The sequence below is a fragment of the Pseudomonas sp. Irchel s3h9 genome (assembly GCF_900187475.1).
Classification (GTDB): domain Bacteria; phylum Pseudomonadota; class Gammaproteobacteria; order Pseudomonadales; family Pseudomonadaceae; genus Aquipseudomonas; species Aquipseudomonas neuropathica.
This window is the reverse complement of sequence record NZ_FYDH01000001.1, coordinates 353,377-468,719: the sequence shown is the minus strand read 5'-3', so window position 1 is coordinate 468,719 and position 115,343 is coordinate 353,377. Positions and strand designations below refer to the sequence as shown.

Sequence of the window (115,343 nt, the reverse complement as noted above, 5' to 3'; positions counted from 1 at the left end):
CGGTCAGCATCTGGCCTTGCTTGGTGTACGCACGCTCACGCGTGACGTTTTCCATGTACTTTTTATCGATCGGCGGGAAGTAGATATTCAGGCCTGGGCCAACAGTCTCGTAGTACTTGCCGAAGCGCAGCACCACGGCTTGCTCCTGCTCGTCCACCACGTAGACCGCGCTGTACAGCCAGACAGCCGCCAGCACGACGAGGCCGATGCCGAGCAGACCGCCGAAGCCGCCACCGCTCCTGCCCGAACCACCGCCGTCATCACCACCGCGTTTCTTACCACCACCGAACAACCCGTTCAGGCTTTCCTGCAGCTTTCGGAAGGCCTCGTCGAGATCCGGTGGCCCCTTGCGGTCGCCGTTATTGCGGCGTTTGCCACCCCAAGGATCCTGATTATTCGAGTTGCCACCCGGCTCATTCCAAGCCATAGCGCTCTCCATCTGATAAAGCAAAGACGCACCCACGGCGCGCCGACCAATGCTACAGAATGCCTGCCGTTACGGCACAACCGCTTCTTCAGGCTTTTATTGCAAAGTGTGTTGCTCGATGAATTCCATCGGCTGCAATCCTTCGCGGCTTACCAGTCGATTCAGCTCGACCCGGGGCAAACGAACGGCCAGCAGGCTGATGCCTTCTTCGTCATGCTCTTCTTTCTGCACCGCACCGAGTTCGAAAAACTGCGCACGCAGTCGGGCGAATCGTTGCGGCAAGCGCAATGTGCCGATGAACAAATCACTGCCGAGTAATTCGGCAATGGCTTGTTCAAGCAATTCCAGACCACTGCCATCACGTGCCGAAAGCCAGACCCGCTGGGGCTTGCCATTTTCGTCGCGCTGGATTTGTGGCTCAACGCCTTCAAGCAAATCGAGTTTGTTATAGACCTCGAGTATCGGCAAGTCCTGGGCACCAATCTCGCCCAGCACCACCATCACCTGCTCGATCTGCAACATGCGATCCGGCTCGGCCGCATCGATCACGTGCAACAACAGGTCGGAGTTGGCCGACTCTTCGAGGGTAGACCGAAATGCTTCGACCAGCTTGTGCGGCAGGTGACGAATGAAGCCTACCGTGTCCGCCAGAACAATCGGCCCCAAGTCGTCCAGATCCAGACGGCGCAGGGTCGGGTCCAGCGTGGCGAACAACTGGTCGGCCGCGTACACGTCGGATTTCGTCACATTGTTGAAGAGTGTCGATTTGCCGGCGTTGGTATACCCCACCAGAGACACGGTCGGAATATCGGCACGGGAACGGCCACGTCGCGACTGCTCGCGCTGGCTGCGCACCTTCTCCAACCGGCCCTTGATCTGGCGCAGGCGGACCCGCAGCAAACGCCGGTCGGTTTCCAGTTGGGTCTCACCTGGGCCGCGCATGCCGATGCCGCCACCCTGACGCTCAAGGTGAGTCCAGCCGCGAACCAGGCGCGTGCTCATGTGGTCAAGCTGGGCCAGTTCGACCTGGAGCTTGCCTTCATGGGTACGGGCGCGTTGGGCGAAAATATCGAGAATCAGACCGGTACGGTCGATCACGCGACACTCGAAAACTCGTTCGAGGTTACGTTCCTGACTGGGCGTGAGGATGTGATTGAAAATCACCAGATCGGCTTCTTCAGCCTTGACCAGGTCGCGCAGTTCCTCGACCTTGCCGCTGCCGATCAGAAATTTGGCGGTTGGCCGATGACGCGGTACGTTAAAAAACGCAACGGTCTCGGCGCCCGCCGAATTAGCCAATTCCTGAAACTCCTGCGGATCTTCGCGCGCCTCAGGGTCCTGTCCATCCAAGTGAACGAGGATCACTCGCTCACCACCACCGTGGCGCTCAAAGAACAAAGGAGACTCCTATCAGGCGTTACCTGGCTCAGCGTCACCTGCTTCGGATTCGGTTGCGCTAGGCAGACGAATTGGACGAACCGGCACTACTGTCGAGATAGCGTGTTTGTAAACCATCTGGCTTACGGTGTTTTTCAGCAGGATCACGAACTGGTCGAACGACTCGATCGTGCCTTGCAGTTTGATACCGTTGACCAGGTAGATGGAAACCCCAACTTTCTCTTTACGTAAAGTATTCAAGTAAGGGTCTTGTAGCGAATGCCCTTTTGACATGTGCCGCACTCCTTTAAGGATTCAATAATAAAAAATAGGTAATTCAGATGGCTTTGGCCGTCACACCCCCAAGGATAGACGGCAATTGCAAGGACTCAGCTCAATATGGAGATGGTCCCAAGGTATTTCAAGGCGCGTGGCAGATTGTCGCAATCAAGACTGTCCAGCCAGTGTATATCTTCCCAGCTGCGCAGCCAGGTGAACTGGCGTTTGGCCAATTGGCGCGTGGCGATGATGCCGCGCTCCTGCATTTCGGCCAACGTCAGCTTGCCATCCAGGTAGTCCCAGACTTGGCGGTAGCCTACCGCACGTATAGACGGCAACCCCGAATGCAGGTCACTTCTTTTACGCAGGGCTACGACCTCGTCGAGGAACCCCTGTTCCAACATATTTGTGAATCTTTGTTTAATGCGCTCGTGCAGTACCTGACGATTCGCCGGGGCAATGGCCAAGTTCGCGACAGTATAGGGCAATTGTTGCAGTCCCGAAGCGGCTGCTTCAGTACTTTGCGCAGATTGTTGCTGACGCAGCTCGGTCATGCTCTGACCACTGACTCGATAAACTTCCAGCGCGCGACTCAAGCGCTGCGGATCGTTCGGGTGAATCCGCGCCGCTGACACCGGGTCAATGAGCGCCAATTGATCGTGCAAGGCTTGCCAACCGAGGCGTGCAGCCTCTTCTTCGATCTGCGCGCGGACATCGGCATCGGCCGCTGGCATATCCGCCAGACCTTCGACCAAAGCCTTGTAATAGAGCATCGTACCGCCGACCAGCAGCGGAATTTTTCCGCGCGCGGTGATCTCGGCCATGGCTTGCAAGGCATCGCGACGGAAATCCGCAGCCGAATAAGCCTCAGCCGGGTCGAGAATATCGATCAAGCGGTGCGGATATTCGGCCAGCAGTTCTTTCGAAGGCTTGGCAGTGCCAATGTCCATGCCGCGATAGACCAGCGCTGAATCGACACTGATCAACTCGCACGGCAGCACCTTGGTCAGCTCGATGGCTAGATCGGTCTTGCCCGCAGCGGTCGGGCCCATCAGGAAAATCGCTGGAGGAAGCTGGCTCATCAACGACCGCGCAGGAACAGTTTGTCCAGATCGTCCAGGCCCAATTGGGTCCAGGTCGGTCGGCCATGGTTGCATTGACCACTGCGCTCGGTGTTTTCCATGTCACGCAGCAGGCCGTTCATTTCCGGCAGGGCCAGGCGCCGATTGGCGCGGATCGCGCCGTGGCAGGCCATGGTGCCGAGGAGTTCGTTGAGGTGCGCCTGAATCCGGTCGCTGGTGCCGTACTCCATCAAGTCCGACAGGACATCGCCGACCAGGCGATTGGCTTCAGCCTGCTTCAGCAAGGCCGGGATCTGCCGAATCGCCAGGGTTTCCGGGCCCAGACGCTGCAGCTCGAACCCCAGACGCTGGAACCATGCCGCGTGCTCTTCAGCGCAATCGGCCTCGCGCTGGCTAACGGCCAAGGATTCCGGCACCAACAATGGCTGCCCACTGAGACCCTCGCTGGCCATGGCGATTTTCAGGCGTTCGTACATGATCCGCTCGTGAGCAGCGTGCATGTCCACCAGCACCAGCCCTTGGGCGTTTTCGGAAAGAATGTAGATACCTTTCAACTGCGCCAAGGCATAACCAAGCGGAGGAATATCTTCCTGCCCGGCCGGCAGTGCGTTGGCATTAGCCTCAGGCAGCGGCGCGAAAAAATCGCGATACGCAGCCTGAGCCTCGGCCGCCGGCGGTACCGCTGATTGTGGGCGTGGCGTGTATTGATACTGGTAAGCCCCGCCAGCGCTGGCACCGGACGAGGTATTGAACGCCGGCTGCGCCTGCGGTTGCTCCAGCAGCGCATTGGCCGCCAGACGCATTTCGCCCTGCGGGCCGAACTCACCGGCATCGAGGCCCGTTGGCCGCACGACAGCTGTGGTCACGGAACCGGCAAGCTGATCTTCCGGACGCACGTCGCCCAAAGCGCGGTGCAACGTGCCATAAAGGAAGTCATGCACCATGCGCCCGTCACGGAAGCGCACTTCGTGTTTGGTCGGGTGCACGTTGACGTCGACCGCCGCCGGATCGACTTCAAAAAACAGCGCAAACGTCGGGTGACGACCGTTGAACAGCACGTCGCGATAGGCCTGACGCACTGCGTGGGCCACAAGCTTGTCGCGCACCGCCCGGCCATTCACAAAGAAATATTGCAGATCCGCCTGACTGCGGTTAAAGGTCGGCAAACCAACCCAGCCCCAAAGGTGCAAGCCGTTGCGCTCGATCTCGATCGGCAGCGCCTGCTCGAGGAAACCCGAACCACAGATCGCCGCCACACGCCGGGCGCGGGCCGCGTCATCGTGGGCTTCGTGCAGGCTGAGAATGGTCTTGCCGTTATGCCGCAGATGGAAAGCCACGTCGAAACGCGCCAGCGCCAGACGCTTGATCACTTCTTGCAGGTGATCGAACTCGGTTTTTTCGGTCTTGAGGAATTTTCGTCGCGCCGGGGTGTTGAAAAACAGGTCGCGAACTTCCACGGAAGTGCCGACCGGATGCGCCGCCGGTTGCACCCGAGGCGCCATGTCGCGGCCTTCGGTTTCGACTTGCCAGGCTTGATCGGCATCGCGAGTACGCGAGGTCAGCGTCAGGCGCGCCACGGAACTGATCGACGCCAGCGCCTCACCCCGGAAACCGAGGCTCATCACCTGTTCAAGGTCTTCCAGGTTGCGAATCTTGCTGGTGGCGTGACGGGCCAGCGCCAGCGGCAGGTCATCGGCAGAGATGCCGCTGCCATCGTCACGCACCCGCAGCAACTTGACCCCGCCCTGCTCGACATCAACATCGATGCGCTTGGCGCCGGAGTCGAGGCTGTTTTCCAGCAGTTCCTTGATCACCGAGGCCGGACGTTCAACCACCTCACCGGCGGCGATCTGGTTCGCCAGCCGTGGGCTGAGCAGTTCGATACGGGCAGCAGCGTTCAGCACTTCGTTCATTCTTTGGACGCCAGTTCGGTGCCAGGAATGGTCAAGTGCTGACCGACTTTCAGTTCATCGCTTTTCAGATTGTTGGCAGCGCGCAGCGTGGCCGGCGACACCTGATAGCGCACGCCGATCATCGCCAGCGTTTCACCCGGACCGACGCGATGATCGCGCGGGCCTTGAGCGATCTTGCCGGAATCACGCAGCCAGGCGATGTAAGTGCCCGGTGGCGGGTTCTGCTGGAAGAACTGGCGCACGCCGCTGCTGATCGAGCGGGCCAACGCTTGCTGATGGCTCGATGCCGAGAGCTTGTTGGCTTCGTTGGCATTGGAGATAAACCCGGTTTCGACCAGAATCGACGGGATGTCCGGCGACTTCAACACCATGAACCCGGCCTGTTCCACACGCTGTTTGTGCAGCGGCGTGACGCGGCCGATGTTGGTCAGGACTTTCTGACCGACGTTGAGGCTGGAAGTCAGCGAGGCAGTCATCGACAGGTCGAGCAACACGCCGGCGAGCATGCGGTCCTTGTCATCCAGGCTGACGTTGCCAGCACCACCGATCAAGTCGGAACGGTTTTCACTGTCGGCCAGCCAACGGGCGGTTTCCGAGGTTGCGCCGCGGTCGGACAGGGCAAACACCGATGCACCGAAAGCGGCGGCAGATGGCGCCGCATCGGCGTGGATCGACACAAACAGGTCGGCGCCCTTCTTGCGGGCAATCTCGGTACGACCGCGCAACGGGATGAAATAGTCGCCGGTTCGGGTCAGTTCGGCGCGGAAGCCTTTCATGCCGTTGACCTGACGCTGCAGTTCGCGAGCGATCTGCAGCACTACGTCTTTCTCACGCTGACCGCGCGAACCGGATGCGCCCGGGTCTTCGCCACCGTGGCCGGCGTCGATCACCACAATAATGTCGCGCTTGCCGGCCGGGGCTGGCGGCAACTTGATTGCCGGTTCGGTCGGGGTTACCGGCACCGCTGGCACAGTCGCGACCTGCGGCGTCGGCGCAGGCGGCGGTGCGGCGTCGGCCGGGTTATCGAACAGGTCGACCACCAGGCGGTTGCCGTACTGCGCGTTCGGCGCCAGCGAGAAGCTTTTCGGGGTGACGGCTTTTTTCAGGTCGATGACCACGCGCAGGTCGGTCGGCGTGCGCTGGGCCGAACGCATTGCGGTGATCGGCGTGTTCGCGGTCTGCACATTCAGCGGTGCACCGAGGGTGGCACCGTTGATGTCGATCACCAGCCGGTCCGGTGCGGTCAGGGTAAACACGCTGTGCTGCACCGGGCCGCTCAGGTCGAAGACCAGTCGCGTGTTGTCCGGCGCCCGCCACAGGCGCACGCTGTTGACCTTTGAATCGGCCACAGCGTTGACGGTTACTGCCATCAACAACAGTCCAGCGGCAGCCACCAACGCGCGAAAGCGCATACCTAACCCCATCATTTAATTGGATTCCAATGCCAAAGCGGCACACCAGGCCTCGCCACGCGAGCCCTGGGATAAAATTTTCAGCGAACGCCCGCTGTCTTGCGGGCTAATGGTAATGGTCAGGTCAGGCTTTGGCAAAAAGCCTGCACCTTTATCGGGCCATTCGATCAGGCACAGGGCATCGTCTTCGAAGTAGTCGCGGATGCCGAGAAACTCCAGCTCTTCCGGATCGACCAGGCGATACAGGTCAAAGTGGAAGGCGCGGATGTCACCGATCTCGTAGGGTTCGACCAAGGTGAAGGTCGGACTTTTTACCGCGCCGACATGGCCCAAGCCGCGAATGATGCCCCGCGACAGGGTGGTTTTGCCCATGCCCAGGTTGCCTTCGAGAAAAATCAGGCCATGGCCCTGGGTCACGCGGGCGATCCGTGCGCCAAAGTCGCTCATGGCCTGTTCATCGGCCAGGTACAGGGTTACTTCAGACACGGTGCTTGCTCCTCCAACAACTGACGAATGGCTGGAATCAGATCACTGGCCGCCAGCCCACGGCCGAATTTTCCTTGTTGCTGACCGGCATTGGCGTGCAGCCAGACCGCCAGACACGCCGCATCAAAACCGGCCATGCCCTGCGCCAGCAGCGCACCGGTCAAACCGGCCAGTACGTCGCCGAGTCCTGCAGTGGCCATGGCCGGATGACCTTGGTGACAAAGCGCCAAACGGCCATCGGGATGCGCAATCAGGCTGCCTGCGCCTTTCAACACCACCACTGCTGTATATTTTTTGCTCAGCGCCAACGCTGCCGCGGGACGATCCGCCTGCACGTCGGCGGTGCTGATGCCCAGCAAACGCGCTGCTTCGCCCGGATGCGGGGTGATCACGCAATCCTTGGGCAATTGAACGAAATCACTCGCCAGCAAGTTCAGTGCGTCGGCATCCCACACTTGCGGCAATGCCGCGTTGGCCGCCGCCGACAGTAATGCGCGGCCCCAACTGGCCTGGCCGAGGCCAGGACCGACGACCAGCGTCGAGACTTTTCCCAGCAAACCCATCAACTGATTGGCCGATGAGGTGCCAAGAACCATAGCTTCCGGCACACGGGTCAGGGCTGCTGGCACATGCTCGGGACGGGTCGCCAGCGAAACCATGCCCGCGCCGCTGCGCAACGCCGTTTCGGTACTGAGCAGGATCGCCCCGCCAAATCCGTGATCGCCACCGATCAGCAACACATGGCCAAAACGCCCCTTGTGCGACGCCGGCGCGCGCGGCGCCAATCGAGGAAGATTAGCGGCATTGAGTCGCTGGGCGCGGACAGGAATGTCACGGTAAGTTTCCGCTGGCGCCTGCAAATCGTTGAACAGCAGCGCGCCGACATGATCCGCCGCGTCACCGGTGAAAAGCCCAAGCTTCAGACCAATAAAGGTCACCGTGAGATCGGCACAGACCGCGACACCCAGCGCTCGCCCAGTGTCGGCACACAATCCGGAAGGGATATCGACCGCAGCAACCGGCAAACCACTGACGTTGATCGCATTGATCGCGGTGGCATACGGCTCACGCACGTCGCCGCTCAGGCCGGTGCCGAGCAGGGCATCGAGGATGACCCCGCGCAACTCACTGTCAGCGCTCCAGCCCTGAATCGCCACACCGTGCGTCGAGGCCTCGGCATGGGCTGACGCCGCGTCGCCCTGCAATTGCCGGGGATCACCGACCGCCAACACCCGCACAAGCAACCCGGCTCGCTGGGCCATGGCCGCGACCAGATAACCGTCTCCCGCATTGTTGCCATGCCCGGCCAGCACCGTCAGTTCAGTCGCCGAAGGCCACTGTCGCACCAATGCGCGCCACGTCGCATGGGCCGCGCGCTGCATCAATTCGAAGCCCGGCGTACCGGCAGCAATCAGCCGTGCATCGAGTTCGCGCACCTGTGCGGCGCCATACAGCGCGTCGGGTAATTCATCTTTCGTATGCGGCATGCGTCTTCGGGCTCCGATGTCTGGCAGAATTATACGCACCTCAGCTCCGGTTTCTCTCGCCTCATGTCCGCCATCACCACAGACCTGCCCGCCCTCGCCCAATCGATCAAGGATTGGGGCCGCGAGCTGGGCTTCCAGCAAGTCGGCATCAGCGGCCTGGATCTGGCCGAGCATGAGCAGCACCTCGCGCGCTGGCTCGAGGCCGGCTACCACGGCGAAATGGACTACATGGGCGCCCATGGCAGCAAACGCTCGCACCCCGAAGAACTGGTGCCGGGCACGTTGCGCGTGGTCTCGCTGCGCATGGACTACCTGCCCGGCGACACGCAAATGGCGCAAATGCTCGCGCAACCGGAAAAAGCCTACGTGTCGCGTTATGCCTTGGGCCGCGATTACCACAAATTGATCCGTAAACGTGTGCAGCAATTGGCCGACAAGATTCAGGCGCAGATCGGCCCGTTCGGTTTCCGCGCGTTTGTCGACAGCGCCCCGGTGTTGGAAAAAGCCATCGCCGAACAGGCCGGGCTGGGCTGGATCGGCAAAAACACTCTGGTGCTGAATCGCAAGGCCGGCAGTTATTTCTTCCTGAGCGAGTTGTTTGTCGATCTGCCCCTTCCGGTGGATGAACCACACAGCACTGAACATTGCGGCCGCTGCACCGCGTGCCTCGACATTTGCCCGACCAATGCTTTCGTCGGTCCCTACGTGCTGGACGCGCGGCGCTGCATTTCCTATCTGACCATCGAGCTGAAAACCGCAATCCCCGAGGATCTGCGGCCGCTGATTGGCAATCGCGTGTTCGGCTGCGATGACTGCCAGATCGTCTGCCCGTGGAACCGCTTCGCCAAGCCCTCAGGGGAAAGCGATTTCAAGCCACGGCACAACCTCGATAATGCCGAGTTGGCTGAGCTGTTTTTGTGGGACGAAGAGAAGTTTTTGAGCAGCACTGAAGGTTCGCCGTTGCGGCGGGCGGGGTATGAGCGCTGGTTGCGGAATCTGGCGGTAGGATTGGGCAATGCGCCTTCAACGATTCCGGTGCTGGAAGCGTTGAAGGCTCGACGGGATTATCCGTCAGAGTTGGTCAGGGAGCATGTGGAGTGGGCGCTGGAACGGCACTCCAGACTTTCGAATGCATAAAGGGCAAGCAAAATACTCAAGCCGCTCACATGCGCGTTGTATCAATGCTTTTAGCCGTTTTCATCATTGTGTTGGTCTGCCCGTCGGACAAATGGCCGCCCGCCTGCAAGACTTTGCAAACTCGCTGTTTACTGTCCTCTAGAAGGTAAATACGCTCCCCACGTCCTTTCGTCTTCGCAAAAAAAACATGCGTTACTTTTCTTCCAGCGCCGACGGGGCCGAACTCCTCGTACAGCATCTCGGACTCCGCCGCTGCTTGGCTGGCGGACTTATTGCCTTCCACGAGCTTGTAGAAACCTTTAGCCCTCTCCTCATTAATTTCAGACACGAAATTGTCTTTTTTGGCCCTATGCAATTGCCAAGGTTCGTCCGGCACTGTCTCCACGGGCGCATTGGCTTTTTTGGCCGCAGCCTTGGCGCCTTTTCCACCCTTCTTTAAATATTGCCCCGCTTTGCCTGCCCCCTTGCCACTGAGCCCTTGGCTAAAGGCTGAAGCCATCTTCCTGCCAGCATTCACAGCAGCTTTTGCACCTGCCGCCATACCTGCACCCAGCGAAGCCAGCCCAAGACCAAAACTGATCCAGCCCAATATCTCGCCTGCTTGAGAACCCGGTGCCAGCTCATTGGCCAGCTCGCTGGCGATACCCGCCAAACCTGAAGCAACCGCCAGCCCCAATGCCGCCACTGCCCATGGCGTCGCCGCGCCCATCGTTAGTACGCTGGCCACAACCCCGAGAATACTGAGTCCGATGCCCAGGATCGTTTGCCAGGATATATGTCCGGTAGGGTCAACACGATTGACAGGGTCGCCCAGGCAATAACTGTAGGCATTCAATCCGCCCGCGCCGAACGGGCTCATGCTGTCGGGGGCGAGAAAACGCATCAGTGTCGGACTATAGGCTCTGTAACCGTTACCCAGCAGATACAACCCGGTCACCGGATCCAGCTGCTCGCCGTTGAACCCTGCCAGGCTGAACAGTCCACCTTCGGCAGGGCGATGCCCGTAAGGGCTGTAGGCGCAATCGGTGAGCTGTTCCTTGCCCAGCGTTGCCAGCACGCTTTGCTGCTGGTCGGTACAAAACAGCTGCGCGCCGGCGTTCGAACCGAGTTGCTGTTGCCCCACAAGCGCTCCACCGTGACGCACAAAACTGGACGAATTTTCACCACTCACCTCATTGGCGACCCGGCCCGCATGGTAGTAACGCTGCGTAATCACCTTGTCGGGTTGCGACAGTTCGACCAGATCGTCGAAGCCGTCGTAATGGTAGCCACGAATGACTGATCCCCCTGCGCTGGACAATTGCTCAAGACGTCCGAATGCGTCATAGGCCAGGGTTCGCGCCTGGTCGTCCTTGATCATCCTGCCGTTGGCGTCGTATTCCAGTGTCACTGCCGGTGGATAGTCGGCATGGGAATGTTTGACTGCACTGAGCTGTACAGGATCAGGATTGTCATAACTGAAGGTGGTCAGATTCATGCCCAGCGGGAACTTCGTCTGCACGGTCAGAATGTTATCCAGCGCATCGAAGGTGAACGTCTGCCGGACAATTTCCTTGCCATACGGATCGCGGGGCTTTTGGGTGCCAGCACAGTCGTACTGGATCAGTCGCCCGCGCACATCGTAGGTGAATTGTTCGTCGCGCAATAGTTGCGTGCCGCGCCTGGAGACTTTCTGCGCCAGTTTGCCGGCAAGCGTGTAAGTCGATTCCAGCGTCTGGTCGGGCTGGCCCTGAATCTCGAACGTACGACGGGTTTCACGACCGATATCGTCATAGGCAAACCGGGTGATCATCTGCCGCTTGGTCGACGTTTCTTCGGTTTTCGTCCAGTCCAGCATCCCCGTCTGGATGGCGTAGTGGAATTCGGTTTTCAACGAGCCCTGTGAGGTGGATAGCAGGCGGCCATGCTTGTCGTATTCGGATCGGCTTTCGGCTCCGAGTACATCGACATGGGTGATCGGTCGTCCCTGCAGGGACCAGGTACTGGACGTTGATTTTGTGATAGCGCCGAAGGTCGTCGTTTCGGATTTGAGGCGTCCGGAAGGGTAATAGGTAAAGCTGCGCTCCCTGCCGTTTTCGGTACAGGCCAAGGGATTGCCACTGGCGGGGTCGTAAGTCAGGTTCGTGAGCAATGCACCTGACTTGCGCTCCGTCAGCACACCGCCCAGATCGCGCAAATAAGTGAATTCGGTTTTTGTGCCATCAGCACTCTTGTACCACTGCGGCTGAGTGAAGCCCGCTTCATAACCCGCCTCGGACTTTCGTCCGCCTACGGTACTTTGTATCAAACGATCCAAACCATCATAAGTTTGCTGCCCCAACACCGTGTCACCGACCTTGATGCCGATCGGTAGCCCGGCATCGCTATGTTCGGCGTAGTCGGTCACCACCGTATTGGAATCAGGCAGGACAATGCGGATTATCCGGTCAAAAACGTCGTATTCATATCGAGTGATATTGCCGACAGGATCTGTCTCGCTGGTTGTGCGCCCCAACCCATCATAGGTGTAAACGATTTTGCCGAGACTCTTGCTCTTCAGATTGAAGCTCTCGACACTCAGCGGTTTACCGAAGTCATTGACGAGGGTGAGTGTCTTGCCCATCCCCTGGAGCCAATGGGTTTGCTGGCGAAGAACCGGATTCGCCTCGCTGTGTTCGATACGCCCGTCGGCATGCAGCGTCTTGCTGACCTGGCCCCAGGAATCGAATTCGTAGCGGGTACTGAGCGGATAAGGCTTGCCGTCACGCCAATCGGTCAGCGTCACTTTCACCGTGTGACCGACCGAATCATGCAGGGCAGAATAAATCGTGCGAGCCTGAATAAGCCCGTCCTTGTCAGGATGGTCGCAGTCCTTTTCCTGAACGGTGATCACCCGCTCCAGGCCGTCATAATTCACACGTTGCTCACCACCGACGGGATCCGTGGTCACCATGGTCGCCGGTTGCTGTTTACTGGCGGCCAGATAGGCAAACTGGGTAGCGGCCGCATAAGGGCTCCCGGAAGCAACCGTTTTGCGCACTGCCCGGCCGATGGCGTCGTATTCATGTTCGACGTGCTCGCCATCGACACCGACCTCTGACATCAGTAATCCGGTCAGCGTCGAAAGCACTTTCTCACTGGTCTGTAGCGCACCGTCGAATCCACATGTGCTGGACTTGACTCGCAACCTGTCACCCTCGAGTTCATAGGAAAACCCGGTAGAGGTTTTTTTCTCATTGAGGGTGATACTTTGCTGTTTCGTGGCACCGTGCTTGAGTGGGTCCTTGGGCGTATCCAGATAGCTGCGTTCGGTTTTCGAGCGTAAGACTTCAACATCTGCCACAACTTCGTAAAAACGTTCCGCAACCGGCAACACGAATGCCAGCTCCGCCCCCTCCAGTGCAGTATGCAGCGCATAGTCGTAGTACGTGACAGTCGAAGCCCCACCCGACGCGGCAGCGGTAACCGTTCTCTTTTTCGGGAACCTTGAGAAACCCAGCGGATCCTCTGGGCAATTGTCTCCACCACCTACCGGATAAAATTCCGTCGAAGTCGTCACCCCACTTGGCTCAATGTGTTTGAGCAAGTTGCCTTCGCCATCGAACTCGGTGACGGTGGTTTCCACACGCTGCTGTTGGGTGCGTCGATCGAGGTGAGTCACCGTATGGACTTTCGGCATACGAAACTGAGCAGCCTGCTCATTGAAAGGCTTGGTGACGGAGCAGTGATACTCGGTGGCGGTGGCGATCTGGGCGTCACCGCAGGTTGTAACCTCAGCCACCAACAGATGGAACTTGTTGTAGGTGCGTTTAATGCGCGTATGCACTTTGCCGCTCAGTAACAACTGCTCGTCCGAGGTATAGACATAGTGGCCGGGCGCCAGATAGAGCGGGTCCAGGTCATTATCCTTGGCGGGGAGGAGGCCCTGCCCAAGGAAGTTATGGTCGGAGTACGTGTATGTCTTGCAGAGTCTGGGTTGGCCGCGCCCTGGGTAGATATCGTGCGCGATAACAAACGGCAGTGTCTGTTCCGCGCCATTTACGAAGCTATGACCTTGCCGCTTGTAGCGAATGATTTCTACGCCGCGTAGCGGATTGACGACTCGGTGCAAATAGCTGCCCTCGTCGATGACTTCATATTCCAGCTCCCAACCTTTACCTACCGGAAGCTCGATTGCCGTTACCCGAGCGTTTTTCAAGATCAACTTGTAGTCGGAACTGGAAGAGGTATCGGGATACCGGGTCAACGTTACCTGACCTGCATTGCGGGTGATTTTCAGCAGGCATTGTTTGGCGTCACGAACTTCGGCCAACCTGGGGAACTGGTTGAACATCTCGTGCTTCAACGCGATGCTTACACCGTTCGCCGCGATTATTTTTTCCGCTACGGCGACCTGAGTGCCAGCCAGGACCTTGAGCAGTTCACGCCGACCATCCTTGTATCGAACTTCATAGCGCCCTGCTCCGGTCACCAGCACCTTTGCCGTTTGCAGTTTCATTTCCTTGAACTTCAAACCGGTGGACGTTTCCACAGCCTTGTAACGCTCACCGTTGGACAGCGTCATGACTTTGCTGCGCAAGTCGTAATGGGTCAGGGTCAAAGACCAGCCAATGCCAAAACCAGAGTCCGCCTGGTTGAGCGGATTGAAACCCATTGAAAGTGCAAGCTCAGGACCATTGAGATCCGCCGAGTGCAACTTTCCTAACGAAAACGAGCACGTATACATGCCGGTGCGGGGATCCACACCTCCGGAGACAAATTCACCGAAGTTGAAAGCATTTGAATGAACAGCGGCAGATAAATTACTTTCCATTGGAAAACGTCCTTTTATTTCAAGATCCAGATATTGACTCGTAAACTTGGCCAGCAAACATCGCTGACCACATTATGAAATCAGACAATCTGTTTCATTGGTCGCTTGGACTCACCCAGAATAAAAGTGCGCTGCTCTTTATTACCTTCGATACACAGCCTGTGTACCGAGCCAAACTCATCGATCACTGCAAACTCGAATGAACCCTCGCTTTCCCGCCCCACTTGCAGGTCAGCGGAAATATATTGAACAAGCGTCAGTTGCCCAGGCACATTGTTGATCGGCACGTTCATGATACCGAGGGGACTGCGGAAATTTGCTTTCAGGCCGTAGATGGGTGCCATGTAACCGTAAAAGTTTCTGCGCCCGTCGCGAGTACCAGGAATGTTTCCGGAGGCATAGACTTGCACCGCATCTTCGGAATCATAAGGATCAAGTTTTACCTCACTGCTGTACCAGTCAAACAGGTGAATCTGCCTGCCGTCCGCGTGCAGCCCAATGTGATGACTTTGAACCCAGTCATATTGTGCTTTCTGCTGTCTGCTACCATATTCATTGAATGTAAAGCTCTTCAGCGAATATTCTTTCGGCGGAATTGCCTCCAGCGTAACACTGCTGTCAAAGCCGATTCCGTTACTTCGCAATAACACGCCATCCACGAGAATTTCGGCGGCCACTTCCATGATTCCGGGCCTGGTGGCCGAAACCCAAAACTGGAAAATCTGCACGGGATCAGAGTCGTCACTTATCCGATTGTGCGTGGCACGTGGTACTTCGGTAATCCGCGGTGCACCGCCCGACATTTCGTGAGCATAACGATTTTCCTGCAGCGATACATTCCAGTCGCCTTCCAGAGGGCGCGCGCCGTTATAGGCGATCAACCGCAGTGATTGCAGGGCGGGATGCCCATACAGAGATGCGCCATCGCCATTGTTATCGATCCCGTGCAGAAGCACCAAAACACGCACCTGCATGCGCCCGTTGGCATAAAGCACTTTATGCTGGCCCGACCTTGTGGCATCGAGTTTAACTTCGATACGGGAAATACCAATTTGCTCATCAAACATTTATCAATACCTTGCTGATTAATACACTTCGCCCTCTAAGGACCCAGCAAACTATTGACGCTCGCTTTAAATAAGAACAGCCGCGACATTCGACAAATTATGAGAAAGTAATATTTCAACATCAACCCCAACAGCTCTCACAAATGCTAATACATTCAACAATCGCAGACCACATCAAGCGAACTTCAACCACACTCCGCCTGCCCCTTTGATTTCAGCACTCAACAATCTGCTCCCCTCCTGACCTCAACTGCACAGAATCAAAAGAGGAGCCAACGGGCAGTTTATTCTTGTCAGGTTATGTTAGAAAAACAAAGGAGCGGTTACTTCCACCAATATTCAGTCACTGTCTGAACCTGTCGAGAATCCGCTTTCCGAGGACTCGCTATCGGAGTCAGACTCGAAAACCACCTCCTCCGTCTGGATTTCCACCTTCCGATCCATACTGGAGTTTTCAAGATACTGACTAATCCGTTGCCTTGACGCGTCACTCAGCGGATTATTCAATAAACCAATGAACAGATCCTGTGTATCGGGAATCTCGAACAATTCATATCCCACGTCAGAAATATTATTATCATGCAATGCCACAACCCCCAGTTTCCTGAGCGAATCTATGCCTGAAGGAACGCTGGAAAGATGTGCGTTGCTCAGCATTAATCCGGTTAAACCGGCCATGTAGCCTACATGCGGAACAACTGTCAGAGGATTGTTTGCCAGATTCAATCGGGTCAGCGTTTCGATTCTGGACAATCCTTCAACTGTGACCTCGGATAGTTTTAGCGAGCACCCGTCCAGCGTAAGTTCGCTTAACTGGCGCATTTGAAATATTCCCGACGGGAATCCTTCCATTTTTATACCAACGACTCCCAAATATTGAATATTCGGAAAGCTATCGAGAAACGCACCTATCCGTGCACCCGGTTCATTTGCGGTCAATATCAACTCTGCTACATATTCAAATCGGGCGGACAACGTTGGTAACTCACCCGAAAAATCAACATAGTGAGAAAAATAATAATCCCCCTCGCCCCACCTCGAAACCGACTTGCGCTGCCAGATATCTTGCAGCTTTGCGCTGAACTTCTCGCGAGCCAGGCGTCGTTCGGCAAGCGTCGACGCGCCCTCTGGTTCCGACGTCCGCGTATGAGGTGATGCCCCTTCGGCAGTCCATATCGCCAATTCATTACGCAATGTCACAAATTCTTTTTCCAGGCGCAGCAATACGCCGGAAGGATCACTCTTCAAGCGCTCGGTGATAAATGCCGTCACCTCCTGATCTGGAAGATGCGGATAAAGATCACGCACACGGTCGGCAACGGACTTGGTCGATGTCAGGTTGTTGTCGCCGCCGCCTCGCAACTGCCCCGTTTGCCGGTGTTGTGCAGTGGCAGGATCAACGGTAACCGCAAGCGGCGCCATCCCCAACAACTCACTCACGGTTTGGCGTGATGGCAACGGCTGCGCACGGACCCACTGTTGCAACGCCGCACCACCAACTTCTGTCACACCCAGCAACTGACGATGCCCGGGCGACAACAGAAACCAGATGGTTGAATACAGGTCCTTCGATTTCCGAGGTGATTGGGCGTCGCGGCTCTGGAGGACATAGCCATCATCCTGACGGATCAGTATGTGACGAAACGGCGATCGGGCCTCGCCGATAGCGCTCAGGACATGCCCGTCCATCGTCCCTTGGCGAATCTCGACACGCGTTTGCCGCGGCCAATTCGCCAGATTTCCGAGCATATGCAGCACTAACCGATCAGTGTCCGGGTTGGCTACGGCCTCTAAGTGAATGCCTTCCACGGCCCTTGCCAAGCGAATCTCTCGCAGCGCCACCAGAGCCTCTTTCGCCACTCGCTGAGGCATGCCTGGCTGGTTGTGCATATGTAAACGCTCGGCAGCGCTCATATTGCGCCATATCGCCAGCGCAGCCGTTTTCGGTAGATGTGGAAACACCCGGCGCATCCGTAAAGTGTTTTCATCGCAATCGGATTCAAAGGCATCTTCCAGATCCTTGAACCGCCTAAATTGCTCAGGGGCGGCCCCGCGTCCCTGCGCCTGAATCGTCTGATCAAGTTCCAATCGCCTGATGGTGTCCTCCAGTAAAAAAGGCGCAGGGCGGTCATGAATGAGCACATCGCGCAGCACTGATTCATTGACCCCGCTCACGGCCAGCACACGTGCAACCATGACGGCGGAAAATTGCCCCACGGAACGGCCCATCCGGCGAAAAAGTTGTGCGGTTTGTACTGAGATTGAGTCAGTGAAGGGGGGGACATCGCTGTCCAGCGGAGCCCAGAACCGGCCTTCGCTGTCCGGCTTCAATAGCGGGCCGGAGGGGTCGAGTTCACTGGCCAGCGTGGCGCGAAACAGCCCGCTCTTAGCGTCCAGCACCACTTGCACAACATGGTCATCGGCCACGGCCACGTACTGGCGCTGCTTCACAATCCTGATGCCTTGCGCATCGGTTTCATCGAAGGTTTTGGGTGCAGGTATGCAGTAATCTGCCAGTGAGTACTTCGCGGCATGCATCGCGAACTCATCGATCGCAGATGACCTCGGGTTCACGCTCACTCTGATCGCTGGCGTCACTGCGATCGAGTCAGACCCGAAGGAAACGGGCAAAGCTTCGAGGTGATGGGGTATAGGCAGGTGCGGCATTGCTGAAGAGCCGGACGGTGGCCGGCGAGCACCGTCTACGCTGAATTCGTGGGTTTTGATTGGGGCAGGTACAGGTTTGACCTTTGGCGGTTTGCCAGTCATGGCTGCTCATCCTTGAGATATGGCTGCGTTGGCCCCGCATACAGAAGGGCCAACACTCGATATAAGCAAAAGCACTTTGAATGCAATTACCTGATAATTGAACACCACAGCTTATCGGTAGTTGCCATGCCAAAAAGCATATATATCTACTACATCCACTGGCATTGCATCAGTGAAGGTGAGTCTTAGCCTCGTTCCAGATATAAATTTCGTTCGTAAAAGTTCACGCGAATCGCCAGCCTATGCTCCGTACCGTGTTCATCAATGGCAAGAAAGTGAAGCTTGTCTCCGTACTTGGAACTTTTACCGGCTTCCGAGTATTCGGACAGGGCTTGCACGACGGTTAGCTCTCCATCGCTCTGGACCTTCACATCATAATGCTCTCGACCCCATGTATGGGCGTCAGGAAAAAAGGTGTATACAAAAGGATCTCCGTTAGCCGGCAAGATCACAGTCACCCTTTGTTTTTCAGGGCGAACAAGAATGACCTCCATATAATTGGTTTTTATTTCATTAAGTCTGTTCCCCCCCGCAAATTTATGGTCAACGCCTTCTCCTACTCCGTCTACAACCCAATCGACCAGTTTGATCTGCTGCCCTCGCGGATAGAGCCCAAGACGGTGGTTCCAGATTCGATTGCCGGGCAATTCATCGCCGCGCCGGGTTTGATACCAGCGAAATTCTTCGATGGAATACGCCGATGGAGGTTGTGCTTCGATGGTTACACTACTGTCATGAACACTGGAGAGTGTCGTTCCATTACTGAGAATCCTCTCACCGTTCAGCGACAGACGCGCACCAATCTGGGTCGTCCCGGCGCTCGATGAGGATACCCAAAACGTTCGGACCTGAGGATGGACGCTGTCATTTTCCGGATCGTTGTCGGGAGCGTCTCCGGCGGTGGTTGAAGGTCGTGCCTCAATCGTAAACCGCCCTTGATCGGTGCTTGCGACCCAGCCGTCGCGCAACGTCTTGCCAGTGCTGTAATGAATCAGTTCGATGCTTTCCATTACATCTGCAGGCACGTGCATGGCATTGCCGTTGGCGTCTACCCCGGAAACCAGAACTTGTACTTTCACCTGCATCCGGCCATTACCAAACAGCGACTTAGTGCGAGTATTGTCGCTCGCATCAAACTTGACCTTCATAATGGCAAGGCCTGCGAGTATGCGCGCAGTGGTTTGCTGATCGTGTGTAGCATCCATGCTTTCGCTCATGATGTGTTCCTTCGAAGAGTAATATTTAAATGTCGACATCGAAAATATGCCAACAAAAAAATTACAGACCTTTCAAATAAACAGCAAAGCGAAAAATGTAAGAAACATACGCTTGCAAACCTCTAGTGGCTTACAGACTTTTATCTGGCAAACAACTATTTTCCGGCGACAAGCATCAAGGCTCGTCGTTATAAACAAACTTGGGCATTTCCCAATGAAAACGGATGGCCAGCAGACGTAACAAGAACCCGCCGAACAGCGTAATCAGAATGGCTTGTTCACCGGGCACATTCAGATAAAGACACAGCATGTAGCACCACGCTGCGGCGAAGGAGACGCTCGCATACAGTTCGCGGCGAAAGATCAGCGGAATGTCGTTGCAGAAAATATCGCGCAAGATGCCACCGAACACCCCCGTGATCACGCCGCTGACCGACGCCACCAGCATGCCGTGGCCCATTTCCAGTGCGGTCATGCAGCCAATCAGGGTGAACGCCACCAGACCGACGGCGTCGAGCACCAGGAACAGCGAACGCAAGTGGCGCATCCAGCGCGCGGTGAACACAGTGAACATTGCCGCGACCGAAGTCAGCACCAGGTATTCCGGGTGTTTTACCCAGGTCAGCGGATAATGCCCGAGCAGCACATCGCGCACCGAGCCACCGCCCAAGGCTGTTACGCAGGCGATCAGTACCACGCCAAACCAGTCCATGCCGCGCCGCCCGGCAGACAGGGCGCCAGTCATGGCTTCAGCGGTGATGGCGATCAGATAGAGCATCAGCAACATGGTGGCGATCCAGGCAGGAAGGCGCGCAGTCTAGCCATTTCAGTGCGGCACCAAAAGGGGGCAATCGCAATGCCCGCCCCCATCGCCAGGCATCAGAACTTGATGAAATGCTTGCGGTAGTGCTGCAACTCGGCGATCGACTCACGGATGTCGTCCAGCGCCAGGTGTGTGCTGCCCTTCTTGAAGCTATCACGCACGTCCGGTGCCCAACGCGCGGCCAGTTCCTTGAGCGTGGAGACGTCGAGGTTGCGATAGTGGAAATAGCTTTCCAGTGATTTCATGTGGGTATAAAGGAAGCGGCGATCCTGACAGATGCTGTTGCCACAGATCGGCGACTTGCCCTTCGGTACCCATTTTTCCAGGAAGGCGATGGTTTCAGCTTCGGCTTCGGCCATGCTGATTCGGCTGTCACGCACGCGCTGGGTCAGGCCGGAGTTGCCGTGGGTGCGGGTGTTCCACTCGTCCATACGCGTGAGCACTTCGTCACTGTGGTGGATAGCGATCACCGGGCCTTCGGCCAAGGTGTTCAGATCACTGTCGGTGACGATGGTGGCCATCTCGATGATGACGTCGTTTTCCGGATCCAGACCGGTCATTTCCAGGTCGATCCAGATCAGGTTCTGCGGGTTTTGCATATGTCGGCTCCTAGGCAATGCTGCGCAGTTTAGCCTAGGCCGGTGGCCGGGCGTGCTAAACTCGCGGCCGTTTTACCTAATCGCTGCATTCTTCAGACGGAACACCCATGGCCAAACGCCAACTCAATCGTCGTCAAAACTGGCGCATCGAAAAGATTCAGGGCGAGCGCGCTGCACGCGCCGCCAAACGCGAGTCCTCGGCTGTCGAAGCCCTTGAGGGCGGCGACCTGGGCCCGGAACAGACCGGCCTGGTGATTGCCCACTTCGGTGTACAGGTCGAGGTCGAGGCCGTTGACGGTGATCAGGCCGGCCAAGTGTTCCGCTGCCACTTGCGCGCCAACCTGCCTGCGCTGGTAACCGGCGACACAGTCGTCTGGCGTGCCGGCAATCAGGGCATCGGGGTGATTGTCGCGCAACTGCCGCGCACCACCGAACTGTGCCGCCCGGACAGCCGTGGCCAGCTCAAACCGGTAGCCGCCAACGTCGACATGATCGTCATCGTCTTCGCGCCGCTGCCTGAGCCGCATGCCAACCTGATCGACCGCTATCTGGTTGCCGCCGAACACGCTGGCATCCGGCCGCTGCTGCTGTTGAACAAATTCGACTTGATCGACGAGCAGAACGCCCCAGCACTGAATGCGCTGCTGGCGGTGTACCGCACACTCGGTTATCCGGTGCTTGAAGTCTCGGCACACCACGGCAACGGCATGGAACAACTGCAACAGCAGCTCGACGGGCGCATCAGCGTGTTCGTCGGCCAGTCCGGTGTCGGCAAGTCGTCGCTGGTCAACAGCTTGCTGCCTGAAGTGGAAACCCGTGTCGGGCCGTTGTCCGAGTTGTCCGGTCAGGGTACGCACACGACGACCACTGCGCGCCTGTTCCACTTCCCTGGCGGCGGTGAGTTGATCGACTCCCCGGGTATCCGCGAATTCGGCTTGGGTCACGTCAGCCGCGCCGATGTTGAAGCCGGTTTCATCGAGTTCAATGACCTGCTCGGCACCTGCCGCTTCCGCGACTGCAAGCACGACCGTGAACCGGGTTGTGCACTGCTCAAGGCGCTGGAAGATGGCCGCGTGCAGCAGCAGCGGATGAACAGCTACCGCTCGATCATCGCCAGCCTGCCGGAAAACGGCTACTAAACATCTGCACCGGCAGTACCTCGCCCGAGGGCTGCCGGATGTCGGACTACGCCTGACAACCCCCCGATTCCGTTAAACGCCAGACTTTTCTTACAGGCCCGCACACGCCTGCTTGCAGGACATTTCTCTTTCACCGCCCAACCCTTGTAGGCAAGCTCCAGATGCCTAGATTGGGGTCCTCCTTCGCACCTTCGCGACCTTCGAGGAACCCCATGCAGACCTATCACCTGTTCATCAGCCATTCGTGGAACTACGCCCACACTCACGACAATCTGGTACGCCTGCTCGGCGCCAAGCCGGATTTCAGTTTCAAGAATTTTTCCGTGCCGCCACATAACCCGATCCTGGGCGCGCAGACCGACAAGCAGCTCGAAGAAGCCATCGAAAACAAGATTCGCCCCTGCTCGGCGGTACTAATCATGGCCGGGATGTATTCGACCTACAGCAAGTGGATCAACAAGGAAATCGAGATCGCCAAACGCATGGGCAAGGTGATCATCGCGATCAAGCCATTCGGCGCCGAGCGCATTTCCGCCGTGGTACGTGACGCGGCACACGCCGAATGCGCGTGGAACACCAATAGCATCGTCAGCGCGATTCGCCTGCATACGGCGGTGTGATTATGCGCAAGGGACTGTTTATCGGCATCAACCACTACGACTACGTCTCGCCGTTGAGCGGTTGCAACAACGACGCAATGGCCATGGCTTCGGTACTGGAGCGTCACGCCAACGGGCGCCCGAACTTCAGCAGCAAAGTGCTGACGTCGGCCGAAGAACAACTAACGCTCAAACACATGAAACAGCAGATCCAGAGCCTGTTCTCAGGCGACTGTGACGTGGCACTGCTGTATTTCGCCGGTCATGGGCAGTTCGACACCAGCATCGACGAAGGACTACTCATTCCCCAGGACTATCAGCCTGGCGGAGACGGTATTCGCATCAGCGACATTCTGGAATGGGCGGACAAAGCCCCGCACATCAAGAATAAAATCATCATTCTCGATTGCTGCCAGGCCGGTGCAGCAGGCGCCCTGCGCAACCTGCGCGGCGGCAGCAGTGTGATCGGCGAAGGCGTGACCATTCTCACCGCCTGCAAAAAAGAACAGTACGCCCTGGAAAGCCGCGGTCACGGGGTATTTACGGATCTGTTGCTGCAAGCGCTGCATGGTGGCGCCGCCAACGTACTCGGCAAGGTCACCCCCGGTAGCGTCTATTCGTTTGTCGACAATGCGCTGGGAGCCTGGGAACAGCGTCCGGTATTCAAGACCAATGTTTCGCAGTTTGTGCCGCTACGCGAGGTCGCGCCGCTGATCGCCGAAGAAACCCTGCGCAAACTCAAGGACTGGTTCCCGGAACCGAGCTTCGTTTTCAGACTCGACCCCAGCTACGAGCCCACCGAAGCGCAGTTCAACCCCGAGCACGGCGACATCTTCAAGCAACTGCAAATGTGCAATCGCCACAGCCTGATCGAGCCCGTGGACGCCGAACACATGTACTACGCCGCCATCAACTCCACCGGCTGCCGCCTCACCGCCCTCGGCGCCTACTACCGCGAACTCGCCATAAAAGGACACTTCTGATGCCCGTATTCATCAGCTACCGCCACATGGATCGCGCCCACGCCATCGCCATCAATAGCCGCCTGATCCAGGCCAACATCAAAACCTACCTCGACGTGCTCGACCCCGAGTCGCAGACCACCGACGACATCACTGGGGTCATCACCCGCAACATCACCGAATGCACGCACCTGCTGGCAGTGGTCTCGGAAAAGACTGCGTTATCGTGGTGGGTGCCGTTCGAAATTGGCGAAGCGACCATCAGCAACCGGCGGATCTGCTCGTTCAAGACCGGGCCGACGGAGCTGCCGTTGTATCTGGATAAGTGGCCGAAGCTGAGCACGGACAGTGATCTGAATTTCTTTATCGACGCGTATCGCGAGGAAGTGTCCAACAAACGCTCGATGACGCTGGATTCGAGCAATGAATCCTTTAGCGGCACCTATAAGCGCAACGCCGAGATTTTCCACGAACAACTGAAGAACCGGATTCGGCGTGGGTTCTGACAGACGTAAAAAAGCCGCGATCATCTCGCGGCTTTTTTTTGCCTCACACGCTGGCCGGCGGTTTTGGCACAACCACCTTTGGCTCAGGCTTGCGAAACGCATACAGATGCTGACGCACAATCCCGCCCGGCAGTTCCTTGCCAAACACGCCATAACGCACCGGCCATTCCTTTGGCGGCAGCTTGAACGTCCCGAAGAGCATGTCCACCAGCGGCGTGTGGATCGCGTAGTTTTTGTAGATGTAGTCTTTGTGCCGAGCGTGGTGCCAATGGTGATAGCGCGGCAGCACGATCAGGTAGTTCAGCCAGCCGCCGTTGATTCGCACGTTGGCGTGGGCCAGTACCGCTTGAACACCGACCAGGATCACATAGGCATTCAACGCTTGCGGCGCGAAGCCCAGCAGCATCAATGGCACCAGCACGCCAGTGCGGGTCAGCAGGATTTCAATGAAGTGCACGCGGGAGCCGGCGAGCCAGTCCATGTGCGTACTGGAGTGATGCACCGCGTGAATGCGCCACAGCCATGGCACTACATGGTAGAGCCGGTGCAGCCAGTACTGACCGAGATCGGCGACCAGTATCGCCAGCAGAAACTGCACAACGAGCGGCAGGCTTTGCACGCTCGCTTGCAAGCCCGGCGACATCGCCCAACCGGCGATGTAACTCGAAGAGGCGGTGATGAAAATCAGGATGAACTGCACCAGCATGTGGCTGACGAAAAAGTAGGTCAGGTCGGTGCGCCAGTGCGGGCGCAGGATGTTTTGCTCGGGGTCCTTGGAGTAGAGTTTTTCCAGAGGAATGAACACGATGGCCGACACCAGCAGCGCCAGCACAAACCAGTCCAGACCGAGCGAGTACGGCGTCTGCCCGATCGCGCTGACCTGGACATTGGTACCGCCCAGAAACACTGCCAGCCCCGACGCCACCAATCCGGTAATCCCCAGACGTTTGCGCTTGTTGAGCAGGATATTCAGGGTGCCGAGGCTGAACGACAGCACCAGACCGAGCAACAGCGTGGTGCGCGCAAATTGCTCGTCATAGACTTTGCGCAGTTCAGCCGTGGTCAGCCATTCCGGGAAGAGAAAGCAGAGTACCGCCAACAGGCTCAACAGCCCGAGGGTGGCTGATATATAGCCACTGACCCGCCCCTCACCAAACTTGAAGGGTGCGTTGCCGTGCCGCTGAAAATAGGCTTTGAGTCTTTCCATAACTGATCTTCCGTGATTGCGAATACTGCGACTGCTCATTGCGACGCAGGCAGAAACAAAAAAGCCACGGTGACCGTGGCTTTTTGTGAATCACTGCTTGGGCGTGGGAGCCGGTGCAGTGGCTGGCGGAGTAGCGGGAGCAGGCGCCGCACTCCCCGGCTCGGCCGGTTTCGGTGCGGCGTCGTCGAACAGATTCAACCGCTCGCGAAGCTCGTGCGCCGGCACCGGTTGTTGATCCGCCGGCAGCGCGTTCGGATCAACCGGTGTCGCCGGCGCGTTGCCGTTCTGACTCTGATCCGCCGGTTTAGCCGCGTCGGCACCTTGCGCACCTTCGATGGCCGCCTGGGCCTTCTTGGTCAGCACGACAATATCGATGCGGCGGTTGACCGGATTGAATGGGTTTTCCTTGTCGAACAATGCCGACGAGGCGTAACCCACTACCCGCGCCACTTGCGCATCCGGATAACTACCGGCAACCAATGCACGCCGGGCAGCGTTGGCACGGTTGGCCGACAGCTCCCAGTTACCGTAATCACCGGTACCGATATAAGGCTTGGCATCGGTGTGGCCGCTGATACTGATCTTGTTCGGCACCGCTTTGATGGTGTCGGCCATGGCCAGCAGGATGTCTTCGAAGTACGGTTTCAGGCGTGCAGAACCGGAGTCGAACATCGGCCGGTTCTCGGCGTCCATGATCTGGATGCGCAAACCGTTCGGAGTGATCTCGAAGAGGATCTGATCCTTGAACTTCTGCAACTGCGGGTTCTCGTCGACCTTGTTCTGCAGTTCTTGCAGCAGCAGTTCCAGACGTTCCTTCTCGACCTGCTCGGCCATGCCTTCAACCTGTTCAGTATCGACCGTAACCTTGTCAGGCTGCGGCTGCGATTTCACTTCCGGGTTAAGGGTGTTTTCCGGGGCCAGGGTCGGCGTGCCGCCCAAGTCGATGATGTACGGCGTGCCGCTTTCGGAGAAGCCGACCGGGTCTTTGAAGTAACCGGCGATAGCGATCTTCTGCTCGGGCGTCGCGGTGGACAGCAGCCACAACACCAGGAAGAACGCCATCATCGCCGTGGCGAAGTCGGCGAAGGCGATTTTCCACGCCCCGCCGTGATGCCCGCCGGCTATGCGCTTGACGCGCTTGATGATAATCGGCTGATTATTTTCCATGACTTAGCGACCGCGAACCGCTTGTTCCAGCTCGGCGAAGCTTGGACGGTGCGCCGGATACAAAACCTTGCGACCGAACTCGACCGCCAGCGAAGGCGGCATGCCGGAAGCCGAAGCCACCAGCGAGGCCTTGATGGCTTCGTAGACGTTCAGCTCTTCCTTGGCATCGTGGGCCAGGGAATGCGCCAATGGGCCGAAGAAACCGTACGCCGCGAGAATACCGAAGAAGGTACCGACCAGTGCCGCACCGACGTGCAGGCCGATGGACTTCTGATCGCCTTCACCCAGCGAGGCCATGGTCACCACGATACCGAGTACCGCCGCGACGATACCGAAACCGGGCATGGCATCGGCGATGCCGTTCACCGCATGAGATGGATGCTCGAGGTCTTCTTTCAGACTGTACAGCTCCATGTCGAACAAGCCTTCCAGCTCGTGCGGCGCCATGTTGCCGGACGACATGATGCGCAGGTAATCGCAGATGAACGCGGTCATGCGTTCGTCTTTGAGCACTGCCGGGTACTTGGCGAAGATCGGGCTCGCAGCGGCATCTTCGATGTCGCCTTCGATGGCCATCATGCCTTCGCGGCGGCTCTTGTTGAGGATCTCGTAGATCAGCCCGAGCACTTCCAGATAGAACGTGTGGCTGAAGCGCGAACTGAACATGCTCAGGGATTTCTTGAGCACGTGCATCGTCATGTAGCCGGGGTTGGCCTGCAGGAATGCACCGAGTGCCGCACCACCGATGATCAACACCTCGAAGGGCTGGATCAGGGCAGCAATCTTGCCGTGGGAAAGCACGTATCCGCCGAGCACGCTCGCGAATACGACGATGATGCCGATAATTTTAGCCATAGGTAGAAAGTACTTATTTAAGTCGGGTTCAAGGTCATATTCGGAAGTTAAAAAATCTCTTCTTCTACTTATCGGCAAAACTGCGCCAGACTATAGCCAGTTCAGGCGAAAAGCCAATTTAGCCCATGCCGGGCGCGTCTACAGTCAGTGAAGATCCCGTCCAGACATGGCTAATGAAACGAACGTCCCACACGCAAAACCGACCACACTCGACGGCTGGGTCAAGCTGCTCGACAGCGTCCGGCTGCCCGTGCCGCAAGAGGCTCACGACAAAGTCTGTCGGGCGATCCGCGACAACCGCAGCTCGTTGCGCGACATCGCCGACCTGATGCAGGACAGCCCGGCACTGGCCTTGAGCATCATCCGTGAGGCGAATCGTCACACCCATGGCACCATGGCCACGCCAGCGGAAAACCTTGAGGTGGCGATCAATCGTCTGGGCCTGGCGCGGACCGAAGAATTGCTCGCGCGCCTGCCCGCCGAACCGCAGATGCAGATTCCCAAAGCCCTGCGCCAGTTACAGATGATCAGCCAGCACGCGACGCAACAGGCCAACGGTTTTTTCGCCAGTCGCCTGGCGCGACTGTGGCAGGACATTCATTGGGGCAGCCTGTTGTTTTTGTCGCCGCTGTGGCCATTGGCGCTGACTTATCCGCAATTGCTCGAAGAATGGGAACTGCGGGTTATCCACAAGGGCGAATCGGCGCGCGTGGTCGAAAAGCAATTGTTCGGCGCACGCCTGCTGAAAATCGCCGAGGCGCTGGTGCAAGTCTGGCACCTGCCGATCTGGGTGCAGCAGGGTTATAAGCTGCTACTGAGTGAACAGCGCGAACTGGTCAAAGTGCTGCGCATCGCCCGCGACAGCGAACATCCGTTGCGCCAGCAAAACCGGCTTGATGACGACCCGACCCTGCGCCGCTGGCTCAATCAGCCGGCCAATACAGTGCTGCTGGCCAACGGCCTGGCACTGTCGGCGCAACAGGCGTGGGACAGTCCGCACAGTGAGCGCTGGCAGTACCTGACCAGCCTTTATCTGCAGATTTCCATGGATGAAGTGCAACAACAGTTGCACCAGCAAGCCGCCAACAGTGCGCGCCATCATGCGATGCCCGACCTGTGGCATCCGGCGGTTTCGTTGCTGTGGCCGTGGGGCACTCATCGTTTGCCAGCCGGCATGCTGCCCGCCGCTGCGCCAACCTCGGAAGATCTGACGCAATGGCGCCAGCAATGCGCCGAGCTATTGGCCGAGCCAAGCCGCTTCACCAATGCCATGAGCCTGACCGTCGCCGCTCGCGATGCGCTGGTCGCCAGCGGCATGCGCCGGGTGATGATCCTGATGGCCGATCGCACACAGTCCAATCTGCGCGTGAATCAAACCGCCGGGCTGCCGAAAGAAGCGGCGGCGCTGAATTTCGTCGTCAGCCAGAGCAAGGTCTTGCAACGGCTGCTCGCGCAACAGGCGCAGGTGCGGATCAATCCCGAGAACAACGCTCAGTTCTCCGCTCTGCTGCCAGCGAGCCTGCGCACCCTGTTTCGTGGCGAGTATCTGTTCCTGCGTTCCCTGGTCAATAACGGCCGGGTGATCATGATTGTTGTCGCCGATCAGGGCGGCGGGCCGTTCGCCGATATCACCGTGCAAGCCTTTGGCAAAACCGCACAGTGCATCGAAAAAGCCCTGCACAGCTTTAGCAGCCGCGGCCGATGAGGCTGCGCTACAATCCTCCCCTTTGTGCTCTGGAGACCTCACATGTCTGACTTCTCTGGCTTGCCGCTCGTCATCGAGGCGAGCGACCTGCTCCCGCGTCTCGATTCCCCTGAACTGATTCTGGTGGACCTGACCAGCCCTGCCCGTTATGCCGAAGGTCACTTTCCCGGCGCACGCTTTGTCGACCCGAAACGCACCCAGCTCGGCCAGCCGCCGGCGCCGGGACTGCTGCCGGCGAAAGCCGATCTCGAAGCGTTATTCGGTGAGCTGGGCCATCGCAAAGATGCGGTCTACGTGGTCTATGACGACGAAGGCGGCGGTTGGGCCGGGCGTTTCATCTGGCTGCTCGACGTGATCGGTCACGACAAATATCACTACGTCGACGGCGGTCTGCCGGCGTGGCTGGCGGCCGGCATGCCGATGTCGATCCAGGTTCCGCCTGTAGTGGGCGGCCCTGTGCCATTGACCCTGCATGAAGAACCGACCGCGACCCGTGAATACCTGCAAAGCCGCCTCGGTGCTGCCGATCTGGCGATCTGGGATGCGCGCGGGCCGCTGGAGTATTCCGGTGAGAAAGTGCTGGCCGCCAAGGCTGGGCACATCCCCGGCGCGGTCAATTTCGAATGGACTGCCGGCATGGACAAGGCCCGCCAGTTGCGCATTCGCACAGACATGCCGCAGATCCTCGAAGACCTCGGGATCACCAAGGACAAAGAAATCATTACCCACTGCCAGACCCATCACCGGTCGGGCTTCACTTATCTGGTGGCCAAATCCCTCGGTTATCCGCGGGTCAAGGGCTACGCCGGTTCCTGGGGCGAATGGGGCAACCACCCTGACACGCCAGTCGAGATTTAAGGTTTTTAAGGACAACTAATGAAAGAGCGTCTGTTTATCCTCAGCCAGTACCTGCTGCCTCATCACCTGCTATCGCGTCTGGCCGGCTGCATTGCCGAATGCCGCGTGCGCTGGTTCAAGAATGCCTTCACCCAATGGTTCGCCAAGCGCTACCAGGTGGACATGTCGCAAGCGCTGGTCGAAGACCTCACTGCCTACGAGCACTTCAACGCCTTCTTCACCCGCGCTCTGAAAGACGGCGCGCGTCCACTGGACGAAACCCCGGGCGCGATCCTCAGCCCGGCCGACGGTGCGGTCAGCCAGCTTGGCCCGATCGAACACGGTCGCGTGTTCCAGGCCAAGGGCCACAGCTTCAGCGTGCTGGAACTGCTCGGCGGTGATGCGGCTAACGCTGCACCGTTCATGGGCGGCGACTTTGCCACCATTTACCTGTCGCCGAAGGACTACCACCGCGTGCACATGCCGCTGGCCGGCACCCTGCGCGAAATGGTCTACATCCCAGGCCGGATCTTCTCGGTCAACCAGACCACCGCAGAAAACGTTCCGGAACTGTTCGCCCGCAACGAACGCGTGGCGTGCATTTTCGACACCGAGCGTGGGCCGATGGCCGTGGTGCTGGTGGGTGCGATGATCGTCGCTTCGATCGAAACCGTGTGGGCCGGCCTGGTCACCCCACCGAAGCGCGAGCTGAAAACCTTCCGCTACGACGAAGCCGCCCGTGCGCCGATCCATCTGGAAAAAGGTGCTGAACTTGGGCGCTTCAAGCTGGGTTCGACCGCAATCGTGCTGTTCGGGCCGGATCAAGTGACATGGGCGCAAGAGCTGGCGGCGGGTTCGCCAGTGCAGATGGGTCAAGGCCTGGCGCTGCCAAAAGCCTGAACATGATGTGAGCCACTGATCCGCCTTTGCACACGTCTGCGAAAAGGCGGATACGACTCGGTGGTGCCGTTACTCTATTTGCCCACGAAAGCCGATCGGGCCTTCGTTGGCATAGGTATTGGTGCCATTGAGGTTTTTCCCTCCGTCACTGGACGTGACGCTCAACGCGATAACGTTCTGATTGTCCCGGCCGCCAATCTCCCACTTGCCGCCCGGATGCCATGGGGCATCATTGCCACCCCACTGATTCTCGACGTTGTACTGGTTCTGACCGGTGCGTTGCGCTTTGAAGCCAATGGGACCTTCCCCGGCATAGGTCATGGTGCCGGTGAACGTTTTACCGTCATCGCGCGACTTGATCTCGATAGCGACGACATTCTGGTTGTCCCGCCCGCCGAGTACCCAGGTTCCACCCGGATGCCACGGCGCCGAACTGCCACCCCATTGATTTGCCACTGCATATTTAGACATGAACCTCATCTCCTTGAAGTTTCGGGAGACCTGCCCGAGGTTGACGGCAGGCCGTGCAACCGTGCGTTTCCGATCGCACGCCTGAGAGACTAGTAGGGCTTGGGGAATGGCATCCGGCCAGCAGACCAGCGGTCAAAAAGTCTGACGCTACCCAGCGAAACAGACCACAGCTGCTAGAGTTTTGGGCATTGCCCCTTCCGCCGCCGGAGCCCGTCAAGGCATGAGTGAGTCTCGTCCCCAACCCTCCCTGAGCGCCCCGACTCCGACGCAAACGCGTCTGTTGTTTTGCGAAGCAACGCCACGCGACCTCAAGCGCTGGATCGCCGACCTGCCCAAGGCTAACATCGGTGAAACCGCCCGCCTGCTGTATCAAGGCCTGGGCGAACTCAATCAATTGCTCACCCCCAGTGACAATCGCCTCAACCTGCTGGAGCTGCTGCGCCCCGAGGTGTATTTCGTCTGCCAGCACCTGGAGCGGCACTTCCTGCATCAGGCGATCATGCTCGACGAGCGTTCACGCAAGATCAGCAATTTGTGCCAGGCGCTGCAAAGCCATCTGGCCGTCGGCTACAAACAGATCGTGTTGCGGATTGCGCCGAAGTACAGCAAGGATCGCGCGATATCGGTCAGCACGGCCCTGCAACGGGCGACCCATACACTCAAGGGTCAACTGCTGCGTGCGACGCAACTGTACAGCGCGGCACCGGAGCAGGTGTGGTTCGAACTGCATCAGCTATATCGCATCGCCTGCGAACTGCAGCTGCAACAGCGCCGGGTCCACGACGATCTCGCCAGCCTCACCACCGAACTCACGCTTGAACAGACTTACATCGCCGCCCTGCTCATGGGCAGTGCCCGCTGCAATCAATTGCGACAGAACCAGATCGCCCGATTGGCTGAAGTACTCGAACCGTGGAGCGCCCTGCTAAAATTACATCCCGGTCGTTCAAGCGAAGGCCTGTTTGCGATCAGCCCGGCGATCGATGCCGGCCCGCGCTACCGCAACATGTTTCGCAGCGAAGAACAGGCCGGATTGCTCGGCTTCGATCCGCAGCCGCTGGTGAACGCCATCGAAGCGCATTTGCAGCATCAGCCCGCATCGACGCCGCTGCCCGTTCCGCCCGGGCTCAGCTTCGACACCCTGCAACACCTCCATGCCACCTGGGGACAAGCCGCCGAGCGCAGCTTTCAGCGCACCGTCGGCCAAGGCCATCTGACCGTGTGCGTGGGCATGAGCGCCCTGCACTTTTATCTGGGTGGCGAGCGCAGTTTCAGCGAGCTGCTCAAACACCCCGGAACGCGCTCGGCGAATTTCAGCAGTGCCGTCGCCAAAGGTGAAAAGGACAGTTGGAGCCAGGCTTTCGACGCCGCACCGCAAAGCAAAACTGATGAGTTTTTGCCTTACGAGGAAATCCAGTACGACCATTTGCGCGAGGATGAAAGCGGCACGGACAGTACGCCCCATTACCCGACCCATGCCCTGCCGGTGATCAATCACAGCCCCGGTGGATATTGCCTGGCGTGGCCAAATGAAGTGCCCGCCGAGCTGCAGGCCGGGGAAATGCTCGGCATTCAGGACAGTGTCAGTCTGGGCTGGAGCATTGCGGTCATTCGCTGGATCCGCCAGGTGCGCGGCGGCGGCACGCAAATGGGCATTGAGCTGGTGGCGCCACATGCCCAGCCTTGCGGCCTGCAACTGGTGCGCTCACGGGACGATCACAGTCAGTATCTGCGCGGACTATTGTTACCGGAGATCAGTGCGATAGATTTGCCGGCAACCTTGCTGGCACCGCGCTTGCCGTTTCAGGAAGGCAGTAAAGTGCTGATCAACACCCAAGGCGAAGAACACCGCGCCGGGCTGGATCGACGGGTGGCGAGTACGCACAGTTTCAATCAGTTCGCCTATCGCTCGCTGGAGGCCGCGCGCAATGGCGGGAGCGAGGAGGATTTTGATTCGTTGTGGAAATCGCTTTAAAGCAAAAGATCGCAGCCTTCGGCAGCTCCTACAGGAAAATGCATATTCCTCTGTAGGAGCTGCCGAAGGCTGCGATCTTTTGATCTTTAATTACAACTGCCCGTCGCGATCACGGAAACCCAGCAGGTACAGCACGCCATCCAGCCCCAGCGTCGAAATCGCCTGCTTCGCCGACTGTTTCACCAACGGCTTGGCACGGAACGCTACGCCCAAACCGGCAATCGCCAGCATCGGCAGGTCATTCGCACCGTCGCCGACCGCGATGGTCTGCTCCAGACGCAAACCTTCCTTGTGTGCCAGCTCTTTGAGCAAATCAGCCTTGCGCTGGGCATCGACGATCGGCTCGATCGCCACGCCAGTACACTTGCCATCGACCACTTCCAGTTCGTTGGCAAACACATAGTCGATGCCGAGTTTGGCCTGCAATTGCTTGGCGAAATAAGTGAAGCCACCGGACAGGATCGCGGTCTTGTAGCCCAGTCGCTTGAGTTCAGCGAACAGCGTTTCGGCGCCTTCGGTCAGACGCAGCGAAGCGCCGATCGAGTCCAGCACGCTGACATCCAGACCTTTGAGCAAGGCCAGACGTTCTTTGAAACTGGCGCGGAAATCCAGCTCGCCGGCCATTGCCCGCTCTGTGATTTCGGACACCTGCTCGCCCACGCCGGCAGCCTTGGCCAGCTCGTCAATGACCTCGGCCTCGATCAGCGTCGAGTCCATGTCGAACACCGCCAGACGACGGTTGCGCCGGAACAGCGAATCTTCCTGGAAGGCGATGTCGACGTTCAGCGCTTGGGCAACGCTGAGGAATTCGGCACGCAGCGCCTGTGGATCGGCGGCTTCGCCACGCACGGAGAACTCGATGCAGCCCTTGCCCTTGTCCGCTGGCGTGTCCAGTGGCATGCGACCCGACAGACGGTCGATGTGATCGATATTCAGGCCATATTTGGCGGTGATCGAGCTGACAGCCTGCAATTGGCCAGCGGTTACTTTGCGGGTCAGCAGGGTGACGATGTGGCGCTTCTTGCCCTGATTACCCACCCATTGCTGGTAATCCTCTTCGGACACCGGCGTGAAGCGTACCTGCTGATCGAGCTCGTAGCCCTTGAACAGAATGTCCTTGAGCACGGACTTGCCTTGCTCGGAATCGGGGATTTCAACCAGGATGCCGAACGACAGGGTGTCGTGGATCACCGCCTGACCGATGTCGAGAATGTTCACACCACCTTGTGCCAGAACGCCGGTAATGGCCGCAGTCAGACCCGGACGGTCGACTCCCGTGATGTTAATCAGGACGATTTCGCGCAACGCGCACCCCCGCAACTGGAAAAAAACCGCATTCTACCCACTTTCAGTGACCATCGGGCACCGCGAGCGCTTTGCCGGTCTAGGGCCTGTCGCTATACTGCGCGTCAACTTCACGGACAAAAGAGCCGAGCTCAGTGAACCGGCCCACGCCAGTTAAAACCGATAACTTCTTCCTGCTGATCTTCCGTGCACTGCGTCACCGCCGTGTACCGATTGCATTGCGCATTGCCAGCCATAACGTGATCCTGGTCGCTCTGGCCCTGGTGATCTATGCCGGCGTGATGGGTTTGCAATTCAAGCAGGCCATGCACCAGCAGGCCGATGCGCTGGGCGAAAGCCTGACCACGCAAACCGCGACCTCGGCCACGGAGCTGTTGGTGTCCAACGACATCCTCAGCCTCAACGTGCTGCTCAACAACCTGACCAAGAACAAACTGGTGGCCCACGCGGCGATCTACAGCGTGGATAACCGCATCCTCGCCGAGTCCGGTCAGCGGCCCAAGCACAGCCTGCTGGGCGAAGCCGAGGGCATGTACGAGAGCAAGATCACGTTCCAGGATGTGACTGCCGGGCAACTGCGCATCAGCCTGGACATGGATCAGTTCCAGCAGCCGATGACCATCAGCCTGCAAAGCATGGGCATTCTCAGCGGGATCCTGCTGGCGCTGTCGCTGGCCCTGAGCCTGCGCATGGGCCGCTATCTGTCGACGCCGTTGCTGCAATTGCGTGTCTGGTTGCGACGCATCGACGAACACACGCCGGGCATTGATCGTCAGGATGAAATCGGCGATCTGGCGCGTCAGCTGCACGCCAACTACGCGCCAGAGCCTGCACCGGAACCGGAGCCTGAGCTCGAGGACGAAGAGGACGAGCCGGAATTCGAGGTGCGCAACTTGCGTGATCCGAGTTTCGACGAAACCCGTCCGATGGCCGCGCAGAAGCCTGCACCGCGACATCTGGTCAGCACCGTCGAAGACGATGATGACGATGACGCGTTCGCTGATCTGCGCGATGAATCGCTGGACGTTGCCCCACAACCGGTCGCCCGCAAGGCTACTCCGAGCGTGCCACAACACAGCGCCGTGCTAGCGGTACAACTGGGCTCACAGGAACAACTGCGCCGCTTGCCGCGGGCACGTCTGGAAGAATTGCAGGAGCGTTATCGTGACTGCCTCGATCAGGCTGCTTCGCTGTATCAGGGTGAAATCGAAACCCTGAACGACGGCAGCACGCTGATGCTCTTCCACACCGAAGACAGCGGTGACGATTACCTGACCAACGCAATCTGCTGCGGCGAGTTGCTGCGGGCCTTGGGTCATCAGTTGCAGATTGAAGTCGCGGACAGCGGCATCACCCTGCAACTGCAGCTGGGCCTGACCCTGGGCGATGAGTTGTTCGGCTTGAGTCAGATTGATCTGCTGCTGACCGATTCGGCGCAGGATGCATTGGCTCTGTCCCAACACAGCCGCAATCTGCTGCTGGTTGAACGCAAGATCGGCGACGATGCGCTGATCCGCCAGCGTGCACGGATCCGCCCGATCGCCAGCCCTGAGGGTGCTTGCTGCGTGGAGCGGTTGATGGAGCCTTATCCGTCGATGCTCGAACGGCAACTGGCGCGGATGCATGAGCGCCGGGCTTAAGCCTTAGGCCTGATGTGAAGAAGCCCGCAGACAAGCGATTGTCTGCGGGCTTTTTTGTGGGTGACTGAAGAGCCCCTCACCCTAGCCCTCTCCCCGAGAGAGAGGGGACTGATTGGGGGATATTGGAGAGCTACACCGACTTGAACGCCCTGCTGTGAATCCAAAATCGCCAAGCTCTTTCAGGTCGACGCATGACGCAGACACCTCGGTCGCCCCTGCTCTACCGAATCCATAATCGTCAGGATCTTTCAGGTCGATGTATAGCGCCAGACCCCTCGGTCGGCCCCTGCTCTACCGATCCAGAATCGCCAAGCTCTTTCAGGTCGACGCATGACGCAGACACCTCGGTCGCTCCTGCTCTACCGAATCCATAATCGCCAGGATCTTTCAGGTCGATGTATAGCGCCAGACCCCTCGGTTAGTCCCCTCTCCCTCCGGGAGAGGGTTAGGGTGAGGGGCTTTTGATCTTCTAGCCCCCAGACACAACAAAGCCCGCACAAGGCGGGCTCTGTTCTGACTCGATCCAGCTTAGAAGCGGAACACTTCCATATCTGTCCGAATCGGCGATGCCATCGGAATCTTCGGTTGTTTCTCTGATTCCGCCGCCGGCGCTGCCGGTTTTGGTGCCGCTTTACGCGGTGCCTCGGCGACCGGTGGCTGATTGGCCAACGGCTTGAGCGCTACCGACAATTGCTCGGCCAGACGCTGCAGCAAAATGCCCTGGGCCTGAACCTGCGAAGCGGTACTGCCGGCATGCAGCTCTTGCAGATGAACGATGCGGTTATCGCGCACCTGACCACGACGGTCGATCAGACGCCATTGAGCATCGAGAATCGCCGGTTGTTTCTGGCCAGAGTCCAGACGCGTGATGGTCAGCAACACCTGCACATCCGGAGTGAACCCCGTAGTGGCCGGTGCCAGCACTACACGCTGGCTGTCCAGATGGCCAGCAACCTGACGCATCAGCAACTGATCGATATCCGACGAAAGGCTGCCAGCCCAACGACCGTCTGTCGCTGCCTGCAGGCTGCCATCGGGTTGACGTTGCAGCAATGTCTCACGTTGCAGGTAATCGGCTACGACTACCGGACCCAACAAAACCGCCATGCCCGCGCTTTGCGCAGGCTGAACCGGACTTCCGCTGTCCAGTTGATACAGCGACACCGGCTGGTGAACGCTGCAACCCGCCAGGCCCAAAACGCCGGCGAGCAGGAAAATAAGGGGGCGCAGAGCAGTCATCATCCCGTCCAGGTGGCCGCCACAAGGCTGACCACAGTGAAAATACTCAATAAATATGAAGAACGCTCAGCCACGCCGGCGCTTGGAAAGGCCATATCATCCGTGAATATGCGTTCCGACTCCAGCGCCAAAGCGTCGATCTACGCGTTAAATCGTGGATCGAGCTCTCTAGGACGCCTAATTGAGGTTTTCGACGAGCAGCGCATCGACCCGCTGGAAGCCCCTTGGAAGCTTGTTGCCACGACGTCCACGCTCACCTTTGTAGTGTTCGAGGTCATCGGCCTTCAGCGACAGGGTCCGTTTTCCGGCCTGCAGCACCAAGGTGGCGCCTTCCGGAAGTACGGCGATGTCCGTGACATATTCTTCGCGACTGGCCACACGCTCACCGGAAATACCGATGATCTTGTTACCTTTGCCCTTACCTAATTGTGGCAGATCGCTGATTTTGAAGATCAGCAGGCGACCTTCGGTCGTGACCGACGCCAGCCAGTTCTGCTCACGATCGGCCACCGGACGCGGCGCGATGACTTTGGCGTTGTTCGGCAGGCTCAACAGGGCTTTACCGGCCTTGTTCTTGGCTTGCAGGTCTTCGCCCTTGACCACGAAACCGTAACCAGCGTCGGAAGCGATGACGTACAACGCGTCGTCTTCCGGCATCAGCACGCATTCGAAGCTCGCACCGGGCGGTGGTGTCAGACGACCGGTCAACGGCTCGCCCTGGCCCCGAGCCGATGGCAGGGTGTGCGCGGCCACCGAGTAGCTGCGGCCGGTCGAGTCGATAAACACCGCAAACTGGTTGGAGCGCCCCGCTGCCGAGGTCTTGAAGCCGTCGCCGGCCTTGTACGACAGGCCGGTGGCGTCGATGTCATGACCTTTGGCCGAACGGATCCAGCCTTTTTCCGACAGCACCACGGTGACTTTTTCGTTCGGCAGCAGATCGTGTTCGGTCAGCGCCTTGGCTTCAGCGCGCTCGACGATTGGCGACCGACGGTCATCGCCGTAGGTTTCGGCGTCTTTCAACAGCTCGGTGCGCACCAGCTTCTTCAGCTTGGCTTCACTGCCCAGCAGGGCTTGCAGCTTGGCTTGCTCCTTGAGCAGTTCGTCCTGCTCGTCGCGCAGCTTCATCTCTTCCAGTCGCGCCAACTGACGCAGACGGGTGTCGAGGATGTAGTCGGCCTGAATCTCACTGAGGGCGAAACGTTCGATCAGCTTGGCCTTCGGATGCTCCTCGGTACGGATAATGTGGATCACTTCATCCAGGTTGAGGTAGGCGATCAGCAAACCGTCCAACAGGTGCAGACGACGCTCGACCTTGTCGAGACGAAATTGCAGGCGGCGACGTACGGTCAGCACGCGGAATTCCAGCCACTCGACCAGCAGCGCTCGCAGGTTTTTCAGCTGCGGCTTGCCGTCCAGACCGATGATGTTGACGTTGACCCGGTAGGTCGACTCCAGCTCGGTGCTGGCGAACAAGTGCTGCATCAGCGCTTCATGATCGACGCGGCTGTTGACCGGGATGATCACGATGCGGCACGGGTTTTCGTGGTCAGATTCGTCGCGCAGGTCAGCGATCTGCGGGGCTTTCGACGGCTTGGCCTGCATCAGCGCGGCGATCTGCTCCAGCACCTTGGCGCCGGACACCTGATGCGGCAGCGCGGTGACGATGATGTCGCCGTCCTCGACGTGGTACACGGCGCGCATGCGCACCGAGCCCTTGCCGGTTTCGTACATCTTCAGCAGGTCGGCGCGCGGCGTGATGATTTCCGCTTCGGTCGGATAGTCCGGGCCCTGAATGTGTTCGCAGAGCTGTTCGACCGTGGCTTTCGGCTCATCGAGCAAGCGCACGCAAGCGGTGGCGACTTCACGCAGGTTATGCGGCGGCACGTCGGTGGCCATGCCCACGGCGATGCCGGTGGTGCCGTTGAGCAGGATGTTCGGCAGGCGTGCCGGCAGCACCAGCGGCTCTTGTAAGGTGCCGTCGAAGTTCGGGCCCCAGTCGGCAGTGCCCTGGCCCAGTTCGCTGAGCAGCACTTCGGAATAACGCGACAGGCGTGCTTCGGTGTAACGCATGGCGGCGAAGGATTTCGGATCGTCCGGCGCACCCCAGTTACCCTGACCGTCGACCAGCGTGTAGCGATAGCTGAACGGCTGGGCCATCAGCACCATCGCTTCGTAGCACGCCGAGTCACCGTGCGGGTGGAATTTACCGAGCACGTCACCGACGGTACGCGCCGATTTCTTGTGCTTGGAGTCGGCGTCCAGCCCCAGCTCGCTCATGGCGTAGACGATACGCCGCTGTACCGGTTTCAGGCCGTCGCCGATATGCGGCAGAGCACGGTCCATGATCACGTACATGGAGTAGTTGAGGTAGGCACTTTCGGTGAAGTCGGCCAGCGAGCGGCGTTCTACACCGTCCAGGCTGAGATCAAGGGGGTTGCTCATGCAGGCCTCATCGGTTCGTTGTCTGGCGCAGCAGCATGGTGCCACCGCGCTGAGTAAATTCAAGTTTGTTCAGGGCGCTCATTCCAAGCAGCACCTGATCGCCATGCAGCCCCGGCGCCACCAGTGCGCGGACGTCGCGCAGCACGATGTCACCCAGTTGCAGGCGGTCGATTTTGGTTCGATAGCCCTGGCTCAGGCCATTGGCCGTGCTCAGGGTCACACCGAAACCTTCTTCCAGCTTCAAACGCTTGGCCAGATCCGCCGGGATCGCCACATCGGTTGCGCCGGTGTCGAGCATGAACTCGACCGGTTCGCCGTTGATCTGACCGCTGGCGACAAAATGCCCTTGGGCATTGCCGGCCAGCTTCACCTCGATAAACCCTTCGCCCTGCTCCGAACTGACCACGACATTCGGATTCTGCTGGCGTTGCTCCCACTGGCCAAAAAACCGCGTCGCCAGAAACAGCGCCGCGCACCATGCCAGAATCATCAGCACCCGACCGGCACGTTTGCCCGGAGGTTGCTGGCTCAAGGCTTGGCGCTCCAGCCACCGTCAGGCGCGGCGAAGCGCCAGACGATCGGCCGAACCTCACCGTCGGCGCGCGGGCCGAAATTATTGTCGACGCCGACCCACGCACCATCAGCGTCAACGATCAGCGCCTCTTCCAGACCGAAGTTCTGCGAATAACGGCGGTTGGCCTGCAACAATTCAGCGGCGTACGACCAGCACCGCTCGACCTTGGCGGTCTGCGCATCGCGCCGACAAATCTGAAAGGCGTTGCGGTCAAGGGTAAACAATTTGCCGTTAAACAATGAAAGGTCGGAAAAGTCCCGGTCGACCGCTCTGGCCTTCGGGAACTGCGGCGGTTGCATTTCCTTGCCGCCCTCGCTGAGCAGCACGCAACGACCGTCGCAATCCCACACCGTTTGTTGGCGCTTGATCAGCAGCAAGCCACGGCTTTGCCGTTCGGCAGCCAGCCACATCTGATCACCCGCCGGATTGATCGCCAAGCCCTCGAAGATCGCATTGAAATGCAGGAGCATGCCGCTGGCCCGCGCTTCGCGAACCATCATCGGCGAGATCTTCAGCCAACTGACCGGGCCGCTGACGGGCACCTGCAAGACTGCCGCATGCCCCTCGCTGACAATGTAGCGATTGCCGGCACTGTCGCAGCTGATGCCTTCGAAATCCAGGTCGCCCCCGCGCACGAACGATGCGGCCCAATTGCGCGAGCGCAGCCCCCAAGGCAGGCCGGTCTCCGGCACCAGGGGCACTTCGATGTGCAAGGCTTCGGCCTGCCAGACCTGATCGGCGGTATTGAGCCGGTAAATCTGATCGTCATCGCGGTCCGACACCGTCCACAACTCGCTGCCACACATGGCCAGCCCCGACAGGTTACCGCCGCGCATGCCGTCGACCGGGTGTTCGGAGAGCACGCGCAACTCCTGCACCGGCTCGGCCGACACGCCCATCGCACTCAGCAGCAACGCACCCGCCAAGGCCCAGCCAAACCGCATCAGGCCAGCACCTCGGCGAGGTTGCCTTTGGATTCGAGCCAGGTCTTGCGGTCACCGGCGCGTTTCTTCGCCAGCAGCATGTCCATCATTTCCGAGGTTTCAGCGAAGTCTTCACCCAGTGTCAGTTGCACCAGGCGCCGAGTGTTCGGGTCCATGGTGGTCTCACGCAACTGCGGCGGGTTCATTTCACCCAGACCTTTGAATCGGGTGACCTGGGGTTTGCCGCGTTTCTTCTCGGCGACCAGACGGTCGAGAATGCCGTCGCGCTCAGCTTCGTCGAGGGCGTAGTAGATTTCTTTGCCCAGGTCGATGCGGTACAGCGGCGGCATCGCCACGTAGACGTGACCGGCATCCACCAGCGGGCGGAAATGCTGGACGAACAAGGCGCAGAGCAGCGTGGCAATGTGCAGACCGTCGGAGTCGGCGTCGGCGAGGATGCAGATCTTGCCGTAACGCAGCTGGCTCATGTCCGCCGCGCCCGGATCGACACCGATGGCCACGGCGATGTTGTGCACTTCCTGGCTGGCCAGCACTTCGCTGCCGTCGACTTCCCAGGTGTTGAGGATCTTGCCGCGCAACGGCAGGATCGCCTGGAATTCCTTGTCCCGCGCTTGCTTGGCGGAACCACCAGCGGAATCACCTTCGACCAGGAACAGCTCGGAACGCATCGGGTCCTGCCCGGCGCAGTCAGCCAGTTTGCCCGGCAACGCTGGCCCCTGAGTGACGCGTTTACGCTCGACTTTCTTGCTTGCCTTAAGACGACGACCGGCGTTGTTGATCGCCAGTTCCGCCAGGGCCAGACCGGTTTCCGGGTTGGCGTTGAGCCACAGGCTGAACGCATCCTTGACCACACCAGAGACAAACGCCGCCGCTTCACGCGATGACAGACGCTCTTTGGTCTGGCCGGAGAATTGCGGTTCCTGCATTTTCATCGACAGGACGAACGCGATGCGCTCCCAGACGTCTTCCGGCGCCAGCTTCACGCCGCGCGGCAGCAGGCTGCGGAATTCGCAGAACTCGCGCATCGCATCGAGCAGGCCCTGACGCAGACCGTTGACGTGAGTACCGCCCTGCGCCGTCGGGATCAGGTTGACGTAGCTTTCCTGCACCGCGTCGCCACCTTCCGGCAGCCACAGCAGGGCCCAGTCGACGGCTTCTTTATTACCGGCGAAAGCGCCGCAGAACGGCTCGTCCGGCAGGCGTTCGAATTCGCTGACCGCGTCGACCAGATAGGAACGCAGACCGTCTTCGTAATGCCACTCGACTTTCTCGCCAGTGCCTTTGTCTTCAAAGCTGACCAGCAGCCCCGGGCACAGCACAGCCTTGGCCTTGAGCACGTGCTTGAGGCGGCTGATGGAGAATTTCGGTGAATCGAAATACTTCGGATCCGGCGCGAAGTACACGCTGGTGCCGGTGTTGCGCTTGCCGACGGTGCCGACGATTTCCAGTTCCGAGGCTTTGAAGCCGTCGTTGAAGGTCATCTGGTATTCGTTGCCGTCACGTTTTACGCGCACACGGACTTCGGTCGACAAGGCGTTGACCACGGAAATACCCACGCCGTGCAGACCGCCGGAGAACTGGTAGTTCTTGTTGGAAAACTTGCCGCCCGCGTGGAGTTTGGTGAGGATCAACTCGACACCCGACACGCCCTCTTCCGGGTGAATGTCGACCGGCATGCCACGGCCGTCGTCACTGACTTCCAGCGAATGGTCGGCGTGCAGGATGACCTGCACCGATTTGGCATGACCCGCCAGAGCTTCGTCGACACTGTTGTCGATCACTTCCTGGGCAAGGTGGTTCGGCCGACTGGTGTCGGTGTACATGCCGGGGCGTTTGCGCACCGGGTCGAGGCCCGAGAGGACTTCGATGGCGTCGGCGTTATAAGAGCTAGCGCTGGGAGTGGCCATAGGGTCTCGTCGTCAATGTTCGGTGAAAAAAGAATTCATGGGGCCACAGCTCACAATGCGGAGAAATCGATGGCCTGATACAAATCGGCGCCAATGCCGGCAAAACTCAGCAACGCCGGTAATTGCCCGGCGAAACCCTGAAAACTGTGGTCGCCGCCGGCCTGAATACGCAAGGCGCAGGCGCGGTAATACTGCTGGGCGAGGCGATAGTCCAGTGTTTCATCGCCGGTCTGCAACCACACCTGATAACGCTGCGCATCCTGCGGCGCCGGCACTTCCAGTTCGGCCAGGGCTGTGACGTGGTCGTGGGTCAATTCCCAGGTTTCATCGGTATACAGGTTTTTCTGCGGGCCCAGATAGCCGTCGAACATCCGGTGCGGGCTGACCGCAGGGTTGACCAGCAGGGCTTTCAGGCCATGGCGCTCGGCCAAGTGAGTCGCATAGTAGCCGCCGAGTGAGCTTCCCACCAGCAGCGGGCTGCCCAGTTCGGCAATCGCTTGTTCCAACTGACCGATGGCTTCACGCGGGTGGTGATGCAGGGCCGGGACACGCAGTTTGTCGCTCAAACCCAGTTGCTCCATCACCGTTACCAGCTGACAGGCCTTTTTCGAGGCTGGGGCGCTGTTGAAACCGTGGATATAGAGGATCGAACCGGACATTTGAGCTCCCTGGGTGTCGGTTTGGGTTTGCGGAGTTTACAGGGAGAGAAGAGCGGATTGGGGGTGGTTTCGAGAAATTGGTCATTCAGCAGGAGCTGCCCTCACCCTAGCCCTCTCCCAAAGGGAGAGGGGACTGATTGGGGGATATTCAAGTGCTACACCGACTTGAGCGAGCTTCAGCGAATCCATAATCGACACATTCTTTCAGGTCGATGGATGACGCCAGACACCTCGGTCGGCTCCCTCTCCCTCCGGGAGAGGGCTGGGGTGAGGGTTTTGATTTGTCGCTCAATAGCCGTTGGAGCCGTAATCGACAGTGAAGGCGAAACCGGTGACACGTTCAACCCCGGTTTCCAACCGCCCATCCGGCAACAACCGCAACCAGCGATACCCCGGCGCCTGCTCACCCACCTTAAAGTCCACACTCCCCGGCTCAAACTGAATGCACGTCGAAGGCGAAGCCATCAACCGCACGCCATTGCGCTCACGGTCAATCTCCTGATGCACATGCCCCCACAGCACCGCACGAACCTGCGGAAAACGATCCAGCACTTCGAAAAATGCCTCGGGATTGCGCAAACCGATCGGCTCCATCCACGCACAACCAATCGACACCGGATGATGGTGGAAGCACACCAGATGATGGCGCTCCGGCGCTTCGCTCAGCGAGCGGACCAGCAGTTGCAATTGATCGTCCTGCAGAAACCCCGGCACCGAACCCGGCACCGCCGAATCCAGCAAAGTCACCCGCCAGTTACCGATATCGACCACCGATTCCAGCAAGGCACTCTGCACTGCGGCCTGGGCCATGATCATCGGTTCGTCGTGGTTGCCGGGAATCCAGCGCGCCGGGGCAGCGATCTGCGCGCTCATCTGGCGAAACTGCTGATACGACTCCAGCGTGCCGTCCTGCGAAATATCGCCAGTGGCCAGAATCAGATCGATCTGCGGCTGCTGCCCCAGCACCAATTCAATGACCTTTTGCAGGCTCTCGCGAGTGTTCATGCCCAGCAGCTTGCCGTCCGCTTCAGCGAACAAGTGGCTGTCGGACAACTGCACCAGCAGCGCCGTATCGGCGGAGGTCAACGTGGATACGCTCGGCAAGGCGCTCTCCCAAGGCAAAAGCACGGAATCGATCAAGTGCCGCAATTATGCTGGGGGATCAGTGAAAGAGGAAACCGCCGAACCTGACGCAGTTCACAACTAGCGTACGACTTCGTACTCATGCCCCAACGCCAGACAGTGACTCAGCCATTCCCCCAGGAACAGATTGAGCTGAGCCTTTTCATCCGGCTGATGCATCGCCGCGTTCGGGTAAGGATAGATGCCGCGAAAGCGTCGTGCATGTTCGGCGCTGACCACTTCGGCCATGCGTGCGTCGTGATAGACCTGCACTTCGAGCTGCGGCACCGGCAGCCATGGCAGGCTGTGTTCCTGACGCACCTGCAAAGTGGTGGTGTACGGGCAGGTTTGTAGCACTTCGAGGGCCAATACGCCGAGCATCTGCTCGCCCTGAGTGACGGCGATGCGCCGCGCCTCGGGTTCGTTGCGCATGTCCGGGACCAGTCGCATCAGGCGCGCGTAGTTGGCCTCGCAGGCGGCTTGCAGCCCCACGAGGTCGACTCGATAACGATCGCGCAGCTTGTTTACGACCATAACCCCCTCACTTCGGCGCGGTTCAGCGCCAGCCATTGCAAGGCGATGATGCTCGCCGCGTTGGCAATGCGACCGTCACGGACGGCCTGCAAGGCATCTTCGAAAGCCCAGACCGTGACGCGGATATCTTCTGCCTCTTCTTCCAGGCCATGCAGGCCGCCAACGCCTTCGGTGCTGCAACGCCCCAGATACAAATGCACAAACTCGTTACTGCCGCCCGGCGACGGGAAATACTTGGTCATCGGCCACAGGGCCTTGATGTCCAGCCCAGCTTCCTCCTGCGCCTCGCGGTGAGCAACTTCTTCCGGTTGTTCATCCTTGTCGATCAGACCAGCGACCAGTTCGACCAGCCACGGATTGTCGGTCTTGCCCATGGCGCCGACGCGGAACTGCTCGATCAACACTACTTCGTCGCGCTGTGGATCGTAGGGCAACATGCACACCGCATCGTGACGCACAAACACTTCACGGTTGATCTCGCGGCTCATGCCACCGGCGAACAATTCATGGCGCAGGTGCAAACGATCGAGTTTGTAAAAACCCTCGTAGCAGCGCTCGCGTCGCACGACGTCGACGGTGGTCGGAATGGCGTTGGCAAAATCAGTCATGAGCATCCTCTTTACTGCAGATCCATTACGAGGTTGCAGTTGGTGACTGGCAACCTCGACTTCGCGCCATCCTAACGCGCCCGAACGGTTTGATGCAGCCCCTTTACCGTCAGCGGGATGGACGGTGGAGGCGAAACCCACTCTAATTAGCTTAGTGGCGAACTGACTGCTTCTGCGAGAGTCGAAGCGGATATCTTTTTGCCTTCCCCTGCTTTCGAAAGGACGCCCATGTCGCTTTTCAAAATTGCCTCCGTGGCCGCCATCGCCCTGACTCTGGGCGCGTGCGCCAGCCTGTTCCAGCCCAATTACCGTACGCCGCTGGAAACCACCCGCGATGCTTCGGAACAACTGAAACCGGGCTGTTCCAACCCGGATTGCCCGCTGGTGAACATCGACACCCTGCGCTTCCCGGCCGAACCTGCGCTGGACGGCATTATCGAAAAACGCCTGCTGCAAATGACCCGCACCGAGAAAAACGCCCCGGTGGCGCCAACCCTGGCGGTCTACCGCGATCAGTTTCTGGCCAATGCCGGGCCGCGCAACAGCAGCTACCTGCAAGCGAAAGTACGCGAGCAGCATGACGGCTTGGTGATCATCGAGGTGTCGAGCTACCTCGACACTGGCGGTGCGCATGGCACACCGGGTCGGGGTTTCATCAACTATTCGCGTCAGCAGCACAAGGTGCTGAACCTGTCCGACATGTTGATGCCGGGTCAGGAAGAGGCATTCTGGAAAGCGGCGCAAGTCGCGCACAACAGCTGGTTGATCAGCACCAAGCTCGATCAGGAGCCGGAGTTCGTGGCGAACTGGCCGTTCGTGAAAACCCCGAACGTGGCGCTGACCTATGGTGGCGTGATCCTCAAATACGACGTGACCACCATCGCGCCTTACGCACTGGGCCACGTCGAACTGAAGATTCCTTACCCGCGTCTGAACGGCATTCTCAAGCCCGAGCTGTTTCCCGGCCGTAACTGAAGGCCCGGCCCAGCACGAGTTGCAACAGCCCTGCCAGCACCAGCGCCGGCAGGGTTGCGCCGACATCCGGATACAGATTCGCCAGCAAGTGGTAGGTGCTCACGCCACCCAGCCACGCCAACAACGCCGGCCAGCGCAACGCGGCTGACGCGACCTGAGCACTGCGCTTGCGCAGGATGAAGTGATCCACCAGCACCACGCCGAACAGCGGCGCAAACACCGAACCGATCAGTAGCAGGAAGTTCTGGTATTGCGCCAACGGCGCCAGCAATGCGATCAGCGTGCAGATCACGCCGATGGCCAAGGCCAGATGTTCGACTTTCAGGCGCAACAGAATCCCGCTCGATACCGCAGCAGAGTGAATGTCGGCAAAGGCGTTTTCCGACTCATCGAGCAGAATCAGCAGCAGCGGAATGCCCAGACCGGCGCCAGCAAGAGCCAGCAACAGCGCGTTGACTTCACCGCTTGGCGCAAAGGCCAGGGTGTAGGCGACGCCAAGGCTCATCAGCCAGAAGTTACCGATGAAGAAACCGACCGCAGTGCCACCGAACACATTCTTCGCGCGCTTGCCGAAACGCGAGTAATCGGCGATCAGCGGCAGCCACGACAGCGGCATCGCGATAGCAATGTCGAAGCCCACGGCGAATGGCATCGAACCGTCACCGGCACGCGACCAGAGATCGGCCAGATCGGCTTTGGCGAACAGGTTCCAGGTCAGCCAGAGGCACGCCGCCAGCAACAGCCAGATGCCCCACTTGCGCAGGATCTGCCGTACGAAAGTCAGCGGTCCGCTCACGGCGAGCAACGTCGCCAACGCTCCGAAAAACAGTGTCCACAACAGTGGGTTCGACCACACCGAACCTTCGCTGAACGCGCGGGTGCCGAGCAGGCTGGCGGCGTCGCGCATGACGATGATTTCGAACGAGCCCCAACCGATCAGTTGCAACAAATTCAGCAGCGCCGGCAGGCTCGCGCCCTTGCTGCCGAGGCTGAGTTTCAGCGCGGCCATCGACGACAGGCCGGTGTCGCTGCCGATCACGCCGACGGCGGCCAGCAACAGTACGCCGACCAACGTGCCGAGGAAAATCGCCAGCAACGAACCGGATAGACCCAGACCTGGCGCGAGCAATGCGCCGGTCTGCAAAACCATCAGGCCGATGCCGAGGGAGAACCACAGGGAAAACAGATCGCGACCGCCGAATACACGCTTGTCGGCGGGTACGGCGAGGTCGGGAGAATAGGTGCTGGGTTGAATGCTCAAGGGTGTTATCTCAGAGGGACATTTTTGTTGTGTTGTGATCGTTCCCACGCTCTGCGTGGGAATGCCTCTAGGGACGCGGAGCGTCACGGGTTGCATTCCCACGCGGAGCGTGGGAACGATCAGTACGGGGTCAAACCTTTTTGTACAGCTGACTGCCTTCCTTCTTGAACCGCTCGGCCTGTTCCGCCAAGCCTTGGGCGATGTCCACGTCGACCGCGTCGATCCGCTGGTTGGCCGCGTATTCGCGGACTTCCTGAGTGATCTTCATCGAGCAGAATTTCGGCCCGCACATCGAACAGAAATGCGCGACCTTGGCCGAATCCTTCGGCAGGGTTTCATCGTGATACGAACGCGCGGTGTCCGGATCCAGACCGAGGTTGAACTGGTCTTCCCAACGGAATTCGAAACGCGCCTTGCTCAAGGCGTTGTCGCGAATCTGTGCACCCGGGTGTCCTTTGGCCAAGTCCGCTGCGTGGGCGGCGATCTTGTAGGTGATGATCCCGGTCTTCACGTCATCCTTGTTCGGCAAGCCCAAGTGTTCCTTAGGCGTCACGTAGCAGAGCATGGCGCAACCGAACCAGCCGATCATTGCCGCACCGATACCCGAGGTGATGTGGTCGTAGCCCGGCGCAATATCGGTGGTCAGTGGGCCGAGGGTGTAGAACGGCGCCTCGTCGCAGCACTCCAACTGCTTGTCCATGTTCTCTTTGATCAACTGCATCGGCACGTGGCCTGGGCCTTCGATCATGGTTTGCACGTCGTGCTTCCAGGCGATCTTGGTCAGTTCGCCGAGGGTTTCCAGTTCGCCGAATTGCGCGGCATCGTTGGCGTCGGCAATCGAACCCGGACGCAAGCCATCGCCCAGCGAGAAGCTGACGTCATAGGCTTTCATGATTTCGCAGATTTCTTCGAAATGCGTGTAGGCGAAGTTTTCCTTGTGATGCGCCAGGCACCACTTGGCCATGATCGAACCACCACGGGAAACGATACCGGTCACGCGTTTGGCGGTCAGCGGCACGTAGCGCAGCAACACACCGGCGTGAATGGTGAAGTAGTCGACGCCCTGCTCGGCCTGCTCGATCAGCGTGTCGCGGAACAGCTCCCAGGTCAGGTCTTCGGCCGCGCCACCGACTTTTTCCAGCGCCTGATAGATCGGCACCGTGCCGATCGGCACCGGCGAGTTGCGGATGATCCACTCGCGGGTTTCGTGAATGTGTTTGCCGGTGGACAAGTCCATGATGTTGTCCGCGCCCCAGCGAATACCCCAGGTCAGTTTCGCCACTTCTTCTTCGATGGACGAACCCAAGGCACTGTTGCCGATGTTGCCGTTGATCTTCACTAGGAAGTTACGGCCGATGATCATCGGTTCCAGTTCGGTGTGGTTGATGTTGGCCGGAATGATTGCGCGGCCACGGGCGATCTCTTCACGGACAAATTCCGGGGTGATGATTTTCGGCACGCTGGCGCCGAAGCTGTGACCCGGGTGTTGCTGATCCAGCAGGCCGGCGGCGCGGGCCACTTCAAGTTTCATGTTTTCGCGGATGGCGACGAATTCCATCTCGGGCGTGATGATGCCCTGACGCGCGTAGTGCATTTGCGTGACGTTGGCCCCGGCCTTGGCGCGGCGCGGGTTGTTGACGTGGGCAAAGCGCAGCTTGGTCAATTCAGGATCGGCGAGGCGCTCGCGACCGAAGTTGGAACTCAGGCCGGCCAGACGCTCAGTGTCGCCACGGTCGTCGATCCACGCCGAACGCACATCGGCCAGGCCTTTGCGGACGTCGATCACCACGTTCGGATCGGTGTAGGGCCCCGAGGTATCGTAAACGGTAACCGGCGCGTTGATTTCGCCGCCGAAGTCGGTCGGGGTCACATCGAGGGTGATTTCGCGCATCGGCACGAGGATGTCCGGGCGCGAGCCCTGAACGTAGACTTTTTGCGAACGGGTGAACGGCTTGACCGATTGCTCGTCGACCTTGGCCGAGTCACTCAGGTTGATCGCGTTTTTTGATTTTGTAGTCGTCATCACGGGCTCTCCAGACAGCATCCAGGCAGTGGATTGTCGGAGCAGAACCTGAAAGGCACGGACGCACCAGGACCGGTGCTGTGCATCGTCGTCGAGCGTTCGATTGTCGAACAATTTCCCGGACGAAGCACAAGAGGACTCGCCGGGTGACGAGAAATCTTGTTCCCTACGCAGGCGCTAACCTGATCAGGTTCAACGGGATCCGAAATTATTCGATCTCAGCCTCATAGCAAGGCACCCCGACAAGAACCCGGCCAGTCTAGACACAACCGGCAAAGAACGCCAACACCGCAGCAAACACCATGATGAATGGCATAAATACAGGGGCTTGGCCGATTGTTGTGAGGCAAATGCGCAACTACACTCGCTTTGCCCCGCCACGCCTTGACGCTGTGGGGCCTGCGCCTTACCTTTGGCGCCCGGATTACTTCCATAATATTAATGCTAGGGATCGCCTCATGCTGCGCAAACTCTCACTGGCTCTTGCCGTGTCTTGTGCGTCCAACGCAATGGCCTGGGCAGCAGAAGCGCCCTTGTCGACCAAAACCGATCTGGTCAGCGTCTATCAGGAGGCGGTCGACAACAACGCCGATCTGGCCGCCGCCCGCGCGCAGTACGGCGCACAGAAAGAAGTGGTGCCACAGGCCCGCGCCGGCCTGCTGCCGAACCTGTCGGGCGGTGCCGAAGTGGCCAATGTGCGGACCTCAATCGATCAGCCCTCGGCCACTGCCAACCGCAGCGCTCACTCCTACCAAGCAACTCTGGCCCAGCCGTTGTTCCGCGCTGATCGCTGGTTCCAGTACCAAGCGGCCAAGGACGTCAACGAACAAGCCGCACTGCAACTCTCGGCGACCGAACAGAACCTGATCCTGCAATCGGCCGAAAGCTATTTCAACGTGCTGCGCAGCCAGGACAACCTCGCCTCGACCAAGGCTGAAGAAGCCGCGTTCAAGCGCCAGCTCGACCAGTCCAACGAACGCTTCGATGTCGGCCTGTCGGATAAGACCGACGTGCTGCAATCGCAAGCCAGCTACGACACCGCACGGGCCAACCGCATCGTTGCCCAGCGTCAGGTCGATGATGCCTTCGAAGCGCTGATCACCCTGACCAACCGCCAGTACAACTCGATTCAGGGCATCGTCCACACGTTGCCGATCCTGCCGCCGGCGCCGAACGACGCCAAGGCGTGGGTCGATACTGCGGCGAAACAGAACCTCAATCTGCTGGCGAGCAACTTCGCCGTCAGCTCCGCCGAGCAGACCCTTAAGCAGCGCAAGGCCGGCCACTTGCCGACCCTCGATGCCGTGGCCAAATACGAAAAGGGTGACAACGACGCCCTCGGCTTTTCCAACCCGAACGCTTTCGGTGTGCCGTATCGCGACAACGTCGAACAGAGCACGGTCGGCCTGCAATTGAACATCCCGATCTACAGCGGCGGACTGACCAGCTCGCAAGTGCGTCAGTCGTATGAGCAACTGAATCAGAGCGAACAACAGCGCGAATCCCTGCGCCGGCAAATCGTCGAGAACACCCGCAACCTGCATCGCGCGGTGAACACCGACGTCGAGCAAGTGCAGGCGCGTCGCCAGTCGATCATCTCCAACCAGAGCGCAGTGGAAGCCACGGAAATCGGTTATCAGGTCGGTACGCGCAACATCGTCGACGTGCTCGATGCGCAGCGCCAGCTGTACACCTCGGTGCGCAACTACAACAACACGCGTTATGACTACATCCTCGACAACCTGCGCTTGAAGCAGGCGGCGGGAACGTTGAATCCGGGGGATCTGGAAGATCTGCGGCGTTATCTGAAAGCCGACTACAACCCGGACAAGGATTTCCTCCCACCGGATCTGGCCAAGGCGGCCGAAGCACAGCTGAAGGCCCGGCCTTAAGCCTTAAAAACAAAAGATCGCAGCCTTCGGCAGCTCCTACAGGAAACGTATTCCAATTTAGGAGCAGCCGAAGGCTGCGATCTTTTTTGCTTTACTTGATCAGTCGGCCCAAACCATCCAGCAAACGCTGCAACGCGCCCTGATTGCGGCGCATCACCGCCAGCCCGGCGTCGGCCATACGCTGCGCATCACGCGGCAGCTCAAACAGGCGCTGCACTTCCACCGCCAGCCCTTCGGCATCATCGACCTCGGCCAACGCTCCGGCTTCGCGCAATTGCGCGGCGATGTCGAGGAAGTTGAACAGGTGCGGGCCGCTGATCACCGGTTTGGCCAAGGCTGCCGGCTCCAGCAGATTGTGCCCACCATTGGCCACCAGGCTGCCACCGACAAACGCGCTGTCCGCCAAGGCATAGAGAAACAGCAACTCGCCCATGGTGTCGCCGAGCAGCACGCTCGTCTGCGCATCGACATTTGAGCCGGTCGAACGCCGCACCGTGGTAAAGCCTTCGCGCTGGCACAGTTCGAACACCGAGTTGAAACGTTCCGGGTGACGCGGCACCAGAATCAGCAACGCATTCGGGTGATTGGTCAGCAAGCGGCGATGGGCGTCGAGGATCACTTCGTCCTCGCCTTCATGGGTGCTGGCGGCAATCCACACCGGACGCTCCAGCGCCTGCCACTGGCCACGCAAGTCAGCTGCGCGTTGCAGCAGTTGCGGATCGATGGTCAGGTCGAACTTGATCGAGCCGGTGACCTCAACGGTTTCCGGGCGCGCACCGAGATCGCGGAAGCGCTGGGCTTCGGCTTCGGTCTGCACGGCGAACAAACTCATTTCGGCGAGCATCGGCGCGGTCAGTTTGCCGAAGCGGCCATACCCTTTGGCGGAACGCTCGGACAAGCGTCCATTGGCCAATGCCACCGCAATTCCGCGCTTGGCGCACTGATGAATGTGATTGGGCCACAGCTCGGTTTCCATGATCACCGCGAGCTTGGGCTGAACGCGATCAAGAAAGCGCGCCGCCGCACACGGCAAGTCGTACGGCAGATAACAATGCTGGATGCGCGGCTCATTGGCGAACAGCGCCTGAATCCGCTCCGAACCGGTCGGGGTCATGCAGGTCACGGTGATCGGCAGTTGTGGATAACGTTGTAGCAAGGCGCGGATCATCGGCGCCGCAGCAATGCTTTCGCCCACCGACACCGCGTGCACCCAGATGCCGCCGGGTTGCAGCGTCGGCATGCCGTAGGAGAAACGTTCGCCAATCCGCCTGGCATACGCCGGCGCCTTGCGCGCACGCAGCCATAGCCGAATCGCCACCAATGGCAGCCCCAGGTAAAACAGCGCGGTGTAGAGAGTTCTATTCATGGCGGCGGAGTTTATCGACTTTTGTCGCCGATCGCCCGCAAGTGCACGGCAAAACGTTCGGCCAGCCAGCGCGCGGCCGGGCCGAGCGGTTCGTCGCGGCGCCAGACCAGTTCCACCACCAGTGCCGGCGGGGTCCATTCGCTGTCGAGTTCGACCATCAAGCCCTGATACGCGGAGTACTGCACCACATGCCGGGGCAACCAGGCCCAGCCGAGGTCGCGCACCAGCCATTCGGACATCACGTAAAAACTGTCGGCGCGCCATACCTGCGGGCTGGCCGGCTCGTTGCCGGGATAGACACTGGTTTGCGTCGACATCAACAATTGCCGGTGCTGCGCCAGTTGCTGGCAGGTCACGTAAGACTGCTTCGCCAGCGGATGATTGATGCCGCAGACCGTGACCATTTCCACACTGCCCAGTACGCGGCGTTCCAGTGCTTCGGGGATTTCATCGTGATAGAACAACAGGCCGAGGTCGGCACGACGCTCGACCAGCTTGCGCGCGACTTCGCCTTGCGCGGCGCTGGTCAATTGCACTTCCAGGCTAGGGAACTGCTCGGCCAGTTCACCGAAACTTTCCACCAGCGCCTGATAGGGCATCGCCTCATCCTGCGCCACGCGCAGTTGTGCTTCCTGGCCGCGCAGCATCGCCATCGCCCGACCGTTTAGGCGCTCGCATTGACGCAGGACTTCACGTGCCTCTTCCAACAGCGCTTCGCCCGCCTCGGTGAGCGTTGGCTGACGGCCGCTGCTACGCTCGAACAGGCTGACGCCCAAGTCATCTTCGAGCATGGCAATCGCGCTGCTGATCGCCGACTGCGCTTTACGCTGCTGGCGCGCCACGGCGGAAAACGAGCGGTGTTCGGCGACGTCGACAAACACCCGCAGTTGATCCAGATTCCACTGCATGCTGATTCACCAACCCATCTCTGTAACAGATAGGTAATGACTTTACCCCATCTGGCGAATCACTAGAATGCCGCCTCAGCAAGCAACGTTTCACATTGAGGATTTGAACCATGAACGCCTACGCCTACCTGGCCATTGCCATCTGCGCCGAAGTGATCGCCACCGTGTCGATGAAAGCGGTCAAAGGTTTCAGCACGCCACTGCCATTGGTGCTGGTCATCGTCGGCTACGCGATCGCGTTCTGGATGCTGACGCTGGTGGTGCGTACCGTTCCGGTTGGCGTGGCCTACGCGGTCTGGGCCGGCATGGGCATTGTGATGGTCAGCGTGGCGGCGCTGTTCATCTACGGGCAAAAACTGGATATCCCGGCGATGCTCGGGATGGCGTTGATCGTGCTGGGCGTCGTCGTGATTCAGCTGTTCTCCAAGACTGCCGGCCATTAACTGCCAGACACAATCCCCTGTGGGAGCGAGCCTGCTCGCGAAAGCGGTGTATCAGGCAACACATATGTCGACTGGCATTCCCTCTTCGCGAGCAGGCTCGCTCCCACATTGGCCCCTATGTTCAACCTGTTGATCATCGACAAATCCGCCCCTTTCCCGAGTCTGTATACTGCGCCCTCGTCTTGAACACTGAGGTCGCTGCATGCCATCCGTTATTTCCACCGACGTTCTGATTGTCGGCGCTGGTGTCGCCGGCCTCTGGCTGAATGCGCGTCTGCGCCGCCAGGGTTTTTCGACCGTGCTGGTGGAAAGTGCCAGCCTCGGCGGCGGGCAGAGTGTGAAGTCCCAAGGCATCATCCACGGCGGCGCCAAGTACGCGTTGCACGGCGCGCTGACTGGCGCCTCGGAAGCCATCGCCGACATGCCACGCCGCTGGCGTGAAGCGCTGGCCGGCAGTGGCGAGCTGGATCTGTCCGGCGTGCGCCTGCTGTCCGAGGCCCATTACCTGTGGTCGCCGGGTACTCTGGCGGGCAACCTCACCAGTTTCTTCGCCAGTAAGGCCGTGCGCGGCCGGGTCGACCAGGTCAAGGGCGAGCAACTGCCGCCGGCCCTGCAAGACAAACGCTTCAAGGGCAAGGTCTATCGCCTTGCCGAGCTGGTAGTCGACGTGCCGAGCCTGATCCAGCGCCTGGCCGATCTGGCCGGCGATGGCCTGCTCGCCGGACAAACCATCGAGCCACTGCTGGAAGCGGGCGTGCTGGTTGGTTTGCGAGTCGACGGTCGCGAGATTCGCGCGCAGCGTATTGTCCTCAGTGCCGGTGCCGGTACTGCCCAACTGCTCGAAGACCTCGGTTTGAACCAGCCGGCCATGCAACGCCGCCCGCTGCACATGATCATCGCCAAAGGCCCAGGTCTGAAGCCGCTGTACGCCCACTGCCTGGGCGGCGGCACCAAACCGCGCATCACTGTGACCACACATCCGGCCGCTGACGGCCAGTGGGTCTGGTATATGGGCGGCGACATCGCCGAAAGCGAAGGTGTGAACCGCGAGCCGGCCGAGCAGATTGCCACCGCGCAGAAAGAGATCGCCCAGTTGTTGCCGTGGATCGACCTCAGCACTACGCAATGGGCGACCCTGCGGGTTGACCGTGCCGAGCCACTGCAAACCGGGCTGACGCGCCCGGACAACGCCTTCCTTGCCGAGCAAGGCAGCTTGCTGGTCGGCTGGCCGACCAAACTGGCGCTGGCGCCGGACTTCGCTGACCGGGTCATCGCCGCCCTGGAGCGCGACGGCATCCAGCCACAAGCCACCGAACCATTGCCCGCGCTGCCAAAACCACCGCTGGGCGTTCCAGCCTGGGAGCAACTGCTGCCATGACCATTGCCAACCTGCACGACCTTCATCGACCGTTGGGCAGCACCGGCCTGATGGTTTCGCCACTGGGCCTGGGTACGGTCAAACTTGGCCGCGACCAAGGGGTGAAATATCCCAACGGTTTTCAGATCCCCGGCGACGACGAAGCGCGCATGCTGCTGCGTCAGGCCCGCGATCTGGGCATCAACCTGATCGACACCGCTCCGGCTTATGGACGCAGCGAAGAACGCCTTGGCCCGCTGCTACGCGGCCAGCGGCAAGACTGGGTGATCGTCAGCAAGGTCGGCGAAGAGTTTGCCGATGGCCTCTCGCAACACGATTTCAGCGCAGCACACACACGGATGTCGGTGGAGCGCAGCCTGCAACGTCTTGAAACCGATTTTATCGACCTGGTGCTGGTGCATTCCGACGGCAACGACATGGCGATCCTCGAGCACGAAGAGGTTTACGCGACACTCGCGGCGCTCAAGGCCGAAGGCAAGATTCGCGGCTTCGGCTTCTCCGGAAAAACCGTCGAAGGTGGCTTGAAAGCACTGGAGCAAGGCGACTGCGCGATGGTCACCTACAATCTGAACGAACAAAACGAGAAAGCTGTCATTGACTATGCTGCTGCCCACGGCAAAGCCATTCTGGTGAAAAAAGCCTTGGCCAGCGGTCACGTCTGTTTGAGTCCGGGCGTGGATCCGGTGCGCGCCAGCTTCGAATTGCTGTTCGCGCAACCTGGCGTGGCCAGTGCTATTGTCGGGACGATCAATCCGCTGCACCTCGCCCACAACGTTGCGACCGTTGCCCAGGTCCTACGTGGTCACTGACGCCGCTTCGCGGCCTTAAGCAGGAGCCGATATGCCGCGCACGCTCATCAGAAAGAACCCGAGCAACTTCAAGACCCTGCCGTTGTACGTCGAAGCCACCCCCGAAGGTCTGACCTACCAGAGCGTCGGCATGCCGCTGAACTTTGCGCAGACCTTGCAGCGGCGCAAACCGGTGAGCGTGGCTGACACCGAGCGCTTCTCGCTGGAACTGGCCAACCTCGGGGTCTCGGTGCGCCTGACCCTGCATTGGCAGAATCGCGATTACTGGGTGCTGGTGCGCCAACGCCGTCAGGATCGTGGCGACGTCGTGCTCAAATTGATTTCCGGTTACGTGCCGGCGCATGAACTGAATATTCCGCTACACACGGCCATTCAGGAAATTGCCGAAGAGTGCTTGCTGGAAACACCGGAAGGCTGGCTCGGCGGACGTTTCAACGACACCTGGCTGCCGGCGCCCTACTCCGCTGCACTGCATTATCGCGAAGCGCTGCCGTTTCGCCTGACCCCGTTGTCCGGCTCAGCGCGACCGATACGTAGCGCCAATCTGCAATTGCTCGAACGCCCACGGGCCTACGTGCATCTGCCGACCGCATCGCTGCAATTGATCTACGACTTGCGTCTGGATGTGCCCAAGGAAGCCAAGTCCCTGAGCCTGTTCCACGTCGACGAACGCCTGGAGGGTGATCAACTGGTGGCCCGACTCGACCGCAAACGGCCCGACCTGTACTTGATGCCACTCAAGGACGGCGCGCCACTGGCAGAGTTGTACACGCTCAAGCGCGACAAACTGGTACCGGCCAGCACCCGGGGTCTTTATCTGGCCGAGAGCTTTGCCACACAATCCGGCTGGGTTGTGCGCGAAGAGAGGATTCGCTGGAAGGACTGGTTGGTGCAGCAGGGCCTGCAACCGGCGAAGGCCCCGCGTCAGGGACTCAAGCAACTGAGTATCAAGGCGCTGCGACTGGTCGGTCTGGGCAAGAAAACCGGTAAATAACGGTTTAGCGGCGACGGTCCCACCAGGTACGCAACCCGGCGAAGAAATGAAAGTAGCGGTTTTCGCGCTTGCCCATGCCACGCTTGGGCGAGAACGATTCCTCGGCAAATGCACCGGTAATGCGTACCCGCGATGCCTGCGTCGGCAGCGTGCAGATTTTGGCATCGACCTGCTGCAGGGCATATTTAAGCAAGCGTTCGGAATGCAGCTTTCGGCCTGTTGCCTTGCAGAAGTCGAAAATACACTCGATGCGCTTGCCGTACGCGACATAAGTATCGCGCCCGCACACCGCAAAGCGATCGTTCAACCCGCCCCACCACTGCCAGTCGGGAATATAAGCGTTGTGCTTGCGAGCCTCGGGGTGAGCGAAGACATAGGCAGGCAATGCGCTGTGAAAGAAATTGTCCGGGCGCACGAACACAACGAAATCCGGATTGAACGGCTCGATCATGCTGGTCACGGTATGCAATGAGTTGAGCTGAAAGATCAAATTGCGCAATGACGCAAAGTCATCTGCCCAGGTATCGCCCTGTGCTTTGACCTGTTCGAAATCCCAGCGCTCCAGCACGCCCTCGGTCGAGGTGAGTGTGCCGGTCATCGATTCGAATGGCTGGTAGTTGTCCGCCTTCAGTTCGCCTTTCTCACCGGATCGCGTGTTTTGCACCTCATCGATCTTGTACAGATGGTAGAAGCACTTTACATCGCTGCCCGCAGGCAACTGCGCCAGCACATTCTGCTCGATGGAGGGGAAACAGATCGGCGAATTTCTCGGGATCCCGAAAAAAGCCACGGCAATTTTCAACACTCAACAGCACCTTTTGAAAGTAGTTCGGGCCTGCTGGCAACCGGACAGACGATGTCGCTTACTTCTGCCGAAACAGCTTTTGCCACCAGCGACGAGGTTGCAGGGGCACCACAATGATGTCCGACTTTTGCAGCCAGTCACGCTCATAGTCCCAGGCATGGCCGCCCCACAGTTTTCCTGCTTCGTTGGAAAACCCCAGGGTCATGAGCTGATAGTTATAACCGGCATGAGCGCGCAACCAGTCGAACACCACCAGCGTGTTGAAACCGGTAGAAGGCCCAACGTAGCGCTTGCCACCCGGGCGATCGACCGGGTAGTTCCACAGTGGCGGCAGTGGAATGCGATCCCAATACATGGCCACGCGTGGCAGTGGACACATTGGTGCGGCGCAGCCCACCAGCATGCTGAAACAACGTTCGCTCGCCTGTTCGAACATCTGCTGTACCGGCGGCGCGTAAGGCAGACCAAAAAAATACGCGTCCGGCGCGTTGTAGCCATGCACAAAGACATTGACGCTCTGCTTGTTGAGCAGCGCCGCTTTGATGCAGGTATTGAAGCTGACGACGACGTCATCGGCGCCAATGTTCAACGCCTGAAAGTCCGCCGCGGTGATGGCCGGGTTGTTGGCAATCAGCACCACCCGAGGTGCACGGCTCAGACAGTCGAGAAGTTCTGTCGGTAACGCCCCCAGTACGGACTGATCACCACCGGGCAGCGCATCCAGCGCCATGTGCTCGCCGAGTTGCGACGATAGATGATCCTTCATTCAGACTGGCACCTTCATCCCGTAACGCAGCTTCACCCAGAATCGCGTGAACGCCGAGGGTGGCTGCCATGGGCGCATCTCACGCTGGATTTCCGTAGCCAGTGCCTGACCGACACGGGCAAAGGAATAACGGCTTTGCGCGAACTCCTGGCCATTGCGGGCGATGCGCTCTGCCAGTTCCGGGTCGCTCTGCAGCAACTGGATCTTTTCCACCGCTTCATCTTCGCTGCGGTAGAACACGGTGTTGTGCATGTCTTCAAAGCCGAGCAGACGGTCTTCTTCGCCCTGACTCCAGGCCAGCAGCACACAACCGCAGGCCATGGCCTCATAGTTCTTGATCATGAACTCGTTCATGCCGATGTCGGCGCTGACGAAAATCCTGATGCGATTGAGCGTCTGCAGGTATTCCGCCCCCGACTTGGTACGGGTCACCAGCATCCCGGTTCGCTGCGAGAGCGACTCGAGCATGGCTTTGCGCTCGGCATATTCGGTGCTTTTCAAGCTGCCAAGAAAACCGATGGGAATGTCCCGCTCGACGCCGGTGTTGTGCAGCATCTGTTCGTCATAACCTTTGGAGACAAACACCGTGTCGATGCCTTCAGCGAGCATCTTGCGCGCGACCACGGCACCGGACACCAGCGCCCGGCAACTCGGCAGGCGACGGTAGAGCCGTGAATACACGCCGCGGTATTTACTCGCTGGCATGTAGTTCTGGTAGGCGTCGTGTTCAAGGAAGACCAGCCCGGGGATGCATTTGAGCACCTGCAGTTGCGTGGCCAGGCGTTTGACCCGGGAGAAAATCACCACGCGATCGAAAGTCTGGTAATCGACCGAGGCCAGAAACGACCCCAGATTCAACTGCTGTTTTTTGCTCAAACGATAGATGAAACACTCATCACAGTTCTGCTGCACGATGTCGTAGAGCCGGTCGAGAATGACCCGCTGCTCGTCCATCACCAGGAGCATGACTTTCATAGGTTAATTGACCACGCGACGTAGGCAGGCAAGCGCATCGGATTCAAAGCTGCCTACATCAACGGAAACGGTAAAATCCCCAAGGCAAAATCCGTTCACACGCAGTACACAACGGTAAAAATTCATCTGATCAACGACTGCGGATCTTCTCGACAATCGCAGTTGTCGAGCTGTTTTCCACCAGTCCCAGCACCTTTACGGTACCGCCATAAGCAGTGACGATATCAGCGCCGACTACCTGATCGATGCCGTAATCGCCGCCCTTGACCAGCACGTCCGGTTTGACCTCGCGCAGCAGGTTCTCCGGGGTGCCTTCAGGGAAACTGATCACCCAGTCCACAGCGCCGAGGCCGGCGAGAACCGCCATGCGTCGGTCAACACTGTTGATCGGGCGGCCCGGGCCTTTGAGACGGCTGACCGAAGCATCATCGTTGACCGCGACAATCAGCCGTTCGCCCTGTGCCCGCGCCTGCTCCAGGTAGGTCACATGGCCGGCATGGAGGATGTCGAAGCAGCCGTTGGTGAAGACGATCTTCTCGTTGTGCGCACGGGCATCGGCCACGGCGAGCAGCAACTGCTCCAGACCCAGGACACCCCGTTCAGAACCCTCCTCGCGCTGAATGGCGCGACGCAGTTCCGGGGCGCTGATGGCGGCCGTACCGAGTTTGCCGACCACGATGCCGGCGGCCAGGTTGGCCAGCGCAACGGCGTGGGGCAGGTCTTCACCGGCGGCAATCGCTGCCGCCAGGGTGGAGATCACCGTGTCACCGGCACCGGTGACATCGAACACTTCACGGGCACGGGCCGGCAGGTGCAGCGCTGGCTGATCCGGACGCAACAGGGTCATGCCGTGTTCGCCGCGTGTCACCAACAGCGCACCGAGTTCGAGGTCGTGCATCAGGGCGGCGCCCTTGCTCACCAGCTCATGCTCATCGACGCAACCGCCGACGATGGCTTCGAATTCGCTGAGATTGGGGGTGATCAGGCTGGCGCCGCGATAAATCGAGAAGTCCTTGCCCTTTGGATCGGCCAGCACCGGAATGTTCTTCGCGCGGGCGGCCTGGATCAGCGCCTGATGGTTTTTCAGGGCGCCTTTGCCGTAATCGGAGAGTACCAGCACCTTGATGCCTTCGAGCAGGTCGTCGACCTGCGAACCAAGGGCCAGAGCGTCGGTGGCGAACGGTTCTTCAAAGTCGATACGCAGCAGTTGCTGGTGCCGGCTCATGACCCGCAGCTTGACGATGGTTGGCTGGTGCGCGATGCGCTGGAACAGAGCGCGTACGCCCGCGCCTTTGAGACTGTTGCTCAGGCTGTCGGCGGCTTCGTCATCGCCGGTCACACCAACCAGCGACGCCGGCGCACCCAGCGCGGCAATGTTCAAGGCAACGTTCGCGGCACCGCCCGGACGGTCTTCGATCTGCTCGACCTTAACGACCGGCACCGGCGCCTCAGGGGAAATCCGTGAGGTTCCGCCATGCCAGTAACGGTCGAGCATGACATCGCCGACTACCAAGACCGGGGCTTGATCGAAACGCGGCATGGACAACTTCATGGAGCAACCCACATACAAAATGAACAGGGGCGCGATATTAACACAGGGTAAAGCGCCGTCCGCCTCAATCTGAAAGGTCGCGCACCCAGAACAACTCGTGACGCCGGACCGCCTTGCGGAAAAACTCGTTACTGCCCGTTTCAGGCCAGCGACGGCCGGCCAGAGCCTGCTGGATCCTGCGGCGCAATTGCCGTTTGAACGCCTGTCCGCCCTGCAGATCGTGCTCCATGGCCAGCGCCATGGCTTTGTCCAGTTGCACGTCGGCCGACAGCAGCGGACTCCACAGGCGATCAGCCGGTAGCGGCTCGATGGCGGGAGGCAGCGGAACACCCGCACCGGCAGGCCCCATGGGCCAGCGATCATTGTCGTGCAGGTGATTGGCGTACAGCAGCAGGGTCGCCGGTTTCCAGCTACTGCGTTCGATAGCCTCAAGCAACGCTTGGGTCGACGCTACATGATCACTGTGGGGATCGAGTTCAGGATGCGGTGTAACGACCACTTCCGGGCGATAGTGCTCAAGCAGGGCCGTCAGATCACCCAGCAGGTTTTGCCAGGTCGGCTGCCCGTCAACGTCGGCGGGCAGGGTCAACGGGTTATGCTGGCGCACACTGCGAATATCGTTTTCCTGCGATTCCCGGGAGCCGAACGCCTGGGTCGGCGCTTCGACCATCGACGGCAGTTGCAGGCAGTAATAGCCCAATTGCACACAACGCTCGGCAGGCACGCCCCCCCACAGCGGAATCACCAGGCTGTCCCAACTGCGCAAGCGGCCCTTCAATCGAGCGGCTGCGGCTTGATCAAGGCCCAGCCGCTGAAAGTCTTCAGCCTCGATCTCACCCTGGGTCAGGGTGACGATGCTGACGTCTTCGCATCGACTGTACAGACCGAAGGCGGCGAGCTCTGCATCATCGGCATGGGGCGCGATGACCATGACCCGCTGGCGGCTGTAGTCCGGATTGGCCATGACCCACAACACGCCCGTCGCAGCAGGTACGCAATATCGGCCACGCAGCGTCAGAGTCCCTTGCGCCAGCGCATCGACCTGCCCCGACAGATTAAGGAAACGCCGCCCTCTGACGCCCCGCTCCAGATCCTGACGATCATCGCCCACCTCAACATAGGGATCGAGCCAGCGCCCCAGCCAGGAGGACTTCACTTCGAGTTCGAGTACCAATGTCTCGCCCTGCGCCAGCGGTTCGCTCAGGCCTACCACGCCGCCCTCAAGACTCACGGCCTGCCGCGCGGTTTGCGGCGGAAAGACGTATTGATAGTCGTCGGTAGGCCGGTAGAACAAATGGTCGGCAAACCAGGCCTCGTGAACGACCCAGGCCAGCACCAGCAACAGCGGCACCAGCCACCACGCGATCAGCACGCCGATCAGCAACAGCGCCAGCACAAAGGCGATCAGGAACAGACGCTTGTTGCGCCGATGGGCCTTGAGAAGCTGTTGCTTGCGAGCGCTCATGAATTCAGACCTTGTAGACCGGCACCGTGTGGCACCAGCGATCCTTGTACTCTCGGTCGGCACGACCGAATGAATAACGCAGAGGTTTGCCCAGCGCTTGCGCGTGCGCCCAGGCCTCTTGGGTGTTGACGAAACTCAGCACACTGCCGGGGCTGAACTCGCGGCTCTGCGGGTCGACACCACCGTTGATGTATTCCAGCGAAACCCATTGCGGGGCCTCGACGCGATAGAGCACCTGAATGGCGACGGGCGCCGATTCGAGCATCACCACCGAACCGGTCATGAACTCGCGCAGCAAGGTAAAGACCTCAACCAGCCCGGCCTTGCCCGGCACCTCGAAGCCCCAGCGCCGCTGAAACAGATCGCCGTAAGCGGCAGCCTGTTCCTGCGGCGTAAAGTCGGACATCGACACCAGCGATCCACCCGCCTCTTCCAGCAGGCGCTGTTCGCGACGCTGGTTATAGCGGAACTTCTTCGAATATTCTTCCGGCAACCGGGCCAGCGCCAGGCCCTCAGGCTGTGGCTTCAGCGTGCTGATCTGCCCGGCATTGAGCTGGGACACATAAGCCACGCGCTGGCGCACCGGCACGATGACGTCTGGCGCGATCGGCAGAATGATTTCCGCATTGCCCATGTCCAGCAAGCCACGCTTGCCCTCGCGCTTGAGCACTTCCTTGGACAAGGCAACATGCCGCCCCCAGCAAGGGATGGCGGCCAGCACATCACCGCCAATGACCCAGCCCAAGTAGCGCAACTCGATGCCAAGGAACGTTGACAAGCGCTCGACGACTTCGGGGTGTGTAGCAAAACTGCCGCCGAAACGTTGCCAGGCACGGGCGTAGCTGTCCCGGTCGATTTCGGTCCAGCCACGCTCGCGAAAGCTGCGAAACATCGTCAGCATACGTCGGTCGCGTGTGCCGGCTGAGGCTCGTCACCCTCTTCAAACTCTTTGGCGTGCAGACGGGCGTAATAGCCGTTCTGCTCGAGCAATTGTGCGTGAGAGCCGCGCTCGACGATGCGACCTTCGTCCATGACCAGAATCAGGTCGGCTTTCTCGATGGTGCTCAAACGGTGAGCGATCACCAGGGTCGTGCGGTTTTTCACCACATGATCCAGGGCAGCCTGGATATGCCGCTCCGACTCAGTATCGAGCGCGGAAGTGGCCTCGTCGAGAATCAGCAGCGGTGCATCCTTGAGCAACGCCCGGGCAATGGCGATGCGCTGACGCTGGCCGCCGGACAGCAGCACACCGTTTTCGCCGACCATGGTTTCGTAGCCTTGCGGCATCTTGATGATGAACTCATCGGCATAGGCTTCGGTAGCCGCGCGCTTGACCTCATCGAACGGCGCACCGGCCAGATCACCGTAGGCGATGTTGTTGGTCACCGTATCGTTGAATAGCGTGACCTGTTGGGTCACCAGAGCAATCTGCCGACGCAGGCTGCGCAAGGTGAAGTCCTGCACCTGCACGCCATCGAGCAAGATCTGGCCCTGCGCATCATCATGCTGATAAAAGCGCGGAATCAGGCTGGCCAGGGTCGATTTGCCACTGCCCGAGCGGCCGACCAAGGCAACCATTTGCCCCGGTTCGACGACGAAACTGATGTCATTGAGCACCGCTTTGTCGGTGTCAGGATAGTGGAAGCTCAGATTGCGCACTTCCAGACGGCCTTCGAGACGATCTTGCTCGACCGTGCCCTGATCCACTTCCGCCGGCTCATCCAGTTGCTCGAAAATACTTTCGGCACCGGCGACACCCTTCTGAATCGTCGAGCTGACCTCCGACAACTGACGGATCGGCTTGGGCAACAAGCCAGCCATGGTGATGTAGGCCACCAGATCACCCGGCGATGCATCGCCGCGAAGGTACAGGACGAGGAACATGACCACCGCCATGGCGCTGTAAGTCACCAGCTGCAGCATCGGCGTGTAAACGGCGCCGGTCTTGGTCATCGTCAACTGCTTGTCGGTGTTGCTCTGGCTGGCATCGCGAAAGCGATCCTTTTCGTACTGCTCGCCGCCAAAACTGCGCACGACGCGATAGCCGTGAATGGTCTCGGACGCGACGTGCGTGACGTTGCCCATCGATACCTGGATCTTCTTGCTTTGCTTGCGGAATTTTTTGCTGGTGCTGTTCACCATCAAACCGATCAACGGCAGGATGGCGACCATCACCAGCGTGAGCTTCCAGTTCATCCACAACAGTGTGCAGAACAGGAAAATCACGGTCATGCCTTCACGGATGACGACTTTGATTGCATCCGTTGCCGCGCCGGTGACCATGGTCACGTTGAAGGTGATCCGGGAAATCAGGTGGCCGGAATTGTTCTTGTCGAAGAAGCGATTGGGCAACTCCAGCAATTTATTGAACAACACCACCCGCAGGTCATGCACCAGGCCCAGAGAAACCCGCGCCAGGAAGAAGTTGCCCAGGTAAGAACCCACGCCCTGCCACAACGCGATGAAGACGATCATCAGTGGCACTGTTTCGAGCAACTGCAGCTTGCCCAGATAAGGGTTGCCCGGGAACAGACTGGCTTCAGGATTGGCCAGACCGTCGACAAAGTACTTGAGGATGTAGGCGAGCATCGGTTGAGTCGATGCGAAAATCAGAAACCCGACGATGCTGAGAAGGAAAAGGCCGGCATAAGGCCGCACGTAAGCCAAAAGGCGGAAATAGATCGCCAGCGTGGACTGGGCTTTCGGTTCAGGACTGCTCATGGTGATCCGCGCAATTCAGTGAGGCGCCGATGATATCACACGCGTTTTTGCCCCGATAAACATGACTTCGAACCAGCTTTCGACCAAGTCGGTTAAGATACCCCGCTAATGATGGGGAGCCGGATATGCAATCGATTGATCACAGCACTTACGAGGCACTGCGCGAGGGTGCACACGTATTGGAAGCCGACGGTTCCGGCGACAAGGTGCTCAGATTGGCCGATGGACGCATGCTCAAGCTGTTCCGCCGCAAGCGGCTGTTCAGTTCGGCACTGTTCTACCCCTATGCACAACGCTTTGCCGACAATACCCGGATCCTCGAACAACGCGGCATCCTCTGCCCCAAAGTCATCGCGGTCTACCGCATCCCGAGCATCGAACGTGACTGCGTGTATTACAGCCCGCTGGAAGGCAATACAGTGCGTCAGCTACAAGGCACTGACGAAGAGGCTGACACACTGAGATTCCAGCTGGGCGGGTACTTCGCCCTGCTGCACGAAAAAGGTGTGTACTTTCGATCACTGCACTTTGGCAACGTCGTGCAGACCCCCGACAAGCGTTTGGGCCTGATCGATATTGCCGACCTGCGCTGCCAGAAGCACGCGCTCAGTGACAGTAAACGCCTGCGTAACTTCGCGCATTTGCTGCGCTACAAGGAAGACCGCCAATGGCTGCTCGGCCAGGACGCCGGCGACACGTTTATCGAGGGCTATCGGCAGGCACTCCCGAGCAACCGGCAAGCGCCGCTGATCTCGCGCCTGCGCCCGCTGCTCGGTTAAGCCTTAGCGGCCGATGACCACTACAGTGGCACCTTTGCGATTGGCGAAATGCTCGATGATGCGCAGCTTGTGCGCCACCAGCCACTCATTCAGCCAAGGCTCGTCACCCTTGGCCTCGATGAGGAAGTACTGATAGTCGCCCGCGTGCGCTGCCGACATCGCTTCCTCTGCGGTCAGTACCGGCAACACGTAGCCGCGACCGGCGTAATAGCTGATCCGTCCATCCTCGAAATAGGTCTTCGCCCCTGGCTCGACATGGGCCGACAACCAGCGTCCGGCCTGGACGTAATGGGTTTTGCCGGCCCCGGTGGAGATGACGTTCGACAGCATCACCAGCAAACACAGAACCACCAGCCACCTGCCCCAACGCGGGAACTCGCGAACAAACGCCGCCAGCCCCATCGCCAGCACGGGCACAAACAACAGATTGAGAAAGCTCAGGTAGCGCGTATTCATGAACTGTTGCTTGATGAAAAACAGCACCAGCACGATCAGATACAGCAGCGCCGCCCAGGCGAAGGGTCGATAGTCGCGCCAGTAGACGCCTAGCACCCCCCAGTTACGCCGCAGAATGAAGGGAACGGCGAAAGGCCCCATCAACTTCACGAAACTGATGGTCATGGTCGCCAGGATGCCGAAGAAAATGATCCGCCCCGCTTCATCCTGGGAGTACTTGTTGATGAGCGAATTGGCAAACTGATCGCACAGCATTTGAAAGGACGCGAACACACTGTGCGGGGCAATCATGTCCAGATACAGCATCACTCGCGCCGACATGAGTACACTGGTTGCCGAAATGGCCAGCAGCCCCAAAACCGGCAGCAGCGAAAACTGGGCAAACTGCATCCGTCGGCCAGATGACCACAGGTTGGGCAACTGCCACAGAGCCAACGCCGGCACCAGCAATAAGGCCTCCAGCCGAAACAAGGCTGCTGCGACGATTGCCAGGTGGATGAATGCCGCGCGCAACCAGCCGCCACGGGCTTGCCAGCGCAGCGCGAGCCAGAGCGTCAGCGTGCAGAAGAACCAGAAACCGCACTCACGGATGATGTCGTTTCGAAAGGCATTCACCGCCGGCATGGCCAATACCACCAGGCACGCCCAACGGGTGACCAGCGCAGACCGCTGACGCACGCAGTCCACCATCAACGCGCTGGTGCCGGCAAAAAAGAGTGCACACCAAAGATAGGCACTCAGCTCCAGCGGCAAATGCAGGATGGAATGCGTAGCGGCCAGCAGAAAGGAAAACCAGGGCCAGTCGAAAGTAGCCCAAGCCACATTCGGCCCGTGCTCGGTGACCTGTTGCGCAATATCGATATACAGCGCGGCATCACGTCCCACTGTCGCAGTGCCCAGGACGGCTATCAGCGATAACAGCGCGCTGCCCACAAACGCCAGCCAGACCGGGTATTTGTCGATGATTCTGGAGACTCGAGTTGCCACACTACCGCCCGTACCTTTCACCCAGCCACCTCACCGACATCCGTTACAAGGTACGCGCACATCACCGCGACCCACTTACCGAAACAGCAACCGCAAAGCCTTGCGGGTGTATGACCAGCGTGAAAACGTCCGCCAGTCTGCACGCAAAGCCTGGAAATAGAACGACCTGGCCAGCTTGTACTCGCCATGGGAATAACAGTCGCGAAACAGCGACAAACAGCGCTGTGCCAGAAACGCCTGGCGCAGATCACACATTTCTTCGGGCATTCTTCGACTGGAAAACACTTCGCTGACGACCTGCTCCGTACCGGCAGCAAGACTCTGGCGCAAATCATGGCGCATGCTGTCGGCGTGCTTGTGGATCAGTGCCAGAGGCTTGTCTAGAACGGTGCAGGGGTAGCGCGCCAGCACTTGGGCAAACACTGGCAGGTCCTCGACGTTGCGCAAATGTTCCGGGTAATTGCCCAGAGCGAACACTTCGCGGTGCATCGCACAGGCACCGTTGGAAATCGACACCGTCTTGTTCAGCAGGTAACCCTGCAGGCGCTGGCGGGGCGTCACAGGCAAAGGCCTGGCCGCCTGCAAGCTGCGGCGCCCGTCAGCGAACACTGACCAGTGCGCACCGATCACCATAAGGGTCTGCGGATGACTGGCAATGTGCTGCGCAAGCGCAGCCAATGCACCGGGAGCCATTTCATCGTCAGAGTCGAGAAACACCAGATACTGCCCGGTTGTCTCTTCCAGCCCCCGATTGCGTACCGACGACAATCCGCCGTTGCTTTTACGCAGCGCGCGAAAACGACCGCCATGCTTGAGCAGGAGCCTTTCCACGACCTCAGGCGTATCGTCCGTCGACCCGTCGTCGATGACCAGCAGATCCGCCGTCGTTTCATCCAATTGCGCCAACACCGACTCCACTGCACGAGGCAGCGTTCGCGCATAGTTGTAAACCGGAATGACGACGCTGATCAGTGTTTCAGTCAAGTTCGTATCCTTTCACACCCTCTTTTACGACCAGAATATCTTCCATGATCAGGTATTCCAGATCCGAACCGAAAAACATGTTCAACGCGTCGGTCGGCGAGCAAATCATCGGTTCGCCACGACGGTTGAGCGAGGTGTTCAGCGATACGCCGTTACCGGTCAGGTTTTCCAGCGCCTTCATCATGTCGTAGTAGCGCGGGTTGTATTCACGCTTGAGGACCTGGGCACGAGAAGTGCCATCTTCATGGACGACTTCCGGCACACGGGTCTTCCACTCTTCCGCCACTTCAAACGTGAAGGTCATGAACGGTGCCGGGTGATCGATCTTGATCATTTGCGGCGCAACAGTGTCGAGCATCGACGGGCAGAAAGGCCTCCAGCGCTCGCGGAACTTGATCTGGTGGTTGATGCGATCAGCCACGCCAGCCACGCTTGGGCAACCAATGATCGAACGACCACCCAATGCACGCGGGCCGAACTCCATACGTCCCTGGAACCAGGCCACGGGATTACCATCAACCATGATTTTGGCGATCTGTTCCGGCATGTTATCGAGCTTGCGCCACGCTGGCTTGTTCTCGTGACGGGCGCAAGCGGCGATCACGTCCTCGTTGCTGTACGACGGGCCGAGGTAGACGTGCTCCATCTTCTCGACCGGCACGCCACGGGCGTGGGACACATAGGCAGCTGCGCCGACCGCCGTACCGGCATCGCCGGACGCCGGTTGCACGAACAGTTCCTTGATGTCGTCGCGGGCAATGATTTTCTGGTTCAGTTTGACGTTCAGCGCACAGCCACCGGCGAAGGCCAGTTTGCCGGTTTCCTTGAGCACGTCACCCAAATAGTGATCGATCATCTGCAGCGCCAGCTTCTCGAACAGCGCTTGCATGCTCGCGGCGTAGTGAATGTAAGGTTCGTCAGCAATATCGCCTTCGCGCTTCGGCCCCAGCCACTCGATCAGCTTAGGCGAGAAGTAGAAGCCTTTGCCCTTCTCTTTATAGCGGCGCAGGCCGATAACGTTGGCGTAGTCGGTGTTGATCACCAGCTCACCGTTTTCGAACGAGGCCAGACGCGAGAAATCGTACTTGCTGGCATCGCCGTAAGGCGCCATGCCCATGACCTTGAACTCACCGTCGAGCATCTCGAAGCCGAGGAACTCGGTGATCGCGCCATACAGGCCGCCGAGGGAGTCCGGATCGAAGAATTCCTTGATCTTGTGGATCTTGCCGTTCTCACCGTAGCCAAAGAAGGTCGTGGCGTACTCGCCCTTGCCGTCGATACCGAGGATCGCGGTTTTTTCTTTGAAGCCAGAGCAGTGGTAGGCGCTGGAGGCGTGAGCCAAGTGGTGCTCGACTGGTTCGATCTTGATCTTCTTCGGATCAAAACCCAATTGCTCCAGGCACCAGACAATCTTGTTGCGGTAGCGCTTGTAGCGGCGGTTGCCCATCAGGATCGCATCCAGGGCGCGATCCGGCGCGTACCAGTAACGCTTGGCGTAGTGCCAGCGCGCCTTGCCGAACAGGCTGATCGGAGCGAACGGGATCGCAACTACGTCAACGTCGGACGGCTTGATGCCGGCCTGCTCAAGACAGAACTTCGCCGATTCGTAGGGCATGCGGTTCTTTGCATGCTTATCGCGTACGAAGCGCTCTTCTTCAGCCGCCGCCACCAGCTTGCCGTCGATGTACAAGGCTGCTGAAGGGTCATGGCTAAGGGCGCCGGACAGGCCAAGAATCGTCAATGCCACAGGGGTCTAGCCTCTTTAGTCTGCGTGCAGGCGCGATGCGCCTTGAAAATTGATGTGCCCCCGCACAGGGCGAGTGACAGCTAAAGGGCGGGATTATAGCGTAAACGAGTAGGGAATTACCCTGTGCGATTGCCCTCGGGGTGAATGGTTTGGAGAAACCTTACCCTGCTACTCAATAACTGCCCTTGCGCCAGTAAATACCAAGATTGCCGTCGGTGAGCTGACGATAAACCGTATAGGGCAACGCTACTGTATCGAATACTCCGGACAATGGCAGATCCAGCAACACGAATGGCACCAGAAAACCGCTGGGATCCGGCGGCGCGTTCAACACGCAGAAGTCGAAGGCCAGACCGCTGTAAATCCGCGGAATGGACTGGCAATAGGTTTTTTGTTTGCGCATGTCCCGCGCCACGTCGGCATCGTCCTGCAAGACAGTCATGGCGCTGCCACAGCCAGCCAGAATCCATGAAAATACACCCAGCGTTGCAGCCTGTTTAATGGTCAAAATTCGCCCTCCAAGGTCGTTGGGCAAATTAGCATCGGGACTGAACAGGGCACAGTTCATGGCTTCTGGAGAAGCTGTAGGACAAGTCGCTGAATCTTGTCCTCTACTGCTGGTTTGTCTCAGGGCACGCTGGAAATATCTTTCGGCAACCGCAGATCAATAATCCGATACAGCGCGCTGCTTTCGGGCCAGTTGCGCATGAATCGCGCACGGTCACGGGCATAGGCCGGCGCGAAACTGCCGACAGATCCATGCTGGCACATCGAGTCCAGATCGATCAGCGCCCAGCGATCCTGCTGCCAGAACAGATTATGTCCCTTGAAGTCGCCATGGCTGATCCGCTCGTCAATCAATCTGGCGAACAACTGATCCAGCGCCTGCAACTCCGCTTCCGGCGCTTCACCACTTTCAACGTACGGCGCAAAGCGCTCGATGATATCCGGCCCCGGCAGGAACTCGGTCACCAGATACGCACGGCTGCGCAGCCACAAAAAGCGCTTTTCCAGCACCGCCAGCGGTTTGGGTGTGGCGATGCCGAGAAACGCCAGGCGATTGCCTTCGCGCCACGAATGCCAGGCCCGACTTGGCCGCCAGAAACGCTTGAGCCAATGCGCAAAGCCCTTGATGTTGTAGCGCTTGATCACCAGCGCGCGCGCACCGGCCTGAACCTTGCCAACGCTCGCCGCACCACCGGTCTTGTACAGGTGACCCTGATCAAGCAACGCATCAGCCTGCTCCAGCACCGGCAGCATGGCTGACTCTTCTTCGCGGCGGATCGCGCGCAGAGCGAACGCTCCACGCTGCACACTGAACAGCGTGCACTCGCGACCGACCTTGATCAGGAAGTCTTTCAAACGCCAGCGCCGCACTTTGTCGATCTGTTTCTGCAAGGCCTCCAGCGGCAACGCATGCTCGCTATTGCTCAACAGGTAATACACCAGCAGCTCTTCAGTGAACGGTTCCAACGCCTTGGGTAACTGGGCGAAAAACACCCCGAGATTTTCCAGGACTTTTTGTCGCGACAACGGCTGGCCGGCGGTTTCTGCGCAAATCCCGGCACCGTCAATCAAGTACAACTGGTCGCCGTGGCGCAACAGATTGTCCAGGTGCAGATCTTCCTGCCAAAGCCCTTTGCCGTGCAATTGGCCAATAGCGCCCAGCGCCTCGGCCAGCACCGCCGATTGTTCATCGGCCAACACCGGCAGCGACTCGACTTTCGCCCAGGCATCGCCAAGGCTTTCGGCACCCTCAAGGAAATCGAACAGCAACCAGCCACCTTCGCCATTTTGCAAACCATCGGCCAGGAGCAGCGGCGTGGTCAGGCCTTGCGCAGCCAGCAAGCGCACGCCTTCCAGCTCGCGCTGAAAATGCCGGGCAGCTTTGCCGCCGACCAGCAATTTGGCCAGCACCGGACGCCCGCGCCAGACACCGGCGCCAACGTAACGCTGTCCCGGCAACACCCGCAGCAGGCTCAGCAATTGCAGATCAGCACTGCCGGCGGCATCGGCCAGCGTCACCGTCAGTGGCAATTGCGGGGCTCGTCCGGCACCGGCCAGCTCGGACAATTGCATCAGCGGGTCTCCTTGTGGCTGCGACGCGCGGTCAGCCGGGCCAGCCAACTGTCCAGCAGCGCGCTGTCAGTGGGCTGATCGAGATAAGCCGCGAGCAATTCACGCAGTTGCGCCTCGTTCCATTCCGGTGCGCGACGTTGCAGCGGTTCCAGATCCTTGATCCGGTCGCGCATACCAAACAACAACGGCCGGGTCTTTTCCAGGTCGATCAATTGCGCCTGATACCCGTCACCGGTGGCTCGCAGAAAAATATGTTTGGGATAGAAGCAGCCGTGCACCTGACGCACGCCGTGCAGATGCCGCGCGAGCAATCCGCAAGCCTTGAGAATGGCTGAATGCTGCGCGGTACTGAGCTGCGCCCAACGCTGCAACAGCGATTCCAGATCACTCCAGCCATCGAGTGCCCGAGTCAGCAGGATGGCACGGACTTCGCCGTTGACCTTACGCTCACCGAAAAACGCCGCTTGCAGCGCCGGGATACCGAGCATGCGATAGCGACTGATATTGCGAAACTCGCGGGCAAAGCTTGGCTCGCCGAAAGGCGCATGCAAGGTCCGCGTCAGGTAGTTGCTCTGGCGCTTGAGGTAATAACCTTGCCCTTCAAGATCCAGACGGAAGACGCTGCTCCAACCGCCACGGGCGGTATTGGGTTCGTCCACGGCCTCAAGCTGCTTCGCCCAAAGCGCGTCAAAAGTGCCAAGACCATGGCGCTCAAGCAGTGCGCGGTCTTCAGCGGCGAGAAAATCAGTCATTCGCGTCCCTCGAAAAATCTCACCACGTGCCGAATCCGTTTCTTGTCGGCGCTATCAAGCCGATCGCACTGGCGGTATTGCTTATAGAAGCGCAGGCGTTGGGTATTGGACAGGTGGTATTTGGCGAGTTTATCGAGACAGGCCAGATCCTTGGTGATCCGATACTTGAGCCAGAAGCCGCGCCAGAACTCGCCGTTAGGGCAATCGATCAGAAATATCCGCGCCTGATCATCGATCAACAGGTTGCGCCATTTCAGATCGTTATGGGTAAATCGGTGATCATGCATCGTCCGGGTATAGCCGGCCAATTGCCGACTGACACCGTCGACCCAGGCGCGATCCTTGAGTTTCGGATCCTTGCGCTCGGCGAGCGCCGAAAGGTCTTCGGTGTCGGGCAGTTCACGGGTGATCATGGCGCCACGATCATACGCCGCGCCACGTCGCTCCAGCCCCCAGGCCACCACTTCAGCGGTGGGAATGCCCCACTTGGCGAAGCGCTTGAGGTTCTGCCATTCCATCTTCACCCGCGGCTTGCCGAGGTAACGGCGCAAGCCTTTACCGGCGCCGACATAGCGTTTGACGTAATAATTGACGCCGTTGCGCTGCACGCGAATCACTTCCGACAGCGGATCACGGGTCAGGCGTTCGCCCTGCAACGCAAATACCGCTTCGAGACTGCCGAAGTCTTCGGCGAGCTCGCTGTATTGCGGCTCGAGAGTCCAACCCGCCATCAGAGCGCATCCCCGTAACGCTGTTTACGCGCGTAGAGTTTGTTGGCCTTGCCTTCCAGCCAGCTCAGCAACGGCGCTTCTTCAGCCAGGATCTGGCGCAGCGGTTGCTGGAAATAGCCTTTGAGGAAACGCAGTTTGTCGCGGCGGGTCAGGCCGATGTCCAGCGCGGAAAAGTACAACGCGGCCAGATCTTTATTGCGCCAGCGCTGAGTGATTTTCGTGCGGGTCTGGGCACGGTGCAGGTCGATCACTGAGAGTTTGAAGTCGTCTGGCGTCACCGGTTTATCGGTGTGCAGCAGGAAGTGGCAGATATAGCAGTCACGATGGTTGACGCCAGCGCGGTGCATCATGCCGGTCATGCGTGCGACTTCGGCGATCAGCGCGCGCTTGAGTTTCGGCTCGGGCGGCTGCTTGACCCAATCGATGCTGAAGTCTTCGAGGCTGATGGTCGGCGCCAGTTCTTCGGTGACGATAAACGAGTGCTGATCTGCCGGGTTACTGCCCTTCTCGCCGTAAGCCACGGCAGTCATGGTCGGCACGCCGACTTCCTGCAGACGCTGAATGGCTTGCCACTCCTGGCCCGCGCCGAGAACCGGCAGCTTGGCGGTCAGCAGATTCTTGAAGATCTCGCCCCAGCCGATACCTCGGTGGATCTTGACGAAAAATCCGTTGCCGTCGACTTCCGTGCGCAGCGTCCGGCGTGCTTCCAGCTCGCGGTATACCTCGCCCTGCAAGCCTTCGACTTCAGCGAACGGGTCGCGGCCGGCCCACAGGCTTTTGAACGGTTCAGCCAGCATCAACTTCATTAAGCGTGCTCCGCCAGAATCACATCGGCCGCGTGCTGCGGCATGCTGTAGAGGTCGGCCGTCTCGGCGAAGGCCAGACCATTGCGGCTCCAGGCCGCGCGTGCAGCGTCGTCATGCAACATTTCAGTCAAGTATTGCGTCAGTTGCGCCTGATCGAACGGTTCGTCCAGCACTCGCCCGGCATCCGCCTCGGCAATGTAATGGGCGTAACCGCAGACCGCGCTGACCAGCACCGGCAAACCGGCGACCAGCGCTTCGAGCAACACAGTACCGGTGTTTTCGTTGTAGGCCGGGTGGATCAACAGATCGGCGCCGAGCAGGAAACGCGGGATATCGCTGCGCCCCTTGAGGAACGTTACGTTATCGCCCAGACCCAAAGTTGCGCTCTGCATCTGGAATAATTTGGGGTCATCCTGGCCGATTACAAACAGCCGGGTGCGTTTCTTCAGTTCGGCAGGCAATGCAGCCAGCGCTTTCAGGCTGCGATCGACGCCTTTGGTCTTGAAGCCGGAGCCGATCTGCACCAGCAGCAGTTCGTCGTCCTTGAGATTGAATTCAGCGCGGAAACCGGCGCGAATTTCAGCGGCATCCGCCGGGCGGCGACGATCCTGGGCGATGCCTGGCGGCAGCAGATGGAAACGCTCAAGTGGCGTGTCGTAATGCTTGATGAACAGCGGCTGCTGCACTTCGGAAATCATCAGCACTTCGGTCTTCGCATCCTTGGCGAACACTGCGCGCTCGTACTCGGCGAAGTGGCGATAGCGACCCCAACGGCGGTACAGCGAATTGCGCAAGTTCTGCGCCTTGTCTTCGAAGCAGCCATCGGCGGCGTAGTAGACGTCCAGCCCCGGCATCTTGTTGAACCCGATCAGGCGATCGACCGGGCGCTTGGCCAGGTCCGCTGCCATCCACGCGCTGAGTTTTTCGTTGCGACGATGGTTGAAGAACGCCTTGACCGGCGCCACCAGCACCTCAAAACCGGGCGGCACGTCGCCTTCCCAGATCAGTGTGTAGACGCGAATCTGATGCCCGCGCTTCTGGCATTCAAGGGCGATGCGCATAAAGTCGCGCTGCAAACCACCGAACGGGAAATATTTGTACAGGACGAATGCCAATTGCATCAGCGCAGCTCCTCAGCCATTAACAACGTGCTCAGTCGGCTGGCGACACGCTCGGGGTTCAGACGCGTGAAGCACAGCGGCTGTTCACGCTTCAGGTCAAACTGACGGGCATCCTGCGCGGTCGGTTGATAGGTACATTTCTTTTGCAGGCATGGCGCGCACGGGAAGTCGCTGGCCAGGTGAATCTGCAACTTGCCGTAGGCGCCGGTCAGGCCCGGGTTGGTCGGGCCGAACAGCGAGATGGTCGGCACGTCCAGCGCGGCGGCCAAGTGGCCGAGACCGGTATCCACCGCGACGCAGGCTTGCGCACCAGCGAGGACTTTGCCGACGCCGGCCAGATTGAGCTTCGGCAGCACTTCGGCGTGTTTGAAACCGGCGGCGATGCGTTCGGCGCGGGCCTTTTCCTGTGGGTTGCCCCACGGCAGTTTGACGCCGACGCCGAGGTAGCCGACGCGTTCAGTCAGTTCGCGCCAGTAACTTTCCGGCCAGTGTTTGGTGTCCCAAGTAGTGCCATGCAGGAAGACCACAAAGGCGTTTTTGCGCGGCAGCTCGACCAGACGCTCGACGTTGAGGCCGTAATCGCCCAAGCCTTTCGGCAAGTCGTAGCCGAGAGCAATGGCGAACAGTTGGCGCACTCGCTCGACGGCGTGCTGACCGCGGGCCACAGCCAGTTTGCGGTCATAGAAACGCGAAGCCATCGGCTCTCGCGCCGAACCTTTATCGAGGCCGGCTACCGGCGCTTTGACGTAGCGGGTCAGCCAGGCGCTTTTCAGCAGGCCTTGAGCGTCGATCACCAAGTCGTATTTATTGGCGCGCACACTTTGTTTGAAGCGTTTCCACTCGCCGCTGGTGATGGTTTTCCAGAGGTTTTTGCGCCAGCGACGGATCGCCACCGGAATCACTTTGCCAACGGCCGGGTGCCAGGTCGGGATCTCGGCGAAACCTTCTTCCACTACCCAGTCGAACTTGATTCCGGGAATGGCCCGGGCGGCGTCGGTCAGCGCCGGCAACGCATGAATCACGTCACCCAGCGATGAAGTCTTGATCAGCAGTACCCGCAACTTAATGAACCTCGACCACAGAGCCCTGCAACTTCTGCAAGGCATCATTGACCGCGTCCGGCATCAGCTGGCGCAGGCAGTTGTAATGGCCGAAGCGGCAGGTGCGGTCGAAGCACGGGCTGCAATCGAGGCCCAGACGAACCACTTCGACATGCTCCGCCAGCGGCGGGGTGAAGCCCGGCGAAGTCGAGCCGTAGACGGCTACCAAGGGGCGGTTCAGCGCAGCGGCGACGTGCATCAGACCGGAGTCGTTGGAGACCACCGAGTCGGCGCAGGACATCAGGTCGATGGCCTCGGCCAACGAGGTACCGCCGCTGAGGTTGACCGATTCTTCACGCAGGCCAGGAATCAGTCGAGCGCGGATATCTTCACCGACCGCATGATCGTTCTTCGAACCGAACAGCCACACCTGCCAGCCTTCACGAATGCGCGCTTCGGCGACTTTGGCGTAGTGCTCGGACGGCCAGCGCTTGGACTCGCCAAACTCGGCGCCAGGGCACAGGGCCAACACCGGGCGGTCGAGGGTCAGGCCGAACTTGGCCAACGCTGCTTCGCGAGTGACCGGGTCGATTTGCAGGCTTGGGCGCGGATAAGGCTTCGGCAGCTCGGCGTTCGGCTCATAGGCCAAAGCCATGAACCGCTCGATCATCAACGGATAGCGTTGTTTGTCGAGGGTGCGCACATCGTTGAGCAGGCCGTAGCGGAATTCGCCGCGCCAGCCGGTGCGTTTCGGAATGCCGGCGAAAAACGGCACCAGCGCCGACTTCAGCGAGTTGGGCAGCAGGATCGCCTGATCGTACTGACCACGCAGGGATTTGCCGATGCGCCGACGCGTCGCCAATTCCAGCGCGCCGTGGCCGAGCGGGAAGCTCAAGGCCTTGCGCACTTCGGGCATGCGTTCAAGGATCGGCCGGCTCCACTCAGGGGCCAGGACGTCGATTTCGCATTGCGGGTGGCGCTGCTTGAGACACTGAAACAGTGTCTGCGCCATCACCATGTCACCGACCCAACTGGGCCCAACGATCAGAATATTCATGTGGTTTCCAAAAACGAACCGGGGAGGCATTTACGCCTCCCCGCCTCGAGAATCACTGAGGGAGCGGCACTGCTTGCGATGGGTCATTACCTTCAACATGACTGTCGACTGTCACTCCGCTATCGCGAGCAGGCTCGCTCCCACATGGTTTTGCCTCTGTTCACACATCTGCGACTCACCGCAGATCACTGTGGGAGCGAGCCTGCTCGCGAAGGGGCCAGCACATTCAACATCCATGCTGGCCGACCGACCGCCTTCGCGAGCAGGCTCGCTCCCACCTCTTGAATCTCATTGCCTTCATTGGCTTGTTTCAGCTTAGCCCCATCTCTTTCCATATCCGTAAAACCTGCCGGCGTTCGTCGGCAAACTGGTCACCCGGTATCACCCCGGCGTCCTTCTGCAACGCCTGCCGGTGAGCGGCGGAACGGTAGGCTTTATAGGCCTCGCGCAGCAAACTGGCATCTTCGGCAGGCATCAGCCCTTCGTGTTCCAGCTCTTCCAGAATGCGGATGTTATCGGTCCAGCGCAGCAATGGCGGGTGGCTTTGCGACCACGCCAGAGCCGCGTATTGCACCATAAATTCAATATCGACGATACCTCCGGCGTCCTGCTTGAGGTCGAAGGGCGCTGTGGCGTCGAAGGCATTTGCCGCCGTGCCGGCTGCGGTGCTCTTGGTGCCGAGGTTATCGCGCATCTTCGCGCGCATCTCACTGACTTCTTGTTGCAACTTGGCCAGATCGCGCGCCTTGCCCAAGACCTGCGCGCGGACTTTCTCGAACGCCTGACCGACATCCTGACTGCCGACCAGCACCCGCGCCCGCACCAACGCCTGATGCTCCCACGTCCAGGCTTCATTTTCTTGATAGCGCGCAAATGCCCCCAGCGAACTGACCAACAGCCCCGAAGCACCGGATGGCCGCAGACGCATGTCCACTTCATAGAGCTGACCGGAGTTGGTCTGCGCCGTCAGCAAGTGAATGATTCGCTGCCCCAATCGCGTGAAGAACTGCGCGCCATCAATCGACTTCGGCCCGTCGGTTTCCGCCTGCGGATCGCCGTCGTGGATAAACACCAGGTCCAGATCCGAACCATGCCCCAGTTCCAGGCCGCCGACTTTGCCATAACCAACAATGATGAAGCCGGGATCGCACAAGGTGCCGTCGGTGCGCAGCGGTGTGCCGTACTTGGCCACCGTCTGGCGCCAGGCCAGGGCCAGCACTTGCTCGAGAATCGCCTCGGCCAGCCAAGTCAGGTAATCGCTGACTTTCATCAGCGGCAGGCTGCCGGCGATTTCCGACGCCGCCACGCGCAAGCGGTGCGCCAATTTGAAATGGCGCAAGGCTTCCATTTGTTGTTCGAGGTCGTCTTCGGGAATCCGCGTCAGGCGCTCGCGCAGTTCAGCCGCCAGTTCCGGCGCCAAGGGCGGCTTGAACAGTCGGCCTTCGTTTAACAGTTCATCGAGCAGCAACGGGAAGCGCGTGATCTGCTCTGCGATCCACGGGCTCGCCGCGCACAGCGTCAGCAAGCGTCGCAGTGCACCGGGGTTTTCCGTCAGCAAGACCAGATAAGCCGAGCGCCGAGCGACCGCTTCGACCAGCGGCAACACCCGCTCAAGCACCAGATCCGGATTGGCGTGTTCCACAGCCTGTGCGAGCAGACGCGGAATAAAGGCATCCAGACGCTCACGCCCCAACCGCTGCATCGCGCGCAATTGCGGGCTGCTGCGCAATCCGGCCAACGCTTTCAGGGCTTTGCTCGCGTCAGCAAAACCGCCCTCTTCCAACTGCCGGCACGCGGCCTCCTCGTCCTGCGCCTCTTCCCACAGCGGCAGCCATTCACCGCCGACCACCACTTCGCTTTCGGCGCCCTCATCTTCATCGGGATCGGCAATCACCTGGGCGAAGTGCCAAGCGACGCGACCGCGCCAGAACATCAGTTTTTCATGGAAAGAATCCCAATCGGCAAAGCCGAGCATGAAGGCAATGCGCGCTTGATCCTGCGCGCCATCCGGCAGCATCTGGGTCTGGCGGTCGGCAATCGCCTGAATCGCGTGTTCGGTGTAACGCAGAAATTCGTAACCCTCGCGCAACTCGCTGATCACCGCCGGCGGTAGATAACCCTGCCCCTCCAGCGTGCTCAACACCTTTAATAGAGGACGCTGCTGCAAGCTCAAGTCGCGACCACCGTGGATCAACTGAAAGGCCTGAGCAATAAATTCGACCTCGCGGATACCGCCGGAGCCGAGCTTGATGTTGTCGGCCATGCCCTTGCGCCGCACTTCCTGCTGGATCAGTTGCTTCATGGTGCGCAGCGCTTCGATCGCCGAGAAGTCCAGGTAACGTCGGTAAACGAACGGCCGCAGCATGTCGAGCAACTGCGCGCCCGCGACCTGATCGCCGGCCACCACCCGCGCCTTGATCATCGCGTAGCGTTCCCAGTCGCGGCCCTGATCCTGGTAATACTGCTCCAGCGCATTGAAGCTCAGCACCAGCGCGCCGGACGAGCCGTACGGGCGCAGGCGCATGTCGACACGGAATACAAAACCGTCGACGGTCATCGGGTCCAGCGCCTTGATCAAGCGCTGGCCGAGACGAATAAAGAATTCCTGATTATCCAGCGAGCGCTTCACGCCCACCGTTTCGCCACCCTCGGGGTAGGCGAAAATCAGGTCGATATCCGAAGACAGGTTCAACTCGACCGCGCCGAGCTTGCCCATGCCGAGGATGACCATTGGCTGCGGCTCACCGCTGCGGCGGCCGGTCGGCGTACCGAATTGTTCGCAATGGCGGCTGTACAACCATTGATAAGCCTGGTCGATAGTCGCGTCGGCCATATCCGAGAGATCGCGGCAGGTCTGCACCAGATCGGCCTGACGGGTGAGATCGCGCCAGATGATCCGCACTTGATGGCGAGCGCGCTGGCGGCGCAAGGCGCGGCCGAGTTCATCTTCGGTTTGCGCGGCGTTCACTGCCGCAGCAATCTGCGCACACAATTCGCCCGGCGCGAAGGCCCGGTCGAGTTCGCCGGACTGCACCAGTGCAAGCAACATCAAAGGGTCACGAACGCTCTGTTCAATGACAAACTCGCTGGCGGCGGTGACGCGGGCGAACTGCGCCCAGCGCTCTGGCGTCCAGTTCGCCAGGCCGTGATCGTCTTCCAGCGCGGCGACGGCCGTACGGAACGACTGCTCGGATCGAGTGACCAACGACAGGAAAAGGGCAGGCAGTTCGGCAAGCACGGGCAGGGTCATGGTCTATCCTTGATCGGCGTGTAAATGGCCGCTTGTAGTGATTGGTGAAAAGCCGCTACCCGGAAGACTGTCGAACAAAAGTTAGAAATAGCTGAAATTTCTTTCTCGTTGGCAGCGAACATCAAAGTTTCACCTTTTTCGGATGGTAAAAGACCAACCTTAACGATTATTCTCACAACGCAGCCGGAGGCCACAAGCCATTCTTCTGTAGTTTTACTACTCGTCTATACATTCGAAAGGCTGAAATGCCGGAAGATTTGTAGTAAAACTACACGCCGCCGGAACAACCTATCGGCAATCCAAGAATTTTAAATCGTCTGCCCACAAGGCCAGTCGCAAACTCAGGCAACCGATTCTGGAAGCCTTTCCGCCCTGGAGCAAGCCATGCAAGACCTCGATCCCGTCGAAACCCAGGAATGGCTGGACGCCCTGGAATCGGTTCTCGACAAAGAAGGCGAAGACCGTGCTCACTATCTGATGACCCGTATGGGCGAACTCGCGACCCGCAGCGGCTCGCAGCTCCCTTACGCCATCACCACGCCTTACCGCAACACCATCCCGGTAACCCACGAAGCACGCATGCCTGGCGACCTGTTCATGGAACGCCGCATTCGCTCGCTGGTACGCTGGAACGCGATGGCCATGGTAATGCGTACGAACCTGAAAGATTCTGACCTGGGTGGTCACATCTCCAGCTTCGCTTCCAGTGCGACCCTGTATGACATCGGCTTCAACTACTTCTTCCAGGCCCCGACCGACGAACACGGTGGCGACCTGATCTACTTCCAGGGCCACACTTCGCCAGGCGTTTACGCCCGTGCGTTCATGGAAGGCCGCATCACCGAAGACCAGATGAACAACTTCCGCCAGGAAGTCGACGGTCAGGGCCTGTCGTCCTACCCGCACCCTTGGCTGATGCCTGACTTCTGGCAGTTCCCGACCGTATCGATGGGTCTGGGTCCAATTCAAGCGATCTACCAGGCACGCTTCATGAAGTACCTGGAACACCGCGGTTTCATCCAGCCGGGCAAACAGAAAGTCTGGTGCTTCCTGGGCGACGGCGAGTGCGACGAGCCGGAATCCCTGGGCGCGATCTCCCTGGCCGGCCGCGAGAAGCTGGACAACCTGATCTTCGTCATCAACTGCAACCTGCAGCGCCTCGACGGCCCGGTTCGCGGCAACGGCAAGATCATTCAGGAACTCGAAGGCGTGTTCCGCGGTGCTCAGTGGAACGTGACCAAAGTCATCTGGGGCCGTTTCTGGGACCCACTGCTGGCCAAAGACGTCGACGGCATCCTGCAACGTCGTATGGACGAAGTCATCGACGGCGAGTACCAGAACTACAAAGCCAAAGACGGCGCGTTCGTCCGTGAACACTTCTTCAACACGCCAGAACTCAAGGCGATGGTTGCTGATCTGTCCGACGACGAGATCTGGAAACTCAACCGTGGCGGCCATGACCCGTACAAGGTCTATGCGGCGTACCACGAAGCGGTCAACCACAAAGAACAACCAACCGTCATCCTCGCCAAGACCATCAAAGGTTATGGCACCGGTGCCGGCGAAGCGAAAAACACTGCGCACAACACCAAGAAAGTCGACGTCGACAGCCTGAAGTTGTTCCGCGATCGTTTCGACATCCCGGTCAAGGACGAAGAGCTGGAGAACCTGCCGTTCTTCAAACCAGAGCCAAACAGCGCCGAAGCCCGCTACCTCAGCGAGCGGCGCACTGCACTGGGCGGTTTCGTCCCTCAGCGCCGCGCACAAAGCTTCAGCGTGCCGACTCCGGACCTGGACACCCTCAAGGCCATCCTTGACGGCTCTGGCGACCGTGAAATTTCCACCACCATGGCTTTCGTGCGAATCCTCGCGCAACTGGTCAAGGACAAGGAAATCGGCCCGCGCATCGTCCCGATCATCCCGGACGAAGCCCGTACCTTCGGTATGGAAGGCATGTTCCGTCAGCTCGGCATCTACTCGTCCGTCGGCCAGCTCTACGAGCCAGTCGATAAAGACCAGGTGATGTTCTACAAGGAAGACCAGAAAGGTCAGATCCTTGAAGAAGGCATCAACGAAGCAGGCGCCATGAGTTCGTTCATCGCTGCCGGTACTTCGTACTCCAGCCACAACCAGCCGATGCTGCCGTTCTACATCTTCTACTCGATGTTCGGCTTCCAGCGTATTGGCGACCTGGCCTGGGCTGCCGGCGACAGCCGTACCCGTGGTTTCCTGATCGGCGGCACCGCCGGCCGTACCACCCTGAACGGTGAAGGCCTGCAACACGAAGACGGTCACAGCCACCTGCTGGCCGCGACCATCCCGAACTGCCGCACCTACGATCCGACCTACGGCTACGAGCTGGCGGTGATCATTCAGGACGGCATGAAGAAGATGACCGAAGAGCAACAGGACATCTTCTACTACATCACCGTGATGAACGAGTCGTACCAGCAGCCAGCCATGCCGGCCGGTGCCGAAGAAGGCATCAAGAAAGGCATGTACCTGCTCGAAGAAGACACCCGCGATGCGGCGCACCACGTCCAACTGATGGGCTCCGGCACCATCCTGCGTGAAGTCCGTGAAGCGGCGAAGATCCTGCGTGAAGAGTTCAACGTTGGCGCCGACGTATGGAGCGTTACCAGCTTCAACGAACTGCGTCGCGACGGCCTCGCTGTCGAGCGCAGCAACCGTCTGAAGCCTGGCCAGAAGCCTAAGCTGAGCTACGTCGAAGAGTGCCTGAACGGCCGTAAAGGTCCGGTCATAGCGTCTACCGACTACATGAAGCTGTTCGCCGAGCAGATCCGTCAGTGGGTACCGTCCAAGGAATTCAAAGTCCTGGGCACCGACGGTTTCGGCCGCAGCGACAGCCGCAAGAAACTGCGTCATTTCTTCGAAGTCGACCGTCATTTCGTGGTGTTGGCAGCCCTGGAAGCACTGGCTGACCGTGGTGATATCGAACCTAAAGTCGTGGCTGAAGCCATCGTCAAGTTCGGCATCGACCCGGAAAAACGCAACCCACTGGACTGCTGAGGAGACATTTTGTGAGCGAACTCATTCGCGTACCTGACATCGGCAGCGGTGAAGGTGAAGTAATTGAACTGTTTGTGAAGGTCGGCGACCGTATCGAAGCCGACCAGAGCATCCTGACCCTGGAATCGGACAAGGCCAGCATGGAAGTGCCGGCCCCGAAAGCCGGCGTCATCAAGAGCCTGAAAGTGAAGCTGGGCGACCGTCTGAAAGAAGGCGACGAACTTCTTGAGCTGGAAGTCGAGGGCGCCGCTGAAGCGGCCCCTGCTCCTGCCGCTGCGCCGGCTGCAAAAGCGGAGGCCAAACCGGCTGCCGCGCCTGCTGCCGCTGCACCAGCCGCTGCACCAGCCGCTGCCCCTGCTGCCGCTTCGGTTCAGCAAGTGCACGTGCCGGACATCGGCTCTTCGGGCAAGGCACAGATCATCGAGATCCAGGTCAAGGTCGGCGACACCGTCGAAGCTGATCAATCTTTGATCACTCTGGAATCCGACAAGGCGAGCATGGAAATCCCGTCGCCTGCCGCTGGCGTGGTTAAAGCCATCAGCGTCAAGCTCAACGACGAAGTCGGCACTGGCGACCTGATTCTGGATCTGGAAGTGGCGGGTGCTGCGGCCCCTGCGGCTGCCGCTCCGGCCCAGGCTGCTGCACCGGCCGCTGCCGCTGCGCCTGCTCCGGCAGCCGCGCCAGCAGCACCGGTGGCTGACAGCGTTCAGGACATCCACGTTCCGGACATCGGCTCGGCTGGCAAAGCCAAGATCATCGAAGTGTTGGTCAAGGCTGGCGACAGCGTTGAAGCCGACCAGTCGCTGATCACCCTGGAATCCGACAAAGCGAGCATGGAAATCCCATCGCCTGCCGCTGGCGTGGTGGAAAGCGTTTCCATCAAGCTAGATGACGAAGTCGGTACCGGCGACCTGATTCTGAAGCTGAAAGTCAAAGGCGCAGCGCCTGCTGCTGCCCCGGCTCCAGCTGCCGCCGCTGCTGCTCCGAGCGCTCCGGCACCTGCCGCTGCTGCTCCGGCTGCCGCTGCACCTGCTGCAGCTCCAGCCGCCGCACCGGCCAAGCCGGGTGCCAAAGTTCACGCTGGCCCTGCCGTGCGTCAACTGGCCCGTGAGTTCGGCGTTGAGCTGAACGCTGTCGGTGCCAGCGGCCCGCACGGTCGTATCTTGAAAGAAGACGTGCAGGTTTACGTCAAAGCGATGATGCAGAAGGCCAAGGAAGCACCGGCCGCTGCAGCGGGCGCAACCGGTGGCGCGGGCATCCCGCCGATTCCGGTCGTCGACTTCAGCCGTTTCGGCGAAATCGAAGAAGTGCCGATGACTCGCCTGATGCAGATCGGCGCGTCGAGCCTGCACCGCAGCTGGCTGAACATCCCGCACGTGACTCAGTTCGATTCGGCTGATATCACCGAGCTGGAAGCGTTCCGCGTGGCGCAGAAAGCCGTTGCAGAGAAGGCTGGCGTCAAGCTGACCATCCTGCCGCTGCTGCTCAAGTCGTGCGCGCACATGCTCAAGGAGCTGCCGGACTTCAACAGTTCGCTGGCGCCAAGCGGCAAAGCGATCATCCGCAAGAAATACGTGAACATCGGCTTCGCCGTCGACACCCCGGATGGCCTGCTGGTACCGGTGATCAAGAACGTCGACCAGAAGAGCCTGTTGCAACTGGCAGCCGAAGCCGCTGCGCTGGCCGCCAAAGCCCGCGACAAGAAGCTCACCGCTGACGACATGCAGGGCGCCTGCTTCACCATTTCCAGTCTTGGCCACATTGGCGGCACCGGCTTCACGCCGATCGTCAACGCGCCGGAAGTGGCGATCCTCGGTGTTTCCAAGGCAACCATCCAGCCAGTCTGGGACGGCAAAGCCTTCCAGCCGAAACTGATGCTGCCGCTGTCGTTGTCCTACGATCACCGTGTGATCAACGGCGCCGCTGCCGCACGCTTCACCCAGCGTCTGGGCAGCCTGCTGGCGGACATCCGCACGATCCTGCTGTAACTCGATCGGCCCTCCGGCAACGGAGGGCCGATTGCTGCACCCTTTCGAGCGCCACACGCTCGTACCTCAACCCCGTCAGTTTGGCGGGGCTTTTTTTTGCCTGAAGAAACACCTCCCTCGTCTTTTTCCCACACGTCGCGCTGACATCGGCCACAACTCCGGTCGACTTGGTACCGATCTTTTTTATTCGATACGCAACTAACCTAGGCGCAACCAATTCAACTAAGAAAACTTAGTGAAATCCTGTTAACTCAAGTTAATTCGAATGGATTCGACATGTTAAAACCAACTATCGGCCCAATTACCGGCCACGTTACAACTGTTCATGCGCGCATCTTCATGCGTGGCGATCGTCAGAACAACTCGCCGGTATTTGCCGGGATTCGTTATCGCGCTTCAAGCACACAACATTGGTCCAAAGGTAACTTTGCGCAACTGAGTGAATTACGCGAAATGTCACATGTGTTCGCCCTCAACAATTTGAGTGCCGACACCGAATATGAATATCAGACCGGCTGGTTCAGCCCGATGAATCCGGTACATACGCCAGACAGCGTTGCCGAGTTGCCGTTGCAATGGCCACGGGAAATCTATCGCCTGCGCACCCGCTCCAGCAAAGCCCTGCAACCCAGAGCCTACATCGTCGGCTCCTGCCGCTACTTGCGCATGACTGCTGGCATTGCCTCCCTGCCGCAACTGGGTGACCGGATCTTTGCATCCATCAATCAGCTCATCGAGGGCATACAACCCCCGATCAGCGCGGTATTGATGACCGGCGATCAAATTTATGTGGACGACTTGAACCTGGTCGCACCGGATCGCGAATACAAAGACATCCTCAACAAGTACCGCGCCGCGTTTTCCCAACCAAACATTCAACGGTTGATGTCTGGCACGTCGACTTACATGATTCTCGATGATCACGAAATCGAAGATAACTGGCCTGCCAATGCCAGCAAGTCCGACGGCGACTTGTACCGTAACGCAATGGCTGCCTATGAGTTGTATCAGGCCAGTCATAGCCCGGTACATCCGCTGACAACTAACGGTGAAATAGATCACTCGACACTTGAGCACTACTGGTATCAATTCAGCGACGGCGATATCGAATGGTTTGTCACCGATAGTCGCACCCGCCGCAACTTGTCAGCCGATGACCGACGCATCCTCGACGAGGCACAGGAACAGGCCCTGCTCAAATGGCTGAGCCACAGCACAGCGCGGGTCAAGTTCGTGGTCACCAGCGTGATGTTCTATCCCGATCGCAAACGCCACGGCGATGACGCCTGGAAAGCCTTTCCCGAGCAACGCCTGCGCCTGCTGGAAACCATCCGCACCCGGCGAATCAAGAATGTCGTGTTCATTTCCGGGGACGTGCATGGCTCGCTGGCGGCTCGTTTGACACACAGCGAAGACCCGGACTTCGAAATCCACACGGTGGTGTCCTCGCCGCTGTGCAACAGCAAACTGCTGCCATATGCCAAAGCGTCCACGTTCATCCTGGATCAGCCGCTGGTGCACACGGCGGCGGGCGATTATCGGCATGAACTGACCAGCACGGTGGTGAGTGAAGACAATTTCGCCCACTTGGTGGTCGAGGCTGATCAGATTATGGTCAATTACCATGATCGGGATGGAAAACGGCTGCAGTCGATCGCCATAAAGCTGCGCTAAGCCTTAAAGATCGCAGCCTTCGACAGCTGCTACAGAGGGCGCATTCCCCTGTAGACACTGCCCAAGGCTGCGATCTTTTACTCTTTTCAACGACGTGCTGGAGAAATGCCCGACGCAGCCGACATATTCTTATAGCACTTGGCCTTCATGTCTCTTGTCAGTCAGTGCCGCAATGATGCAACCTTGCCGCAGGCAACAGTAAAGAGGGCGAGAGCCCGGCGCGTTCAGCATATTTCCAAGCGAGTTCCCTTCATGAAGAGCCAACCCGATGCCGCCAGCCGTATGGCGGCCGAGGTAGTGACGCAGTTGCCTGTGCCCTCGCGGCTCGGCATGCTGCGTTTCGAGCGCTTGAATGAAGCCAGTTGGGCGATGCTGTTTCTCGATCCCAACTGTGAACGCCAGTTCGGTCAGCCAGCCGTCGAGCTTTGCGCGCTGGTCGGCTCACCCTACGCCAGCCTGATGGAACCCGAAGCGCGCTATCAACTGCACGACGCGATCCAGCAGCAACTGCGCGACAGCCCGCATTATCTGGTGCGCTATACCCTGCACACCGCCGCAGGCAAGCTGAACATCCTCGAATTGGGCGAAGCGTATAAACAGCACAATCGTCATCTGCTGCGCGGCTATCTATTGGCGGTCGATGATGTGTTCGACGAAGTGCCGCAGGTGCCCTGCGTCGACCTCGAAACCCAGAATTCACGCCTGCAAATCGCCCTTGAACTCAATCAACGCGCGCAGCAGGAACAACTGCAGCACCTGGAACGCGTGCGCGCCCAGCAGGACCTGATTCTGCTGCTCGCGCGCCAGCGCTACAGCACGCACAACTCGTTGCAGGAAGCCGCCGAGCTGATCACCCGCTGCGCCTGCGATATCTATGAAATCGACTGCGCCAGCTTGTGGAACCTCGAAGGCCAGCATCTGGTGCCGATCTCCGCGTACCACCGCGCGACCCAGGAATACATCCTTCCGGACGTGATCGACATCAGTAGCTTCCCGGATTACATGGACGCCCTGCATGGCAGTCGCGCCATCGATGCGCACAACGCGATGCGCGACCCGCGTACCCGGGAGATGGCCGAAGCCCTGCGCCCGCGCGACGTCAACGCCATGCTCGACGCCAGTATTCGCGTCGATGGGCAAGTGGTCGGCGTGCTGTGCCTGGAACAGACCGGCGTCACCCGCGCCTGGCAGTCCGATGAAATCGCCTTTGCCGGTGAGCTGGCTGACCAGTTCGCGCAAGTCATCAACAACCACAACCGCCGCACTGCCACCAGCGCCCTGCACCTGTTCCAGCGTGCAGTCGAGCAAAGCGCCAACGCGTTTTTGCTGGTCAATTGCGACGGCGTGGTCGAGTACGTCAACCCGAGTTTCACCGCGATCACCCAATACACCACCGAAGAAGTCCACGGCCAGCGTCTGTCCGAGCTGCCGGCGCTGGAAAACCTCAGTGAACTGTTGTTCGACGCGCCCTCGGCGCTGGCCAAGAGCAACAGTTGGCAGGGCGAATTCAAAAGCCGCCGCAAGAACCTCGAACCGTACTGGGGTCAGCTGTCGATCTCCAAAGTCTACGGTGACAACCGTGAGCTGACGCATTACATCGGCATCTACGAAGACATCACCCAGACCAAACTCGCACAGCAGCGCATTGAGCGACTGGCGTACACCGACAACCTGACCAACCTCGGCAACCGCCCGGCGTTTATCCGCAATCTGGACGAACGCTTCGCCCGCGACAGCGACACGCCGATCAGCCTGTTGCTGGTCGACATCGACAACTTCAAGCGGATCAACGACAGTCTCGGCCACCAGACCGGCGACAAGCTGCTGATCAGTCTGGCCCGGCGTCTGCGCAACAGCCTGAGTCCAAGTGGCAGCCTTGCGCGGTTCGCCAGTAACGAATTTGCCGTGCTGCTCGACGACACCGACCTGGCGACCGGTCAGCAGATCGCCAACCAATTGCTGGCGACCCTCGACAAGCCGATGTTCGTCGACAACCAGTTGATCAGCGTCACCGGTTCGGTCGGCCTGGCCTGTGCACCGCTACACGGTCGCGATCCGCAAACGCTGATGCGTAACGCCGGCCTGGCGCTGCACAAAGCCAAGGCCAACGGTAAACATCAGGTGCAAGTCTTCACCGAAGCACTGAACGCCGAGGCCAGCTACAAACTGTTCGTCGAAAACAACCTGCGCCGCGCCCTGACCCAGAACGAGCTGGACGTGTTCTACCAGCCCAAGCTGTGCCTGCGCAGCGGTCGTCTGCTGGGCATGGAAGCGCTGCTGCGCTGGAACCACCCGGAACGCGGCATGATTCGCCCGGACCAGTTCATCAGCGTCGCCGAAGAAACCGGCCTGATCATTCCGATCGGCAAGTGGATCGCCCGTCAGGCCTGCCGCATGAGCAAAGCGCTGACCGCAGCAGGGATGGGCAATCTGCAAGTGGCGATCAACTTGTCGCCGAAACAGTTCTCCGACCCGGATCTGGTGGCCTCCATCGCCAACATCCTCAAGGAAGAAGCGCTGCCGGCCAATCTGCTCGAGCTGGAGCTGACCGAAGGCCTGCTGCTGGAAGCCACCGAAGACACGCACTTGCAGCTCGACCAGCTCAAGCGCCTTGGGTTGACGCTAGCCATGGACGACTTCGGCACCGGGTATTCATCGCTGAGTTATTTGAAGAAATTCCCGATCGACATCATCAAGATTGATCGCAGCTTCATCCACGAAATTCCCGACAACCAGGACGACATGGAAATCACCTCGGCGGTGATCGCCATGGCGCACAACCTGAAACTCAAGGTTGTGGCCGAAGGCATCGAAACCGCCGAACAACTGGCGTTCCTGCGCCGCCACCGTTGCGATGTCGGACAGGGTTACCTGTTCGACCGGCCGATTCCGGGCGCAGAACTCATCCAAGCGCTGAAACGCTACCCGCGCGGCCCGCTCTGCCTCTGACCTCGCCGCTCCTACATTGGATAGTGCGAAGTCGGGCATCATTCGGCACACTGGCGGTCTGACTTTTCACATCCAACCTGACTGAGAGGAACGATCATGGTTCTGCGCTCGGAAATTCTGGTGAACAAGAACGTGCTCCCGACTAAAGAACAAGCTCTGCCCGGCCGCGAAACCGCGATGACCCTGCCTGAAAAGCACTTCGTGTTTGAAGAAACCCCGCTGCTTGGCCCGTTTTTCCAGGACGTCGACTTTGCGATCTTCGGTCTGGGCTGCTTCTGGGGCGCCGAACGCCGCTTCTGGCAGCGCGAAGGCGTGGTCAGCACCGTGGTGGGTTATGCCGGCGGTTTCACGCCGAACCCGACTTACGAAGAAGTCTGCTCGGGCCTGACCGGCCACGCCGAAGTCGTGCTGGTGGTGTATGACAAGGCCAAAGTCAGCTACGAAGAGCTGCTGGCGATGTTCTGGGAACTGCACAACCCGACGCAGGGCATGCGTCAGGGCAACGACATCGGTACGCAGTACCGCTCGGTGATCTACGCAACCTCGCCTGAGCATCTGGACGCGGCGCTGAAAAGCAAAGCTGTGTATCAGGCGGAACTGTCGAAGGCGGGTCTGGGGGAAATCAGCACCGAGATCGAACAGGCGCCGACCGTGTACTTCGCCGAGGCGTATCACCAGCAGTATCTGGCGAAAAATCCTGAAGGGTATTGCGGGATCGGCGGCACCGGCGTGTGCATGCCAGCGAGCCTGGCGGGTAACTGACCCTTAAAAGCAAAAGATCGCAGCCTTCGGCAGCTCCTACAGGAGATCAGTGATCGTCCGCACATTGGTGGACGACACCGAACCGTGTAGGAGCTGCCGCAGGCTGCGATCTTTTGATCTTGCCGTTGATCAGCTCTCGGCAATCAACCAATCCATCTGCCACCCACCCTGAGTCTGCCCCAGCTTCTTCGACAACCACGGCAGCAGCTCACGCAATTCCTCCTCCAGCCCCCACGGCGGATTGGCAATCGCCATGCCCGAACCGTTCAGGCTGTTCGGCGTATCCAGCGGATGCACCAGCAATTCCACGCGCAACAACTTCGGCGCACCGGTGCCGGCCAGATCCTGATAGAAGCGCCGCAACGCACGCTGATCCTTCACCGGATACCAGATCGCCGCTACGGTTTGGCGCATACGGCCAATCGCCTCTTTCAACGACGCCGCACAACGCTGCATCTCGTCGAGCTGCTCGAACGGCGGATCAATCAACATCACCGCACGCTTTTCCTGCACCGGCAGCATCGCTCGTGCAACGTGCCAGCCCTCGCCGAGATGAACTTTTACACGGCGATCACCGGCCATGTTGTCCTTGAGCAACACGCCGTCTTCGGGGTGTTTCTCGTTGAGCATCACCCGATCCTGCGGGCGGGTCAGGCGCCGCGCCAGCTCCGGCGAACCCGGGTAATAGCGCAACTGACCATCCGGGTTCATCTCGTGCAGCACCTTCATGTAGTCGGCGGTCAGCGCCGGCAGATCCGGTTGCTCCCACAAGCGCGCGATGCCTTCCAGGTACTCACCGGTACGGTTGGCCTGATCGCCCTGCAAGTCATACAGACCGATGCCGGCGTGCGTGTCGAGATAGGCAAACGGCTGCTCCTTGCGCGACATCAGGGCGATGAGGCGGGTCAAGGTCAGGTGTTTGAACACATCGGCGTGATTGCCGGCATGGAAGGCGTGACGATAATTCATGGCTGCTCCTGCGAAGGGCGCAAAGTTTACCTTTTACCGGGCGGCAAGTCAGGGGTTCGCAGCCGAGTGGACAAAAGCCTGTCCATCACCCTAGCCCTCTCCCGGAGGGAGAGAGGACTGACGGTGGTGATCTTGCGGCTTATGTCGACCTGAAAGATCAGCGCGAACTCAAGCCTGGCGAAGCAAAGTGCGCCGCTGAAGTCGCAGGTCGGCGTACCTCACCCAGACAACTCGATCAGTCCCCAGAAACAACGCATAGCGAGGCCTGGCCAAGCCAAGTTCACCACTGAAGTCGCAGGTCGGCGCACATCACCCAGACAACTCGGTCAGTCCCCTCTCCCTCTGGGAGAGGGCTAGGGTGAGGGGCTTTGCTTTTATGGCGTTAAACTCGCTAGCCATGAACGACAGGAAGTCAAAAACTCATGCGATATCTGATCATCTGCTTATTCAGTCTGCTTAGCCCATACCTCGCCCTTGCCGACGAAACCCGGATTGAACAGGCACGCCAGTCACTAAAAAACTACGGTCTGAGCCACTGCATTCTGAAGCCATTCAACGAGCGCTCCGCGCTGGAAAAAGACATTGCACTGTCCGCCAGTGCCTATTCGTTCATGGGCAAAGGCATGCATTCCATCCTGCAAAATGAAGACACGCTGCAAGTGCTACACGATCCCTACAAAGAAACCCGAAACTACGTGTTGGCGGCTTACGAGCAGACACCTTCAAACAGCAAATACTCGAATGAAAAAGTAGTGTTTTTTGGGTGCATGAAGGTCTACAACTCCGATGCGTTCAACAGCTTTATCAACTCTCAGGATGCGTACATCCCTGACTGACTAACTGATTTCCTTTAACGTCAAAAGATCGCAGCCTTCGGCAGCTCCTACAGGGCGAACGCCAGTCCCGTGTAGGAGCTGCCGAAGGCTGCGATCCTTTGATCTTTTTCAGGCAGGCATGCTGCGCAGGCGCCTGCCGATGACGTCGAGTACATCACAGCCGTCGCGCAACGGAATCACGCAGAGCTGGGCGAAGTCGCTGAGGATGACGGAGTCGCATTCGACCGAGCCGCGCATGCACATGTTTTCCAGCACCTGGATCACGGCGCGCAGGCGATGGTTGGCGGCGTCCATGAGGATGTCGAGAGGCACGTGGGTGTCGATGAACAGGGTCGGCATGTCGCTGCAATTGCCGGTCAGGGCCATGAAGCGGTTGTCGGGATGGGGGATGATTTTTTCGTAGGGTGGATCGGGTTTAAGCATAGTCATATCAGTTGTACCTCAATAGGTTTAGAGAGGCTGCCAAGTGACCTTCCTACGGGTATAGGTGGCAGCCGTACGCGAGAGTAGGAAACTGAGAAACCCACCAAACTCAGTCACGCCGAAGCGTTCCCGCGCACAGCTGCCGCAAACGATGCTACGGACACGTATTAAGTGCCGCAATCAAACGACAGCGCTGGTGCGCGGTGAATTTCACAGGGGTCCTACGCCCTGTCACCGCTCTCGCAGTGACAACGAAAAGACTATCCCTGCAACCCACCGCCCACCAGTTCATGAAAACCGCCGCAACTCGAAGGAATCGTCCGAGTCCTTCGCCCCGAAAACTCACTCTGACTCTGCCAGCAAAAACGCCAGCAACGCCGATTGCGACGAATCTTCCGACATTGAAACCTGAAAAAACCGCCTCACCTTGCAACGCAAAACCGCCTCGGGAAAGGCCTCGAAAAGAACCGGATATTCTTCGCTCAACCACTGCAACGCATTAGCCGTTCGAACGTCATTACCCTGCTGCGCCAGCACCGATTCCGGCACCTGCCACCAAGGAAATATCTGCCCCGAAACCTGCGCCCTGCCACCAATTTCCAGCGCCTGACCATTGATCAAACAACGCCCGATCAGCGGAAACAGTTGCGCCGCATCCACCTCATCGGCCTGAAGAATCGGCAACAGAAACCGCCCGTCCCAGAAACGAAAAAACACCGTTTTGCCGCCCGGCATCAGCACTTGGGTGAGGCTGCGAAAATGCGCCACCACCTCTTCAAGACTCGCCGAAGACACCGCCAGCCAACCCCAATCCAGCGACTCGGTAGTGGCGACCCAATGCAGAAACTTACTGTCGGCGGCGAAAACTCCCACGTGAGGCATCACCGCATCCCACTCGGCATAGATCGTCTCGGCCCAGATCGCACTGGCCGCTTCTGGCCAAGCCTCAAGCGGCTTTGCCTCGCTGGCATTGCTGAACACCGCGAATAATTGCTCGGACGCTTTCAACGGCTCCCGCGCCAACCAATCGGCAGGCAATAGAAAATCAGGCTGCACAGAGACCGTCCTTGCAACGTTCACACTCTTCGCAGAATGGCGCGTCCCCCTTGAAGCTCATGATTTGTGCAGCAGTCAGCATGGCAGCCGGCGCGGCGGCGAGTTTCTCCGGCAATCCCGGTACAACCGGCGCGGCACTCATCGCCGCCATCGGCGCACCACCCACTACAATCGGCACGCTGCTGAAAATGCCGCCGGGGCCGATGTTGATCCACTGCCCACCGGCCTGAATCGTCGCACTCGCGCCACCGTCGATCACCACTTGCTGACCGGCGCTGACGTGGAATTGCCCACTGGCGCTGATCGCCTGATTACTCACGCGAACATGACGGTCGCCGGTCACGCTCAGATGATCGTCCTGCTTCACTTCGGTTTGGCGCTGGCCGTGGGTGATGCGCTGCTCATCAGCCTTCAATTCATGCCGCGCGGTGCCGGTGACGACGATGCTGCGCTGGTTATCAACCTGCACCTGTTGATCGTTCAACACATGCTGCGTCCAGTTACGCTGGGCGCGCAGATAGATTTCCTCAGCGCCTTTCTTATCCTCGATGCGCAGTTCGTTGTAGCCGCCACCGCCGGGGCTGCTCTGACTACGAAAAATGCTACGGGTCTTGTCCGCCGGAAGATCCAGCGGGATCGGCGTCGCGGCGTTGGGCAGGCAGCCCACGACCAAAGGTTTGTCGGCGTCGGCATCGATGAAACCGACCAGCACTTCCATGCCGACTCGCGGAATCAGCACGCTGCCGTAACGGTCGTGCGCCCAGTTAGTAGCAACGCGTAGCCAGCAACTGGAATGCTCGTTCAATTCGCCGTCGCGATCCCAGGCCAGTTGCACCTTGACCCGGCCGTACTCGTCGCAGTGGATTTCCGTGTCTTTCGGCCCGGTCACAACCGCCGCTTGATAGCCGAGCATGCGTGGTTTTTCCGGCCCCAGCGCCGGGCGGAAGAACACGTCCCACGGCGTGGCTAGAAAGCTATTACGGTAACCCTGAAATCCCTCGCCATCGCTGGTCACCGATTCCTCCAGCACCTGCGGCTGGCGGCCATGATGCTCGATGGCGGTCAGCAACCAGAGGTCATTCCAGTCGTGGCGCGGATGCTCGGTCAGTTGCAGGAAATGCCCGCAAACCAGTGCGGATTCGTCGCTGACGCCCTCAGCCTGACGGTAATCGGCGACATGTCGCTCAAGTGCCCGCTGGGTCAGGTGCTTGCCGGTTTCCCGATCATTGAATTGGCCGGGGAAGTGATAGTCCTCCAGCACCGGGCGCTGCTCGCCGTCGACACGGCTTTGCAACTGCAGCCGCGGCTTTTCGAAGTTGTAGTCGCGCCGGGTGACCACGCTGGTACGGGTTTCGACGCGAACGTTAAAGCGCTGAATCGCCCGCGCGCCAGCGGACATGCCACTGCCCGGCAGATAAACCGTTGGCTCGGCGAGACGCGGGAACACAGTCTGGTCATCGCCAAAAACCAACAGGTGACCTTGGGGACTGTGTTGAAAATGGTAATGAATGCCGACTTCGGCACACAGGCGCTGGATAAAGGCCAGGTCACTCTCGGCGTACTGCACGCAATACTCACGCACCGGGTAATCGCTGCCGAGGCGAAATTCAAAAGCATCACGCAGGATCGAATGATCCTTGAGCACTCGCGCGACAATTTGCGGCACCGTCAGATGCTGGAAGATCCGCTGATTGATCCGCTGGCCGAGGTAGGTCAGACGCGGGACGAGGCTGATGTGATAACGCGTCAGACGTTTCCCGGAATCGCCCTGCCCGACCTGATAAATCTGACCGTGAATACCGGAACCCTGAGCATCCAGGCTCAGAAACGCCTGACAGTGCAGCAGGCTTTCGAGGTCCAGGTCCGGCCGTTCACTGACCAGTTCCAGCTCGAAGCGAAAGGGTTGGCTGATGGCTTCCTTGCCCGTGAACTCAAGGACCTTGAGGTCATGTTGGGCGCCTTCGAGTGTCAACGTGAAACGCGGTTGATTGGCAGGCGCGAACATCCGATGTCTCTCTGCAGAATGAAGGGCGGGCGATTCTGCATGAGGGGCAAGGGGTGATGAATGGGTGACGGGAAAATCAGATTTTCCCTACTTTCATTGACGAAAAACCCTGCAAAAAGCGACGCCTTCAACTACAGACAAATCTCTCAAGTTCACCTCCATCCCTTGTAGGAGTGAGCCTGCTCGCGATAGCAGTGTGTCAGTCAACATTTTCGTTACTGATGAACCGCTATCGCGAGCAGGCTCACTCCTACAGGGACACGCGGTGAATCAGAGAAATCATGGGCACAAAAAAACGGCCCGTCTCCTGTAGGAAACGGGCCGTTTTCGGGTGAGCCTCAGCTCAGAACAATCACTTGTTCAGGTGGAAATCTTTTTCCGCCGCTTCGAAGCGCTGCACCATGCCTCTGCTCGGCTCGCCCATCTTGCTGACGATGTAGATGGCCAGGCTGGCGAAGATGAAGCCCGGGATGATTTCGTACAGACCCAGCAGTTCGAAATGCTTCCAGACCACCACGGTGATCGCGCCGACCAGAATACCGGCCAGTGCGCCGTCACGGGTCATGCCTTTCCAGATGACCGAAATCAGTACAACCGGACCGAACGCTGCACCGAAACCGGCCCAGGCGTAGGACACCAGACCCAGTACGCGGTTTTCCGGGTTGGCGGCCATCGCGATCGCGATCAGTGCAACCAGCAGCACCATGGCGCGGCCGACCCAGACCAGCTCAACCTGAGAAGCGGATTTACGCAGGAAGGTTTTGTAGAAGTCTTCGGTCAGGGCGCTCGAGCACACCAGCAACTGGCAGCTCAGGGTACTCATCACAGCCGCCAGAATGGCCGACAGCAGTACACCGGCAATCCATGGGTTGAAGAGGATCTTGGCCAGCTCGATGAACACACGCTCGTGGTTCTCGGTGACTGGGCCGGCCACTTCCGGGTGTGCCGAGAAGTAAGCAATACCGAAGAAACCCACGGCCACGGTACCGCCCAGGCACAAGATCATCCAGGTCATGGAGATGCGACGTGCATTGGCAATCGACTTTACCGAATCCGCCGCCATGAAACGCGCGAGGATGTGCGGCTGACCGAAGTAGCCCAGTCCCCAGCCCATCAGCGAGATGATGCCGATGAAGGTGGTGCCTTTGAGCATGTCGAAGTTGCTTGGATCATTGGCTTCGATGGCGAGGAACGTGGTGTCGACGCCGCCGGTGGCCAGCAGGACGATGATCGGCGTGAGGATCAGCGCGAAGATCATCAGCGTGGCTTGTACGGTGTCGGTCCAGCTCACGGCGAGGAAACCGCCAACGAAGGTGTAGGCAATCGTCGCTGCAGCACCGGCCCACAGCGCTGTCTCGTAGGACATGCCGAAGGTGCTTTCGAACAGACGCGCGCCAGCGACGATGCCGGATGCGCAGTAAATGGTGAAAAACACCAGAATCACGATCGCCGAAATGATGCGCAACAGGCCGCTTTTGTCTTCGAAACGGCTGGAGAAGTAGTCCGGCAGGGTCAGGGCATCGCCGTTGTGCTCGGTCTGCACACGCAGACGGCCGGCAACGAACAGCCAGTTCAGGTAGGCACCGACGATCAGGCCGATGGCGATCCAGCTTTCGGACAGACCGGACATGTAGATGGCGCCCGGCAGGCCCATCAACAACCAGCCGCTCATGTCGGAAGCACCGGCAGACAGCGCGGTGACGACGCTGCCGAGGCTGCGACCACCGAGAATATAGTCAGAAAGGTTGTTGGTGGAGCGATAGGCCATGAAGCCGATCAGCACCATTGCTGCGATGTAGATCACGAACGTGATCAGTGTTGGATTGCTTACGCTCATTAAGTTACGCCCTGGCTTTGTTTTTATGTAGCAGCGGTGATGAACCGCGCGCAAACGATGATGTTTGGCAGACGATTCGGGATCCCGCGCATTTAGGACTGATGTTTCCCCAGGAAAGCCACCAGCCGATGCACCGGGTTATCCCGGTTGCACCTAGGGCGCGAATGCTATGCAACAAACCAAAAAAGGTGCAACCAGTTTCGCGCGAATTAGTTGCACCTAGTCGGATATTCCGAGAAACAGGCGGTTTTTGCTCCCTTTTAGCGCAGTCAGAGCGCGTTACTAGAAGCAAAAGCACCAAGCAAGTGCGGCACTTGCGTACCAGAAAATAATTCCTGACGAAGCGTTTATTTTTCCGACAAAAAAAGGGTTGCACCCGGTTGCACCTCTTTCGGCGCGCGGCTAATCTTGCGGCCAGCTGATGCCACGCAACTGTGGCAACCATGAGGATAAAAATATGGCTACCACCACCCTTGGGGTCAAACTTGATGACCCGACCCGCGAGCGCCTGAAGGCCGCCGCAACCTCGATTGATCGCACACCGCACTGGCTGATCAAGCAGGCAATTTTCAATTACCTGGAAAAACTCGAGGGTGGTGCAACCCTGACCGAGCTGAACGGTTTGACCGCCAAGGACGCCGATGAGGCAGGCGAGGTCCACACCGATCACGCGCACCAGTGCTTCCTCGAATTCGCCGAAAGCATCCTGCCGCAATCCGTTCTGCGCGCTTCGATCACCGCTGCTTACCGTCGCCCTGAGCCGGAAGTGGTGCCAATGCTGATCGAGCAAGCTCGCCTGCCGGTCGCCATGGCTGAAGCCACCAACAAACTTGCCGCCTCCATCGCGGAAAAACTGCGTAACCAGAAAAGTGCCGGCGGTCGTGCAGGCATTGTTCAGGGTCTGCTGCAGGAATTTTCCCTGTCGTCCCAGGAAGGCGTGGCGCTGATGTGCCTCGCCGAAGCGCTGCTGCGTATCCCGGACAAGGGCACTCGCGACGCACTGATCCGCGACAAGATCAGCACCGGTAACTGGCACCCGCATTTGGGCAACAGCCCGTCGCTGTTCGTCAACGCGGCCACTTGGGGCCTGCTGCTGACCGGCAAGCTTGTGTCCACCCACAACGAAGCTGGCCTGACGTCGTCCTTGAGCCGCATCATCGGCAAGAGCGGCGAGCCGATGATCCGCAAGGGCGTCGACATGGCCATGCGCCTGATGGGCGAGCAGTTCGTCACCGGCGAAACCATCGCCGAAGCGTTGGCCAACGCGAGCAAGTTCGAAGCCAAGGGCTTCCGTTATTCCTACGACATGCTCGGTGAAGCGGCCCTCACCGAACACGACGCGCAGAAGTACCTGGCGTCGTACGAACAAGCCATTCACTCGATCGGCAAAGCCTCCCACGGCCGTGGGATTTATGAAGGCCCGGGCATCTCCATCAAGTTGTCGGCACTGCACCCGCGTTACAGCCGTGCGCAGTACGAGCGAGTGATGGACGAGCTGTACCCGCGTCTGCTGTCGCTGACCCTGCTGGCCAAGCAATACGACATCGGCCTGAACATCGATGCCGAAGAAGCCGACCGTCTCGAACTGTCGCTGGATCTGCTTGAGCGCCTGTGCTTCGAGCCGCAACTGACTGGCTGGAACGGCATCGGTTTCGTGATCCAGGCTTACCAGAAGCGTTGCCCGTACGTGATCGACTACGTGATCGATCTGGCCCGTCGCAGCCGTCATCGCCTGATGATCCGTCTGGTGAAGGGCGCCTACTGGGACAGCGAAATCAAGCGCGCCCAGGTCGAAGGCCTGGAAGGCTATCCGGTCTACACCCGCAAGGTGTACACCGACGTTTCCTACATCGCTTGCGCACGCAAACTGCTGTCGGTGCCGGAAGTCATCTACCCGCAGTTCGCCACGCACAACGCCCACACCCTGTCGGCCATTTATCACATTGCCGGTCAGAACTATTACCCGGGTCAGTACGAATTCCAATGCTTGCACGGCATGGGCGAACCGCTCTACGAGCAGGTTGTAGGCAAAGTTTCCGAAGGCAAGCTGAACCGTCCGTGCCGCGTGTACGCTCCGGTCGGCACTCACGAAACGCTGCTGGCGTACCTCGTACGTCGCTTGCTGGAAAACGGTGCGAACACCTCGTTCGTCAACCGCATCGCCGACCAGTCGATTTCGATTCAGGAACTGGTGGCCGATCCGGTGGCGCAGATCGAGCAGATGGCGACCGTGGAAGGTGGATTCGGCCTGCCGCACCCGCGTATTCCGTTGCCGCGTGACCTGTACGGCGCCGAGCGAGCCAACTCCAGCGGCATCGACATGGCCAACGAACATCGTCTGGCTTCGCTGTCCTGCGCCCTGCTCGCCACGGCCCATACCGACTGGAAAGCTGCGCCGATGCTCGGTTGCGCGTCGAGCAACGAAACCCCTGCACCAGTGCTGAATCCGTCGGATCACCGCGATGTGGTCGGGCATGTTCAGGAAGCTACCGTCGAAGACGTCGACAACGCTATCCAGTGCGCACTGAACGCTGCACCGATCTGGCAGGCCACCCCGCCGGCCGAACGTGCGGCGATTCTGGAACGTGCCGCTGACTTGATGGAAGGCGAGATTCAGCCACTGATGGGCCTGTTGGCTCGTGAAGCCGGCAAGACCTACGCCAACGCCATCGCCGAAGTCCGCGAAGCGGTCGACTTCCTGCGTTACTACGCAGTACAAGCGCGCAACGATTTCAGCAACGACGCCCACCGTCCATTGGGTCCGGTAGTGTGCATCAGCCCGTGGAACTTCCCGCTGGCGATCTTCAGCGGCCAAGTGGCTGCAGCATTGGCTGCCGGTAACCCGGTATTGGCCAAACCGGCCGAGCAGACTCCGCTGGTTGCCGCTCAGGCCGTGCGCTTGATGCTCGAAGCCGGGATTCCGCAAGGCGTGCTGCAACTGCTGCCGGGTCGCGGTGAAACCGTCGGCGCCGGTCTGGTCGGCGATGAGCGCGTCAAAGGCGTGATGTTCACCGGCTCCACCGAAGTTGCGCGCCTGCTGCAACGCAACATTGCCGGTCGTCTCGACAACCAGGGTCGTCCGATTCCACTGATCGCCGAAACCGGTGGCCAGAACGCCATGATCGTCGACTCCTCGGCTCTGACCGAACAAGTCGTGATCGACGTAGTTTCGTCGGCCTTCGACAGCGCCGGTCAGCGTTGCTCGGCGCTGCGCGTACTGTGCCTGCAGGAAGATTCCGCCGATCGCGTCATCGAGATGCTCAAAGGTGCCATGGCGGAAAGCCGTCTCGGCAACCCGGAGCGCCTGTCCGTGGACATCGGCCCGGTGATCGACGCCGAAGCCAAGGCGGGCATCGACAAGCACATCCAGGGCATGCGCGACAAAGGTCGCAACGTCTACCAAGTGGCGATTGCCGACACCGAAGAAGTCAAACGCGGCACCTTCGTCATGCCGACCCTGATCGAACTGGAAAGCTTCGACGAGCTGCAACGCGAGATCTTCGGCCCGGTGCTGCACGTGGTGCGCTACAAGCGCAAAGAGATCGATCAACTGATCGGCCAGATCAACGCTTCCGGTTATGGCCTGACTTTGGGCGTACACACGCGCATCGACGAGACCATCGCCAAGGTGATCGACAACGTCAACGCCGGTAACGTCTACGTCAACCGCAACATCGTTGGCGCTGTGGTCGGCGTGCAGCCATTCGGCGGCGAAGGCTTGTCGGGTACCGGTCCGAAAGCCGGTGGCCCGCTGTACTTGTACCGCTTGCTGTCGACGCGCCCTACTGATGCCATCGAACAATCCTTCGCTCGCGGTGATGCTGCCGTGGCACCGGACGTTCGTCTGCGCGACGCCATGAGTAAACCGCTGACCGCGCTGAAAGCCTGGGCTGACAGCAACAAGTTTGCCGACCTGAGCACCCTGTGCGTGCAGTACGCTGCGCAATCGCAGAGCGGCATCACCCGCGTACTGGCCGGCCCGACCGGTGAGAAAAACAGCTATGCCATCCTGCCGCGTGAGCACGTGTTGTGCCTGGCCGAGGTTGAAGGTGATTTGCTGACGCAACTGGCGGCGGTGCTGGCGGTAGGCGGTTCGGCGGTATGGCCGGAGTCCGACATCAGCAAGGCCTTGTTCGCACGCCTGCCGAAGGAGATTCAGGCGCGGATCAAGCTGGTTGCCGACTGGAATAAAGACGACGTGGTGTTTGATGCGGTTCTGCATCACGGCCATTCCGACCAGTTGCGCGGCGTTTGCCAGCAGATTGCCAAGCGTGCCGGTGCGATCGTTGGGGTTCAGGGCTTGTCCCAGGGCGAGACCAACATTGCGCTCGAGCGCCTGGTGATTGAGCGGGCGTTGAGTGTTAACACCGCTGCGGCGGGGGGTAATGCCAGCTTGATGACTATCGGCTAAACCGGTCTAAATCCAGGCGACCGCAATAGTCGCCTGGAATGCAATTCCCTGTAGGAGTGAGCCTGCTCGCGATAGCGATCTATCAGACACATTTATTTGACTGACAGACCGCTATCGCGAGCAGGCTCACTCCTACATTTGATTAGTGTCGCCCTCACCTCTGCATCACTCTCATCAATCATCCTATCCAGCCTCTATTCCCCCACCTTAGACTCGGCCCAACCCCAATTTCAGGTAGGCCGCCATGTCCGAGACGCTGCTCAGTTCCCGCAATCTGGCTTTCGAGCTGTATGAAGTCCTCGATGCCGAGGGCCTGACCCGGCGTGAGCGCTTTGCCGAGCACAATCGCGAAACCTTCGACGCCGCCATCGGCACCGCACGCAGCATCGCCGAGAAGTACTTCGCACCGCACAACCGCAAAGGCGACGAGAACGAGCCGCGCTACGAGGACGGTAAGGCGATTCTGATTCCTGAAGTGAAACCGGCTGTGGATGCTTTCCTCGAAGCCGGATTCCTCAATGCCGCGCGCAGCTTCGACGCTGGCGGCATGCAACTGCCGACGCTGCTGTCCCAAGCCTGCTTCGCCCATTTTCAGTCGGCCAACGCTGCGTCGACTTCGTACCCGTTCCTGACCATGGGCGCGGCGAACCTGATCGAGAGCTTTGGCACTGAGGAGCAGAAACAACGCTTCCTGCAGCCCATGATCGATGGTCGCTTCTTCGGCACCATGGCGCTGACCGAACCGCATGCAGGTTCATCGCTGTCGGATATTCGTACGCGCGCCGAGCCGGCGTCCGACGGCACTTATCGCCTGAAGGGCAACAAAATCTTCATCTCCGGCGGCGATCACCCGCTCTCGGAAAACATCGTGCACATGGTCCTGGCCAAACTGCCGGACGCACCTGCGGGCGTTAAAGGCATTTCGCTGTTTATCGTACCGAAGTTTCTGGTTAACGATGACGGCAGCCTCGGCCCACGCAATGACGTGCTGCTGGCCGGGCTGTTCCACAAGATGGGCTGGCGCGGCACCACCTCCACGGCGCTGAACTTCGGCGATAACGGTGAGTGCGTCGGTTATCTGGTCGGTGAGCCGCATCGCGGTTTGAGCTACATGTTCCAGATGATGAACGAGGCGCGGATCGGCGTCGGCATGGGCGCAGTGATGCTCGGTTATGCCGGTTATCTGTATTCGCTGGAGTACGCCCGCGAACGCCCGCAAGGCCGGGTGCCGGACAGCAAGGATCCGACCACAGCGCCGGTGGCGATCATTCAGCACGCCGATGTACGACGCATGCTGTTGACGCAAAAGTCCTACGTTGAAGGTGCATTTGACCTCGGCTTGTATGCCGCACGCTTATTCGACGACACCACCACGCTTGAATCTGAAACCGAGCGCAAACAGGCGCATGAGTTGCTGGATCTGCTGACGCCGATCGTCAAATCCTGGCCATCGGAGTTCTGCCTCAAGGCCAACGAACTGGCGATCCAGATTCTTGGCGGCCACGGTTACACCCGCGAATACCCGGTGGAGCAGTATTACCGCGACAACCGCTTGAACCCGATTCACGAAGGCACCCACGGCATTCAGTCGCTGGATTTGCTCGGGCGCAAACTGGCGCAGAACGGGGGTGCCGGACTGAAGCAGTTGATTCGGTTGATCGCCACCACCGCTGAACGCGCTACGGCGTACGATTCGCTGACCGCACTGCGGGAGCCTTTAGAGAAACTGGTAGCTCGCCTGCAAACGGTGACCATCGGCCTGCTGACCGATCTGGCACAGGGCAAGGTCAACAGCAGCCTAGCAAACTCGGCGTTGTACCTGAAGGTGTTCGGCCACGCGGTGATTGGCTGGCGCTGGCTGGAGCAGGCGATTCGTGCCGAGGAAGGGTTGGCCATAGGGAACTCAGCGGATGCTGACTTCTATAAGGGCAAGCTGCAAGCAGCGAGGTATTTCCTGACGTGGGAAGTGCCGGGTTGCCACCATGAACTGGCGTTGCTGGAGGCGCGGGATGATACGTGCCTGGCGATGCAGGATGCGTGGTTCTGATTTCAGCGCCGTCACCTAGACAAAACACATTATCGGGCTTTCCACACCTGTCATGTTTGACAGGTGTGGGTATGAGTCCTGCGCGGTAGGCTGGTTTGGCCAGACATGTAGTTTGCAGTTTGCCCGGCAAGTTCGGACTTAACGTCCTCTTCTTACCCTACAAAAGAGCGAACAACATGGACAGCCAAACTGCCGACCAAACCATCAAACTTGCAGAACTGGTAACGCAGGACTATTGCGTCCTTGCTTCGATTTCGCAATTTGGATCGCGAAACGGAACGGTCTGGACTAACAAAAACGCCCCGGTTTCCACTGTAACCAGCAAAAATCACCATCGTCTTTCTGATGAGCGATCGCAGATCAGCATCACGACATCGCCGGACAACTCAGTACCGGCTGTCGAAACAACAGCAGCAGCAATGTTCGAGATCATTATGGCGGAGGACCGTTATGAGACGGTCAATCGCGTAGCTTACAAAGATTACACATTCATAGGTGCCACTCAGGTGCGAGCAGTAGTATATGGCGGCGCAGACGCGAAATTGCTGATTGATCCTAACGTCGTTCTGAGCGCAGAAGAGTTTGTTTTTGCGGCAAGAGTCAATGACGTAGTAAAAGATCCCACTGCAGAGCGCGTTACGGAAAAGCGTTACATCAAAAAAGGGGAAAATCTCTACCAGGCCATGGTTATCACTTCGCGCTCGAGTTATATCAGCAAGCAGGATTTCAATAGAGACGATATGTTCAGAACACTGGCAGCTGGCGACACTTACCACGAAGACCAGCAGGTGTGGACCGTCCGAGAGAAGCGAGTGTTTTATCTGGAGACAATTGGTGGCATCGATTTCTATGGGCGAGAAATCCTGCTGTTCTGAATGGCGAAACTAAAGTGAAACCGACGCGCCCTCAAGGCGCGCCGGTTCTGTACCAGAGTCACTCATTTCAATCGGAACCCACCCATCTGCCGCGCCAGATCATCCGCCAGTTTCTGCAACATCTGACAATCCTCGCGGCAGGCCCTGACCTCCCCCGCCGTCGCCCGCGCCAGATCAGAAATCCCCTGCACATTCCGGTTGATCTCTTCAGTCACCGCCGACTGCTCTTCCGTCGCCGTCGCCACTTGATGGTTCATATCGCTGATGCGCTCGACCTGACCGGTAATCGCCGTCAACGACGCTCCGGTGCGCTGGCTCGACTCAACCCCTGTGCCGGTCGCGGCCTGACCGGTGCGCATCGACGACACGGCGTTTTCCGCGCCTTGCTTGAGGCTGCCGATCATCTGCTGGATTTCGTCAGTGGATGCCTGCGTGCGGCGCGCCAAAGTGCGTACTTCATCGGCGACGACGGCGAAACCGCGCCCCATATCCCCGGCCCGCGCCGCTTCGATGGCGGCGTTGAGCGCCAACAGGTTGGTCTGCTCGGACACGCCACGAATCACCGCCAATACAGAATCGATCGAAGCCACCTGATGCGCCAGCTCACCGACCGCGCCCGCCGCCACGCCAATCTCATCGGACATGCTTTCAATATGCCGAATCGAGCCGCCGACCACCTCCCGCGCCTGCATTGCTTCATCCCGCGCGGTCTGCGAGGCCAGCGCCGCGTTACCGGCGTTTTGCGCGATTTCCTGCACGGTCAAACCCATCTCGTGAACCGCCGTCGCGACCATGTCGGTCATTTCCTGCTGGCGGCCCGAGCGTTCAGCCGTGTTCTCCACCACTTTCGCCACTTGCCCCACGGCCGTACGCAGTCGCTCGCTGGTGGTCAGTACTTCGCCGATCAATCCGCGCTGGCTATCGAGGAAACGATTGAAGCCGCGAGCGAGGTCGCCCAGTTCATCGGCACGGCTGGAATCTAACCGGTGGGTCAAATCTCCACCGCCGCTACCAATCGCTACCAGCGCCGCTGTTACCTGACGAATCGGCCGCACCAGCCCTTGCGCCAGCCACACCACCAAAGCGAGGCACACCAGCGCTACGGCCAGACCGATACCGCCGCTCATCCACATCGCTTTACGGGCTTCGGCGTAGATCTGCGATTGCGGCACTTCGGCCACCAGGGTCCAGCCAAGATCGCGCAGCGGCAGGCTGAAGGCGAGGAAGTCTTCACCCTCCCTTTGGAAGCTGCTGCTCACAGCATTTTTTTGACCCATGACGGCTTGAGCAGCGGAGGCGCCAATCTGCTCCGTCAGGGTGCGCTTACCGCTGAATTGCGCCTCGGGATGCACCTGGATCAAACCATCGGAACGCACGAGATAGACCTTGCCGCGCTCGCCAAAGCTGAAGTTGTGAATCAGCTCCGACAGCTCTTTCATGCTCAAACCGAGCCCAGCCACACCGACCACTTTACCGGCCTGCTCGACCTTCAAATCGATGAACAGCGCCAGTTCTCCGGTGGCGCCATCGTTGTCGATATTGAGAGTGCGCGGCTGATTGCTGTCGAGGAAGGAATAGAACCACGCGTCAGCCGGTTTTGAACGGCTGAGGGTGCGATCCAGGCCTTTTTCGGTGATGTAGTGATTGGATTCGGTGCCGATGATCAAAGCAGTGAAGGCTTTATGTTCGGCGCGGATGCCTTCCAGATACTGCGCGAAGCCAGCCGTTTTGCTGCTGTCTTCGCCTGAGGCGAGCCAGTCACGGACCATCGTATTACTGGCAATATCCTTGGCGGCTGTCAGCGGTTGCACAAGGATCCGTTCGATATCGTTGCGCGTCGCTTCGATGCTCGACGGCAGTGCTTGTTCGACCAGATAGCTCTGGGCGAGGCGGTTGACCACCAGGGTATAAATGCCAACCACGATCAGGATACTGACCAGCAGGGCGGTGCCCATGCTGAGAATCAGCTGCCATTGAATACTGCGTCGCCACAACTGCATGGAGCCCCCCCAAAGAATAAGAGGCAGAAACACTGCAACTGTCGCGCCAGATGTATACAAAAATCACGCAAACAAGAGACAAACCCTAAAGCAGCGATCTTCGACCAGCAAGAAGCGGGCCGATTTCATAGGGAGAACACTGTCAACTCTGACAGGTTACAGGGCGCATCGCGTGGCATAGATTGCAGTTTCCCTGTCTGTGCCCAAGCATTCGCTTCACAGACTCATGCTGTACTAGCAGGAGAAAGATCATGGCTGATACAAGTCCAGCTGAAAGCTTTGTACAGACAATTTCTGACAACGATACGTTTGTGAAATCAGCGCAGGTCGGCGACTTTGTCGACGGATCCAGCATGCTATCGATGATCACCCGAAAACACTTCACCGAAGTCATGGTTTTCCCCGTAATCCATTACAAAGCTACGATCACTACGTTCTCAGGCGCGACGTTCAGTACAACTCAGCCGATCGCAGGATCAGAATATATAAACCTGCTTTCGCGCGGAGATGAAGTGACGATCGACGAGACGACCTACAGGGTCTCCCACGGAGAGTTTAAGAAGCAAACCAACGGAGAGTGGTTGAGGAAGATCTACTGGCAACCAGTGACTAAAACTCAATAAACACAGAGCCGTTCATATATGAGCGCCTCGAAGTACCGAGGCGCTGCAAAAACGCGCTTCAACCCTGATTGATGGTCTTGGCGATGGTGTCGACCGTGGCGCTGACTTGCTCTTGGTAACGGTCGAGTTCTTCTTTGTGCTGCTTCTTCATTTCAATCTGCTGCGAGCACAGATTCATCGCCGCCAGCACCAGCAAGCGGTCACCGATCAGTGTCGGGTATTTGCGCTTGGTGTCATCCAGCGCTGCCTTGAGCATCATGGCCGCGTCCAGCAGGGTCTGTTCTTCCCCGGCCGGTGCCTTGATCGAATAGTCCTCCCCGAGAATGGAGACGACTTTTACCCCTGCTGTGTGGTGGTTCATGCGCTGACAGGACCTGCGTTGACGCGATCAACCAAGGCTTGAATGCGGGCCGCGGTGGCGCCGTGCTTTTCTTCCTGTTCCATCAGGTTCAGTTGCAGGCTTTCGTTTTCATCCTTGGCCTGGGCCAGTTCCGTGGACAGGGTCTGGTTGGTTTGCGCGAGGGTCTGGTTCTGTTGCACCAGGTCGCTGACGAGCTGTTCCAATTGGCTGAGGGATGCTTCCAACATTTTGATCTTCCAAGCGTTTTTCAAAGGGCGCGTACGATAAAGAAAAGTCACCACGGATGCCAGGGTTAAACCGGCGCAAAGCCTTGATTTTCCTGGTGGCGGACCGTTCCTGCGAGTTTTAAAGACTGTGATCTGCCGATCTGGTTCCTGCACTTCGTCGCCCAGACCCTTCTGCGACAAATACGCACAGTTCCTCAAGACTTTAGTCGCATGACCGATAAGTCATCCATACAGCAGTCTCAGCCCGCATGGATGCGGCCCTCTCTTGGTATCCGCCCCATGTCCCTTCGCAATATGAATATCGCCCCACGGGCGTTTACCGGCTTCGCCCTGATTGGCGGCCTGATGCTGATTCTGGGTGTGTTCGCACTGAATCAGATGAGCAAAATCCGCGGTGCAGCCGAGAACATCTCGTCCACCAGCGTACCGAGCATCAAGAACCTCGACGAGTTCACCCAGTTGACCCTGCGCCTGCGCGTGCTGTCGTACCGCTTGCTGGTCAACCGCGAGCCAGACGTGCAGCAGAAAACCGTTGAGCTGCTGGACATGCGTAACCAGCAGATCCGCAAGGCCCAGAGCGATTACGAGCCGCTGATCGGCAGCCCCGAAGAGCGTGCTGCCTATGACCAGTACGTGCAGTTGCTTGGCCAGTACCGCCAGATCGAAGACCGCATGAAGAGCCTGTCGCGCAACAACCAGGTGGATGAGCTGCGCACCCTGCTCAACACCGAGTTGCTGAACAACTCCGAAGCGGTGAACACCGTGCTCAACCGTCTGATGCAGATCAACGGCGAGCAGATCAGCGAGACCAATCAGCAAGCGGCCGATCAGTACTCTTCGGCGTTTGATCTGGTGGTGACCCTGCTGGTGATCGCCACTGGTCTGACCTTCCTGTTCGCCTGGCTGCTGACGGTGAGCATCACTAAACCAATTTCCAAAGCACTGGACGCTGCGGAAACCATCGCCGAAGGCAACCTGACCCAGCCGATCCATGTTGACGGTGAAGACGAGGCCGGTCGCCTGCTCGCAGCCATGGCCAAGATGCAATCGAAGCTGCGTGACACCCTGCAACGCATTTCCGGCTCGGCCACTCAGCTGGCTTCAGCGGCTGAAGAGCTGAACAGCGTCACCGACGAAAGCGCGCGTGGCCTGACTCAGCAGAACAACGAGATCGAACAAGCGGCCACTGCGGTCAACGAAATGACCAGCGCCGTAGAAGAAGTCGCCCGCAATGCGGTGAGCACCTCCGAAGCCTCGAAGAACGCCACCACTTCGGCTGGCGACGGTCGTGACCTGGTCCAGGAAACAGTCAGCGCGATCGAACGCATGAGTGCCGATGTACAGAGCACTGCCAGCCTGATCGGCGATCTGGCCAATGAATCCCGTGACATCGGCAAGGTGCTCGACGTGATTCGTGGCCTGGCCGATCAAACCAACCTGCTGGCGCTGAACGCGGCGATTGAAGCGGCGCGTGCCGGTGAAGCCGGGCGTGGTTTTGCCGTGGTAGCGGATGAAGTGCGTGCCCTGGCGCACCGTACTCAGCAGTCGACCAGCGAAATCGAGCGGATGATCGGCAGCATTCAGAGCGGTACCGAACACGCCGTGGATTCGATGCGTAACAGCACCGAGCGTGCCGAGTCGACGCTGAACATTGCTCGAGGTGCCGGCATGTCGCTGGACACCATCAACACCGCCATCGTCGAGATCAATGAGCGCAACCTGGTGATCGCCAGCGCCGCCGAAGAGCAGGCACAAGTGGCGCGGGAAGTGGATCGTAATCTGGTGAATATTCGTGATCTGTCGGTGCAATCGGCGACCGGCGCGAATCAGACCAGTGCGGCGAGTAATGAACTGTCGCGGTTGGCGCTGGACCTGAACAACATGGTTGGGCGGTTTAGCCTGTAAATTTTGAGATCAAGATCAAAAGCCCCTCACCCCAGCCCTCTCCCAGAGGGAGAGGGGGAAAGGGAGCAGATCTTCATGCTTTTCAAAACCTGCGCTCGACTCGGAATTTCAGGTCGGTGCAACTTGAACAAACACCGCGCTCGGTCCCCCTCTCACCCCAGGAGAGGGGGAAAGGGAGCAGATCTTCGTGTTTTCAAAACCTGAGTTCGACTCAGGATTTTCAGGTCGATGTACCTTGCACAAACACTGCGATCAGTCCCCTCTCCCTCCGGGAGAGGGCTAGGGTGAGGGCAGCAACCGACAGTCGAACCCAAACCTCGAATCCCCCAGCGCAAAAACCTTTTTGACAGCATCACATTTCAACAGGTTAGAATCGCTGGCACGCAGACTGCATGGTCAGTTTGTGCCCGTTTTTACGCTTCTGGAGTACTGCCTTTGAATGCGACGACCATCAACAGCCTGTTCTTGATCGGCGCGTTGCTGGTAGGCGCAAGCATTCTCGTCAGCTCGCTTTCTTCCCGTCTCGGCATCCCGATTCTGGTCATCATCCTCGCTGTCGGCATGGCCGCCGGGGTCGATGGCGGCGGGATCATCTTCGATAACTACCCGACGGCCTATCTGGTCGGCAACCTCGCCCTGGCGGTGATCCTCCTCGACGGCGGTTTGCGCACGCGGGTGTCGAGTTTCCGCGTGGCGTTATGGCCGGCGTTGTCGCTGGCCACGGTCGGGGTGTTGATCACCACCGGGCTGACCGGCATGGCCGCTGCCTGGCTGTTCGATCTCAATCTGATTCAAGGCTTGTTGATCGGTGCCATCGTTGGCTCGACGGACGCCGCAGCGGTGTTCTCGCTGCTCGGCGGCAAAGGCCTGAACGAACGGGTGACGGCCAGCCTGGAAATCGAATCCGGCAGCAACGACCCGATGGCGGTGTTTCTCACCGTGACCCTGATCGACATGCTCGCCAGCGGCCAGACCGGCCTGCACTGGAGCCTGTTGACCCACCTGATCCGCGAGTTCGGCATCGGCGGCGTGATCGGTCTCGGTGGCGGTTGGTTGATGTTGCAACTGGTCAACCGGATCAATCTGGCGGCGGGCCTGTATCCGATTCTGGTGATCGCTGGCGGTCTGGTGGTATTCGCCCTGACCAACGCCCTGCATGGCAGCGGCTTCCTTGCCGTTTACCTGTGCGGTCTGGTGATCGGTAACCGCCCGGTGCGCAGCCGTCACGGCATTCTGCACATGCTCGACGGCATGGCGTGGCTGGCGCAGATCGGCATGTTCCTGGTGCTGGGGCTGCTGGTGACGCCGCATGATTTGCTGCCGATCGCCTTGCCCGCTCTCGGTCTGGCGCTGTGGATGATTCTGTTTGCGCGACCGCTGTCGGTGATGGTCGGCCTGCTGCCGTTCAAAGCGTTCCATGGGCGTGAAAAAGCCTTTATTTCCTGGGTTGGCCTGCGCGGCGCGGTGCCGATCATTCTCGCGGTGTTCCCGCTGATGGCCGGGCTGCCGAATGCGCAGCTGTACTTCAACCTCGCCTTCTTCATCGTGCTGGTGTCGCTGCTAGTGCAGGGCACGAGCCTGCCGTGGGTCGCCAAGCTATTGAAGGTGACCGTGCCGCCAGAGCCGGCGCCGATTTCTCGCGCAGCGCTGGAAGTCCATGTCACCAGCGAGTGGGAGCTGTTCGTGTACAAGCTGGGCGCGGAGAAATGGTGCATCGGTTCGCCCCTGCGCGAACTGAAAATGCCCGAGGGTACACGTATCGCTGCGCTGTTTCGTGGCCAGCAACTGCTCCATCCGTCGGGTAGTACAGTGCTGGAAGTCGATGATCTACTGTGCGTTATCGGCCATGAACACAACCTTGGCGCCCTCGGAAAACTGTTCAGCCAGGCACCGCAACGCGGCCTCGATCTGCGTTTCTTCGGCGATTTTGTACTCGAAGGAGACGCCCAGCTTAAAGCGGTTGCAGCGCTGTATGGCCTGCCGGCCGAGGGCATCGATCCGGACATGACCCTGGGCGCGTTCATTGCCCACAAGGTCGGTGGTGCACCGATCGTTGGTGACCAAGTGGAGTGGAACAACACTCACTGGACGGTTGCGGTCATGGACGGGAACAAGATCGGCAAAGTGGGCGTCAGATTCCCCGAAGGAAGTCGCCCGGGCCCCGGGCTCTTCCTCTAAACTGCGTCCACTCTCACTTGTTTGACCGGTCTCTATGCCTACCCTGCGCTCCTTTTTCGTCGCGGCCCTGCTGGGCCTGAGTCTCACTGTCGGCCCGCTTTACGCCGCCGAACCGCCCTCCAGCGACGCCGTGCAGGCCAGCCTGGACAAACTCGCCGACAGCAAACTGCCGGATGCCGATAAGAAGGCCCTGCAGACCGTCCTGCAGAACACGCTCAATCAGCTGAACAATCAGCGTGATTACGAACAGAAACTGATCGATCTCAAGCAGCAACTGGCGACCGCCCCCAAGCAGACCATTGAAAACACTCGCGAGCTGGCCCGCCTCAAAGCCAACGCCGTGGTGTCGGTGGCGCAGCGTTTTCCCAAGGAGTCGATTCAGCAACTGGAGCAAATCCTCACCGATCGCTCGACTCAGCAAAGTGACCTGCAGAAAGCCCTCGCCGACGCTAACAGCCTGATCATCACTGCGCAGACTCGCCCCGAGCGCGCGCAAGCGGAGATATCCGCCAGCCAGACGCGCATCCAGCAGATCAACAACATCCTCAAATCCGGCAAGGACGCGGGTAAAACCGTCACCGCTGAGCAGCGCGACCAGTTGAACGCCGAACTGGCGGCGCTGAATGCGCTGATCCCGCTGCGTCGTCAGGAGCTGGCCGGCAATAGCCAGCTGCAGGATCTGGGCAATGCTCAGCATGACTTGCTTTCGGAGAAGTCCGATCGCCTCGACCGCGAGATCCAGGAACTGCAAACCCTGATCAACCAGAAGCGTCTGGCGCAGTCGCAGGAAACCGTTACCCAACAGTCGATCGAAGCGCAGAAGGCCGGTAGCAGCAGTCTGCTGGCCATCGAAAGCACGGCGAATCTCAAGCTGTCCGACTACCTGCTCAAAAGCACTGAC

The 115,343-nt window shown here is 59.3% G+C and carries 89 protein-coding genes, 1 pseudogene and 1 riboswitch (2 of these 91 only partly in view); of the genes and pseudogenes, 31 read left to right on the top strand and 59 right to left on the bottom strand.

Going from position 1 to position 115,343, the window contains the following annotated elements:
• The 8 genes from hflK to CKW26_RS01980 all read right to left on the bottom strand — a co-directional run.
• On the bottom strand, positions 1 to 427 hold the 5' portion of the coding sequence (gene hflK / locus CKW26_RS02015) for an FtsH protease activity modulator HflK (RefSeq protein WP_016984785.1). 749 nt of this gene lie to the left of the window's left edge; 427 of the gene's 1,176 nt are visible here — the first part of the coding sequence; its start codon is at positions 425 to 427; the stop codon falls past the left edge of the window.
• Between the two features lie 96 nt (positions 428 to 523).
• Positions 524 to 1,825 (bottom strand): ribosome rescue GTPase HflX, encoded by a 1,302-nt coding sequence (gene hflX, locus CKW26_RS02010; protein ID WP_093430181.1) that lies wholly within the window; start codon positions 1,823 to 1,825, stop codon positions 524 to 526.
• Between the two features lie 12 nt (positions 1,826 to 1,837).
• Positions 1,838 to 2,098 (bottom strand): RNA chaperone Hfq, encoded by a 261-nt coding sequence (hfq, locus tag CKW26_RS02005; RefSeq protein WP_007902656.1) that lies wholly within the window; start codon positions 2,096 to 2,098, stop codon positions 1,838 to 1,840.
• Between the two features lie 95 nt (positions 2,099 to 2,193).
• The gene (gene miaA / locus CKW26_RS02000; protein WP_095047299.1) at positions 2,194 to 3,165 is read right to left on the bottom strand and encodes a tRNA (adenosine(37)-N6)-dimethylallyltransferase MiaA; all 972 of its coding nucleotides are present in this window, start codon (positions 3,163 to 3,165) and stop codon (positions 2,194 to 2,196) included.
• A complete protein-coding gene (gene mutL, locus CKW26_RS01995) occupies positions 3,165 to 5,066 on the bottom strand; it encodes a DNA mismatch repair endonuclease MutL (RefSeq protein WP_177409220.1) in 1,902 nt (633 codons plus the stop codon). The genes miaA and mutL overlap by 1 nt, the downstream gene beginning before the upstream one ends.
• A gap of 8 nt (positions 5,067 to 5,074) precedes the next feature.
• Positions 5,075 to 6,448 carry an N-acetylmuramoyl-L-alanine amidase gene (locus CKW26_RS01990; RefSeq protein ID WP_371748301.1) on the bottom strand — a complete coding sequence of 458 codons (1,374 nt, stop codon included), beginning with the start codon at positions 6,446 to 6,448 and terminating at the stop codon, positions 5,075 to 5,077.
• A 57-nt stretch (positions 6,449 to 6,505) separates the two neighbouring features.
• The gene (gene tsaE / locus CKW26_RS01985; RefSeq protein ID WP_016985707.1) at positions 6,506 to 6,976 is read right to left on the bottom strand and encodes a tRNA (adenosine(37)-N6)-threonylcarbamoyltransferase complex ATPase subunit type 1 TsaE; all 471 of its coding nucleotides are present in this window, start codon (positions 6,974 to 6,976) and stop codon (positions 6,506 to 6,508) included.
• Entirely contained in the window at positions 6,964 to 8,463 is a 1,500-nt protein-coding gene (locus CKW26_RS01980; RefSeq protein WP_095047297.1) for an NAD(P)H-hydrate dehydratase, read from the bottom strand. Before CKW26_RS01980 ends, tsaE begins: the two co-directional genes overlap by 13 nt.
• A gap of 63 nt (positions 8,464 to 8,526) precedes the next feature.
• Here CKW26_RS01980 and queG point away from each other — a divergent pair, with 63 nt between their 5' ends.
• The gene (queG, locus tag CKW26_RS01975; protein WP_095047296.1) at positions 8,527 to 9,600 is read left to right on the top strand and encodes a tRNA epoxyqueuosine(34) reductase QueG; all 1,074 of its coding nucleotides are present in this window, start codon (positions 8,527 to 8,529) and stop codon (positions 9,598 to 9,600) included.
• A gap of 25 nt (positions 9,601 to 9,625) precedes the next feature.
• Here queG and CKW26_RS01970 read toward each other — a convergent pair whose 3' ends face one another.
• The 6 genes from CKW26_RS01970 to orn all read right to left on the bottom strand — a co-directional run bounded on the left by CKW26_RS01970 (position 9,626) and on the right by orn (position 20,867).
• A complete protein-coding gene (locus CKW26_RS01970) occupies positions 9,626 to 14,449 on the bottom strand; it encodes an RHS repeat domain-containing protein (RefSeq protein ID WP_218251717.1) in 4,824 nt (1,607 codons plus the stop codon).
• Between the two features lie 23 nt (positions 14,450 to 14,472).
• A complete protein-coding gene (locus tag CKW26_RS01965) occupies positions 14,473 to 15,459 on the bottom strand; it encodes a hypothetical protein (RefSeq protein WP_095047294.1) in 987 nt (328 codons plus the stop codon).
• 339 nt (positions 15,460 to 15,798) lie between these two features.
• Positions 15,799 to 18,228, bottom strand: a complete 2,430-nt coding sequence (locus CKW26_RS01960; RefSeq protein ID WP_095047293.1) for a DUF6543 domain-containing protein — start codon at positions 18,226 to 18,228, stop codon at positions 15,799 to 15,801.
• Positions 18,229 to 18,413: 185 nt separating this feature from the next.
• The gene (locus CKW26_RS01955) at positions 18,414 to 19,445 is read right to left on the bottom strand and encodes a hypothetical protein (RefSeq protein ID WP_095047292.1); all 1,032 of its coding nucleotides are present in this window, start codon (positions 19,443 to 19,445) and stop codon (positions 18,414 to 18,416) included.
• 175 nt (positions 19,446 to 19,620) lie between these two features.
• Complete coding sequence (locus tag CKW26_RS01950; RefSeq protein WP_093430171.1) at positions 19,621 to 20,232, bottom strand: trimeric intracellular cation channel family protein; 612 nt, start codon at positions 20,230 to 20,232, stop codon at positions 19,621 to 19,623.
• 92 nt (positions 20,233 to 20,324) lie between these two features.
• Complete coding sequence (orn, locus tag CKW26_RS01945) at positions 20,325 to 20,867, bottom strand: oligoribonuclease (RefSeq protein ID WP_095047291.1); 543 nt, start codon at positions 20,865 to 20,867, stop codon at positions 20,325 to 20,327.
• A gap of 107 nt (positions 20,868 to 20,974) precedes the next feature.
• Here orn and rsgA point away from each other — a divergent pair, with 107 nt between their 5' ends.
• From rsgA to CKW26_RS01925, 4 genes are all read left to right on the top strand, one after another.
• A complete protein-coding gene (rsgA, locus tag CKW26_RS01940; protein ID WP_016985702.1) occupies positions 20,975 to 22,006 on the top strand; it encodes a small ribosomal subunit biogenesis GTPase RsgA in 1,032 nt (343 codons plus the stop codon).
• Between the two features lie 212 nt (positions 22,007 to 22,218).
• Positions 22,219 to 22,626, top strand: coding sequence for a TIR domain-containing protein (locus tag CKW26_RS01935; RefSeq protein WP_095047290.1), 408 nt, complete (start codon positions 22,219 to 22,221; stop codon positions 22,624 to 22,626).
• A 2-nt stretch (positions 22,627 to 22,628) separates the two neighbouring features.
• Positions 22,629 to 23,588: a caspase family protein gene (locus CKW26_RS01930; RefSeq protein ID WP_095047289.1), complete on the top strand. Its 960-nt coding sequence runs from the start codon at positions 22,629 to 22,631 to the stop codon at positions 23,586 to 23,588.
• Complete coding sequence (locus tag CKW26_RS01925) at positions 23,588 to 24,073, top strand: toll/interleukin-1 receptor domain-containing protein (protein ID WP_093430168.1); 486 nt, start codon at positions 23,588 to 23,590, stop codon at positions 24,071 to 24,073. The genes CKW26_RS01930 and CKW26_RS01925 overlap by 1 nt, the downstream gene beginning before the upstream one ends.
• Before the next feature lie 43 nt (positions 24,074 to 24,116).
• On the opposite strand, the gene CKW26_RS01920 is transcribed toward CKW26_RS01925, so the two are convergent.
• The 3 genes from CKW26_RS01920 to motA form a co-directional block, all read right to left on the bottom strand.
• Positions 24,117 to 25,280, bottom strand: a complete 1,164-nt coding sequence (locus tag CKW26_RS01920) for a sterol desaturase family protein (RefSeq protein ID WP_095047288.1) — start codon at positions 25,278 to 25,280, stop codon at positions 24,117 to 24,119.
• Between the two features lie 90 nt (positions 25,281 to 25,370).
• Positions 25,371 to 26,447 (bottom strand): flagellar motor protein MotB, encoded by a 1,077-nt coding sequence (gene motB, locus CKW26_RS01915; RefSeq protein ID WP_095047287.1) that lies wholly within the window; start codon positions 26,445 to 26,447, stop codon positions 25,371 to 25,373.
• A 3-nt stretch (positions 26,448 to 26,450) separates the two neighbouring features.
• Positions 26,451 to 27,302: a flagellar motor stator protein MotA gene (gene motA, locus CKW26_RS01910; RefSeq protein WP_007915795.1), complete on the bottom strand. Its 852-nt coding sequence runs from the start codon at positions 27,300 to 27,302 to the stop codon at positions 26,451 to 26,453.
• Positions 27,303 to 27,468: 166 nt separating this feature from the next.
• Between motA and CKW26_RS01905 the strand changes: the two genes are divergently transcribed.
• From CKW26_RS01905 to asd, 3 genes are read left to right on the top strand one after another with little or no spacing between them, the layout of a single operon-like run.
• Positions 27,469 to 29,007 (top strand): HDOD domain-containing protein, encoded by a 1,539-nt coding sequence (locus CKW26_RS01905; protein ID WP_095047286.1) that lies wholly within the window; start codon positions 27,469 to 27,471, stop codon positions 29,005 to 29,007.
• A 42-nt stretch (positions 29,008 to 29,049) separates the two neighbouring features.
• Entirely contained in the window at positions 29,050 to 29,865 is an 816-nt protein-coding gene (rhdA, locus tag CKW26_RS01900) for a thiosulfate sulfurtransferase (protein ID WP_095047285.1), read from the top strand.
• 18 nt (positions 29,866 to 29,883) lie between these two features.
• Positions 29,884 to 30,744, top strand: a complete 861-nt coding sequence (gene asd, locus CKW26_RS01895) for an archaetidylserine decarboxylase (protein WP_095047284.1) — start codon at positions 29,884 to 29,886, stop codon at positions 30,742 to 30,744.
• Between the two features lie 69 nt (positions 30,745 to 30,813).
• Here asd and CKW26_RS01890 read toward each other — a convergent pair whose 3' ends face one another.
• On the bottom strand, positions 30,814 to 31,215 hold the full coding sequence (locus CKW26_RS01890) for a lectin OAA (protein WP_095047283.1): 402 nt from the start codon (positions 31,213 to 31,215) through the stop codon (positions 30,814 to 30,816).
• 220 nt (positions 31,216 to 31,435) lie between these two features.
• Here CKW26_RS01890 and CKW26_RS01885 point away from each other — a divergent pair, with 220 nt between their 5' ends.
• Positions 31,436 to 33,190 (top strand): molecular chaperone, encoded by a 1,755-nt coding sequence (locus CKW26_RS01885; protein ID WP_095047282.1) that lies wholly within the window; start codon positions 31,436 to 31,438, stop codon positions 33,188 to 33,190.
• Between the two features lie 90 nt (positions 33,191 to 33,280).
• On the opposite strand, the gene serB is transcribed toward CKW26_RS01885, so the two are convergent.
• Complete coding sequence (gene serB / locus CKW26_RS01880) at positions 33,281 to 34,495, bottom strand: phosphoserine phosphatase SerB (protein WP_093430160.1); 1,215 nt, start codon at positions 34,493 to 34,495, stop codon at positions 33,281 to 33,283.
• Between the two features lie 134 nt (positions 34,496 to 34,629).
• Between serB and CKW26_RS01875 the strand changes: the two genes are divergently transcribed.
• On the top strand, positions 34,630 to 36,135 hold the full coding sequence (locus CKW26_RS01875; RefSeq protein ID WP_095047281.1) for an AhpA/YtjB family protein: 1,506 nt from the start codon (positions 34,630 to 34,632) through the stop codon (positions 36,133 to 36,135).
• 528 nt (positions 36,136 to 36,663) lie between these two features.
• On the opposite strand, the gene CKW26_RS01870 is transcribed toward CKW26_RS01875, so the two are convergent.
• The 9 genes from CKW26_RS01870 to CKW26_RS01830 all read right to left on the bottom strand — a co-directional run bounded on the left by CKW26_RS01870 (position 36,664) and on the right by CKW26_RS01830 (position 46,164).
• Positions 36,664 to 37,374, bottom strand: a complete 711-nt coding sequence (locus tag CKW26_RS01870) for a membrane integrity-associated transporter subunit PqiC (protein ID WP_093430158.1) — start codon at positions 37,372 to 37,374, stop codon at positions 36,664 to 36,666.
• 177 nt (positions 37,375 to 37,551) lie between these two features.
• Positions 37,552 to 39,816, bottom strand: coding sequence for a DNA topoisomerase IV subunit A (gene parC, locus CKW26_RS01865; RefSeq protein WP_095047280.1), 2,265 nt, complete (start codon positions 39,814 to 39,816; stop codon positions 37,552 to 37,554).
• Between the two features lie 7 nt (positions 39,817 to 39,823).
• Complete coding sequence (locus CKW26_RS01860; RefSeq protein ID WP_007915776.1) at positions 39,824 to 40,348, bottom strand: TIGR02281 family clan AA aspartic protease; 525 nt, start codon at positions 40,346 to 40,348, stop codon at positions 39,824 to 39,826.
• The gene (locus CKW26_RS01855; RefSeq protein WP_095047279.1) at positions 40,345 to 41,334 is read right to left on the bottom strand and encodes an esterase-like activity of phytase family protein; all 990 of its coding nucleotides are present in this window, start codon (positions 41,332 to 41,334) and stop codon (positions 40,345 to 40,347) included. Before CKW26_RS01855 ends, CKW26_RS01860 begins: the two co-directional genes overlap by 4 nt.
• A complete protein-coding gene (gene parE / locus CKW26_RS01850; protein ID WP_095047278.1) occupies positions 41,334 to 43,241 on the bottom strand; it encodes a DNA topoisomerase IV subunit B in 1,908 nt (635 codons plus the stop codon). The genes CKW26_RS01855 and parE overlap by 1 nt, the downstream gene beginning before the upstream one ends.
• 50 nt (positions 43,242 to 43,291) lie before the next feature.
• A complete protein-coding gene (locus CKW26_RS01845; protein ID WP_095047277.1) occupies positions 43,292 to 43,900 on the bottom strand; it encodes a YqiA/YcfP family alpha/beta fold hydrolase in 609 nt (202 codons plus the stop codon).
• 288 nt (positions 43,901 to 44,188) lie between these two features.
• Positions 44,189 to 45,004, bottom strand: coding sequence for a 3',5'-cyclic-AMP phosphodiesterase (cpdA, locus tag CKW26_RS01840; protein WP_095047276.1), 816 nt, complete (start codon positions 45,002 to 45,004; stop codon positions 44,189 to 44,191).
• A gap of 99 nt (positions 45,005 to 45,103) precedes the next feature.
• Positions 45,104 to 45,556, bottom strand: coding sequence for a DUF1249 domain-containing protein (locus CKW26_RS01835; protein ID WP_034151669.1), 453 nt, complete (start codon positions 45,554 to 45,556; stop codon positions 45,104 to 45,106).
• Positions 45,547 to 46,164, bottom strand: coding sequence for an NUDIX domain-containing protein (locus CKW26_RS01830; RefSeq protein WP_093430152.1), 618 nt, complete (start codon positions 46,162 to 46,164; stop codon positions 45,547 to 45,549). Before CKW26_RS01830 ends, CKW26_RS01835 begins: the two co-directional genes overlap by 10 nt.
• Before the next feature lie 228 nt (positions 46,165 to 46,392).
• On the opposite strand from CKW26_RS01830, the gene CKW26_RS01825 reads away from it, so the two are divergent.
• Positions 46,393 to 47,139 carry an RsiV family protein gene (locus CKW26_RS01825; RefSeq protein ID WP_095047275.1) on the top strand — a complete coding sequence of 249 codons (747 nt, stop codon included), beginning with the start codon at positions 46,393 to 46,395 and terminating at the stop codon, positions 47,137 to 47,139.
• Here CKW26_RS01825 and cytX read toward each other — a convergent pair.
• Complete coding sequence (gene cytX, locus CKW26_RS01820; protein WP_095047274.1) at positions 47,108 to 48,400, bottom strand: putative hydroxymethylpyrimidine transporter CytX; 1,293 nt, start codon at positions 48,398 to 48,400, stop codon at positions 47,108 to 47,110. The genes CKW26_RS01825 and cytX overlap by 32 nt on opposite strands.
• Before the next feature lie 130 nt (positions 48,401 to 48,530).
• The gene (thiC, locus tag CKW26_RS01815) at positions 48,531 to 50,423 is read right to left on the bottom strand and encodes a phosphomethylpyrimidine synthase ThiC (protein ID WP_095047273.1); all 1,893 of its coding nucleotides are present in this window, start codon (positions 50,421 to 50,423) and stop codon (positions 48,531 to 48,533) included.
• Between the two features lie 146 nt (positions 50,424 to 50,569).
• A riboswitch (TPP riboswitch) is annotated at positions 50,570 to 50,675 on the bottom strand.
• Positions 50,676 to 50,881: 206 nt separating this feature from the next.
• Here thiC and CKW26_RS01810 point away from each other — a divergent pair.
• Positions 50,882 to 52,315, top strand: a complete 1,434-nt coding sequence (locus CKW26_RS01810; RefSeq protein WP_093430148.1) for a TolC family outer membrane protein — start codon at positions 50,882 to 50,884, stop codon at positions 52,313 to 52,315.
• Positions 52,316 to 52,406: 91 nt separating this feature from the next.
• Here the strand turns inward: CKW26_RS01810 and waaA are convergent, their stop codons facing one another.
• Both waaA and CKW26_RS01800 read right to left on the bottom strand, forming a co-directional pair.
• The gene (gene waaA / locus CKW26_RS01805; protein ID WP_095047272.1) at positions 52,407 to 53,681 is read right to left on the bottom strand and encodes a lipid IV(A) 3-deoxy-D-manno-octulosonic acid transferase; all 1,275 of its coding nucleotides are present in this window, start codon (positions 53,679 to 53,681) and stop codon (positions 52,407 to 52,409) included.
• Positions 53,682 to 53,692: 11 nt separating this feature from the next.
• Positions 53,693 to 54,589, bottom strand: a complete 897-nt coding sequence (locus tag CKW26_RS01800) for a LysR family transcriptional regulator (protein WP_093430146.1) — start codon at positions 54,587 to 54,589, stop codon at positions 53,693 to 53,695.
• A gap of 110 nt (positions 54,590 to 54,699) precedes the next feature.
• On the opposite strand from CKW26_RS01800, the gene CKW26_RS01795 reads away from it, so the two are divergent.
• The 4 genes from CKW26_RS01795 to CKW26_RS01780 all read left to right on the top strand — a co-directional run bounded on the left by CKW26_RS01795 (position 54,700) and on the right by CKW26_RS01780 (position 58,213).
• A complete protein-coding gene (locus CKW26_RS01795; RefSeq protein WP_016985677.1) occupies positions 54,700 to 55,032 on the top strand; it encodes a multidrug efflux SMR transporter in 333 nt (110 codons plus the stop codon).
• Positions 55,033 to 55,234: 202 nt separating this feature from the next.
• Complete coding sequence (locus CKW26_RS01790) at positions 55,235 to 56,410, top strand: FAD-binding oxidoreductase (protein ID WP_095047271.1); 1,176 nt, start codon at positions 55,235 to 55,237, stop codon at positions 56,408 to 56,410.
• A complete protein-coding gene (locus CKW26_RS01785) occupies positions 56,407 to 57,219 on the top strand; it encodes an aldo/keto reductase (RefSeq protein WP_095047270.1) in 813 nt (270 codons plus the stop codon). The genes CKW26_RS01790 and CKW26_RS01785 overlap by 4 nt, the downstream gene beginning before the upstream one ends.
• Before the next feature lie 31 nt (positions 57,220 to 57,250).
• Positions 57,251 to 58,213 carry a metal ABC transporter ATPase gene (locus CKW26_RS01780; RefSeq protein ID WP_095047269.1) on the top strand — a complete coding sequence of 321 codons (963 nt, stop codon included), beginning with the start codon at positions 57,251 to 57,253 and terminating at the stop codon, positions 58,211 to 58,213.
• A gap of 4 nt (positions 58,214 to 58,217) precedes the next feature.
• Here the strand turns inward: CKW26_RS01780 and CKW26_RS01775 are convergent, their stop codons facing one another.
• From CKW26_RS01775 to msbA, 7 genes are all read right to left on the bottom strand, one after another.
• A complete protein-coding gene (locus CKW26_RS01775) occupies positions 58,218 to 59,018 on the bottom strand; it encodes a hypothetical protein (RefSeq protein WP_095047268.1) in 801 nt (266 codons plus the stop codon).
• 58 nt (positions 59,019 to 59,076) lie between these two features.
• Entirely contained in the window at positions 59,077 to 59,784 is a 708-nt protein-coding gene (locus CKW26_RS01770; protein ID WP_095047267.1) for a hypothetical protein, read from the bottom strand.
• Positions 59,785 to 60,759: a glycosyltransferase gene (locus tag CKW26_RS01765; protein ID WP_095047266.1), complete on the bottom strand. Its 975-nt coding sequence runs from the start codon at positions 60,757 to 60,759 to the stop codon at positions 59,785 to 59,787.
• A 130-nt stretch (positions 60,760 to 60,889) separates the two neighbouring features.
• Positions 60,890 to 62,311 carry a bifunctional D-glycero-beta-D-manno-heptose-7-phosphate kinase/D-glycero-beta-D-manno-heptose 1-phosphate adenylyltransferase HldE gene (hldE, locus tag CKW26_RS01760; RefSeq protein WP_095047265.1) on the bottom strand — a complete coding sequence of 474 codons (1,422 nt, stop codon included), beginning with the start codon at positions 62,309 to 62,311 and terminating at the stop codon, positions 60,890 to 60,892.
• 64 nt (positions 62,312 to 62,375) lie between these two features.
• Positions 62,376 to 63,776, bottom strand: a complete 1,401-nt coding sequence (locus CKW26_RS01755) for a PIG-L deacetylase family protein (RefSeq protein ID WP_095047264.1) — start codon at positions 63,774 to 63,776, stop codon at positions 62,376 to 62,378.
• Positions 63,777 to 63,780: 4 nt separating this feature from the next.
• Positions 63,781 to 64,677: a GNAT family N-acetyltransferase gene (locus CKW26_RS01750; RefSeq protein WP_095047263.1), complete on the bottom strand. Its 897-nt coding sequence runs from the start codon at positions 64,675 to 64,677 to the stop codon at positions 63,781 to 63,783.
• Complete coding sequence (msbA, locus tag CKW26_RS01745; protein WP_095047262.1) at positions 64,671 to 66,497, bottom strand: lipid A export permease/ATP-binding protein MsbA; 1,827 nt, start codon at positions 66,495 to 66,497, stop codon at positions 64,671 to 64,673. The genes CKW26_RS01750 and msbA overlap by 7 nt, the downstream gene beginning before the upstream one ends.
• A 125-nt stretch (positions 66,498 to 66,622) precedes the next feature.
• On the opposite strand from msbA, the gene CKW26_RS01740 reads away from it, so the two are divergent.
• Positions 66,623 to 67,276 (top strand): toluene tolerance protein, encoded by a 654-nt coding sequence (locus CKW26_RS01740; RefSeq protein ID WP_095047261.1) that lies wholly within the window; start codon positions 66,623 to 66,625, stop codon positions 67,274 to 67,276.
• A gap of 3 nt (positions 67,277 to 67,279) precedes the next feature.
• On the opposite strand, the gene CKW26_RS01735 is transcribed toward CKW26_RS01740, so the two are convergent.
• The 12 genes from CKW26_RS01735 to glnE form a co-directional block, all read right to left on the bottom strand.
• Positions 67,280 to 68,719: a hypothetical protein gene (locus CKW26_RS01735; RefSeq protein WP_245398016.1), complete on the bottom strand. Its 1,440-nt coding sequence runs from the start codon at positions 68,717 to 68,719 to the stop codon at positions 67,280 to 67,282.
• A 75-nt stretch (positions 68,720 to 68,794) separates the two neighbouring features.
• A complete protein-coding gene (locus CKW26_RS01730; RefSeq protein ID WP_095047259.1) occupies positions 68,795 to 69,703 on the bottom strand; it encodes a glycosyltransferase family A protein in 909 nt (302 codons plus the stop codon).
• On the bottom strand, positions 69,696 to 71,450 hold the full coding sequence (locus tag CKW26_RS01725; protein WP_095047258.1) for a carbamoyltransferase: 1,755 nt from the start codon (positions 71,448 to 71,450) through the stop codon (positions 69,696 to 69,698). Before CKW26_RS01725 ends, CKW26_RS01730 begins: the two co-directional genes overlap by 8 nt.
• Positions 71,451 to 71,622: 172 nt before the next feature.
• Positions 71,623 to 71,958, bottom strand: coding sequence for a YceK/YidQ family lipoprotein (locus CKW26_RS01720; RefSeq protein WP_093430131.1), 336 nt, complete (start codon positions 71,956 to 71,958; stop codon positions 71,623 to 71,625).
• Between the two features lie 119 nt (positions 71,959 to 72,077).
• Positions 72,078 to 73,529 carry a lipopolysaccharide kinase InaA family protein gene (locus CKW26_RS01715; RefSeq protein ID WP_095047257.1) on the bottom strand — a complete coding sequence of 484 codons (1,452 nt, stop codon included), beginning with the start codon at positions 73,527 to 73,529 and terminating at the stop codon, positions 72,078 to 72,080.
• Complete coding sequence (locus tag CKW26_RS01710; RefSeq protein ID WP_095047256.1) at positions 73,529 to 74,281, bottom strand: lipopolysaccharide kinase InaA family protein; 753 nt, start codon at positions 74,279 to 74,281, stop codon at positions 73,529 to 73,531. Before CKW26_RS01710 ends, CKW26_RS01715 begins: the two co-directional genes overlap by 1 nt.
• The gene (locus CKW26_RS01705; RefSeq protein WP_093430128.1) at positions 74,278 to 75,012 is read right to left on the bottom strand and encodes a lipopolysaccharide kinase InaA family protein; all 735 of its coding nucleotides are present in this window, start codon (positions 75,010 to 75,012) and stop codon (positions 74,278 to 74,280) included. The genes CKW26_RS01710 and CKW26_RS01705 overlap by 4 nt, the downstream gene beginning before the upstream one ends.
• Positions 75,012 to 75,818 carry a lipopolysaccharide core heptose(I) kinase RfaP gene (rfaP, locus tag CKW26_RS01700; RefSeq protein ID WP_093430127.1) on the bottom strand — a complete coding sequence of 269 codons (807 nt, stop codon included), beginning with the start codon at positions 75,816 to 75,818 and terminating at the stop codon, positions 75,012 to 75,014. Before rfaP ends, CKW26_RS01705 begins: the two co-directional genes overlap by 1 nt.
• A complete protein-coding gene (locus CKW26_RS01695; protein ID WP_095047255.1) occupies positions 75,818 to 76,939 on the bottom strand; it encodes a glycosyltransferase family 4 protein in 1,122 nt (373 codons plus the stop codon). Before CKW26_RS01695 ends, rfaP begins: the two co-directional genes overlap by 1 nt.
• Positions 76,939 to 78,000, bottom strand: coding sequence for a lipopolysaccharide heptosyltransferase I (gene waaC, locus CKW26_RS01690; protein WP_077570514.1), 1,062 nt, complete (start codon positions 77,998 to 78,000; stop codon positions 76,939 to 76,941). Before waaC ends, CKW26_RS01695 begins: the two co-directional genes overlap by 1 nt.
• A 1-nt stretch (position 78,001) precedes the next feature.
• Positions 78,002 to 79,036, bottom strand: a complete 1,035-nt coding sequence (gene waaF, locus CKW26_RS01685; RefSeq protein ID WP_095047254.1) for a lipopolysaccharide heptosyltransferase II — start codon at positions 79,034 to 79,036, stop codon at positions 78,002 to 78,004.
• A gap of 310 nt (positions 79,037 to 79,346) precedes the next feature.
• Positions 79,347 to 82,286 carry a bifunctional [glutamate--ammonia ligase]-adenylyl-L-tyrosine phosphorylase/[glutamate--ammonia-ligase] adenylyltransferase gene (gene glnE, locus CKW26_RS01680; protein WP_095047253.1) on the bottom strand — a complete coding sequence of 980 codons (2,940 nt, stop codon included), beginning with the start codon at positions 82,284 to 82,286 and terminating at the stop codon, positions 79,347 to 79,349.
• Positions 82,287 to 82,670: 384 nt separating this feature from the next.
• Between glnE and aceE the strand changes: the two genes are divergently transcribed.
• The 5 genes from aceE to msrA all read left to right on the top strand — a co-directional run bounded on the left by aceE (position 82,671) and on the right by msrA (position 92,689).
• Positions 82,671 to 85,316 carry a pyruvate dehydrogenase (acetyl-transferring), homodimeric type gene (gene aceE / locus CKW26_RS01675; RefSeq protein WP_007915682.1) on the top strand — a complete coding sequence of 882 codons (2,646 nt, stop codon included), beginning with the start codon at positions 82,671 to 82,673 and terminating at the stop codon, positions 85,314 to 85,316.
• 11 nt (positions 85,317 to 85,327) lie between these two features.
• The gene (gene aceF, locus CKW26_RS01670; protein WP_095047252.1) at positions 85,328 to 87,304 is read left to right on the top strand and encodes a dihydrolipoyllysine-residue acetyltransferase; all 1,977 of its coding nucleotides are present in this window, start codon (positions 85,328 to 85,330) and stop codon (positions 87,302 to 87,304) included.
• A gap of 276 nt (positions 87,305 to 87,580) precedes the next feature.
• Positions 87,581 to 88,978, top strand: a complete 1,398-nt coding sequence (locus CKW26_RS01665) for an alkaline phosphatase D family protein (RefSeq protein WP_095047251.1) — start codon at positions 87,581 to 87,583, stop codon at positions 88,976 to 88,978.
• 252 nt (positions 88,979 to 89,230) lie between these two features.
• Complete coding sequence (locus tag CKW26_RS01660; RefSeq protein ID WP_093430121.1) at positions 89,231 to 91,927, top strand: bifunctional diguanylate cyclase/phosphodiesterase; 2,697 nt, start codon at positions 89,231 to 89,233, stop codon at positions 91,925 to 91,927.
• A gap of 96 nt (positions 91,928 to 92,023) precedes the next feature.
• Positions 92,024 to 92,689 carry a peptide-methionine (S)-S-oxide reductase MsrA gene (gene msrA / locus CKW26_RS01655; protein ID WP_095047250.1) on the top strand — a complete coding sequence of 222 codons (666 nt, stop codon included), beginning with the start codon at positions 92,024 to 92,026 and terminating at the stop codon, positions 92,687 to 92,689.
• A 129-nt stretch (positions 92,690 to 92,818) separates the two neighbouring features.
• Here the strand turns inward: msrA and CKW26_RS01650 are convergent, their stop codons facing one another.
• Complete coding sequence (locus CKW26_RS01650; protein WP_064117137.1) at positions 92,819 to 93,658, bottom strand: 23S rRNA (adenine(2030)-N(6))-methyltransferase RlmJ; 840 nt, start codon at positions 93,656 to 93,658, stop codon at positions 92,819 to 92,821.
• Positions 93,659 to 94,080: 422 nt separating this feature from the next.
• On the opposite strand from CKW26_RS01650, the gene CKW26_RS01645 reads away from it, so the two are divergent.
• A complete protein-coding gene (locus CKW26_RS01645) occupies positions 94,081 to 94,494 on the top strand; it encodes a hypothetical protein (RefSeq protein WP_095047249.1) in 414 nt (137 codons plus the stop codon).
• Between the two features lie 108 nt (positions 94,495 to 94,602).
• On the opposite strand, the gene CKW26_RS01640 is transcribed toward CKW26_RS01645, so the two are convergent.
• From CKW26_RS01640 to putP, 4 genes are all read right to left on the bottom strand, one after another.
• Positions 94,603 to 94,923, bottom strand: coding sequence for a hypothetical protein (locus tag CKW26_RS01640; protein ID WP_095047248.1), 321 nt, complete (start codon positions 94,921 to 94,923; stop codon positions 94,603 to 94,605).
• A gap of 336 nt (positions 94,924 to 95,259) precedes the next feature.
• The gene (locus CKW26_RS01635) at positions 95,260 to 95,973 is read right to left on the bottom strand and encodes a DUF4123 domain-containing protein (RefSeq protein ID WP_095047247.1); all 714 of its coding nucleotides are present in this window, start codon (positions 95,971 to 95,973) and stop codon (positions 95,260 to 95,262) included.
• A complete protein-coding gene (locus tag CKW26_RS01630) occupies positions 95,963 to 97,978 on the bottom strand; it encodes a type VI secretion system tip protein VgrG (protein ID WP_095047246.1) in 2,016 nt (671 codons plus the stop codon). The genes CKW26_RS01635 and CKW26_RS01630 overlap by 11 nt, the downstream gene beginning before the upstream one ends.
• A 352-nt stretch (positions 97,979 to 98,330) precedes the next feature.
• Complete coding sequence (gene putP, locus CKW26_RS01625) at positions 98,331 to 99,815, bottom strand: sodium/proline symporter PutP (protein WP_095047245.1); 1,485 nt, start codon at positions 99,813 to 99,815, stop codon at positions 98,331 to 98,333.
• A gap of 457 nt (positions 99,816 to 100,272) precedes the next feature.
• Here putP and putA point away from each other — a divergent pair, with 457 nt between their 5' ends.
• From putA to CKW26_RS01610, 3 genes are all read left to right on the top strand, one after another.
• On the top strand, positions 100,273 to 104,226 hold the full coding sequence (putA, locus tag CKW26_RS01620; RefSeq protein ID WP_095047244.1) for a trifunctional transcriptional regulator/proline dehydrogenase/L-glutamate gamma-semialdehyde dehydrogenase: 3,954 nt from the start codon (positions 100,273 to 100,275) through the stop codon (positions 104,224 to 104,226).
• Positions 104,227 to 104,470: 244 nt separating this feature from the next.
• Positions 104,471 to 106,273, top strand: coding sequence for an acyl-CoA dehydrogenase (locus CKW26_RS01615; protein WP_095047243.1), 1,803 nt, complete (start codon positions 104,471 to 104,473; stop codon positions 106,271 to 106,273).
• A 176-nt stretch (positions 106,274 to 106,449) separates the two neighbouring features.
• The gene (locus tag CKW26_RS01610; RefSeq protein ID WP_095047242.1) at positions 106,450 to 107,148 is read left to right on the top strand and encodes a hypothetical protein; all 699 of its coding nucleotides are present in this window, start codon (positions 106,450 to 106,452) and stop codon (positions 107,146 to 107,148) included.
• A gap of 62 nt (positions 107,149 to 107,210) precedes the next feature.
• Here the strand turns inward: CKW26_RS01610 and CKW26_RS01605 are convergent, their stop codons facing one another.
• Entirely contained in the window at positions 107,211 to 109,148 is a 1,938-nt protein-coding gene (locus CKW26_RS01605; RefSeq protein WP_095047241.1) for a methyl-accepting chemotaxis protein, read from the bottom strand.
• A gap of 251 nt (positions 109,149 to 109,399) precedes the next feature.
• Here CKW26_RS01605 and CKW26_RS01600 point away from each other — a divergent pair, with 251 nt between their 5' ends.
• The gene (locus CKW26_RS01600; protein ID WP_095047240.1) at positions 109,400 to 109,771 is read left to right on the top strand and encodes a hypothetical protein; all 372 of its coding nucleotides are present in this window, start codon (positions 109,400 to 109,402) and stop codon (positions 109,769 to 109,771) included.
• A 58-nt stretch (positions 109,772 to 109,829) separates the two neighbouring features.
• Here the strand turns inward: CKW26_RS01600 and CKW26_RS01595 are convergent, their stop codons facing one another.
• A complete protein-coding gene (locus CKW26_RS01595; RefSeq protein WP_064117128.1) occupies positions 109,830 to 110,132 on the bottom strand; it encodes a cell division protein ZapA in 303 nt (100 codons plus the stop codon).
• On the bottom strand, positions 110,129 to 110,359 hold the full coding sequence (locus CKW26_RS01590) for a hypothetical protein (protein WP_007909525.1): 231 nt from the start codon (positions 110,357 to 110,359) through the stop codon (positions 110,129 to 110,131). The genes CKW26_RS01595 and CKW26_RS01590 overlap by 4 nt, the downstream gene beginning before the upstream one ends.
• A gap of 210 nt (positions 110,360 to 110,569) precedes the next feature.
• Between CKW26_RS01590 and CKW26_RS30425 the strand changes: the two are divergent.
• The 4 genes and pseudogenes from CKW26_RS30425 to mscK all read left to right on the top strand — a co-directional run.
• A pseudogene (locus tag CKW26_RS30425) lies at positions 110,570 to 111,361 on the top strand (MCP four helix bundle domain-containing protein); the annotation flags it as partial.
• Between the two features lie 30 nt (positions 111,362 to 111,391).
• The gene (locus CKW26_RS30420; protein WP_371042268.1) at positions 111,392 to 112,264 is read left to right on the top strand and encodes a methyl-accepting chemotaxis protein; all 873 of its coding nucleotides are present in this window, start codon (positions 111,392 to 111,394) and stop codon (positions 112,262 to 112,264) included.
• A gap of 435 nt (positions 112,265 to 112,699) precedes the next feature.
• Positions 112,700 to 114,442 carry a potassium/proton antiporter gene (locus tag CKW26_RS01580; RefSeq protein WP_007909521.1) on the top strand — a complete coding sequence of 581 codons (1,743 nt, stop codon included), beginning with the start codon at positions 112,700 to 112,702 and terminating at the stop codon, positions 114,440 to 114,442.
• Positions 114,443 to 114,476: 34 nt separating this feature from the next.
• A protein-coding gene (gene mscK / locus CKW26_RS01575) for a mechanosensitive channel MscK (protein WP_095047238.1) crosses the window boundary here: on the top strand, positions 114,477 to 115,343 show its beginning. It continues 2,487 nt past the right edge of the window; only the first 867 of its 3,354 coding nucleotides appear in the window; its start codon is at positions 114,477 to 114,479; its stop codon lies off the right edge, out of view.

Bases quoted from the DNA above. Each gene is read 5' to 3' on its own strand.
- hfq (WP_007902656.1), bottom strand. From the start codon at position 2,098: ATGTCAAAAGGGCATTCGCTACAAGACCCTTACTTGAATACTTTACGT.
- miaA (WP_095047299.1), bottom strand. From the start codon at position 3,165: ATGAGCCAGCTTCCTCCAGCGATTTTCCTGATGGGCCCGACCGCTGCG.
- CKW26_RS01990 (WP_371748301.1), bottom strand. From the start codon at position 6,448: ATGGCAGTAACCGTCAACGCTGTGGCCGATTCAAAGGTCAACAGCGTG.
- CKW26_RS01980 (WP_095047297.1), bottom strand. From the start codon at position 8,463: ATGCCGCATACGAAAGATGAATTACCCGACGCGCTGTATGGCGCCGCA.
- queG (WP_095047296.1), top strand. From the start codon at position 8,527: ATGTCCGCCATCACCACAGACCTGCCCGCCCTCGCCCAATCGATCAAG.
- CKW26_RS01965 (WP_095047294.1), bottom strand. From the start codon at position 15,459: ATGTTTGATGAGCAAATTGGTATTTCCCGTATCGAAGTTAAACTCGAT.
- CKW26_RS01960 (WP_095047293.1), bottom strand. From the start codon at position 18,228: ATGACTGGCAAACCGCCAAAGGTCAAACCTGTACCTGCCCCAATCAAA.
- CKW26_RS01955 (WP_095047292.1), bottom strand. From the start codon at position 19,445: ATGAGCGAAAGCATGGATGCTACACACGATCAGCAAACCACTGCGCGC.
- CKW26_RS01950 (WP_093430171.1), bottom strand. From the start codon at position 20,232: ATGTTGCTGATGCTCTATCTGATCGCCATCACCGCTGAAGCCATGACT.
- orn (WP_095047291.1), bottom strand. From the start codon at position 20,867: ATGCAAAACCCGCAGAACCTGATCTGGATCGACCTGGAAATGACCGGT.
- rsgA (WP_016985702.1), top strand. From the start codon at position 20,975: ATGGCCAAACGCCAACTCAATCGTCGTCAAAACTGGCGCATCGAAAAG.
- CKW26_RS01935 (WP_095047290.1), top strand. From the start codon at position 22,219: ATGCAGACCTATCACCTGTTCATCAGCCATTCGTGGAACTACGCCCAC.
- CKW26_RS01930 (WP_095047289.1), top strand. From the start codon at position 22,629: ATGCGCAAGGGACTGTTTATCGGCATCAACCACTACGACTACGTCTCG.
- CKW26_RS01925 (WP_093430168.1), top strand. From the start codon at position 23,588: ATGCCCGTATTCATCAGCTACCGCCACATGGATCGCGCCCACGCCATC.
- CKW26_RS01920 (WP_095047288.1), bottom strand. From the start codon at position 25,280: ATGGAAAGACTCAAAGCCTATTTTCAGCGGCACGGCAACGCACCCTTC.
- motB (WP_095047287.1), bottom strand. From the start codon at position 26,447: ATGGAAAATAATCAGCCGATTATCATCAAGCGCGTCAAGCGCATAGCC.
- motA (WP_007915795.1), bottom strand. From the start codon at position 27,302: ATGGCTAAAATTATCGGCATCATCGTCGTATTCGCGAGCGTGCTCGGC.
- CKW26_RS01905 (WP_095047286.1), top strand. From the start codon at position 27,469: ATGGCTAATGAAACGAACGTCCCACACGCAAAACCGACCACACTCGAC.
- rhdA (WP_095047285.1), top strand. From the start codon at position 29,050: ATGTCTGACTTCTCTGGCTTGCCGCTCGTCATCGAGGCGAGCGACCTG.
- asd (WP_095047284.1), top strand. From the start codon at position 29,884: ATGAAAGAGCGTCTGTTTATCCTCAGCCAGTACCTGCTGCCTCATCAC.
- CKW26_RS01890 (WP_095047283.1), bottom strand. From the start codon at position 31,215: ATGTCTAAATATGCAGTGGCAAATCAATGGGGTGGCAGTTCGGCGCCG.
- CKW26_RS01885 (WP_095047282.1), top strand. From the start codon at position 31,436: ATGAGTGAGTCTCGTCCCCAACCCTCCCTGAGCGCCCCGACTCCGACG.
- CKW26_RS01870 (WP_093430158.1), bottom strand. From the start codon at position 37,374: ATGACTGCTCTGCGCCCCCTTATTTTCCTGCTCGCCGGCGTTTTGGGC.
- parC (WP_095047280.1), bottom strand. From the start codon at position 39,816: ATGAGCAACCCCCTTGATCTCAGCCTGGACGGTGTAGAACGCCGCTCG.
- CKW26_RS01855 (WP_095047279.1), bottom strand. From the start codon at position 41,334: ATGCGGTTTGGCTGGGCCTTGGCGGGTGCGTTGCTGCTGAGTGCGATG.
- parE (WP_095047278.1), bottom strand. From the start codon at position 43,241: ATGGCCACTCCCAGCGCTAGCTCTTATAACGCCGACGCCATCGAAGTC.
- CKW26_RS01845 (WP_095047277.1), bottom strand. From the start codon at position 43,900: ATGTCCGGTTCGATCCTCTATATCCACGGTTTCAACAGCGCCCCAGCC.
- CKW26_RS01835 (WP_034151669.1), bottom strand. From the start codon at position 45,556: ATGGTCGTAAACAAGCTGCGCGATCGTTATCGAGTCGACCTCGTGGGG.
- CKW26_RS01830 (WP_093430152.1), bottom strand. From the start codon at position 46,164: ATGACTGATTTTGCCAACGCCATTCCGACCACCGTCGACGTCGTGCGA.
- CKW26_RS01825 (WP_095047275.1), top strand. From the start codon at position 46,393: ATGTCGCTTTTCAAAATTGCCTCCGTGGCCGCCATCGCCCTGACTCTG.
- thiC (WP_095047273.1), bottom strand. From the start codon at position 50,423: ATGACGACTACAAAATCAAAAAACGCGATCAACCTGAGTGACTCGGCC.
- CKW26_RS01810 (WP_093430148.1), top strand. From the start codon at position 50,882: ATGCTGCGCAAACTCTCACTGGCTCTTGCCGTGTCTTGTGCGTCCAAC.
- waaA (WP_095047272.1), bottom strand. From the start codon at position 53,681: ATGAATAGAACTCTCTACACCGCGCTGTTTTACCTGGGGCTGCCATTG.
- CKW26_RS01800 (WP_093430146.1), bottom strand. From the start codon at position 54,589: ATGCAGTGGAATCTGGATCAACTGCGGGTGTTTGTCGACGTCGCCGAA.
- CKW26_RS01795 (WP_016985677.1), top strand. From the start codon at position 54,700: ATGAACGCCTACGCCTACCTGGCCATTGCCATCTGCGCCGAAGTGATC.
- CKW26_RS01790 (WP_095047271.1), top strand. From the start codon at position 55,235: ATGCCATCCGTTATTTCCACCGACGTTCTGATTGTCGGCGCTGGTGTC.
- CKW26_RS01785 (WP_095047270.1), top strand. From the start codon at position 56,407: ATGACCATTGCCAACCTGCACGACCTTCATCGACCGTTGGGCAGCACC.
- CKW26_RS01780 (WP_095047269.1), top strand. From the start codon at position 57,251: ATGCCGCGCACGCTCATCAGAAAGAACCCGAGCAACTTCAAGACCCTG.
- CKW26_RS01770 (WP_095047267.1), bottom strand. From the start codon at position 59,784: ATGAAGGATCATCTATCGTCGCAACTCGGCGAGCACATGGCGCTGGAT.
- CKW26_RS01765 (WP_095047266.1), bottom strand. From the start codon at position 60,759: ATGAAAGTCATGCTCCTGGTGATGGACGAGCAGCGGGTCATTCTCGAC.
- hldE (WP_095047265.1), bottom strand. From the start codon at position 62,311: ATGAAGTTGTCCATGCCGCGTTTCGATCAAGCCCCGGTCTTGGTAGTC.
- CKW26_RS01755 (WP_095047264.1), bottom strand. From the start codon at position 63,776: ATGAGCGCTCGCAAGCAACAGCTTCTCAAGGCCCATCGGCGCAACAAG.
- CKW26_RS01750 (WP_095047263.1), bottom strand. From the start codon at position 64,677: ATGCTGACGATGTTTCGCAGCTTTCGCGAGCGTGGCTGGACCGAAATC.
- msbA (WP_095047262.1), bottom strand. From the start codon at position 66,497: ATGAGCAGTCCTGAACCGAAAGCCCAGTCCACGCTGGCGATCTATTTC.
- CKW26_RS01740 (WP_095047261.1), top strand. From the start codon at position 66,623: ATGCAATCGATTGATCACAGCACTTACGAGGCACTGCGCGAGGGTGCA.
- CKW26_RS01715 (WP_095047257.1), bottom strand. From the start codon at position 73,529: ATGCAATTGTCCGAGCTGGCCGGTGCCGGACGAGCCCCGCAATTGCCA.
- CKW26_RS01710 (WP_095047256.1), bottom strand. From the start codon at position 74,281: ATGACTGATTTTCTCGCCGCTGAAGACCGCGCACTGCTTGAGCGCCAT.
- CKW26_RS01705 (WP_093430128.1), bottom strand. From the start codon at position 75,012: ATGGCGGGTTGGACTCTCGAGCCGCAATACAGCGAGCTCGCCGAAGAC.
- rfaP (WP_093430127.1), bottom strand. From the start codon at position 75,818: ATGAAGTTGATGCTGGCTGAACCGTTCAAAAGCCTGTGGGCCGGCCGC.
- CKW26_RS01695 (WP_095047255.1), bottom strand. From the start codon at position 76,939: ATGCAATTGGCATTCGTCCTGTACAAATATTTCCCGTTCGGTGGTTTG.
- waaF (WP_095047254.1), bottom strand. From the start codon at position 79,036: ATGAATATTCTGATCGTTGGGCCCAGTTGGGTCGGTGACATGGTGATG.
- glnE (WP_095047253.1), bottom strand. From the start codon at position 82,286: ATGACCCTGCCCGTGCTTGCCGAACTGCCTGCCCTTTTCCTGTCGTTG.
- aceE (WP_007915682.1), top strand. From the start codon at position 82,671: ATGCAAGACCTCGATCCCGTCGAAACCCAGGAATGGCTGGACGCCCTG.
- CKW26_RS01665 (WP_095047251.1), top strand. From the start codon at position 87,581: ATGTTAAAACCAACTATCGGCCCAATTACCGGCCACGTTACAACTGTT.
- CKW26_RS01660 (WP_093430121.1), top strand. From the start codon at position 89,231: ATGAAGAGCCAACCCGATGCCGCCAGCCGTATGGCGGCCGAGGTAGTG.
- msrA (WP_095047250.1), top strand. From the start codon at position 92,024: ATGGTTCTGCGCTCGGAAATTCTGGTGAACAAGAACGTGCTCCCGACT.
- CKW26_RS01650 (WP_064117137.1), bottom strand. From the start codon at position 93,658: ATGAATTATCGTCACGCCTTCCATGCCGGCAATCACGCCGATGTGTTC.
- CKW26_RS01645 (WP_095047249.1), top strand. From the start codon at position 94,081: ATGCGATATCTGATCATCTGCTTATTCAGTCTGCTTAGCCCATACCTC.
- CKW26_RS01640 (WP_095047248.1), bottom strand. From the start codon at position 94,923: ATGACTATGCTTAAACCCGATCCACCCTACGAAAAAATCATCCCCCAT.
- CKW26_RS01630 (WP_095047246.1), bottom strand. From the start codon at position 97,978: ATGTTCGCGCCTGCCAATCAACCGCGTTTCACGTTGACACTCGAAGGC.
- putP (WP_095047245.1), bottom strand. From the start codon at position 99,815: ATGAGCGTAAGCAATCCAACACTGATCACGTTCGTGATCTACATCGCA.
- putA (WP_095047244.1), top strand. From the start codon at position 100,273: ATGGCTACCACCACCCTTGGGGTCAAACTTGATGACCCGACCCGCGAG.
- CKW26_RS01615 (WP_095047243.1), top strand. From the start codon at position 104,471: ATGTCCGAGACGCTGCTCAGTTCCCGCAATCTGGCTTTCGAGCTGTAT.
- CKW26_RS01610 (WP_095047242.1), top strand. From the start codon at position 106,450: ATGGACAGCCAAACTGCCGACCAAACCATCAAACTTGCAGAACTGGTA.
- CKW26_RS01605 (WP_095047241.1), bottom strand. From the start codon at position 109,148: ATGCAGTTGTGGCGACGCAGTATTCAATGGCAGCTGATTCTCAGCATG.
- CKW26_RS01600 (WP_095047240.1), top strand. From the start codon at position 109,400: ATGGCTGATACAAGTCCAGCTGAAAGCTTTGTACAGACAATTTCTGAC.
- CKW26_RS01595 (WP_064117128.1), bottom strand. From the start codon at position 110,132: ATGAACCACCACACAGCAGGGGTAAAAGTCGTCTCCATTCTCGGGGAG.
- CKW26_RS01590 (WP_007909525.1), bottom strand. From the start codon at position 110,359: ATGTTGGAAGCATCCCTCAGCCAATTGGAACAGCTCGTCAGCGACCTG.
- CKW26_RS30420 (WP_371042268.1), top strand. From the start codon at position 111,392: ATGGCCAAGATGCAATCGAAGCTGCGTGACACCCTGCAACGCATTTCC.